Annotated in this window: 101 protein-coding genes, 4 tRNA genes and 1 pseudogene (1 of these 106 only partly in view); 68 read left to right on the top strand and 38 right to left on the bottom strand. The window is 59.8% G+C overall.

What is annotated here, in order from left to right; translation table 11 throughout:
* On the bottom strand, positions 1-37 hold the beginning of the coding sequence (ygfZ, locus tag ACSBQS_RS22195) for a tRNA-modifying protein YgfZ (RefSeq protein WP_047573794.1). Its footprint begins 956 nt before the window's first position; 37 of the gene's 993 nt are visible here — the first part of the coding sequence; it begins with the start codon at positions 35-37; its stop codon lies off the left edge, out of view.
* 320 nt (positions 38-357) lie between these two features.
* Between ygfZ and sdhE the strand changes: the two genes are divergently transcribed.
* From sdhE to creD, 5 genes are all read left to right on the top strand, one after another.
* Positions 358-624: an FAD assembly factor SdhE gene (gene sdhE, locus ACSBQS_RS22190; protein ID WP_019455657.1), complete on the top strand. Its 267-nt coding sequence runs from the start codon at positions 358-360 to the stop codon at positions 622-624.
* A complete protein-coding gene (locus ACSBQS_RS22185) occupies positions 605-1,027 on the top strand; it encodes a protein YgfX (protein ID WP_047026638.1) in 423 nt (140 codons plus the stop codon). Before sdhE ends, ACSBQS_RS22185 begins: the two co-directional genes overlap by 20 nt.
* Entirely contained in the window at positions 1,027-1,722 is a 696-nt protein-coding gene (gene creB / locus ACSBQS_RS22180) for a two-component system response regulator CreB (RefSeq protein WP_025304122.1), read from the top strand. The genes ACSBQS_RS22185 and creB overlap by 1 nt, the downstream gene beginning before the upstream one ends.
* Positions 1,719-3,137, top strand: a complete 1,419-nt coding sequence (gene creC, locus ACSBQS_RS22175) for a two-component system sensor histidine kinase CreC (RefSeq protein WP_033644779.1) — start codon at positions 1,719-1,721, stop codon at positions 3,135-3,137. Before creB ends, creC begins: the two co-directional genes overlap by 4 nt.
* 80 nt (positions 3,138-3,217) lie before the next feature.
* Positions 3,218-4,582: a cell envelope integrity protein CreD gene (gene creD / locus ACSBQS_RS22170; protein WP_033652165.1), complete on the top strand. Its 1,365-nt coding sequence runs from the start codon at positions 3,218-3,220 to the stop codon at positions 4,580-4,582.
* 37 nt (positions 4,583-4,619) lie between these two features.
* Here creD and fldB read toward each other — a convergent pair whose 3' ends face one another.
* Complete coding sequence (gene fldB / locus ACSBQS_RS22165) at positions 4,620-5,138, bottom strand: flavodoxin FldB (protein WP_033635825.1); 519 nt, start codon at positions 5,136-5,138, stop codon at positions 4,620-4,622.
* A 106-nt stretch (positions 5,139-5,244) separates the two neighbouring features.
* On the opposite strand from fldB, the gene xerD reads away from it, so the two are divergent.
* From xerD to ACSBQS_RS22135, 6 genes are all read left to right on the top strand, one after another.
* Positions 5,245-6,144 carry a site-specific tyrosine recombinase XerD gene (gene xerD, locus ACSBQS_RS22160; protein ID WP_033644935.1) on the top strand — a complete coding sequence of 300 codons (900 nt, stop codon included), beginning with the start codon at positions 5,245-5,247 and terminating at the stop codon, positions 6,142-6,144.
* A 26-nt stretch (positions 6,145-6,170) separates the two neighbouring features.
* Entirely contained in the window at positions 6,171-6,887 is a 717-nt protein-coding gene (gene dsbC / locus ACSBQS_RS22155; protein ID WP_033644784.1) for a bifunctional protein-disulfide isomerase/oxidoreductase DsbC, read from the top strand.
* Positions 6,888-6,893: 6 nt separating this feature from the next.
* Positions 6,894-8,627, top strand: a complete 1,734-nt coding sequence (gene recJ, locus ACSBQS_RS22150) for a single-stranded-DNA-specific exonuclease RecJ (RefSeq protein WP_197666766.1) — start codon at positions 6,894-6,896, stop codon at positions 8,625-8,627.
* Positions 8,628-8,795: 168 nt separating this feature from the next.
* A protein-coding gene (gene prfB / locus ACSBQS_RS22145) for a peptide chain release factor 2 (RefSeq protein WP_099783420.1) occupies positions 8,796-9,894 on the top strand; the annotation gives its coding sequence in 2 pieces (ribosomal slippage) (positions 8,796-8,870 and positions 8,872-9,894; 1,098 coding nt in all).
* Between the two features lie 9 nt (positions 9,895-9,903).
* Positions 9,904-11,421 (top strand): lysine--tRNA ligase, encoded by a 1,518-nt coding sequence (gene lysS, locus ACSBQS_RS22140; protein ID WP_004931697.1) that lies wholly within the window; start codon positions 9,904-9,906, stop codon positions 11,419-11,421.
* A 147-nt stretch (positions 11,422-11,568) separates the two neighbouring features.
* Positions 11,569-11,642: transfer RNA gene (locus ACSBQS_RS22135), tRNA-Gly, on the top strand.
* A gap of 118 nt (positions 11,643-11,760) precedes the next feature.
* Here ACSBQS_RS22135 and ACSBQS_RS22130 read toward each other — a convergent pair.
* The gene (locus ACSBQS_RS22130) at positions 11,761-12,600 is read right to left on the bottom strand and encodes a helix-turn-helix domain-containing protein (RefSeq protein ID WP_197750053.1); all 840 of its coding nucleotides are present in this window, start codon (positions 12,598-12,600) and stop codon (positions 11,761-11,763) included.
* Between the two features lie 247 nt (positions 12,601-12,847).
* Here ACSBQS_RS22130 and ACSBQS_RS22125 point away from each other — a divergent pair, with 247 nt between their 5' ends.
* The gene (locus ACSBQS_RS22125) at positions 12,848-13,237 is read left to right on the top strand and encodes a DUF3224 domain-containing protein (protein ID WP_047026636.1); all 390 of its coding nucleotides are present in this window, start codon (positions 12,848-12,850) and stop codon (positions 13,235-13,237) included.
* A gap of 98 nt (positions 13,238-13,335) precedes the next feature.
* On the opposite strand, the gene ACSBQS_RS22120 is transcribed toward ACSBQS_RS22125, so the two are convergent.
* From ACSBQS_RS22120 to ACSBQS_RS22095, 6 genes are all read right to left on the bottom strand, one after another.
* On the bottom strand, positions 13,336-15,333 hold the full coding sequence (locus tag ACSBQS_RS22120) for a BCCT family transporter (RefSeq protein ID WP_033644786.1): 1,998 nt from the start codon (positions 15,331-15,333) through the stop codon (positions 13,336-13,338).
* Positions 15,334-15,497: 164 nt separating this feature from the next.
* Positions 15,498-15,845: a hypothetical protein gene (locus tag ACSBQS_RS22115; protein WP_232092631.1), complete on the bottom strand. Its 348-nt coding sequence runs from the start codon at positions 15,843-15,845 to the stop codon at positions 15,498-15,500.
* A 149-nt stretch (positions 15,846-15,994) separates the two neighbouring features.
* Entirely contained in the window at positions 15,995-17,227 is a 1,233-nt protein-coding gene (locus tag ACSBQS_RS22110; protein WP_197666769.1) for a cysteine desulfurase-like protein, read from the bottom strand.
* Positions 17,224-17,838 carry a 2OG-Fe dioxygenase family protein gene (locus ACSBQS_RS22105; RefSeq protein ID WP_223524591.1) on the bottom strand — a complete coding sequence of 205 codons (615 nt, stop codon included), beginning with the start codon at positions 17,836-17,838 and terminating at the stop codon, positions 17,224-17,226. The genes ACSBQS_RS22110 and ACSBQS_RS22105 overlap by 4 nt, the downstream gene beginning before the upstream one ends.
* 259 nt (positions 17,839-18,097) lie before the next feature.
* Positions 18,098-18,436, bottom strand: coding sequence for a hypothetical protein (locus tag ACSBQS_RS22100; protein WP_033644790.1), 339 nt, complete (start codon positions 18,434-18,436; stop codon positions 18,098-18,100).
* Between the two features lie 136 nt (positions 18,437-18,572).
* Positions 18,573-19,142 (bottom strand): HdeD family acid-resistance protein, encoded by a 570-nt coding sequence (locus tag ACSBQS_RS22095; protein WP_033644791.1) that lies wholly within the window; start codon positions 19,140-19,142, stop codon positions 18,573-18,575.
* Between the two features lie 148 nt (positions 19,143-19,290).
* Between ACSBQS_RS22095 and actS the strand changes: the two genes are divergently transcribed.
* Complete coding sequence (gene actS, locus ACSBQS_RS22090; RefSeq protein WP_434991349.1) at positions 19,291-20,046, top strand: amidase activator ActS; 756 nt, start codon at positions 19,291-19,293, stop codon at positions 20,044-20,046.
* 34 nt (positions 20,047-20,080) lie between these two features.
* Here the strand turns inward: actS and ACSBQS_RS22085 are convergent, their stop codons facing one another.
* Entirely contained in the window at positions 20,081-20,938 is an 858-nt protein-coding gene (locus ACSBQS_RS22085; protein WP_434991348.1) for an AraC family transcriptional regulator, read from the bottom strand.
* Positions 20,939-21,119: 181 nt separating this feature from the next.
* Between ACSBQS_RS22085 and ACSBQS_RS22080 the strand changes: the two genes are divergently transcribed.
* Positions 21,120-22,889, top strand: a complete 1,770-nt coding sequence (locus ACSBQS_RS22080; RefSeq protein ID WP_047026659.1) for an ABCB family ABC transporter ATP-binding protein/permease — start codon at positions 21,120-21,122, stop codon at positions 22,887-22,889.
* A 9-nt stretch (positions 22,890-22,898) separates the two neighbouring features.
* Here the strand turns inward: ACSBQS_RS22080 and betI are convergent, their stop codons facing one another.
* A complete protein-coding gene (gene betI / locus ACSBQS_RS22075) occupies positions 22,899-23,495 on the bottom strand; it encodes a transcriptional regulator BetI (protein WP_047026632.1) in 597 nt (198 codons plus the stop codon).
* A gap of 158 nt (positions 23,496-23,653) precedes the next feature.
* Between betI and ACSBQS_RS22070 the strand changes: the two genes are divergently transcribed.
* Positions 23,654-25,198 carry a BCCT family transporter gene (locus tag ACSBQS_RS22070; RefSeq protein WP_042785300.1) on the top strand — a complete coding sequence of 515 codons (1,545 nt, stop codon included), beginning with the start codon at positions 23,654-23,656 and terminating at the stop codon, positions 25,196-25,198.
* Between the two features lie 6 nt (positions 25,199-25,204).
* Here ACSBQS_RS22070 and ACSBQS_RS22065 read toward each other — a convergent pair whose 3' ends face one another.
* Both ACSBQS_RS22065 and ACSBQS_RS22060 read right to left on the bottom strand, forming a co-directional pair.
* Positions 25,205-25,636, bottom strand: coding sequence for a VOC family protein (locus tag ACSBQS_RS22065; RefSeq protein WP_033644796.1), 432 nt, complete (start codon positions 25,634-25,636; stop codon positions 25,205-25,207).
* 158 nt (positions 25,637-25,794) lie between these two features.
* Entirely contained in the window at positions 25,795-26,712 is a 918-nt protein-coding gene (locus ACSBQS_RS22060; protein WP_033652158.1) for a TIGR03571 family LLM class oxidoreductase, read from the bottom strand.
* 670 nt (positions 26,713-27,382) lie between these two features.
* Between ACSBQS_RS22060 and ACSBQS_RS22055 the strand changes: the two genes are divergently transcribed.
* Together ACSBQS_RS22055 and ACSBQS_RS22050 are read left to right on the top strand one after the other, a co-directional pair.
* The gene (locus ACSBQS_RS22055; RefSeq protein WP_434991347.1) at positions 27,383-28,648 is read left to right on the top strand and encodes an MFS transporter; all 1,266 of its coding nucleotides are present in this window, start codon (positions 27,383-27,385) and stop codon (positions 28,646-28,648) included.
* A 36-nt stretch (positions 28,649-28,684) separates the two neighbouring features.
* Positions 28,685-29,494 carry a MoaF C-terminal domain-containing protein gene (locus ACSBQS_RS22050; protein WP_197666771.1) on the top strand — a complete coding sequence of 270 codons (810 nt, stop codon included), beginning with the start codon at positions 28,685-28,687 and terminating at the stop codon, positions 29,492-29,494.
* A gap of 1 nt (position 29,495) precedes the next feature.
* Here ACSBQS_RS22050 and lldD read toward each other — a convergent pair whose 3' ends face one another.
* From lldD to ACSBQS_RS22035, 3 genes are all read right to left on the bottom strand, one after another.
* A complete protein-coding gene (gene lldD / locus ACSBQS_RS22045) occupies positions 29,496-30,635 on the bottom strand; it encodes an FMN-dependent L-lactate dehydrogenase LldD (protein WP_047026631.1) in 1,140 nt (379 codons plus the stop codon).
* A gap of 42 nt (positions 30,636-30,677) precedes the next feature.
* Positions 30,678-32,261 carry an L-lactate permease gene (locus ACSBQS_RS22040; protein ID WP_434991346.1) on the bottom strand — a complete coding sequence of 528 codons (1,584 nt, stop codon included), beginning with the start codon at positions 32,259-32,261 and terminating at the stop codon, positions 30,678-30,680.
* Positions 32,262-32,584: 323 nt separating this feature from the next.
* On the bottom strand, positions 32,585-33,505 hold the full coding sequence (locus tag ACSBQS_RS22035; RefSeq protein ID WP_033644801.1) for a LysR family transcriptional regulator: 921 nt from the start codon (positions 33,503-33,505) through the stop codon (positions 32,585-32,587).
* 425 nt (positions 33,506-33,930) lie between these two features.
* Here ACSBQS_RS22035 and ACSBQS_RS22030 point away from each other — a divergent pair, with 425 nt between their 5' ends.
* The 17 genes from ACSBQS_RS22030 (at position 33,931) to ACSBQS_RS21950 (ending at position 52,727) form a co-directional block, all read left to right on the top strand.
* A complete protein-coding gene (locus ACSBQS_RS22030) occupies positions 33,931-34,134 on the top strand; it encodes a DUF4762 family protein (RefSeq protein ID WP_042785296.1) in 204 nt (67 codons plus the stop codon).
* A gap of 171 nt (positions 34,135-34,305) precedes the next feature.
* Positions 34,306-34,971 carry a DsbA family protein gene (locus ACSBQS_RS22025; protein ID WP_047026629.1) on the top strand — a complete coding sequence of 222 codons (666 nt, stop codon included), beginning with the start codon at positions 34,306-34,308 and terminating at the stop codon, positions 34,969-34,971.
* A complete protein-coding gene (locus ACSBQS_RS22020) occupies positions 34,971-35,915 on the top strand; it encodes an ABC transporter (protein WP_434991345.1) in 945 nt (314 codons plus the stop codon). Before ACSBQS_RS22025 ends, ACSBQS_RS22020 begins: the two co-directional genes overlap by 1 nt.
* Positions 35,916-35,934: 19 nt before the next feature.
* On the top strand, positions 35,935-38,052 hold the full coding sequence (locus ACSBQS_RS22015) for a peptidase domain-containing ABC transporter (protein WP_434991344.1): 2,118 nt from the start codon (positions 35,935-35,937) through the stop codon (positions 38,050-38,052).
* A 70-nt stretch (positions 38,053-38,122) separates the two neighbouring features.
* The gene (locus ACSBQS_RS22010; protein ID WP_232092637.1) at positions 38,123-39,217 is read left to right on the top strand and encodes an efflux RND transporter periplasmic adaptor subunit; all 1,095 of its coding nucleotides are present in this window, start codon (positions 38,123-38,125) and stop codon (positions 39,215-39,217) included.
* A complete protein-coding gene (locus tag ACSBQS_RS22005; protein WP_434991343.1) occupies positions 39,207-41,165 on the top strand; it encodes an ABC transporter permease in 1,959 nt (652 codons plus the stop codon). The genes ACSBQS_RS22010 and ACSBQS_RS22005 overlap by 11 nt, the downstream gene beginning before the upstream one ends.
* A gap of 26 nt (positions 41,166-41,191) precedes the next feature.
* Positions 41,192-42,541 (top strand): efflux transporter outer membrane subunit, encoded by a 1,350-nt coding sequence (locus ACSBQS_RS22000; RefSeq protein ID WP_434991342.1) that lies wholly within the window; start codon positions 41,192-41,194, stop codon positions 42,539-42,541.
* A gap of 2 nt (positions 42,542-42,543) precedes the next feature.
* Entirely contained in the window at positions 42,544-43,806 is a 1,263-nt protein-coding gene (locus ACSBQS_RS21995; protein WP_047026626.1) for a beta-ketoacyl-[acyl-carrier-protein] synthase family protein, read from the top strand.
* An 11-nt stretch (positions 43,807-43,817) separates the two neighbouring features.
* On the top strand, positions 43,818-44,060 hold the full coding sequence (locus ACSBQS_RS21990) for an acyl carrier protein (protein ID WP_033644937.1): 243 nt from the start codon (positions 43,818-43,820) through the stop codon (positions 44,058-44,060).
* Positions 44,061-44,604: 544 nt separating this feature from the next.
* The gene (locus tag ACSBQS_RS21985) at positions 44,605-45,153 is read left to right on the top strand and encodes a tyrosine-type DNA invertase (RefSeq protein ID WP_033644811.1); all 549 of its coding nucleotides are present in this window, start codon (positions 44,605-44,607) and stop codon (positions 45,151-45,153) included.
* A gap of 481 nt (positions 45,154-45,634) precedes the next feature.
* Complete coding sequence (locus ACSBQS_RS21980; RefSeq protein WP_047026625.1) at positions 45,635-46,156, top strand: fimbrial protein; 522 nt, start codon at positions 45,635-45,637, stop codon at positions 46,154-46,156.
* Between the two features lie 96 nt (positions 46,157-46,252).
* Entirely contained in the window at positions 46,253-46,930 is a 678-nt protein-coding gene (locus tag ACSBQS_RS21975; RefSeq protein WP_047026624.1) for a fimbrial biogenesis chaperone, read from the top strand.
* A 106-nt stretch (positions 46,931-47,036) separates the two neighbouring features.
* Positions 47,037-49,586, top strand: a complete 2,550-nt coding sequence (locus ACSBQS_RS21970; RefSeq protein WP_197666774.1) for a fimbria/pilus outer membrane usher protein — start codon at positions 47,037-47,039, stop codon at positions 49,584-49,586.
* 10 nt (positions 49,587-49,596) lie between these two features.
* Entirely contained in the window at positions 49,597-50,655 is a 1,059-nt protein-coding gene (locus ACSBQS_RS21965; protein WP_232092632.1) for a fimbrial protein, read from the top strand.
* Between the two features lie 60 nt (positions 50,656-50,715).
* Positions 50,716-51,243, top strand: coding sequence for a fimbrial protein (locus tag ACSBQS_RS21960; protein WP_103681943.1), 528 nt, complete (start codon positions 50,716-50,718; stop codon positions 51,241-51,243).
* Between the two features lie 59 nt (positions 51,244-51,302).
* Positions 51,303-51,998, top strand: coding sequence for a response regulator transcription factor (locus ACSBQS_RS21955; RefSeq protein WP_047026621.1), 696 nt, complete (start codon positions 51,303-51,305; stop codon positions 51,996-51,998).
* Between the two features lie 45 nt (positions 51,999-52,043).
* A complete protein-coding gene (locus tag ACSBQS_RS21950; protein WP_434991341.1) occupies positions 52,044-52,727 on the top strand; it encodes a LuxR C-terminal-related transcriptional regulator in 684 nt (227 codons plus the stop codon).
* Positions 52,728-52,947: 220 nt separating this feature from the next.
* Here ACSBQS_RS21950 and ACSBQS_RS21945 read toward each other — a convergent pair whose 3' ends face one another.
* Positions 52,948-53,499 carry a tyrosine-type DNA invertase gene (locus ACSBQS_RS21945; protein ID WP_033644817.1) on the bottom strand — a complete coding sequence of 184 codons (552 nt, stop codon included), beginning with the start codon at positions 53,497-53,499 and terminating at the stop codon, positions 52,948-52,950.
* A gap of 372 nt (positions 53,500-53,871) precedes the next feature.
* Between ACSBQS_RS21945 and ACSBQS_RS21940 the strand changes: the two genes are divergently transcribed.
* Positions 53,872-55,524: a multidrug ABC transporter permease/ATP-binding protein gene (locus ACSBQS_RS21940; RefSeq protein ID WP_042785285.1), complete on the top strand. Its 1,653-nt coding sequence runs from the start codon at positions 53,872-53,874 to the stop codon at positions 55,522-55,524.
* Between the two features lie 389 nt (positions 55,525-55,913).
* A complete protein-coding gene (locus tag ACSBQS_RS21935; protein WP_071883595.1) occupies positions 55,914-56,027 on the top strand; it encodes a YmiA family putative membrane protein in 114 nt (37 codons plus the stop codon).
* A gap of 181 nt (positions 56,028-56,208) precedes the next feature.
* On the opposite strand, the gene ACSBQS_RS21930 is transcribed toward ACSBQS_RS21935, so the two are convergent.
* Positions 56,209-57,429: a CynX/NimT family MFS transporter gene (locus tag ACSBQS_RS21930; RefSeq protein WP_072627053.1), complete on the bottom strand. Its 1,221-nt coding sequence runs from the start codon at positions 57,427-57,429 to the stop codon at positions 56,209-56,211.
* Positions 57,430-57,932: 503 nt separating this feature from the next.
* Here ACSBQS_RS21930 and agaR point away from each other — a divergent pair.
* From agaR to agaF, 6 genes are read left to right on the top strand one after another with little or no spacing between them, the layout of a single operon-like run.
* Positions 57,933-58,706 carry a transcriptional repressor AgaR gene (gene agaR, locus ACSBQS_RS21925; RefSeq protein ID WP_004931804.1) on the top strand — a complete coding sequence of 258 codons (774 nt, stop codon included), beginning with the start codon at positions 57,933-57,935 and terminating at the stop codon, positions 58,704-58,706.
* Positions 58,707-58,729: 23 nt separating this feature from the next.
* Positions 58,730-60,013 (top strand): D-tagatose-bisphosphate aldolase, class II, non-catalytic subunit, encoded by a 1,284-nt coding sequence (locus ACSBQS_RS21920; protein WP_197750055.1) that lies wholly within the window; start codon positions 58,730-58,732, stop codon positions 60,011-60,013.
* A 1-nt stretch (position 60,014) separates the two neighbouring features.
* Positions 60,015-60,491, top strand: a complete 477-nt coding sequence (gene agaV, locus ACSBQS_RS21915) for a PTS N-acetylgalactosamine transporter subunit IIB (RefSeq protein ID WP_004931808.1) — start codon at positions 60,015-60,017, stop codon at positions 60,489-60,491.
* Positions 60,492-60,505: 14 nt separating this feature from the next.
* A complete protein-coding gene (agaW, locus tag ACSBQS_RS21910; RefSeq protein ID WP_033644826.1) occupies positions 60,506-61,285 on the top strand; it encodes a PTS N-acetylgalactosamine transporter subunit IIC in 780 nt (259 codons plus the stop codon).
* A complete protein-coding gene (locus ACSBQS_RS21905; RefSeq protein WP_033644827.1) occupies positions 61,275-62,168 on the top strand; it encodes a PTS system mannose/fructose/sorbose family transporter subunit IID in 894 nt (297 codons plus the stop codon). The genes agaW and ACSBQS_RS21905 overlap by 11 nt, the downstream gene beginning before the upstream one ends.
* 10 nt (positions 62,169-62,178) lie before the next feature.
* The gene (gene agaF, locus ACSBQS_RS21900; RefSeq protein ID WP_033644830.1) at positions 62,179-62,613 is read left to right on the top strand and encodes a PTS galactosamine/N-acetylgalactosamine transporter subunit IIA; all 435 of its coding nucleotides are present in this window, start codon (positions 62,179-62,181) and stop codon (positions 62,611-62,613) included.
* Positions 62,614-62,649: 36 nt separating this feature from the next.
* Here agaF and ACSBQS_RS21895 read toward each other — a convergent pair whose 3' ends face one another.
* Positions 62,650-64,377 carry an ABC transporter ATP-binding protein/permease gene (locus ACSBQS_RS21895; protein WP_042785281.1) on the bottom strand — a complete coding sequence of 576 codons (1,728 nt, stop codon included), beginning with the start codon at positions 64,375-64,377 and terminating at the stop codon, positions 62,650-62,652.
* Positions 64,378-64,582: 205 nt separating this feature from the next.
* On the opposite strand from ACSBQS_RS21895, the gene ACSBQS_RS21890 reads away from it, so the two are divergent.
* A complete protein-coding gene (locus ACSBQS_RS21890) occupies positions 64,583-65,290 on the top strand; it encodes a hypothetical protein (RefSeq protein WP_033644832.1) in 708 nt (235 codons plus the stop codon).
* A gap of 28 nt (positions 65,291-65,318) precedes the next feature.
* Here ACSBQS_RS21890 and ACSBQS_RS21885 read toward each other — a convergent pair whose 3' ends face one another.
* Both ACSBQS_RS21885 and ACSBQS_RS21880 read right to left on the bottom strand, forming a co-directional pair.
* Complete coding sequence (locus ACSBQS_RS21885; RefSeq protein ID WP_033644834.1) at positions 65,319-65,966, bottom strand: DsbA family protein; 648 nt, start codon at positions 65,964-65,966, stop codon at positions 65,319-65,321.
* Between the two features lie 68 nt (positions 65,967-66,034).
* On the bottom strand, positions 66,035-66,919 hold the full coding sequence (locus tag ACSBQS_RS21880) for an MBL fold metallo-hydrolase (protein ID WP_434991340.1): 885 nt from the start codon (positions 66,917-66,919) through the stop codon (positions 66,035-66,037).
* Positions 66,920-67,027: 108 nt separating this feature from the next.
* Between ACSBQS_RS21880 and ACSBQS_RS21875 the strand changes: the two genes are divergently transcribed.
* Positions 67,028-67,936, top strand: a complete 909-nt coding sequence (locus ACSBQS_RS21875; protein WP_033644836.1) for a LysR family transcriptional regulator — start codon at positions 67,028-67,030, stop codon at positions 67,934-67,936.
* Between the two features lie 27 nt (positions 67,937-67,963).
* Here ACSBQS_RS21875 and ACSBQS_RS21870 read toward each other — a convergent pair whose 3' ends face one another.
* Positions 67,964-68,887: a LysR family transcriptional regulator gene (locus ACSBQS_RS21870; RefSeq protein WP_047026615.1), complete on the bottom strand. Its 924-nt coding sequence runs from the start codon at positions 68,885-68,887 to the stop codon at positions 67,964-67,966.
* A gap of 133 nt (positions 68,888-69,020) precedes the next feature.
* On the opposite strand from ACSBQS_RS21870, the gene lysA reads away from it, so the two are divergent.
* Entirely contained in the window at positions 69,021-70,283 is a 1,263-nt protein-coding gene (gene lysA, locus ACSBQS_RS21865; protein ID WP_033644838.1) for a diaminopimelate decarboxylase, read from the top strand.
* A gap of 27 nt (positions 70,284-70,310) precedes the next feature.
* On the opposite strand, the gene ACSBQS_RS21860 is transcribed toward lysA, so the two are convergent.
* The 3 genes and pseudogenes from ACSBQS_RS21860 to galR form a co-directional block, all read right to left on the bottom strand.
* The gene (locus ACSBQS_RS21860) at positions 70,311-70,613 is read right to left on the bottom strand and encodes a helix-turn-helix domain-containing protein (RefSeq protein WP_025304078.1); all 303 of its coding nucleotides are present in this window, start codon (positions 70,611-70,613) and stop codon (positions 70,311-70,313) included.
* A gap of 5 nt (positions 70,614-70,618) precedes the next feature.
* Positions 70,619-70,962: pseudogene (locus tag ACSBQS_RS21855) on the bottom strand (type II toxin-antitoxin system RelE/ParE family toxin).
* 158 nt (positions 70,963-71,120) lie between these two features.
* Positions 71,121-72,140, bottom strand: a complete 1,020-nt coding sequence (galR, locus tag ACSBQS_RS21850; RefSeq protein WP_033652132.1) for an HTH-type transcriptional regulator GalR — start codon at positions 72,138-72,140, stop codon at positions 71,121-71,123.
* Positions 72,141-72,360: 220 nt separating this feature from the next.
* On the opposite strand from galR, the gene ACSBQS_RS21845 reads away from it, so the two are divergent.
* The 3 genes from ACSBQS_RS21845 (at position 72,361) to lplT (ending at position 78,300) form a co-directional block, all read left to right on the top strand.
* Positions 72,361-74,619 carry a molybdopterin guanine dinucleotide-containing S/N-oxide reductase gene (locus ACSBQS_RS21845; RefSeq protein ID WP_342165084.1) on the top strand — a complete coding sequence of 753 codons (2,259 nt, stop codon included), beginning with the start codon at positions 72,361-72,363 and terminating at the stop codon, positions 74,617-74,619.
* 343 nt (positions 74,620-74,962) lie between these two features.
* Entirely contained in the window at positions 74,963-77,116 is a 2,154-nt protein-coding gene (aas, locus tag ACSBQS_RS21840) for a bifunctional acyl-ACP--phospholipid O-acyltransferase/long-chain-fatty-acid--ACP ligase (protein ID WP_147838273.1), read from the top strand.
* The gene (gene lplT / locus ACSBQS_RS21835; RefSeq protein ID WP_197666778.1) at positions 77,116-78,300 is read left to right on the top strand and encodes a lysophospholipid transporter LplT; all 1,185 of its coding nucleotides are present in this window, start codon (positions 77,116-77,118) and stop codon (positions 78,298-78,300) included. Before aas ends, lplT begins: the two co-directional genes overlap by 1 nt.
* Positions 78,301-78,332: 32 nt before the next feature.
* Here lplT and ACSBQS_RS21830 read toward each other — a convergent pair whose 3' ends face one another.
* The 4 genes from ACSBQS_RS21830 to mutH all read right to left on the bottom strand — a co-directional run bounded on the left by ACSBQS_RS21830 (position 78,333) and on the right by mutH (position 81,456).
* Positions 78,333-79,373, bottom strand: coding sequence for an NADP(H)-dependent aldo-keto reductase (locus tag ACSBQS_RS21830; RefSeq protein ID WP_033644844.1), 1,041 nt, complete (start codon positions 79,371-79,373; stop codon positions 78,333-78,335).
* 205 nt (positions 79,374-79,578) lie between these two features.
* Positions 79,579-79,797, bottom strand: a complete 219-nt coding sequence (locus ACSBQS_RS21825; protein WP_016929923.1) for a YgdI/YgdR family lipoprotein — start codon at positions 79,795-79,797, stop codon at positions 79,579-79,581.
* 155 nt (positions 79,798-79,952) lie between these two features.
* Complete coding sequence (locus ACSBQS_RS21820; protein ID WP_033644847.1) at positions 79,953-80,669, bottom strand: TerC family protein; 717 nt, start codon at positions 80,667-80,669, stop codon at positions 79,953-79,955.
* A gap of 100 nt (positions 80,670-80,769) precedes the next feature.
* On the bottom strand, positions 80,770-81,456 hold the full coding sequence (gene mutH / locus ACSBQS_RS21815; RefSeq protein ID WP_033644848.1) for a DNA mismatch repair endonuclease MutH: 687 nt from the start codon (positions 81,454-81,456) through the stop codon (positions 80,770-80,772).
* A 696-nt stretch (positions 81,457-82,152) separates the two neighbouring features.
* Between mutH and rppH the strand changes: the two genes are divergently transcribed.
* The 12 genes from rppH to recD all read left to right on the top strand — a co-directional run bounded on the left by rppH (position 82,153) and on the right by recD (position 100,795).
* The gene (gene rppH / locus ACSBQS_RS21810; RefSeq protein ID WP_004931849.1) at positions 82,153-82,680 is read left to right on the top strand and encodes an RNA pyrophosphohydrolase; all 528 of its coding nucleotides are present in this window, start codon (positions 82,153-82,155) and stop codon (positions 82,678-82,680) included.
* A gap of 12 nt (positions 82,681-82,692) precedes the next feature.
* Positions 82,693-84,939 (top strand): phosphoenolpyruvate--protein phosphotransferase, encoded by a 2,247-nt coding sequence (ptsP, locus tag ACSBQS_RS21805; RefSeq protein ID WP_033644849.1) that lies wholly within the window; start codon positions 82,693-82,695, stop codon positions 84,937-84,939.
* A 222-nt stretch (positions 84,940-85,161) separates the two neighbouring features.
* Complete coding sequence (gene lgt / locus ACSBQS_RS21800) at positions 85,162-86,034, top strand: prolipoprotein diacylglyceryl transferase (protein ID WP_015378920.1); 873 nt, start codon at positions 85,162-85,164, stop codon at positions 86,032-86,034.
* A 7-nt stretch (positions 86,035-86,041) separates the two neighbouring features.
* A complete protein-coding gene (gene thyA / locus ACSBQS_RS21795) occupies positions 86,042-86,836 on the top strand; it encodes a thymidylate synthase (RefSeq protein ID WP_015378919.1) in 795 nt (264 codons plus the stop codon).
* A 174-nt stretch (positions 86,837-87,010) separates the two neighbouring features.
* Complete coding sequence (locus ACSBQS_RS21790; RefSeq protein WP_033652128.1) at positions 87,011-87,514, top strand: prepilin peptidase-dependent protein; 504 nt, start codon at positions 87,011-87,013, stop codon at positions 87,512-87,514.
* Complete coding sequence (locus ACSBQS_RS21785; RefSeq protein ID WP_033652127.1) at positions 87,508-88,086, top strand: prepilin peptidase-dependent protein; 579 nt, start codon at positions 87,508-87,510, stop codon at positions 88,084-88,086. Before ACSBQS_RS21790 ends, ACSBQS_RS21785 begins: the two co-directional genes overlap by 7 nt.
* Positions 88,083-88,529 (top strand): YgdB family protein, encoded by a 447-nt coding sequence (locus ACSBQS_RS21780; protein ID WP_033652126.1) that lies wholly within the window; start codon positions 88,083-88,085, stop codon positions 88,527-88,529. The genes ACSBQS_RS21785 and ACSBQS_RS21780 overlap by 4 nt, the downstream gene beginning before the upstream one ends.
* Positions 88,519-88,875, top strand: a complete 357-nt coding sequence (locus tag ACSBQS_RS21775; protein WP_015378915.1) for a prepilin-type N-terminal cleavage/methylation domain-containing protein — start codon at positions 88,519-88,521, stop codon at positions 88,873-88,875. Before ACSBQS_RS21780 ends, ACSBQS_RS21775 begins: the two co-directional genes overlap by 11 nt.
* Positions 88,876-88,907: 32 nt before the next feature.
* The gene (gene recC / locus ACSBQS_RS21770; protein WP_434991339.1) at positions 88,908-92,279 is read left to right on the top strand and encodes an exodeoxyribonuclease V subunit gamma; all 3,372 of its coding nucleotides are present in this window, start codon (positions 88,908-88,910) and stop codon (positions 92,277-92,279) included.
* A 232-nt stretch (positions 92,280-92,511) separates the two neighbouring features.
* A complete protein-coding gene (gene ptrA, locus ACSBQS_RS21765) occupies positions 92,512-95,400 on the top strand; it encodes a pitrilysin (protein ID WP_434991353.1) in 2,889 nt (962 codons plus the stop codon).
* Positions 95,397-98,948 carry an exodeoxyribonuclease V subunit beta gene (recB, locus tag ACSBQS_RS21760; protein ID WP_434991338.1) on the top strand — a complete coding sequence of 1,184 codons (3,552 nt, stop codon included), beginning with the start codon at positions 95,397-95,399 and terminating at the stop codon, positions 98,946-98,948. Before ptrA ends, recB begins: the two co-directional genes overlap by 4 nt.
* Positions 98,945-100,795: an exodeoxyribonuclease V subunit alpha gene (gene recD / locus ACSBQS_RS21755; RefSeq protein WP_434991337.1), complete on the top strand. Its 1,851-nt coding sequence runs from the start codon at positions 98,945-98,947 to the stop codon at positions 100,793-100,795. Before recB ends, recD begins: the two co-directional genes overlap by 4 nt.
* A gap of 38 nt (positions 100,796-100,833) precedes the next feature.
* Here the strand turns inward: recD and argA are convergent, their stop codons facing one another.
* Complete coding sequence (gene argA / locus ACSBQS_RS21750; RefSeq protein ID WP_015378910.1) at positions 100,834-102,159, bottom strand: amino-acid N-acetyltransferase; 1,326 nt, start codon at positions 102,157-102,159, stop codon at positions 100,834-100,836.
* Positions 102,160-102,398: 239 nt separating this feature from the next.
* On the opposite strand from argA, the gene amiC reads away from it, so the two are divergent.
* A complete protein-coding gene (amiC, locus tag ACSBQS_RS21745) occupies positions 102,399-103,652 on the top strand; it encodes an N-acetylmuramoyl-L-alanine amidase AmiC (RefSeq protein WP_033644859.1) in 1,254 nt (417 codons plus the stop codon).
* 90 nt (positions 103,653-103,742) lie between these two features.
* Here the strand turns inward: amiC and ACSBQS_RS21740 are convergent.
* From ACSBQS_RS21740 to ACSBQS_RS21730, 3 genes are all read right to left on the bottom strand, one after another.
* Positions 103,743-103,819 (bottom strand) — tRNA-Met (locus ACSBQS_RS21740).
* 65 nt (positions 103,820-103,884) lie between these two features.
* A tRNA-Met gene (locus ACSBQS_RS21735) sits at positions 103,885-103,961 on the bottom strand.
* Between the two features lie 58 nt (positions 103,962-104,019).
* Positions 104,020-104,096 (bottom strand) — tRNA-Met (locus ACSBQS_RS21730).
* Positions 104,097-104,312: 216 nt separating this feature from the next.
* Here ACSBQS_RS21730 and mltA point away from each other — a divergent pair.
* Together mltA and tcdA are read left to right on the top strand one after the other, a co-directional pair.
* The gene (mltA, locus tag ACSBQS_RS21725; protein ID WP_033644860.1) at positions 104,313-105,449 is read left to right on the top strand and encodes a murein transglycosylase A; all 1,137 of its coding nucleotides are present in this window, start codon (positions 104,313-104,315) and stop codon (positions 105,447-105,449) included.
* A gap of 84 nt (positions 105,450-105,533) precedes the next feature.
* Complete coding sequence (tcdA, locus tag ACSBQS_RS21720; RefSeq protein WP_004931886.1) at positions 105,534-106,340, top strand: tRNA cyclic N6-threonylcarbamoyladenosine(37) synthase TcdA; 807 nt, start codon at positions 105,534-105,536, stop codon at positions 106,338-106,340.
* Here the strand turns inward: tcdA and csdE are convergent.
* A complete protein-coding gene (gene csdE / locus ACSBQS_RS21715; RefSeq protein ID WP_033652490.1) occupies positions 106,331-106,765 on the bottom strand; it encodes a cysteine desulfurase sulfur acceptor subunit CsdE in 435 nt (144 codons plus the stop codon). The two genes, tcdA and csdE, sit on opposite strands and share 10 nt — an antisense overlap.
* Positions 106,766-106,784: 19 nt before the next feature.
* On the bottom strand, positions 106,785-107,990 hold the full coding sequence (gene csdA, locus ACSBQS_RS21710) for a cysteine desulfurase CsdA (RefSeq protein WP_042785270.1): 1,206 nt from the start codon (positions 107,988-107,990) through the stop codon (positions 106,785-106,787).
* A 196-nt stretch (positions 107,991-108,186) separates the two neighbouring features.
* Between csdA and ACSBQS_RS21705 the strand changes: the two genes are divergently transcribed.
* From ACSBQS_RS21705 to rlmM, 4 genes are all read left to right on the top strand, one after another.
* Positions 108,187-108,411 carry a YgdI/YgdR family lipoprotein gene (locus ACSBQS_RS21705; RefSeq protein WP_025304050.1) on the top strand — a complete coding sequence of 75 codons (225 nt, stop codon included), beginning with the start codon at positions 108,187-108,189 and terminating at the stop codon, positions 108,409-108,411.
* 387 nt (positions 108,412-108,798) lie between these two features.
* A complete protein-coding gene (locus ACSBQS_RS21700) occupies positions 108,799-109,716 on the top strand; it encodes a transcriptional regulator GcvA (RefSeq protein WP_004931894.1) in 918 nt (305 codons plus the stop codon).
* A 51-nt stretch (positions 109,717-109,767) separates the two neighbouring features.
* Positions 109,768-110,163, top strand: a complete 396-nt coding sequence (locus ACSBQS_RS21695) for a DUF423 domain-containing protein (protein ID WP_004931896.1) — start codon at positions 109,768-109,770, stop codon at positions 110,161-110,163.
* Positions 110,156-111,259: a 23S rRNA (cytidine(2498)-2'-O)-methyltransferase RlmM gene (gene rlmM, locus ACSBQS_RS21690; protein WP_019455735.1), complete on the top strand. Its 1,104-nt coding sequence runs from the start codon at positions 110,156-110,158 to the stop codon at positions 111,257-111,259. The genes ACSBQS_RS21695 and rlmM overlap by 8 nt, the downstream gene beginning before the upstream one ends.
* A gap of 39 nt (positions 111,260-111,298) precedes the next feature.
* Here rlmM and xni read toward each other — a convergent pair whose 3' ends face one another.
* The 3 genes from xni to queF all read right to left on the bottom strand — a co-directional run bounded on the left by xni (position 111,299) and on the right by queF (position 114,514).
* The gene (gene xni / locus ACSBQS_RS21685; RefSeq protein ID WP_197823128.1) at positions 111,299-112,057 is read right to left on the bottom strand and encodes a flap endonuclease Xni; all 759 of its coding nucleotides are present in this window, start codon (positions 112,055-112,057) and stop codon (positions 111,299-111,301) included.
* A gap of 54 nt (positions 112,058-112,111) precedes the next feature.
* Positions 112,112-113,476, bottom strand: coding sequence for a nucleotide 5'-monophosphate nucleosidase PpnN (ppnN, locus tag ACSBQS_RS21680; RefSeq protein ID WP_019455737.1), 1,365 nt, complete (start codon positions 113,474-113,476; stop codon positions 112,112-112,114).
* Between the two features lie 192 nt (positions 113,477-113,668).
* Complete coding sequence (gene queF, locus ACSBQS_RS21675; protein WP_197666782.1) at positions 113,669-114,514, bottom strand: NADPH-dependent 7-cyano-7-deazaguanine reductase QueF; 846 nt, start codon at positions 114,512-114,514, stop codon at positions 113,669-113,671.
* A gap of 63 nt (positions 114,515-114,577) precedes the next feature.
* Here queF and syd point away from each other — a divergent pair, with 63 nt between their 5' ends.
* The gene (gene syd, locus ACSBQS_RS21670; protein ID WP_033644866.1) at positions 114,578-115,126 is read left to right on the top strand and encodes a SecY-interacting protein; all 549 of its coding nucleotides are present in this window, start codon (positions 114,578-114,580) and stop codon (positions 115,124-115,126) included.
* Positions 115,127-115,343 lie beyond the last annotated feature (217 nt).

Raw genomic sequence — 115,343 nt, 5'->3', positions numbered from 1 at the left:
AGGGCTGACGGGGTGGGAATGGAATGTTATGCGCCATAGTAAGTTCCTGCTCAACGTTTAGCTTACCTGAAGGGTATTGAACCCATGGTAAAAGAGGCGGCGGGCTTTGCAAACTGTTATTCGCGCCGCGGCGCCGGGGGGCGCTTTTTTTGGCATTTTGCGCTTTATTGCGTTTTCCGCCACAAAGCGCCTTCCCGGCGTGTATGTCAAATTGTTACTCTATAGGCTTGCGGCCAGGGCACCCTTGCAGACAGATCCCCGGTTGATGGAATTATATTGCGACGGCGTTGCCATACAGTGTGTCATTTGAACCCTGCGCTGGCGCTGCCGCGCTGAAAAGAGGTGAGTCATAACAACATGGATATTAACAACAAAGCACGTATTCACTGGGCTTGCCGTCGTGGCATGCGCGAGCTGGACATCTCCATCATGCCGTTCTTCGAATACGAATACGACAGCCTGAATGACGCGGACAAGGCGCTGTTCATCCGTCTGCTCGAGTGCGACGATCCCGATTTGTTCAACTGGCTGATGAATCATGGCGCGCCGCAGGACAGCGAGCTGCAAAGAATGGTGACCCTGATCCAAACGCGAAATAAAGATCGTGGCCCAGTGGCGATGTGATATCCGCATTTCCTGGCGCACCCAGCTGTTCTCTCTGTTGACCCACGGCGTCCTGATCCTGCTGATCCTGATTTCGCCCTGGCCGGAAGGCTTTGGTCCGCTCTGGCTGGTGTTGCTGACGCTGGTGGTGTTTCAGTGCATTCGCAGCCAGAAGCGCATCGCTGCGGTGCAGGGTGAACTGCGGCTGCTGGCGGACAGGCGTTTCAGCTGGCACGGCCGAGAATGGCGGCTGGCGAAAAAGCCCTGGATGCCGGGCTACGGCCTGCTGCTGACGTTACAGCCTATGGAGGGCAAAAAGCGCCGTCGGCTGTGGCTGGCTTCCGACTGCATGAGCAAAGAGGAGTGGCGCCACCTGCGGCAGCTGTTGCTGTATCCGCCGGCGGGTGACGGCGAGGAACCCTGATGAAACCCGTACTCTGGTTGGTGGAGGATGAACCCAGCATCGCCGATACGCTGGTTTACACGCTGGAGAGCGAAGGCTTCGAAGTACGCTGGTTCGAACGTGCGGAACCGGCGTTGCAGGCGCTGGCGCAAGGCGCGCCCGCGCTCGCTATCCTCGATGTCGGTTTGCCGGATATCAACGGCTTTGAATTGTGTCGCCGCCTACTGGCTCAGGCGGCTGACCTGCCGATTCTGTTTCTTACCGCCCGCAGTGATGAAGTGGATCGCCTGATCGGGCTGGAGATCGGCGCCGACGACTATGTCGCCAAGCCGTTCTCCCCTCGTGAGGTCAGCGCCCGGGTGCGCACCATTTTGCGCCGCCTGCATAAGCAGCAGCGCCTGCAACAGAGCGCGCGCTACCATTTCGGTGCTTTCACGCTCGATGAAGATGCGGCCACCATCTCCTACCATCAGCGGCCGCTGCCGCTGACCCGTTACGAATACCTGCTGCTGAAGACGTTGCTGTTGGCGCCGGGACGGGTGTTCTCGCGGCAGCAACTGATGGAAAGCGTTTGGGCGCAGGCGGAAGAAAGCCTGGATCGCACCGTCGATACCCACATTAAAACGCTGCGCGCTAAGCTGCGTGCGGTTGAGCCCGGTGAGCCGCCGATCCACACCCACCGCGGATTGGGCTACAGCGTGAGCCGCCAGCCATGAAAATTGGCCTGCGCCTGCTGCTGGGATATTTTCTGATCGTGGCGGTGGCCGGGTACTTTGTGCTGAGCATTTTCGTCCAGGAAGTGAAGCCCGGCGTGCGGCGCGCTACCGAAGGCACGCTGGTGGACACCGCCAACCTGCTGGCGCAGATCGCCCGTCAGGACATGCAGCGCGGCGATGCGGCGCATGGCCAACTGGCGCAGGCGTTCACGCAGCTGAACCAGCGGCCGATCGGCGCCAATATCTCCGGCATCCGCAAGGATCGCAGCGAATACCACGTCTATCTTACCGATGCCCAGGGGCGGGTTATCTTCGATTCTGCCGGCCGCGCGCAGGGGCAGGACTATTCGCGCTGGAATGACGTTTATCGGACGCTACGCGGTGAGTACGGCGCTCGCAGTACCCGCAGCGATCCAGAAGATGAAAACAGTTCGGTGATGTATGTGGCCGCGCCGGTGATAGAACAAGGGCGTATTATCGGCGTGCTCACCGTGGGCAAACCCAACAGCACCATGGCGCCGGTGATCAAACGCAGCGAACGGCGCATTCTGTGGGCCGGCGCGTTGCTGCTGGGGATTGCGCTGCTGATCGGCGCGGTATTCGTCTGGTGGATCAACCGTTCGATAGGCCGGCTGGTGCGTTATGCCGACGGGGTGGCGCAAGGGGAAATCGCGCCGCTGCCCAAAGTGGGCGGCCGGGAATTGACGCAGCTGGCGCAGGCGTTGGAGAGCATGCGGCTGAAGCTGGAAGGCAAAGCTTATATCGAACAGTATGCACATACCCTGACGCATGAGCTGAAAAGCCCGCTGGCGGCGATCAGGGGCGCGGCGGAGCTGTTGCAGGAACTGCCGCCGCCGGAGACCGCCCGGCGTTTTCTTACCAACATCGAGCAGCAAAGTGCACGCATCCAGCAGCTGGTGGACAAACTGCTGGTGCAGGCGCGGCTGGAGAGTCGGCCAGACATGGAGACCGCGCCCATCGCGATCGCGGCGCTGGTCAGCCAGACGATGGCGGGCAAAGAAGCGCAGGCGACGCAGCGCGGCGTCAAATTGCAACTGGAGGCGTTGGCGGAGGTGACGCTGAACGGCGATGCGTTGCTGATCAGCCAGGCGCTGACCAACCTGCTGGACAATGCGATCGACTTTACTCCGCCGGGCGGTTGCGTCAGCGTGCGAGGCGAACGGCGGGAACAGCATTACTGCATCAGCGTTTGCGATGACGGCAGCGGCATTCCGGACTATGCGCTCGATAAGGTGTTCGAGCGTTTTTATTCGCTGCCGCGCGCCGAACGGCCGAAAAGCAGCGGGCTGGGGCTGAACTTCGTGCAGGAGGTCGCCCGTCTGCATCATGGCGGCATTCACCTGTGCAACCGCCGGCCGCACGGGGTGGAAGCGACTTTCATGTTATCGCTGTAACTTCACCTTCCCTTCACATAACCACATTCTGATTTCACCTGCGGATTTTATCGTGGCCTCATAACCTACGAGGAGCGAGCATGATGAAATCGGTACTTTTCTGGAAAATAACCACGCTGCTGGGATTGATGGTAGTGATGTTGATCCCCATCGCCCAACTGATGAGCGTGATCGACGAGCGCAGCGGCTATCGGCAAAGCGTGGTCGGGCAGGTGAGCGAAAGCACCAGCGGGGCGCAGCGCGTGCTTGGCCCGTTGATTGTCATTCCCTATGTCGAACGCGAAGAGAAGAAAGACGAGAAAGGGCAAACGGTAGTGCAGCGGGTGCAGCATTACCGCTATTTGCTGCCTGAGTCGCTTCAGGTGCAGGGGGCGCCGAAAGTAGAGGTGCGCAAACTGGGTATTTATCAAACGCAGGTTTACCAGGGGCCGCTGAGCTTCAAGGTGCGTTTCGGCCAGCCGGAGCTGACGGATTTGCAACGCGCCAACGTGACCGTCGGCCAGCCGTTCCTGCTGGTGGCGCTGAGTGACTCTCGCGGCATCAAGAGCATTTCTCCGCTGGCAATGCCGCAGCCGGTGGCGTTTGAGCCGGGCACCGGCGTGGGATCGTTGCGCCAGGGGATCCACGCCCCGCTGACGCTGGCGATGCTGCAACAAAAAGAGGGGCTGAACGCCGACTTCACCCTGACGTTGGCGGGCACCAGCAGCCTGTCGCTGGTGCCGCTGGGGCGCAGCAGCGAGCTGCAGCTACAAAGCAACTGGCCGCATCCGAATTTCCTCGGCAACTTCCTGCCGGACGAACGCAAGGTGACGGAGCAGGGGTTTAGCGCTCGCTGGCGCAGCACCTGGTTTGCCAACAACATCAACAGTGCGTTCTATTACGACGATGGCATTATCGACGAGGACAAACTGCCGGCCTTCAGCGCCAGCCTGGTCGAACCGGTCGATCATTATCAGCTGACCGAGCGCGCGGTCAAATACGCGCTGCTGTTTATCGGGCTGACGTTTATGGCATTTTTCCTGTTCGAAACTCTGACCGGGCTGCGGGTGCACCCGATTCAATATCTGTTGGTCGGCGCGGCGCTGGTATTGTTCTACCTGATTCTGCTGGCCTTCTCCGAACACCTGGGATTCGCTCTCGCTTACCTGGCGGCCAGCATCGCCTGCAGCGGACTGATCGGCTTTTATCTGAGCGCCGTACTGCGCGGCAAGCTGCGCGGTGCGCTGTTCGCCGCGAGCCTATTGCTGTTGTACGGCGTGCTCTATTTGCTGTTGCAGTCGGAGGACAATGCGTTGGTGCTGGGAGCAGGGCTGCTGTTCGCCATTCTGGCGGGCATTATGCTGTTGACGCGCAAACTGGACTGGTATCAGGTGGCTGATCCGGCGCGTTTGACCAAGGAAACGCCAGCTGCGGAAGACGAGCCACGCTTCCGTCTGTGGAAATAAGCGAGGGGGATCGGGCGCGCTACGCGCCCGATAGCGGCTACAGCAGCGGCTCCATCTCCAACAGGATCTGTTCGCACCATTGCTGCAGGCGCTCTTCGCTCAGATCGTATTGGTTGACCTCATCGAGCGCCAGGCCGACGAAGTGTTTGCCGTCGGCGCTCAGCGGTTTGGGGCTGGTGAACTCGAAGCCCTCAGTTGGCCAGAAGCCGATGAACTGCACGCCCAGCGGCGCGATGTGATCGTGCAGCATACCCAGCGCGTCGAGGAACCACTCGCCGTAACCGAGCTGATCGCCCATGCCGTACATGGCGACGATCTTGCCTTTCAGATCCAGCGCCGGCAGCTGCGGCCAGATCGCTTCCCAGTCTTCCTGCAGTTCGCCGAAATCCCAGGTCGGGATGCCGAGGATGAGAATGGAATAGTCCTCCATCAGCTTGGGCGAGACGTCTTTCAGGTTGTGCAGGTCGACCAGGTCTTCACCCAGAATCTCACGGATTTTTTCTGCCGCCATCTCGGTGTAGCAGGTGCTGGAGCCGTAAAACAGACCAATCTTCATGTGTAAACCGTTACGTTGCTGTTTAGAGAATTGCAGCGAGTATACCTGATTTGCGTCGGCTTAAGGCATAATGGCGCGGGTGGAAATGCAACGAAGAGAGGACCGCGTGCAACAGCAAGACAATGCGCTGATTGAACAATTCCTGGATGCGCTGTGGCTTGAGCGCAATCTGGCGGAAAATACGCTGGCCTCCTACCGGCTGGATTTGCAGGCCCTGGGCGCCTGGCTTGGCCAGCAAAACACCGATTTGCTGCAGGCTCAGGCCTTGGATCTGCAGGCGTTTCTCGCCGAGCGGGTGGACGGCGGCTACAAGGCCACCAGCTCCGCGCGCTTGCTGAGCGCCATGCGTCGCCTGTTTCAGTATCTGTACCGCGAAAAGCTGCGCGCCGACGATCCCACCGCGCAGCTGGCTTCCCCGAAGCTGCCGCAGCGTTTGCCGAAGGATCTGAGCGAGGCGCAGGTCGATGCGCTGCTGCAGGCGCCCTGCGTCGATCAGCCGCTGGAGCTGCGCGACAAGGCGATGCTCGAGGTGTTGTACGCGACCGGGCTGCGGGTCTCTGAGCTGGTGGGGTTGAACATCAGCGACGTCAGCCTGCGTCAGGGCGTGGTGCGGGTGATCGGCAAGGGCAACAAGGAGCGGCTGGTGCCGCTGGGCGAAGAAGCGGTCTACTGGATCGAAAATTATCTGGAGCACGGGCGCCCGTGGCTGGTCAACGGCCAGACGCTGGATGTGCTGTTCCCCAGCAACCGGTGTCAGCAAATGACCCGACAGACGTTCTGGCATCGCATCAAACACTATGCCATCCTTGCGGGCATCGACAGCGAGCGTCTGTCGCCGCACGTGTTGCGGCACGCGTTCGCCACCCATTTGCTGAACCATGGGGCCGATCTCCGTGTCGTACAGATGTTGTTAGGCCACAGCGATCTCTCGACCACGCAAATTTATACTCATGTAGCGACCGAACGACTGAAACAGCTACATCAACAGCATCACCCGCGCGCCTGAGCGGCGGGTTCGAAAGGATTGGAACAATGAAAAAAGGTTTAATGCTGCTCTCTCTGCTGGTGGCTTCGGTGGCCGGCGCCGCCCATGCCGATGACGCGGCGATCAAAAAAGCGCTCGCCAGCCTGGGCATTCAGCAGGCGGACGTGCAGCCTTCGCCGGTCAACGGCCTGAAAACCGTGCTGACCGACAGCGGCGTGCTGTACGCCTCCGAAGACGGCAAGCACATCCTGCAGGGCCCGCTGTTCGACGTTAGCGGCAAAGAGCCGGTCAACGTGACCAACCAACTGCTGAGCACCAAGATGGACGCGCTGAAAGATCAGATGATCGTTTACAAAGCGCCGAAAGAGAAACACGTGATCACCGTGTTCACCGATATCACCTGCGGTTACTGTCACAAACTGCATCAGCAGATGAAAGAGTACAACGATCTGGGCATTACCGTGCGTTACCTGGCGTTCCCGCGCCAGGGGCTGGCTTCCCAGGCTGAAAAAGACATGCAGTCGATCTGGTGCACCGCCGACAAGGCCAAGGCGTTCGACGCCGCCATGAAGGGCGACGCCGTTTCTCCGGCGACCTGCAAAACCGACATCAGCAAGCATTACGAGCTGGGCGTGCAGTTCGGCATTCAGGGCACGCCGGCCATCATCCTGGAAAACGGCATGATGATCCCGGGCTATCAGGGGCCGAAAGAGATGGCCGCCATGCTGGACGCGCATCAGGCCGCCACCAAAGCCGGTGGTTAATCGCCGGTGAGTATCAAAACGCAACTACGCCGCCGCCCGGCGGCGGACGACACGCATCTGCCCGCCAGTTTGCCGCCGCTTCTGCGTCGGCTTTACGCCCTGCGCGGCGTGCAGGCTGAGCAAGAACTGGAGCGCGGCGTTAAGGGCATGCTGCCCTGGCAACAGCTGGACGGCATCGACGACGCCGTCAGCCTGTTGCAGCAAGCGCTGGCCGACGGTCGCCGCATCATGGTAGTGGGCGATTTCGACGCCGATGGCGCCACCAGCACCGCGCTGACGGTGCTGGCGCTGCGCAGCATGGGCGGCGCAGCCGTCGATTATCTGGTGCCTAACCGTTTCGAAGACGGTTACGGCCTGAGCCCCGAAGTGGTGGAGCAGGCGGCGGCGCGCGGCGCGGAACTCATTGTTACCGTCGATAACGGCATCTCCTCCTACGCCGGCGTCGACGTGGCGCACGCCAAAGGCATGCAGGTGCTGGTGACCGATCACCACCTGCCGGGCGAGACCCTGCCGGCGGCTGAAGCGATCGTTAACCCCAACCTGCGCGGCTGCGCCTTCCCGTCCAAATCGCTGGCGGGGGTAGGCGTGGCGTTCTACCTGATGCTGGCGCTGCGCGCCCGGCTGCGGGACAGCGGCTGGTTCGAGCAGCGCGCGCTGGCGATGCCCAATCTGGCGGAACTGCTGGATCTGGTGGCGCTCGGCACCGTGGCCGACGTGGTGCCGCTGGACGCCAACAACCGCATTCTGGTGTATCAGGGGTTAAACCGTATTCGCGCCGGCAAATGCCGACCGGGCATCCGCGCGCTGCTTGAGGTGGCCAACCGCGACGCCCGCCAACTGGCGGCCAACGATCTCGGTTTCGCCCTCGGCCCGCGGCTCAACGCCGCCGGCAGGCTGGACGACATGTCGATCGGCGTGGCGCTGCTGTTGAGCGACGACATCGCGCAGGCGCGCATGCTGGCCAACGATCTCGATGCGCTGAACCAGACGCGACGCGAGATAGAGCAGGGCATGCAGGTGGAAGCCCTGCAGCTGTGCGATCAGCTGGAGCGCACCAGCACCGAGCTGCCTTACGGGCTGGCGATGTATCATCCGGAATGGCATCAGGGCGTGGTGGGCATCCTCGCTTCGCGCATCAAAGAGCGTTTCCACCGTCCGGTGATCGCTTTCGCGCCGGCGGGCGACGGCATCCTGAAAGGCTCCGGCCGTTCGGTGCCCGGCTTGCACATGCGCGACGCGCTGGAGCGGCTGGATATGCTGAACCCCGGGCTGATGATGAAGTTCGGCGGCCACGCGATGGCGGCCGGGCTGTCGCTGGAAGAGGCTAAATTCGACGAGTTCCGCCAGCGTTTCGGCGAGCTGGTGGGCGAATGGCTCGATCCGGCGATGTTGGAAGGGGTTATCTGGTCCGACGGCGAACTGGCGATGCAGGAGCTGTCGTTGACGACGGCGGAGCTGCTGCGCGAGGGCGGCCCGTGGGGCCAGGCGTTCCCGGAACCGACCTTCGACGGCAAGTTCCGCATCCTGCAGCAGCGGTTGGTGGGTGAGAAACACCTGAAGCTGATGGTGGAACCGCTTGGCGGCGGCCCGCTGCTCGACGGCATCGCGTTCAACGTGGACACCACGCTGTGGCCGGACAGCAGCGTGCGCGAAGTGGAACTGGCCTACAAACTCGACGTCAACGAGTTTCGCGGCAACCGCAACGTGCAACTGCTGATCCAGCACCTTTGGCCGCGCTGAGGCGAAATTGAACACAACTCGGGGATTGGGCTCTCCAATCCCCGGCATCCTTCCCGATCGCCACAAAAACTGACCAACTCGCTATAAACTGCCGCCCGGATCCGTTAGAATTAGCGGTTCCAATGGCATTCCGCCATCGACGACATCAACGTAAAAGAACGCAAAACCATGTTTGAAATTAACCCGGTAAAAAACCGAATTCAGGACCTGTCCGAGCGGACTGCGGTTCTTAGGGGGTATCTTTGACTATGATGCCAAGAAGGAACGCCTAGAAGAAGTCAACGCCGAGCTGGAGCAGCCGGACGTTTGGAACGAACCGGAGCGCGCACAGGCGCTCGGCAAAGAGCGCGCCGCGCTGGAAGCCATCGTTGAAACCATCGATCACCTGCAGCAGGGCAGCGAAGACGTCAGCGGTCTGCTGGAGCTGGCGGTGGAAGCCGACGATGAAGAGACCTTCAACGAAGCGGTCGCCGAACTCGATCAACTGATCGCCAAGCTCGAGCAGCTGGAATTCCGCCGCATGTTCTCTGGCGAATACGACAGCGCCGACTGCTATCTGGACATTCAGGCCGGCTCCGGCGGCACCGAAGCGCAAGACTGGGCCAGCATGCTGCTGCGCATGTACCTGCGCTGGGCCGAAGCCAAGGGCTTCAAGACCGAAGTGATCGAAGAGTCCGACGGCGACGTTGCGGGCCTGAAATCGGCCACCATCAAGATCATCGGCGACTACGCGTTCGGCTGGTTGCGCACTGAAACCGGCGTTCACCGCCTGGTGCGCAAGAGCCCGTTCGACTCCGGCGGCCGTCGCCACACCTCGTTCAGTTCGGTGTTCATCTACCCGGAAGTGGACGACGATATCGACATCGATATCAACCCGGCGGATCTGCGCATCGACGTGTACCGCGCCTCCGGTGCGGGCGGTCAGCACGTCAACAAAACCGAATCCGCCGTACGTATTACTCACCTGCCAACCAACATCGTGGTGCAGTGCCAGAACGATCGTTCTCAGCATAAGAACAAGGATCAAGCGTTTAAACAGCTGCGAGCCAAGCTGTACGAGTTTGAGATGCAAAAGAAAAATGCTGATAAACAGGCGATGGAAGACAACAAGTCCGACATCGGCTGGGGCAGCCAAATCCGTTCTTACGTGCTGGATGACTCCCGCATCAAGGATTTGCGCACCAACGTCGAAACGCGTAACACGCAGGCCGTACTGGATGGCGACCTGGATAAATTCATTGAGGCAAGTTTGAAAGCCGGGTTATGAGGAATAGAAATGTCTGAACAACAAGTACAGGGCGCCGATCAGGCGCTGGATCTCAATAACGAGCTGCAGTCCCGCCGCGAGAAACTGGCCGGCCTGCGTGAGAACGGCATTGCGTTCCCGAACGACTTCCGTCGCGACTCCACCTCCGACAAACTGCACGCCGCGTACGGCGATAAAGACAACGAAGAGCTGGAAGCGCTGGGCGTAGAAGTGACCGTCGCCGGCCGCATGATGACCCGCCGCATTATGGGCAAGGCATCCTTCGTTACGCTGCAGGACGTGGGCGGCCGCATTCAGCTGTACGTCGCGCGCGACGATCTGGCTGAAGGCGTGTACAACGAGCAGTTCAAGAAGTGGGACCTGGGCGATATCCTCGGCGCGCGCGGCAAGCTGTTCAAAACCAAGACCGGCGAACTGTCGATCCACTGCACCGAACTGCGTCTGCTGACCAAAGCGTTGCGTCCGCTGCCGGACAAATTCCACGGCCTGGCGGATCAGGAAACCCGTTACCGCCAGCGTTACCTGGATCTGATCGCCAACGAAGAGTCGCGCAACACCTTCAAGGTGCGTTCTCAGGTGATGTCGGCTATCCGTAACTTCATGGTGGAACGCGGCTTCATGGAAGTCGAAACCCCGATGATGCAGGTGATCCCGGGTGGCGCGTCGGCGCGTCCGTTCATCACCCACCACAATGCGCTGGATATCGACATGTACCTGCGCATTGCGCCGGAACTGTATCTGAAGCGTCTGGTGGTCGGCGGCTTTGAGCGCGTGTTCGAAATCAACCGCAACTTCCGCAACGAAGGCGTTTCTCCGCGTCATAATCCAGAGTTCACCATGATGGAACTCTACATGGCTTACGCGGATTACAAAGACCTGATCGAGCTGACCGAGACGCTGTTCCGCACCCTGACCGAGAAAGTGCTGGGCACCTCTCAGGTGCAGTACGGCGACGAAGTGTTCGACTTCGGCAAGCCGTTCGAGAAGCTGACCATGACCGAGGCGATCAAGAAATACCGTCCGGAAACCGATCTGGCTGACCTGGCCGACATGGGCAAAGCGGTGGCCATCGCGGAATCCATCGGCATCAAGGTTGAGAAGAGCTGGGGCCTGGGCCGCGTCGTGACCGAGATCTTCGAAGAAGTGGCGGAAAGCCATCTGATTCAGCCGACCTTCATCACCGAGTACCCGGCTGAAGTGTCGCCGCTGGCGCGCCGCAACGACGTGAACCCGGAAATCACCGACCGCTTCGAGTTCTTCATCGGCGGCCGTGAAATCGGCAACGGCTTCTCCGAGCTGAACGACGCCGAAGACCAGGCGCAGCGCTTTGCCGATCAGGTGAACGCCAAAGACGCCGGCGACGACGAAGCGATGTTCTACGACGAAGACTACGTCACCGCGCTGGAGCACGGCCTGCCGCCGACCGCCGGTCTGGGCATCGGCATCGACCGCATGGTGATGCTGTTCACCAACAGCCACACCATCCGCGACGTGATTCTGTTCCCGGCGATGCGCCCGCAGAAATAATCGCGTTTAGCGTGCAACAACCGGTGCGGGCAACTGCGCCGGTTTTTTTTCGTCTACGAGACTTAACCGCTTAAAACATCGACAGTTACGCGCCATCTCCGCTTGCCCGCCGCCGATAACCGGTTATAATGCCTGTCGCACACCGATGCGGGTGTAGTTCAATGGTAGAACGGCAGCTTCCCAAGCTGCATACGAGGGTTCGATTCCCTTCACCCGCTCCAAGCCCGTTTACTCCTTCGTCTTACACGTTCACAGCACGCGTTATTTCCCGTTTCAGCCTCTGGCACTCATCTCGCCGAAGTCATTCTGACATTGCGCCTTGTCTCTCAATAAAGCAGGTCAGCGTTTGGCAAAGGCCGCCTGTATGCCGTTATTCTCCGCGTGCAGGGACCTGACATACTCGCTGGGCGACTGGCCCACCAGAGCGCGAAAATCGCGAGCGAAATGGGCCTGATCAAAATAGCCCAATTCCAGCGCCAGCCTGCTCCAATCGCGCGGCGCGTGAGCCTGCAGTTGCGCGATGGCTTCATGCAGACGATAGCGTTGGATCACCCATTTGGGGCCGACGCCTACGTATTTATGAAATAGCCTCTGTAGCGCGCGTTTGTCTATCGCCGCAGTGCCCAGCAATTGGTTTACCGACGTTATGCCAAGGTTGTCGGCGATAGCGGCCACGAGCCTGTTCGCTCGCGCGACGTTAGGATCGGGTTGGGGCCGCCGCGCCAGCAGGAAAGCCTCCGCGACGAGCGTCATCGCACTCGTCGTAGCGCACGTGGCGATACGCGTCGCCAGCGACTGGCAATCAGCGCCAAACACGGTCTGCGCAGGCATCGAGCGGTTCGCGAGCGTCGATATGGGCGCTTGCAGAAAGGGATGGAAGCCGCCCGGCTTAAACTTGATGCCAAAGGCGAAGCCTCGCCCTTCAAGGAGCCGCTCGAAGCGATCGGCGTGAACGCCGTAAACGTATGATTCATTCCGTTCGATCACCAGATGCACGTTGGGGTGGGGCAGTGTCGCTTGCCGCTGAGGCGGTAACTCCCGCAGATCCCAGCGCACACACCAGTAGTGCTCGACCAGATCGGCCAACGCAGCTGATGGCGAGTGGCGCTCGTGTATAAACTGACTTTGCGTCGGCTGCGGATGCAGCACTCCGCGCGGTTTGGCATTCCCGGCCGTCATCTTGAGCTACCGTCATGCGGGGCGACTTGTCGCGTTTTTGCAATCATCTACCTGGTCGCTCCTGATACATTCACATATGTCTTCGCGCCGCGTTATGCGCCGCGATAGCTGCTGGAAGATAATGACGATTTTATAACTCGACAGATTGATCTGTATGGGCGCGTTTAATCTTTGCCGCGGCCATTGCCAGGAACGCAGCGCGCACCGATGCGTCTGTGTCATCAACCTTAACAAAGGGGTTTGTAAAATGCATGCGACAGGAACATTCGACGTCAAATTGACGCCGCAAACCGCAACGGCTGAAATTGAGACGGCCAAGCTCAGTCGGATGACGATTGATAAGCAATTTCATGGTGACCTGACTGCGGCCAGCCTCGGAGAAATGCTGGCTGTACGCATGGAGGCGCATGGCTCCGCCGGTTATGTGGCAATGGAGCGCGTAACGGGGACCTTGCATGGCCACAAGGGCAGCTTCGTGTTACAGCACAGCGGCACCATGAACCGTGGGGTTTCGTCGCTGCAGTTGACGGTCGTCCCCGATTCCGGGACGGGCGAGCTGACGCAATTGAGTGGAACGATGACGATCGAGATCGACCAAGGCACGCACCGCTACACGATGGATTATGTCCTTCCCTAGGGGAAGAACGAGGTGAACGGCGACCCAAACTTGTGTCAGCGCCGTGGTGAAGAAAGCAGGGCAAAAAAATGCCGCCCCTGGGGACGGCATGTCGGCATTCAGCGCACCAGATGCAAGAAATGCAGATGCTTTTCGTACTGGTCGAGAATATCGTTGATCAACTGCTCCTGATTCCAGCCCATGACATCGTAGTTCTGGCCGCCTTCTTTCAGGTAGATCTCCGCGCGATAATATTTGTGCTGCTCGGCTTGCTGTTCATCATTATCCAGCCCGGCCAGGGCGAAGGTCGGCGAGCTGTAGCCGCGCAGTCTGACTTCATAGATAAAGTTAAGCTCATCGCCTAAATCAACCTCGAAACGAATGCGATCTTCCGCGCCGGTGTTGATACTGCTGAGCGTGCCTTGCTTACTCAGCTCCTCCTGCACCAGCGTCATGGCCGACTGGATGACTTCGTCCATAAAGCGCTTAACCAGCGAGCGCTTTGGCAGATAAGCGATATTACGCAGCCTGCGCTGCCAGGGGATAGGATTGCGGGCGGCGGTAGGGGCAATGGTGGCCATATTCTGGCTGTCGCGCTTGGTCAGATCGCGACGCAGCGCCTTAAGCAAACCGTAAATGGATATCAGCAAGATGGCCGAGAAAGGTAGCGCGCTGGCGATGGTGACGGTTTGCAGCGCGCTGAGCCCCCCGGCGATCAGCAAGGCGATGGCGACGATGCCCATCAGCGACGCCCAGAAAATGCGTTGCCATACCGGCGTGTTGCTGGAGCCGCCCGAAGCCAGGGTATCCACGACCATGGCGCCGGAGTCGGCGGACGTGACAAAAAAGACGATAACCATCGCCATGGCGATAAACGAAAGCACGCTGGAGAATGGGAAATGCTCCAGGAAGTTAAACAACGCCAAGGCCACGTCTTGTTGTACCGTAGCGGCGAGATCTGTCGCGCCCTTTTCCATGATGAGGTAAATGGCGCTGTTGCCGAACACGGTCATCCACATGAGGGTGAAGCCGGCCGGGACGAACAGCACGCCCGTGACAAATTCGCGGATGGTTCGGCCGCGGGAAACCCGTGCGATGAACATCCCGACGAAAGGCGACCAGGAGAGCCACCACCCCCAGTAGAGCAGCGTCCATCCACCTAGCCAGTTGCTGGATTTGGGTTCATAGGCATACAGGTTGAAGGTTTTGCTGACCAGCTCGGACAGATAGCCGCCGGTATTTTCCACAAAGGATTTCAACAGCAAAACGGTTGGCCCCAACAGCAAGACCAAGGCCAGGAGCAACAGCGCCAGGCTGAGGTTCAGCTCCGACAGAAAGCGTATGCCCTTCTCCAGCCCGGAAACCACGGAAATGGTGGCCAGCCCGGTAATCACCACGATTAATATCACCTGAACGGTTTCGTTGATTGGCACGCCAAACAGGTGGTTAAGCCCGGCGTTGACCTGCAATACGCCATAACCCAGCGAGGTCGCGACCCCGAATACGGTGCCGATGACGGCGAAGATATCGACGGCGTGGCCGATAGGGCCATAAATGCGATCGCCGATGATCGGATAAAGCGCGGAGCGCAGGGTCAACGGCAGGCCATGCCGATAGCTGAAGAAGGCCAGAATCAACGCCACGATGGCGTAGATTGCCCAGGCATGCAGCCCCCAGTGGAAAAAGGTCAGGCGCATGGCTTGTTTGGCCGCCTCGATGCTCTCGGGCGTGCCGACCGGCGGCGAGAGATAGTGCATAACCGGTTCTGCCACGCCGAAGAACATCAGACCAATGCCCATCCCCGCCGAAAACAGCATGGCAAACCAGGAGTGATAGCGAAAATCGGGTTGCGCATGATCGGGGCCAAGTTTGATGTCGCCGTAACGAGAAAGCCCCAGAAACGTCACGCTGAGCAATATGAGCGCCACGGCCAAAATATAAAACCAGCTGGCGTTGGTGAAGATTTGTTGCTGCAGAAGCTTGAAGTTTTTGTCAGCGACGTCGGGGAAAAAGGCGGCGAAGGCGACCAGAAGAAAAATGAGGACTGCAGAGGTGAAGAATACCGCTTTGTTGATATGGCTTTGCGGCTTATTTAAGGAGGTGTCTTTCTCACTCATAAATTGATTTATTCCATTTGTTTGATTATCGCCCTGAATGGAGGAAAGGTGGTGACTGTAATATCGTAGCAAAATAGTCGGGCTGGCGCAGGAGGCCGACGCCGCTCTATAGAGCGGAATTACCGCTGTCTCTACGCGGTAATTCCGAATAATTCACGTTGCCGTTAGTTAAATAAAAAGGCCAATAACCCCGTCACCTTATTCTTATTTTCCCATCCCTCCAATTTCATGCAGGCATTAACGTGTTCTTTTCTGCGCATTTCATTGCGGTCCGAAGGAAAAACGACGCCGTGAGTATTGGGGATATCTGCGCCGTTGATATTCATGGAGGAGAATACAGGCGAGCGGGTGTCTAAAGACAGGCTCACGGGATAGCGTTGTTCGGCTTCTTGTCGGCAGCTTGCTCTGGCGGCTACAAGGGGTGTCGGAGCCGCCGTTTGCGCTTCCCACTTTTCCGGCGTGGCGCAGGAAGACATCATCAACGCGGCGGTGATAACGGCATATTTTCTCAACGTAAAAATCCCTTTTCAAAAAAATCCCGCCTATTCTACCCAACCCCTCAAACAGGGGGAGCGTTATTCACGTTTAACGCCTCCGGCGACACGCACGGCTATTCATGCGGTGTGACCCGCCGGAAAACCGGGCGGGCCGTTATGACGCATTAACCGAGGATCTCCTCGGCGAGTATTTCAAACAGCGTATCGATCTCATCAAGGGTGTTGTAGTGCATCATGCCGATGCGCAGCACGCCGCCGTCCTGCAGCCCCAGTTGCTGAATCAGGCCCAGCGCATAGAAATGTCCGCTGCCGGCGCAGATGTTGTGGTGCCCCAGCCGTCGGGCGATCGCGTCGGGCGCCTGGCCGCTGAAGGTCAGGGCGAAGGTCGGCGTGCGGCGTGCGCTGTCCGCCTGCGGATTGCCGTAGAGCCGCACGCCGTCGAGTTGCTGCAGCCGTTGCAAAAAGTGGCGGCACAGCGCCTCTTCATGCCGGTGGTAGGCGGCGAAGCTCTCCTGCAAGCGCTGCCTTAACGGCGCGTCGGGCGTGCCCCACTGCGCCAAATACTCGATAGCGGCCGCGACGCCGGCCAGCGCTTCGAAGCTCTGCGTGCCGGTCTCGAAACGGCCGGGGCCGACGTCGGTGGCCGGCTCGACTTTGTACGGCCGCAGGCGCTGCAGCCACTGCGGCGCGATGTAGGCCATGCCGACGTGCGGGCCAAAGAATTTGTAGGCGGAGCACACCAGGAAGTCACATCCCAACGCCTGCACGTCGATCAGGTTATGCGGCGCGTAATGAACGGCGTCGACATACACCTGCGCGCCCACCCGATGTGCGGCTTCAACGATGGTTTTGATATCGACGATGCTGCCGGTGACGTTGGACGCGTAGCTGACCGCCACCAGACGCGTGTTGGCATTGATGCGCGCGCACACTTTTGCCGCGTCGAGAGAACAATCGGCGCTCTCCAGCGCTATCTGATGCACCACGGCGCCTTTGTCGGCGGCGGCCTGCTGCCAGCTGGAGACGTTGGCGTAGTGATCCAGCGCGGTGACGATGACCTCATCGCCGTCCCGCCAATCGCGACTGATGATGCGGCTGAGATGAAAGGTCAGCGTGGTCATGTTCATGCCGAAGACGATGTTGTCGGGCGACGGTGCATTTAACAAGGCGCGCACCGATTCGCGCGCCTGACTCATCACCTCGCCGGTAACCCGGCTGGAGAAGTAGTGCCCGCCCAGGTTGGCGTTGTACTTCCCCAGGTAGTCGGTCATTTTTTCCAGCACGCCCCGGGAAACTTGCGCACCGCCGGGGCCGTCGAAAAAGATCGCCGGTTTGCCGTCGATCTGCCGGGACAGGGCGCTGAACTGGCGTCGGGCGAGCTCGGGGGTAAAGGTCATGCTTTCTCTCCCCGAGCGGTGAGGACGAAGAGATCCAGATAGCCTTCTTCATTCGGGCTTACGGTATTGATCGGCGTGGCGTTGTGCCACAGTTTACTGTCCGCCAACAGCACGGCTTCACCGTCGGCCAGCGCTTTTTTGAAGAAAGGATCGTGGCGGCTGTCGTCGTACAGCATGATTTCGCCGCCGACGATATTGTGGCGGTGAATGGCAATCATCGCGATATGGTCGAAACCGTCCTGGTGAATGCCTTCCGGCGCCACCAGCGTATCTTTTTGGATGGCGACCACGCGCATCTGGTGGATCTCTATTTCGGCGCCTTCCGGCAGTTCGTTGTTTTCGGCAAACAGGTTGCACATTTCCGCCATACCGGCGCTCTGCAGCACGGCGCTGTCGATAGGCTCGAAGCGGCGCACCACGTTGCCCTGGAAATGGTTGATCTGATCCGACTGCATGAAGGTACGCGGCCCCACTTCGGCGATGTTGGGGTTGAGGTATTTCACGACGGAATAACGGCGCAGGCGATATTTGCCGTCGGCATGTTGCGTGTGGGGCAAGGAAGAAAATGAGGGCATCAGCTCTTGGGTGGCTTGCGGGCTTAGTACAGTCATACTTATTACGTTTTCGTGTTTCTGTAACATAATCACCTCTAATAATAATAATTTCTGATGTTGTAGGGGGTAATTCGATTGAATTGTAGACGACTCTATAACCAACGCAATGTGGGGTTGGCGAGGTGTGATGGCGGTCGTAAAGTGGGGAGAACGCAAAAAGATAACGTGGCGAAAAGTCGGCTGGTGCGGCGGTGAAACGGTGCGGCATCTTGCCCGCACCGGCAGGTATCAAGTGATGGGCGCGCGGCCCTCGTGTTCAGAATGTTTCGAAATAAAGCTCGCGCAACAGCCAGGAGATTTCGTTATTGGTGCGGTTCAGGACGTCTATTCTGTGAACCCCTATCGCTTCTGCGCGCAGGTCGAGCAGCAGGTTGCGAATCTGCCGGAATAACGGGGTTTGCGGGTTGGGTTTGGCCAACTGCTGTCCACACAGTTTGATACCGGCGTCGCAGCCGGTGGCGATGTCCGTCAGGCAGCACGGGCAAGCGGTTTTTTGGCGCGCCATATTGCGGCATTGTTGCCCGATTACCTGGTTGAAGTGGCGTAATTGCAGGCAGACTTCCCGCGAGTTCAACGGTTTGGAATGGGTTGTCATCGGTTTCAGCTCCCTTGTCTTCGCCTATATTGGCACTTACCGATGAAGATAACCACGGACAAGCTGAGGGGGTATCGCCTTGTTTTGTTTGCAAATGGGGAGGGGATGGCGGCCCGCCGTCGGCGGGCCGTTACGATCAGGCGCGTTTAAACAGATTCGCAGCCTGGAACAGGGCAAAGGAACTGACCAGCATCTCGATGCCGACGATCGCCGTCACCAGCGTCACCGACGCCGCCGGGCCTGAGCCGATCAGCATCCAGGCGATGATCAAATCGAGCACGCCGATGACGAACTGCAGCCAGTTGCCCGGCAGGCCTCGGCGCATATAGCCTGCCGCCAGGCGCGCGATGCCGCCGAGCGCAAACAGCACGGCGAGGTAGACCGCCAGCGCCAGAATGCCCGCCAGCGGGCTGGTGATGAACACATAGCCGATAATCAGGTAGGCCACGCCCAGCAGAATGCCGCCGATCATCGGCCAGGTATTCTGCGCCCGGTTGGCTATCATGGCGATAATCAGCCCGGCGCCGCTCAACAGCAGCAGGATGCCCACTACGATGCTCAGCGCTGCGCCGGAGGCGAAAGGATTCACCAGGCACAGTATGCCGCCCGCCAGCAGCAGGAAGGCGATGATCAGCAGGGTGGTGCGTTGCTTTTTGAGCAGCTCTTCGCTCAGGAGGGGCAGATTATTGCGGTCGAGGTTCAACATGACAGTACTCCATTTCGTCGTTGGGTAATTAATCAGTCATCCTTACCTGTTTAGCATAGACCGTCTGGGGGTTTTTGACTGACCCGGCGCAAATGTTACACTGTGCGGCTGACGCGTATCAGAACCGAAAGACGATTGGGGACAGGATTTGAGCACAGGAAGCAAGCTGGCAAGGTGGCGCCGCATCGCGGTGTGTCTGACATTGGGGCTGCTGTTGGCCGGGTGTTCGGGTAAAAACACCTACAACCGCGACTACGACAAACTGCCGAAGGGCAGCTACACCGGCAAGTCCTACACCGTCAAACGGGGCGATACGCTGTACTACATCGCCTGGATCACCGACAGCGAAGTCGGCGATCTGGCCAGAATCAACAAGATACGCCCGCCCTATAATCTGGAAGTGGGGCAAAAACTGCGGCTGAGCGGCGGCGCGCCGACCAAAACCGCCGCTACGCGCCGTAAAACATCCTCGTCTTCCTCCGCGATCGCCAAGCAAACGCCGCCGCCGGGCGCCGCACGTTGCTGGCGCTGGCCGACCAGCGGCCGGATCGTGCAGGCGTACTCCAATGCCGATGGCGGCAACAAGGGCATCGACATCGCCGGTAAACGCGGCCAGCCGATCTATGCTTCCGCCAAGGGCAAAGTGGTGTACGTCGGCAACCAATTGCGCGGCTACGGCAACCTGATCATGATTAAGCACGGCGAAGACTTTATTACCGCCTATGCGCACAACGACACCACGCTGGTGCGCAATGGCCAGGATGTGAAAGCGGGGCAGAAGATCGGCACCATGGGCAGCACCGGCACCGATTCGGTGTTCCTGCATTTCCAGATCCGCTACCGCGCCACCGCGCTCGATCCGCAGCGCTATCTGCCGCCGCAGGGATCGTCGCCGTCCTGTTAACGTCAATCCGGCTCCTTGCGGGGCCGGATGTCAGCTATTTCAGCGGCAGATAAAGATCGGTCACCAGTTCATATTCCGCTACCTCGTGCACGAAGTTGTGGTAGTGGAAATAGAGCGGAAAGTCGCGCAGTTCCTCGCCGCTGGCCGGCAACCACTCGCTGTAGAGATAGCGGGCGCTTTCCGAGAGCCCATCCAGCGATCCGAGATGGCGCAGCACCGCGCAGCGTCCGGCCGGCAGCATGCTGTTCACCACGCCGAAGGCGTTGTCCTTCGGGATCGGCGCCGTGACCTCCCCGCAGAGGTAGAAGCGGAAGTCCTGCGCTTCGGTGGTGGCCGGATCGTGCGGCGCGATGCCGTACGTGCGGCTGCTTCTGACCGGCGACAGGCCGCTGGTTTTACGCCACTCGATAAAGCGCGCGGCGGTTTCATTGACCAGCGCGGACGGGCCGCGATGTTCGAGCATCGCCACCGGCGTGGCCGGGCAGTCGACAATGTCTACCTTCATGGGGTGTTTCCTTCTGTGTTTCGGTTCGGGAAAGCGCTGCTGCCAATCGATCCAGGCCGGCTGTTTGCGAAACTGGCTCGGCGTTTGGCTGAACGCCTGTTTGAAGGCGCGGCTGAAGGACTCCGGGTTTTGAAAGCCGGCGTCCAGCGCAATGTCAATCACCGGCTCCAGCGGGTTATACGCCAGGCGGTAAGAGGCGCGTTTAAGCCTCATCCACTGGATATAACGCCACACCGAGATGCCGCAATACGCGCTAAACTGGCGTTGAAAGTGAAAGCGCGAAAAATGGGCCACTTCGCTCAGCTTGTCGACGGTAAGCGCCTCGTCCAGGTGGCGGTCGATATAGTCAAAGACCTGCGCAAAGCGCTTTGCATACGTCTGGGCCATGTGATTGTCTCCTCCATGCCTGAACTTTGCCCGAGTCGCCGCCGCTTCTCCTGACGGATGATGCTGAGTTGCCATCGCAGGAAAACGGAATGGCTGCGGCGTTCGCCGCCGGCCAGGCCAAACTCATAACCCCCGCGCGGCCATGCGCCGCGAGCCCGACCGAGAAGATGAATATTACATGATGGATCGTTCCCGCTTGCTGAAATTCCTGCTGCCCTATCTGTGGCCGAAAGACAACCCGCGGCTGCGGGGGTATTTGGTGGTGGCCTTCGTGTTCATGGTGGCGGCCAAGGTCAGCACCACGCTGGTGCCGCTGGCCTACAAAGCGATGGTCGATGCGCTGAGCGGCGAGACGGCGAAAATGCTGGCGGTGCCGCTGGGGCTGATCGTCGCCTACGGCGTGGCGCGGGTGGGCGGCGCGCTGTTTGAGGAACTGCGCAACGTGATGTTTATCCACGTCAGCCAGAACGCCACGCGCCTGTTGGGCGTGCGGGTGTTTCGCCAGCTGCATGCGCTGAGCTTGCGCTTCCATCTGGAGCGCCAGACCGGCGGGCTGTCGTTGTCTATCGAGCGCGGCACCCAGGCGGTGTCCACGGTGCTGTCGCGATTGTTGTTCTCCATCGTGCCGATCCTGTTCGAGCTGACGCTGGTCACGGCGATCATGTGGCATATGCTGAACGGCTGGTTCGCGTTGGCGATCCTGACCACGGTCGGCTGCTACATCCTGTTCACCGTGCTGGCGGTGAGCTGGCGCACCCGCTTTCGCCGCGAGCTCAACAAGGCCAACGCCGACGCCAACAGCAAATCCATCGACAGCCTGCTGAACTATGAGACCGTGAAGTACTTCGGCAATGAAGCGTTCGAGGCTGAGCGCTTCGATCTGTCGCGCCGGCTGTACGAATACGCCGCCATCAAGAACCAATTCAGTTTTACCGCGATCAACCTGGGGCAAACCGCCATTATCTCGATCGGGCTGATCGTCATGATGGCCATGGCGGCGCAGGGTATTACGCAGGGGACGATGACGGTCGGCGACTTCGTGCTGGTCAACGCCTACCTGCTGCAGCTGTACCAGCCGCTGAACTTCTTCGGCTTTATCTACTCGGAGGTGCGCCAGGCGCTGATCGACATGGAGAACATGTTCGATCTGCTGCAGGAAAAGCGTGAGATCGTCGATAGCCCGGATGCGCAGCCGCTGCGCCTCGACCGCGGCGAAGTGCGGTTCGACGCGGTCAGCTTCGGTTACGACACGCGCCGGCCGATCCTCAAGCAGGTGAGTTTTACCATTCCGGCGGGCCACACGGTGGCGGTGGTCGGCGCCTCCGGCGCGGGCAAGTCCACGCTGTCGCGCCTGCTGTTTCGCTTTTACGACGTGCAGGGCGGCGCCATTACCCTCGACGGCCAGGACATTCGTCAACTGACCCAGGCCAGTCTGCGGCAGGCGATCGGCATCGTGCCGCAGGATACGGTGCTGTTCAACGATACGCTGCGCTACAACATCGGCTATGGCAAAACCGGCTCCAGCGATGAAGAAATCGAGCGTGCGGCGCGGCTGGCGCATATCCATGATTTTATCGTCGGTCTGCCCGACGGTTACGACACCCGGGTGGGCGAGCGCGGGCTGAAGCTGTCGGGCGGTGAAAAGCAGCGGGTGGCGATCGCGCGCACCATCCTGAAAAATCCGGCCATCCTGGTGTTCGACGAGGCGACCAGCGCGCTGGATACCCAGACCGAGCGCGAAATCCAGGGGCACCTGCGCGAGGTGAGCCGCAACCACACCACGCTGGTGATCGCCCATCGGCTCTCCACCGTGGTGGACGCCGATGAGATCATCGTGCTGGAGGCGGGGGAGATCGTCGAGCGCGGGGGGCATGAGGCGCTGTTGGCGGCGAACGGCCGCTACGCCGCCATGTGGCAAACCCAGTACAGCGAAGAGCAGGAACCGCGCTGACGCTGCCGTTCACACCATCGATGGCGCGGCCTTGAGCCGTTGTATCACGTAGTCGCAGGCGATGCGGTAATCCTGCTGCAGATCGGTGTCATCCCCGGCCAGGCTGCCGCGCAGCCAGAGCCCATCGATCATCGCCGCCAGCCCGCGCGCCGCGTCGCGCGCCTGCTGCAGCGGCAGCTCGCGGCGGAACTGGCTGCATATATTGGAATAGAGCCGCCGATCGTTGGCGCGCTGCAGGCGGCGCAGCACCGGCTGGTGCATGCTGGCGGCCCAGAAGTCGAGCCAGGCGCGCATAGAAATGGCGTTGGTTTGACTGGGGTGGAAGTTGCCCTGAATGATGGCGCACAGTTGCGACTGGCTGTCTCTCGCCGCCTGAGCGCGGCACTCGGCCACCGCGTCGCGCAGATCGCGCAGGATCTTGCGCATGGTCGCGCTCAACAATCCCTCCTTATCGCCAAAATAGTGGCTGACGATGCCGGTCGACAGCCCGGCTTCTTTCGCCACCTGCGACAGGGTGACGCCGGCCAACCCCACCACGCTGATGGTTTCGAAGGCGGCGTTAATCAACTGCTCCTTGCGCTGCTCAGGAATGTCTCTGCGGTACATATTTTCCCCAACTGATAGGCAAATCACACTTTGAATTTGATTGATTGAACGGTCAATCAATACTCTATATGCTGCGAAAATGTCAAATAAATGACGATAAAATGTTAATCAAAAGTTGCATTTAAATCCTCTGTCTTTCGCATCATGGAAGCCTGCCAATGACAATAAAAACTCCTCCATCGCTTGACGAAGAACCTGTCAGATTGAATGTCCCGGTATTTTTCGGCTCAGCCGCGGTGATCTTGCTGCTGGGGGCGCTGATTGTGCTGTTTCCCGCCGCCAGCAAACAGTGGCTGAATGTCGCGCAAAGTTGGGTGGCCGACGTGTTCGGCTGGTATTACATGCTGTTGATGGTCGCCTGTATGGTGTTCGTGTTCTGGCTGGCGCTGTCGCGCTTTGGCCATATTCGCCTCAGCCAGGATGATGAGCCGCCGCAGTTTAGCTATCCCTCCTGGGTGGCGATGCTGTTCTCGTCGGGCATCGGCATTGCGCTGGTGTATTACGGTGCCTATGAGCCGTTGGATCACTTCCTGTCGCCACCGGAGGGCGACGGCGGCAGCGTACAGGCGGCGCGGCAGGCGATGGCGCTGACCTTTTTACACTGGGGGCTGCACGGTTGGGCGCTGTATGCGTTGATCGCCACCGCGCTCGCCTATTTCGCCTATTGTCGCGGTTTGCCGCTGGCGCTGCGTTCCGCGCTGTACCCGATCTTCGGCGAGCGCATCCACGGCGGCGTCGGCCATCTGGTGGACAGCTTCGGCATTCTGGTGACGGTTATCTCGATGGTGACCAACCTGGGGATCGGCGCGCTGTTGGTGAACTCGGGGCTGTTCTACCTGTTCGACATCCCGCAAAGCACCGGCGTGCTGCTGGCGCTGATCGTGGTGATGATGGTGGTGGCCACGCTGGCGGCGGTCACCGGCGTCGAAAAGGGCATCGCCATGCTGTCGAACATCAACGTCGGCTTCCTGTGCCTGCTGTTGCTGTTCGTGTTTCTGGCCGGCCCGACGCTGAACCTGCTCAACGGCATGTTGCAGAACATTGGGGATTATCTGACCTCGCTCGTCAGCCGCAGCTTCGATATGTATCTGTACGGCAAGGCGCGCCAGTGGCAGGGCGCCTGGACGCTGTTCTATTGGGCCTGGTGGGTGGCATGGGCGCCGTTTGTCGGGCTGTTTATCGCGCGTATTTCCAAAGGCCGTACCATCCGTGAACTGATCTTCGGCGTGTTGTTGATCCCGCTGGGGTTCACGCTGGCTTGGCTGTCGATCTTCGGCAATACCGCCATCAGTCTGGTGCTGGAGGGCGGGCAAGCGATTCTGGGGCAGGTGGCGCAAAGCGATCCGCCGATGGCGGTGTTCAAGCTGTTCGAATACCTGCCCTATACCCAGCTGACCGCCGGTTTTGTGGTGGTGATAAGCTTCGTGCTGTTCCTGACGCCGGTCGATTCCGGCACGCTGATGATAGCGAATCTGTCCTGCCAGGGGGGTTCCGCCCACGATGACGCGCCGGCCTGGCTCCGGGTGTTCTGGGCGGCGGTCACCACGCTGGTGTGCGCCGGGCTGCTGTACGCCGGCAGTTTCAGCGCGATGCAGACTGCCGTGGTGCTGTGCGGCTTGCCTTTCTCGGCGGTGATCGTGCTGTACATGCTCAGCCTGCGCAAGGATCTGCGCGGCTACGCCATGAAGCCGGCGCTCCCCTGAGGCGGCTTATTCGTCCGCGCGCGGCCGGTGATGCACGTATTCGATAATCGTGCCGTCCGGCAGGCGCGCATTGAAACAGGCGCCGGTGGGCACTTCCACCGGGCCAAAGAAGATATCGGCGCCGGCGGCCTGTAGCCGCTGGTGGTAGGGATAAATGTCATCGACCAGCAACGTGCCGACGGTGCTGCGAAAAGGACGCAGGTTTTCTTCCGAGCCTTCCAGGATCAGAAATGGCCCCACCGCCGCCAGCACCAGCCGATGCTCGGGGAAGTCGAAACGCATATCCGCTTCCACGCCGTGCAGCTGCTCGTAAAACGCGATGGCGCGGTCAATCTCGCCTTCGTTGACGTAGACCCGGATCAGCACGCGCGGCTCGCGCAGCGATGAAGAGTCGGCGGTTTTGCGCCAAAAGCCTGCTTCTGTCAGTTTTGCCGTCATTGCTCATTCCTCATGGTGGCTCGTTTCCTTGTCATCATGCCGCCGTTTGACGGCAGGGATTAGACCGAGTTGTTATGAACCAGCAGCGGCGGAAATAAAAAAGCCCCGGTAACGGGGCAAAGACCCGCTCAGGTCGGAATAGCGGGCTAAAGCGGGCGTCAGGCGCGATGGAATTCCGGTAACACCCATTGGCCGATCTCCTGCATCGTCTCTTCCAGCGGCCGCTGGTTGCGGCGAAAATGCAGGCCGATATGGTTGACCCCGGCGTCACGCATGGCGCTCAGTTCCTGAATCAACCCATTGCGGCCGCTCTTGATTCCGAAGCGATGGCGCTGAATCGGCGCGTCGGCGTTATCGGTGAGGTCGAGATGAATAAAGCTGACGTAGGGCTTGTCACCGGCTACGTTGCGCCAGAGTTTGACCCGCGAAACATGGTCCGCAGGTGTGCCGGGATACGACAGCCAGCCATCCATATTTTTCCCCACCCACTCGGGCGTTTGTTGCGCCAGCCCGGCGACCAGCAGCGGCGGCGGCGGCGTGGCCGGCAGCAGGCGCAGTCCCGGTTGCAGCGCGCTGTCGGCTTCCCCTTTGAGAATGCCGACGCTGGCGCGGAAGCTTTCACCGCGCGCGGCGTAATCGGCGCCGAACAGCGGGTACTCCACGGGGCGATCGCCGCTGGCGACGCCGAGCAACAGACGATCGCCGCTCAGCGTTTGCAGCGTGGAAGCCGCTTTGCGCACCAGCCACGGCTGCCGCAGCGGCAGCACCACGGCCGCGGTACCGAGCAGAATATTGCGCGTCAGGCTGGAAAGGTAGCCGAGGTAGGTAAAGGTCTCAAACACCTGCGCGGCGTCGCCGAAGTCCGGATCATACAGCGGCACGTCGCGAACCCAGGCGGCGCGAAAGCCGAGCTCATCGGCCAGCTTGATGCGCGCAGCGTGTTCGCTCATGTCCGGCACGCCGAACGGTCGCCCGTCCTGCTGGCGTTTCAGCTGCCCGCTGGTGGACCAATCGTTGTCCAGCGGCAACTCGATGCCGATGGAAAGCGGCTCCCGGGTTAATTTTTCGATGCTCATGTGTCACTCCGTCTCAGGCCTTGCGGCGCGGTGTCGAACGATGGCACGAAGTGTTGCATGGCGCTTAATTGAGATAAACAGCCCTAATCGCAATAGATAATTGCTGTTGCGAGCATAATTGCTTTGCAGGATACGGCATATTTGTCGTGATTTACGTCACGCTCTGCGCTTTTGTTATTGTCCAGACGGGGTTATATAACCCCGCCGTTGGCCTTTCCCTCGTAAGAGTTAGTTTTTTCTGCGGCCTTAAAATAAAACGAGATGATTCAATAGATAAAAATGGCTCTGAAGCGCGAGCGGGGATCATTCAATGCCGATAAAAAATTAATAAGCCTGAAGCGTCATCGATGGGATTATTCGCAAATAACGCGCAAACAGGCTTTTTTTAATCGCAAGAAAGTACCGGACATTATTTTATATGTATCAAGAACAGAAGGATAAATAACCTGAAGGTGATAATGCGATATTGAAATAGTACCCGTTCAGAATTTCATTTGTCTCTCGAAGAGCGCCGGTTGACAGACCGCCGGCTTGCGATAATTTTATGTCATTAACATGTTAATGAGTTGTTGTCGTGACGGAAGGCCAATTTCTCTCTTGGCCGAGCGCTTAACACACTTATGCCATGGCGGGTCGCCATTCATAAGTTAACTTATGGACAAATGACGCTATGAATACATCGCCAGCGGCACGCAGAGCATTAAGTGAAGAGAACCGGTTGCTGATTATTTTGTTTTTCGTGTTCGGCTGCGTGTTCGTCGATCGTCTGACCATCTCGTTTCTGTTTCCGATGATTGCCGCCGACCTCAAGTTAAGCAATGTGCATCTCGGCACGCTGTCGGCGGTGTTGGCGCTAACCTGGGCGCTGTCCGGCGCCGGGTTGGGGGCGATAGCCGATCGGTTTAATATCCGTAAACCGATGCTGATCCTGTCCATCTTAGTGTTTTCGCTGTTCTCCGCGCTGTCGGGGCTGGTCAGCGGGTTTGCCATGTTATTGATCTTCCGGGCGCTGATGGGGATTGCAGAGGGGCCGGTATTGCCGATCGCGCAATCGTTGATGGTGGAAAGATCGCAGCCGCAGCGCCGCGGTTTCAACATGGGATTGATCCAGGGCGCGGCGCCGGGGCTGTTGGGCGGCATCATCGCGCCGCCGTTGATCATCTATCTGGCGCAGAAGTGGGGATGGAGCATGGCGTTTCACCTGACCGCCGTGCCGGGCATCATTCTGGCGTGGCTGATCTATCGCTATGTGAACGGCAAAAAGGATCCCGCTTTCAGCGCCGCGCCGGCGGCCGGTAAGCCGGCGGGCAAGGCCGCTTACGGCGAGCTGTTCAAAATCAAGAACGTGACGCTGTGCATTCTGATCTCCTGCGTGTTCGTCACCTGGTTCATGATCATCATAACCTTCACCCCTAACTTTTTGGTGACCGACCGTGGCTTCGGTGAAGGCACGATGGGCGGCATCATGAGCGCCATCGGCGCCGCCTGGGTCTTCTGGGGCGTGGCGGTACCGGCGATCTCCGATCGCCTCGGGCGCAAACCGACGCTGATTTTCTTTTCGCTGCTGGCGGTGTGCTGCCCGCTGTTCCTGAGCTACGTCGCCAATCCGTGGCTGCTGGGCGTGCTGGTGTTCCTGTCTTATACCGGCCTTGGCTGTTTCACGCTGTTTATGGCCACCATCCCGTCGGAAACGGTGTCGCCGGCGCGCATCGCCACCGCGTTGGGGCTGGTGATGGGGATAGGTGAGGTGATTGGCGGCTGCCTGGCGCCGTTTATCGCCGGGCTGATCGCCGATCGCTACGGCCTGGTCAGCGTAATGTGGCTGGCGGCCGCCGGTGCCGTGTGCGCCGGGGTACTGAGTTGTTTTCTCGATGAAACCGCCCCTGCCGTGGTGAACCGCCGAGCGGTGAAGCCGGCGGGCGTCGCCGACGTTTGAGACGAGTTTTATCCCATTCAATTAAGGAGAGCGAAGATGTCAGCAGAATCATCCGTACTGAATCAAAATGCCGAGCCGGACTGGAAGAATTACGACGATTTCGCGCGCGGCATCGATACCAACCGGTTGCCGGGTACCCAGGACTGGCGCGGCAAAACGCTGCAGATCGCCTTTGAAGACGGCGGGGACATCACGCTGCGTTTCAGCGCCGACCGGCAACGGGTGTTGTGGGCCTGGGGAGGGGAGAGCGGTGAGGACGCTTACGAAGAGGTGCAAACCTCCGCCGCGCGCTATTTCTTCAATATTCCGCTGCAGTCGCCGGGCAACGAGTGCCTGACGCTGGTACTCAATCGTGACAGCGGTCGGGCGCTGCTGGTGCGCAGCACGCTGTTGCCGGAACAGACGGTGGAAAAGGGCTCGCGCCTCAAGCAAAGCTTCCACGTCGGCCGGATTGTCGGCGTCACGCCGGGTGGCGTCGCGCCGCATCTGACCCGCGAACTGATCGGCTATCGTACGCTGAACGTCTACAGCCCCAACCACTATTACGAACACTTCTACGTCAATACCGAGCGCTATGCCTGGCAAAACCTGCGCGGCGAGCAGTTCGGCCACGGCGATATGGACTACGCCACCTACTACAAGTTTGAGGACGAGATGTTCCTGTTCACCTTCCGGGAAAAGATTATCCCGGTGTGCTCGGTGTTCTTCTTCGACTTTATCTCCGGGCGCTGCACCGGTACCTTCCTCGGGCTGGACGCCGCCGGCCGGGTGTTGGTGTCACCGGCCGGGGCCTTCATCAGCAAGATGAGCTACAACGCCTACCCGGAAGGCGTGCAGCCGCTTTGATTCAGGCGTTTCTGACCAGCGATCCGGCGTTGATCTCCGCAATGGTTTTCGCGCCGGTGAGCGTCATGGCGACGCGCATTTCCTTGTCGATCAGATCCAGCAAGTTAGCCACCCCGGCTTCGCCGGCCGCCGCCAGCGCATAGACGAAGGCGCGCCCCAGCAGCACGCTGTCGGCCCCCAGGGCGATCATGCGCACCACGTCCAGGCCGCTGCGGATGCCGGAGTCGGCCAACAGGGTGATGTCGCCTTTCACCGCGTCGGCGATCGCCGGCATGGCGCGCGCGGTCGACAGCACGCCGTCCAGCTGGCGGCCGCCGTGGTTGGAGACGATGATGCCGTCGGCGCCGAAGCGCACCGCGTCTTTGGCGTCCTCCGGATCCAGAATGCCTTTGATGATCATCGGGCCGTCCCAGAATTCGCGGATCCACTCCAGATCTTTCCAGGAAATCGACGGATCGAAGTTGGCGCCCAGCCAGCCGATGTAGTCTTCCAGGCTGGTCGGTTTGCCGCGGTAGGCCGAGACGTTGCCCAGATCGTGCGGCTTGCCGAACAGGCCGACATCCCAGGCCCACTGCGGATGGGTAAACGCCTGCAGCACGCGGCGCAGGGCGGCGTTGGGGCCGCTCATCCCCGAGTGGGCGTCGCGGTAACGGGCGCCGGGCACCGGCATGTCGACGGTGAACACCAGCGTTTTCACGCCGGCGGCTTTGGCGCGCTCCAGCGCGTTGCGCATAAAGCCGCGGTCTTTCAACACGTAGAGCTGGAACCACATCGGCCGATCGATCGCCGGGGCCACCTCTTCGATGGGGCAGACCGACACGGTGGACAGCGTGAACGGAATGCCTTTTTTGGCCGCGGCGCGCGCGGCCTGCACTTCGCCGCGGCGGGCGTACATGCCGGTCAGCCCCACCGGCCCCAGCCCCACCGGCATCGCCAGCTGCTCGCCGAACAGCGTGGTCTCCAGGCTGAGTTCGGACATATTGCGCAGCACGCGCTGGCGCAAGGCAATATCGGCCAGATCTGCGGTATTGCGCTTCAGCGTATGCTCCGCGTAGGCCCCGCCGTCGATGTAGTGAAACAGAAACGGCGGCAGTTTGGCCTGGGCGGCGGCCCGGTAGTCGGTTGACGCGGAGATGATCATAGTGTTTACCTTCTTGTCTTCTTGCAAATAACGGGTTGTCAGTCAGAGCGAGAGGATCGCCGCCATAGCGGCCGCGATCCCACCGTACGCCAGCATCGGCAGCGCGGTCTTTCTGATGATTTTGCCTTCGGCGTTGCCGATCCCCAGGATCGAACAGACCGCGATAATGTTGTTCAGGCATACCATGTTGCCCATGGCGCCGCCGACGGACTGCAAGGCCAGCGTCAGATTGACGTCGAGGCCGCTACTCTGGGCGATCGATTGCTGAATGCCGCCGAACGTCAGGTTCGAAACGGTGTTGGAACCGGAGAAGAACGAGCCCAGCGCGCCGAGGAACGAAGAGAACAGCAGCCAGCTGTCGCCGGTCAGCGCCGCCAACGCTTTCCCGATCAGGATCACCGGCGCGTTGTCGCCGCCCAGCATCATCAGATTGACCATGACCAGCGCGCCGAACAGGGCGATAAAGGGGCGCGTGATGCGCCCGCCGGTTTCGCTGAACATTTGCCGCACCTGGCCGCCATTCAGACGGAACAGCGGAATGCACAACACCACCACCAGCAGAAACGGGATCAGCGCCGGGACATACAGCGTTTTGTAGCCGGCGGCGGCGGCGGTGCCCAGCACCTGCTGCAGTTCGACGATCAGCGCCTGGCTGATGCGCAGCTCCCCGAGCCAGCCGAGGTTTTCCTGCCACAGCAGCGTGGTGGTGTTGAGCAGCGCCTTGAGGCCCAACTGGTGAATGCGCGTCACTATCAGGATAGCAATCAGCAGCAGGGTCGGCGTCATCGCCTTGACCACCTGCATGAACGGCACCGCCTGCGCGGCGCTCTGCGGTTTTTCCGCGCGGGCGAGGCCAATGCCGCCGCGCGCCAGCAGCACCGACAGCGCCAGACCGAGAGCGCCGCCGACCAGCGCCGGGAATTCATAGTTCACCTGGGCCAGCAGCAGATAGGGGACGGTGCAGCTCAGCACGCTGAGCAAGATAAACGGCAGGTTGCGGCGGATATCCTGCCAGGAAACGATAAAGCGCAGCGCCAGCAGAGGAATGACGAAGCCGGCGACAACGTGGATCAGCGCGGTTTGCCGGCCGATCTCCAGCAGGCTGGCGTCCGACAGGCCGAGGTTGGCGAAGCCGAACCAGGTGGGGGTGCCCACGGCGCCGAAGGAGACCGGTACCGAGTTCATCACCAGCGTCAGCAGGGCGACGCGCAGCGGGTTGAAGCCCAGCCCGACCAGAATCGGCGCGGCGATGGCGGCCGGGGTGCCGAAGCCGCTGGCGCCCTCGATCATAAAGGCGAACGCCCAGCCGATAATCATCAGTTGGGCCACCGGATTGGGGCTAACGGCTTCCAACCAGCGGCGCACCACGTTTTCCGCACCGCTTACCTGCATCAGTTTGTTGAGCAGAATGGCGCCGGCGATGATGGTGAGCGGCGTCAGCGTCGAGACCAGCGCGGTGATGATATTGGCATGCAGCAGCCGCAGTGAGGCATCGAACCACCAGAGCTGCAGGGCATATACCACGGCGGCCGTCAGCGGCAGGGCCAGATAAGAGGGCACACCATTCCTTTTGGTCATCATCCATATCAGCAGGACGATCGGCGCAATACTGAAAAGCAGGGGCATAAGATCCTCAGGGTTATTATTTTTATGGGCAGAGATATGTAACTGAAAGGTTAATTACCGCAACATTTTCATTCTAATCACAACGTTGGCGATGATGCCACGCGATAATTTTTTAACGTCGGCGAATGGCGCCGGCGGCGGGAAAAATGTCGGCTGTTGAGGCTGAATTAAATTGATTTAAAATCAATTGGATGGGTTTTTATGTTGTGTAATGAATGCGCTGGATCACATTAATTAGGCGTTAATGTTCACGAGTTCATGTCCAAAAATGCGGTAATCCACGCGGTACTTTACGACGCGTGGAAATAATCAGGAGTGGAAACTTAAAAGTAGTGGCTGATATTTTGATAGGAACCGATGATATGTTCGATCAGCAGGCGAGTTTTTAACGGCAGATTGCGGGTATAAGGGTAGACGGCGTAAATGCCCAATACCTTGCCGCAGTGGCCGGCCAGGATCTCCGTCAGTTTGCCTTCCTGCAAATCTTCGTACACCATGCAGCGCGGCACCATGGCGATGCCATGGCCGCCGATCACCGCTTTGCGGATCGCCCGCGCATTATTGGCCGACAGGTTGCCGTCAACCTGCAGCTCGTAGATTTCGTTGCGCCCTGGCCGCTTCATCAGCCAGTTGGCGGTGCCGCTCTCTTGATAGGTATAGGTCAGGCAGTTGTGGCTAAGCAGATCGTCGGGATTGCGCGGCTCCGGGTGGTTCTCCAGATAGCCCGGCGAGCAGACGATCACCCAGCGGGAATCGAAGATCGGCCGCGCAATCAGGCTGGAGTCCGGCATGGTGCCGGTACGGATCGCCAGATCGATGCCTTCTTCCACCAGATCGACGAAGCGGTTTTCCAGCCGCATCTCGACCTTCAGGCTGGGGTGCTGAGCGCAAAACTCCGCCACGCTTTCACTCAGCAGCAGCTCACCCGAAATGGTCGGCACCGACATGCGAATGGTGCCGGTCAGCTCTTCGCTCTTTTCGCTGACGGCGTACAGCGCTTCCTGCACTTTGGCGCCGATCTCCTTGGCCTGCTGGTAGAGCGCCTGGCCGCTTTCGGTCAGCGTCAGGCTGCGGGTGGTGCGGTACATCAGCCGGGCGCCGAGCGATTTTTCCAACCGCCCGATGCGTTTGCTCACCACCGAACTGGTAATGCCGGCGCTCTCCGCCGCCTTGCTGAACGAGCCGCAGTCGACAATCAGGGCAAACAGAATCAAGTCGTTGGCGTATTCGTGAGTCGCGAGCATGGGCATCCTAAGAGTGAGAGTCCTGTTGCCCAGTGTAAGTCCGGCGCGGCAGGAAGCAATCTTTTCAGCCTGTTTCCAGCACCGGTTAACTGGTCGGATCTGAAATTTTCTTGGTTAATTACCTCTTAAACTGAGAATTATCCTTCAAATAAATCGTGGCTATTCCGGGGGTGAAATTAACTTCCATGTTTTTATAAGCAATTAAATTAGAATAATCCTTATATCAAACGTTACTTATTCCACTAAGCCTGCGGTGCAGTGTAAATAATTGTATTGATCTGCTTGTGTGAGAGGGCTATTCTTTTTCCCGCAGCGCTCTCATTGTTATCAATTAAATGTTTTTCAATGTATTGAAGAATTACTCTGTCTTGCAGGCAGAGTGATGGGTAGTGTGTTTATATTTTAATATATATAAGGATATTGTAATGAAGAAAATCAACCTGTCTGAAGCGGAAAACATCGTCGGCGGTACTTTTGTGTGTACCAAGGAATTTGCCTGGGTGGGCGGTGGCAATAACCGCACTTGCCAACTGGTGACCACCTGTGCCGATAAGTTTGGCGGCGTGAAAAAAACCTATCATCCGGCGCCGGTGGCGAGCTGCCCTTCCACGCCGACAATCCCGAGCTGATGCGAGCTGAACGCTTGCAGTTAGGTTAGTGATGGACAGGCGGGGCGCTTGCGCGCACCGCCTGATAACGGAGATGAATTCCTTTTTTATCGCTGAACCGTCAATCTCCCTTTCTGATTTATAACGCTCATGCTCAAGTGAGCATTTATTTATGCGCAGGATGCGTCTGCTATGTATAAACGTCCTTTGCTGTTTTTTAGTTACACGCTCGTCATTATTTTCGCCTCTTCTTTTTTGACCGCGCTTTATTTCCAGCATTACGTTATGGCCTCGCCGGCGGCGGAAAGCCTGAGTTTTATCTCTCCGGAAAAAATAGAGCAAAGCCCATTGCAAGATGATAACGCCATTGTCGAAGTCTTCTCTTACGCCTGCCACTATTGTGAAGTTAACGAAAGCGGCGTGGCCGAGCTGGAAAAACGCTTACCGGCGGGAGCCAAATTGGTGCGCCTGCATCTCAGCGACGACGATCACGCCGGCATGGCGGCCTTTGCGCCCCTCTTCGCCACCCTGACGGTCATGGGGATCGAGGCGCAGCATCGTCCCGCCGCTTACCGCGCCATTATCAAAGAAAACCTCAATCTGGCGGATGAAAAGCAGCTCAGCGCCTGGTTGGTGGCCAACGGCATCGACGAGGCCGCCTATCAGCGGACCAGAGATTCAGAGCGGGTCAAGGAACTGTTGGCGTATATGACGGCGGTAAGCCGCTATTACCAGGTCAACGCGACCCCCAGCTTTATCGTCAATCGCAAATGGCTGGCGTTGCAAGACCGTGAGTTTTCCGCTTTCAGCCAGCAACTGCTGTCGCTGTTGCAGCACGATAAGCCGCTGGCCCCCTGATGCGCCTGCTCGCGGTTCGGGGCTTTCTGGCCTGGCGTAACGGCCTGGACGCCGTGGCGCGTCTCTCGGCTGTCCGCACCGGGGTGAGCCGGAGTCTGACGTGCGCTCTGCTGCGGCGCGTGGATTATCGCCTGTGGCTAAAGATGCAGAGGCGGTTGAGGTGGGGTCTGCAGCAACGCCGTTTTCGCCACCGGCAAGCGGTCGCTGAGGCGAATCGCCAAAGCCTGTTGGGCGACGGCAGGCTGGACTTCGCCTGGCTGATGCAGCGGCGACAATGGCTGGATTTGGCGGCGATCCAGGCCCGCAACGCCGCGTTGATGGAGCATTTGGCGCAGTGCACCTCACAGCTCAATCAGGTGGTGGAGCCGCTGCATCGCGCCGGGGTGCCGGTGTTGTTGGCGCCGATGCACACGGTTTCCGATGTGCTGGCGACGCTGGTCGGCGCGGGCGTTTATCCCGGGCGGGCAACGGTGATCGTTTCCGGCGACGCACAGACGTTAGCGCGGCGAGCGCCTGAGGGGGAATGGCGGCAGCGGCTCGACTATTGCTCGATTCACGACGATCCCCGGCATATTGCCGGCACCTTGTCGCAGGCGCTGCTGGAGGCGACGGAGCATCGGCGCAACATCATCCTCTTCCCGGACATCACGCCGGATTACACCTTGAACAGCACCCGGGACACCTCGGCCAAACTGGCTTGCCGTTTGTTCAACCGGCCAGCGCATTTGCATAGCGGCATCGTTCGATTATCCCGAGCGATGCGGGCTCGAGTGGTGTGCTATTCGCTTTATTACGATCGCGGCGTTCGCATTCACATAGAAGAACCGATTGCCACAGAGCTGGTCGGCCGCGCCGTGCCGGCGATCGTCGAGCGCACCCTGTGGCGACATGCGGATGATTGGTTGCTGTGGCATTCGCACTCTTTATTTTTTATCAACGAATAAGTCAGGGATATCACTACGCATGGAAAACACCCTCCCTACGCCGGTCTTGCAGAGCGAAATCAATGAGTGCGGGCTGGCCTGCATCGCCATGCTGGCGGAAACGCAGGGCGTTCGCGCGCCATTGACGGAACTGCGTGAGCGTTACCCCGCTTCGCAACACGGCACTTCGCTGGCGACGCTGTGCGCCATTTTAGGGGAGCTGGCGTTGCCAGCTTATCCGGTGGCGTTCGAGCACCGGGATCTGGCGGCGCTGCCTTTACCGGCGATTCTGCATTACGGCGCGGGCCACTATGTATTGCTGGCATATCGTCAGGGCGGTTACGTGTGCGTAATGAATCCGGCGTTGGGGCAACAGCTGCTGCCGTACGCCGCTTTGAAAGCGGAAATCAGCGGCTACGCATTGGTGCTCGATCGCGACGATTCACCGTCCACCCCCCCCGCCGCGCGGAGCCACCGACGCGGCGCTTTCGCCAGTTTAAGCCTGAAGGATACCGCCGGCATCGCCGGCATTTATCGCCTGGCGGCGATGACGTTTCTTATCTCGCTGACGCTGTTCATCATGCCGATGATGGTCGCCAGCGCGATCAATCAGGTGTTCGCCATGGCCGGTGAGGTCGCGTTTCCTTACGCCTACTATCTGCTGGCGTTTGTGGCATCCACGGCGCTGGCCCTGATGGCGCGCATCATCACCGAGCGTTTTATCAAAAACTTCGTGTTGCTGCACGGCGCCGCCGGGTTTTCCCGCCTGCTGGAAAATTCGCTGAATTTCTTCAGCAAGCGCGCGCCCGGCGAGATTTTCAGTCGTTTCACCAGCTGGCAGATGGCCGCCGGCCAGAAAATCGAGCTGGATAACGGCCTGCGCACCGACTGGATCATCGCTGCTATCGCGCTGGCGGTGATGGGCTATTTGAGCCCGATGTTGGCGCTGGTGCCGATTGCCGGCGTACTGCTGATGGGGGCGATCAGCGTTTGGGCCATTTATCGCGATCGCCACTTCACCCAGCAGCTGCAGGTGAGAGGGGCGGCGCAGAATGATTTTATTCTGGAAACCATTCAGGGGTTTTCGACCATCAAGTCCGCCGGGCTCGCCGGCCAGCGGCAAGAGGGCTTTGCCGAGCATGCCCGTTCGCTGTTCAACTGCCTGCAGCGGCAAAAAGTCTATGAGCAGGTCAAGGGCAGCATTTATCAACTGATTGGCAGCCTGGAAATGGTGGTGTTCATGCTGCTGGCGCTGCCGCTGCTAAAGGGTGGCGAACTCAGTCTGGGGGCATTCTTCGCCTACAGCTTTCTGCGCGAAATTTTTACCTCTTACACCAGCAAGATCTTTTTTGCCGTCCTGCAGAAAAACCAACTGCACGTGATCGATGAGCGCGCGCGGGATCTGTTTCCTGCCGTATCTCTGCGTACCGGGTCTGGCGACGAAAGCGTGAACCATTTTGATGTGCAGTTGGCGTATCGGGGGGTGAGCTTCGCGTACGACGCCGGCCAACCGGTTTTGCGCGACCTGTCGCTGACGCTGGAACGGGGCGAGTGTATCGCCATCTGCGGCGGTTCCGGCGCGGGCAAGAGCACCTTGCTGAAGGTGCTCGCCTGTCTGTTGACGCCGCAGCGGGGGGAACTGACGCTGGATGGCCGCGTGCTGGCTAACGCCGCCGCGCAGCGGCTGTTCTTCCTGCAAAGCCAGGAGGACATTCTGTTCAATGCCTCGGTGTTGCAAAACGTCACGCTGTTCGCCCCGTCGGCGCCGGGCCAGCAGAGACAAGTGGAACAGGCGCTATGCAGTTTGGGGCTGGCGGATGCGGTGGCGCAGCTGCCCGGAGGCGTGAACGCTCTGGTGCGAGAGAGCCATGCCGGGCTGTCGCTGGGGCAACGGCAGCGTCTGTTGCTGGCGCGTGCCATGTACAGCCGTTGTCCGGTGTTGGTGCTGGATGAACCGACGGCGAATCTGGATGAAAAAACCGCTGCGGCGGTGATGTCGGCTCTGGTAGCGCATTGCCGTGAGAAGGGTAAAACCTTGGTGACCGTGACGCATAACCCGCGGCTGCTGCCGTTGTTTGATCGGGTGCTGCACTTGTCGCAGGGCCGGTTGTTGGCCGCCGTCGACACCAGGATGAATGACTGTGCTGAGGTGGAGTGACGTGCCCGGAAAGAAACGCTGGCGGCGTGTGGCGCTGGTGGCGATCGTGTTGGGGGGGCTGGCTGGCGGGCTGTTAGGGTTGAATCGGGCGCCTGACGTATCACCGCCGCAGACGGCGCGCGTCGATCGCGGCGACATCGAAAAAAGCGTGTTGGCTACCGGCATTTTGAAACCGGCCCGGCAGGTGAACGTTGGCGCGCAGGTCAACGGCCAACTGAAAAAACTGTATGTCAAACCGGGGGACAGAGTGGCTCAGGGCCAGCTGTTGGCCGAGATAGATCCGACGTTGCAACTTAACGAACTGCGCAAGTCGCAGGCCGAATTACGCAGCGCGCAGGCGCAGAAATTGGCGAGTCAGGCGCAGCTCAAGCAGTACCAACTGGAGTTGGCGCGGCAAAGGGCGTTGGCGCGAGATCGTGCCGGCGTGGCCAGCGATTTGGAAAAAGCGCAGGCGCAGCACGACGCGCAACTGGCGCAGTTGAAAGTGAACGAGTCGCAGATCGTTCAGGCCGAAGTCGCGCAGGAAACGGCGAGAGCCAACCTGGCTTTTACCCGTATTACCGCGCCTATCGACGGCGAAGTGCTGGGTATCGTCACTCAGGAAGGGCAAACCATCGTCTCATCGCAAAGCGCACCGACCATTTTGGTGATGGCAGACGTGGATACGATGATGGTGCATACCCGCATATCGGAAAATGACATCTTGCAGGTGAGGGCGGGGCAGCCGCTGTGGTTTTATGTCGCCGCCGATCCCCGCCGCCGATATGAAGGGGTCATGGGTGCGATACAGCAAGCGCCGGCAGAAGCGCTGGAAGCCGATCCGCTGGGCAGAAATTCAAGCCAGCAAACGGCGGCGGTGTATTACAACGGCGTATTTGCCGTCGCCAACGGCGAACGTCGATTACGCACCGCGATGACGGCGCAGGTATTCATCATTACCGAACGCGCCACGGGGGTGGTGCGGCTGCCGATGGCGGCATTGGGAGAGGCACTGGATGGCGAGCGCTATCAGATCAGAGTGTTGGAAGGCCAGCGGGTTGTCGCGCGCAGCGTGCGCATCGGGAAGCGCGATCGCCGCTATGCGGAAGTGTTGGAAGGCGTGAGAGTGGGTGAGCAAGTGCTGCTGGAACACCAGCCAGATACGGAGGGTGAGCATGTCAGCTAGCACGGATCCCATTATCGTTTTGGAGAACGTTTCGCGCGAGTTTCAAGCCGGAGAGCAGAAAATCACGGTCCTCAAACGCGTTTCCCTGAGCATTCAGCGGGGAGAAATGGTCGCTATCGTCGGCGCCTCCGGCTCCGGAAAATCGACGTTGATGAATATTATCGGTTGTCTGGACAAGCCTTCTCAGGGGGATGTGTACATCAACGGGGTGGCGATTGGGCAAGCCGACGGCAATCGCCTGGCGCGGCTCCGCAGTCGGCATATCGGCTTTATTTTCCAGCGCTATCATCTGATGCCCTATCTGACGGCCGGTGAGAACGTGGCGATCCCTGCATTGTATACCGCCATGCCGGCCGCCGAGCGCCGCTTGCGGGCCGCGCATTTGTTGGCTCGCCTCGGGTTGGCGCAGCGAGGTGGCCATCGTCCGGCGCAGCTTTCCGGTGGGCAGCAACAGCGGGTCAGTATTGCCCGAGCTCTTATGAACGGCGCGGAAATCATTTTGGCCGATGAACCTACCGGCGCGTTGGATAGCACCAGCGGTCAGGCGCTGATGGCCATTTTGCATGAGCTGAACGCTGTCGGACACACCGTGGTCATCGTGACGCACGATCGGCGGATCGCCGAGCAGGCGCAGCGGATCATTGAGATCGGCGACGGCGAGATCGTGGCGGATAGTCGCCACGATGCCGCCCGACAGCGTTTTGCGTTCGAGAGGCCGCTGGCGTTGGCTGCGCCGCTGAAACGCATGAGCCCTTGGGCGGCGCTGCGAGAGGCGCTCGGCATGGCTTGGCGGGCATTATTAGGGCATCGGGTTCGGGCATTATTATCAATGCTCGGCATCATCATCGGCATTGCGGCGGTCGTTTCCGCCATCGCCATCGGTGAAGGCACGCGCCAAAGCATCCTCAGGGAAATCAGCCAGCTCGGCTCCAGCACGTTGGACATTCGTCCCGGATTGGGATGGGAAAAAACGCGTCCCGATTTTGCGCGTTCGCTGAGTGCGCGGGATGCAGCGCTGCTGGCGGCCTTGCCTTATGTCGACAGCGTTTCGCCGGTTATCAGCACTCAACTGTCGGCCGTGCGCGAAGGCAAGCAGGTGCCGCTCGCCGTGATGGGCGTCGGCGAAGGGTATTTCCGCACGCAGGGCATTCGGCTGCTTTCCGGTGGCCTGTTTACTGCGCAGGATCTGAGTGACCGCGCACCGGTGGCGGTGATCGATCCCTTGCTGCAACAGGCTCTGTTTTCTTCCCGGCAAGATCCGGTGGGCGCGGTTTTGCTGATCGCGGGTGTGCCTTATCGGGTGATCGGCGTCGCGCAGCGCCGCGGCGCCCAATACGCCGGTTCTCAACCGCTTGCCTGGCTGCCCCATACCTCCCTGACTGGCCGCATCGCCGGCGATATGCCGCTGGAATCGATTGTGATGCGAGTGAATGAAAAATTGACGTTGGAAGCGGCAAGGCGGGATGTGACCCGGCGTTTGACCGTAGAACATGGCCAGCGGGATTTTTTCACGCTGACTGACGATCAACTGACGCAATCCATTCAGCGTGCCTCCGACTCCATGCGATTGCTGATTACCGCGATTGCCGCCATCTCGCTGCTGGTCGGTGGGGTGGGGGTGATGAACATCATGTTGGTTTCGGTGACGGAACGAACCCATGAGATCGGCATTCGATTGGCGGTGGGCGCCGCTGAGAAAGACATTATGCGGCAATTTTTGATTGAGGCGGTGGTGATCTGCAGCCTGGGGGGCGTGTTGGGGATCGCCTGCGCCGCGCTGGTTAAAGGGATTCTGAGCGGCTTGGCGCCGCAGGTGACGATGATCTTTACCTGGCCGCCATTGCTGCTGGCCTGCGGGTTTTCGGCGTTGATCGGCGTCGGGTTCGGCTTCTTTCCAGCCCGTGCCGCCGCGCGCCTGCAGCCGGTGGAGGCGTTGGCGCGAGAATGAACCGACTTTTGATTTATGGACTGGTCATGCTGTCTTTGAGCGCTTGCGGAGGGCGGCCGATCGACGCCACGGCGCCACCGTCGTTGCCGCAGCAGTGGCGCGTGGTCGATGAACGTTCCGGTTCATTGCGGGCAGGCGTCGCCTGGTGGGAAAACTTCAATGATCCGCAGCTTTCCTCGCTGATCGATGGCGTGCTCATCGCGAATCAGGATCTGGCGCTGGCTGGATTGCAGTGGCGTGAGGCGATGTTGGAGGCCGGGTTGGTAGCCGGCAATGCGACCCCCGACCTGGCCGCCAGCCTGAGTGGCCGCAATACCAAGGCATTGCGCGGCGCGGCGCGGCCGCAAGAAAGTTACCGCGCAGGACTGTCACTGAGTTATGAACTGGATTTATGGGGCAAGCTGGCGCGCATTCGCGAGCAGGCTCAGTGGCTGGCCGTCGCTTCGGAGTTGGATCGGCGCAATACCGCGTTGACTTTGATCGGCGCTACCGCTCGCGGGTATTGGCAGATCGCCGATTTGAATCAGCAAGTCACCCATCAGCAACAGGCGGTGGCGTTCGCGCGTGAGACTGTACGGCTGGTGGCGGCACGTCACACCGCCGGCGACGTCGGCCGATTCGAGTTGTTGCAGGCGGAGCAAAACCTATTGGCGCGTGAGAATCAACGGGATGAACTGGCACGGCAGCGGGAAGACGCTCGCAACTCGCTGGCGCTGTTGTTCGGCCGTTCACCCTTGCTGCGATACAGCGAAAGGCGAGCGCTACCGATCAACGAGGTGCCCATTGCGCCACGTCTGCCGGCGGCGGTAATGGCGCGACGGCCGGATGTGCAGGCGGCGGAGCGGCGCCTGCGGGCGGCGCTGGCCGGTGCGGAGGCCGCTACATTGCGTTTTTATCCGGCGCTGAGTCTGGATGCCGCACTGGATGCCGGCAGCGGGCTTTTTCGCCAATGGTTCAGTGAACCTTCGCGCTCGCTGGGCGCGACGTTGACGCTGCCGTTCATCGAGTGGCGCAAGATGCGCTTGTCCAGCGACAAAGCGACGTTGCAGGCGCAGCGCGCGGAGATTCAATTTCGCGATGCGGTTTACCGCGCGCTGGCAGAGGTAGACAGCGCTATGCGGGAACGTCTGGAAGCGCAGCGGCAAATCGGCAATCAGCAGCGGCATCTGGCGATGGGGCGACAAGCCGTGGCATTGGCCCGCTATCAATATCAGGCCGGTTCCGTCGCGCTGCAAACGTTGCTGGACGCGCAAGAGGCGGTGTTAGCCAGCGAGAATTCACTGTCGGCACTGCAATATCGCTACCTGAACGCCACGATGCAGCTCTGGCTGGCGCTGGGCGGCAACGAGGCTTTCGCATCCGGGCAAGGGGAGTAAGCATGGACAAAGAACGGAATACAAGACGTGTGGTGGTCACCGGTTACGGCGCCGTCACCGCGCTGGGTGGCAACGCGCAGCAAAACTGGCAGGCTATCATGGCCAACCGTTTGGCCTATCGCTATCACGATAAATCGGCGGCGGGGATCCACGCGCGCTTTTTTGCTTTGCTGGAGGCCGAACCGGCGCTGGAAGGCGTAGCCGCGCGGGTAAGCCGCCGGCTGCCCAGATTCGCCAGGCTGGCGTTGGCCGCCGCCTCGGAGGCGATCGACATGGCGTTTTCATCCAGTTTTGTGGGGCCTGCGCACTTTTATTCGTCGTTGGAGTGCGGGGCGATTATCGGCAGCGGCTGGGGCGGCCAGGATGAGATCATGCAAAACAATGCGGATTATCTGCAATCCGGCATGGGGCAGCTGTTTGGCTGTTTTCACGCGATGCCCAATATCGCGACCGCCATATGCGGCCAACATTGGTTGCTGCGGGGCTATCAGGGCTCGCCAGCGGCGGCCTGCGCGACCGGCGGCATCGCGATTGGCGATGCGTTTGAGGTGATCCGCAGCGGCCGCGCTTCAATGATGTTGGCCGGCGCGTCGGAATCACTGAGCGGCAATGGCGCGATATGGAACATCGACGCGTTGCGTTTGCTGAGTCGGGAGCAAAAGGATATCACCAAGGCCAGTTGCCCGTTCAGCCGGGAGCGCAGCGGCTTCGTGTTGGCGGAAGGGGCCGCCGTGTTGTGTCTTGAGGAGCGAGAGGCGGCTTTAGCGCGCGGCGCGACAATACTGGGGGAGGTCAAGGGATACGGCAACTTTTCAGACGCTTTTGATCTTACCGCGCCGGCGGAGGATCCGCAGGCCAAGGTGAAAACCATTCGACGGGCTCTGGAGCAGGCGGGGCTAAGCAATCATGAGATCGACTATATCAATGCGCATGGCACGTCGACGGCGCAAAGCGATGTGAACGAAACCGTTGCGATCAAGGCGGCGCTGGGGCGCGATGCTTATCGCACGCCGATTTCCAGCACGAAATCCTATACCGGGCACTTGCTCGCCGCATCCGGCAGCTTTGAGGCGATCGTCTGCCTACAGGCATTGCAGCAGCAAATGATGCCGGCAACCTGCCATTTGCACGAGAGCGATCCCGAATGCGATCTTGATTATATTCGCGAGGGGCATCGTCGCGGTCGTTTGCGCAATGTCATGAGTCTCAACTTCGGTTTCGGCGGTGCTAATGCGGCGCTGGTATTTGGTTATCACAATGAATAACGGTAGGGCCTATGGAAAAGTATCATCGATTGTATGAGGCGATTTGCGGCCTGTTGTATGAAGCCAAAGGATTGGACAGAACGCTGCTGTCGGCCGATATGCCGCTGCAACAGTTGGGGTTGGACAGCCTGGATTATATGGAGTTGATGCTGCTGGTTAGGCGTGAGTTCGGCATTACGCTCAATGCGGAAATGTTTATCGAACGGCCTGACCTGACCCTTGGCGAGCTGTGTCACGTTATGACCAGTCAATAATTCTCCCCCCAGGCGGCCGTGTGATGCGGTCAGGCCTGGGTTATTCCCCATCGTGACTTTATTTCCTCCTGCCCTGATTTTTCCTCTTATCGATTCACATAAAGATTAAAACTTATCGGTTTGGTTAAGATACGTTCGCGCCGGCGGATTTATTTCGTTTTTTTACGAGCCGTATAACGCTTTGAAACCCATGGCGCCTCGCGATTTTATTAGGATTTTTCTTTGTTTTGTCGGTTTGTTTGCCAATTTCAGCGCATGTGTGAAATGGAAGTATTAACGCAAACTAAAGTGAATCGGGAAGTATGCCGTCCTTATTATTTCTGATGGTGGCAGTTGAGCTGCGGTTTTGATTAATGAGGGGGCCTCAAGGGAGGCACTGAAGGGGGGATTAATCCCTGTACACTGTTCGCGTTTGGCAAATCCGTTATACTCCGCGCTGGATGCAGGAACCTATCCATAGCCAGGGGAAACCCTGAGTGTCCATTGTGGTGATGTAAAAGGAAAATGACAGCCACATTTTTCCGATCAAAGTAATAGAGGTTGTATGTCTAATCGTAAACATCTGACGCCTTCTGAAGTGGAGAGACTGCTTGAGGTCACGCTGCATGGAAAGAATCCAGAACGCGATTATTGTCTGATTTATATGTGTTTTATCCATGGTTGCCGCGCCAGCGAAATTGGGGGATGGCGTTTGTCGGACATCGATCTGGAAGGCGGCAACATTTATGTTCATCGTTTGAAGAATGGTTTTTCCACGGTGCATCCGCTTTATCTGCGAGAAAGGCAATGTTTGCGGCGTTGGCTGGATAAACGCCGGCAACACCGCTGGGCCGATCAGGAATGGTTATTTCTTTCCAATCGGGGCGGGCGTTTGTCGCGCCAACGTATTTACGGCCTGCTTCGTCATTACAGTAAGGTGGCGAAACTGGAGATTAACGCCCATCCGCATATGCTGCGGCATGGTTGCGGATTTGCGTTGGCGGACCGAGGTATCGATACCCGATTAATTCAGGATTACCTCGGGCACCGAAATATTCAGAATACAGTGATTTATACCGCCAGCAATGCACAGCGCTTTAAAGAAATTTGGTAAGCGTGATTTAAGTTAATAACGATAAGGAGTCACTTTGAACTAAACTGAAACATACTGTAAGGACGCGTAAAAACAATGTCAATATTCCCATGCCCTCTTTCCTGCTTAAAGCTTAATTCTTTTTGAAAACAGTGTGTTGTGATTTTTTCTCGTGTCGCTTCTCTCCTCTTCATCTAAGTAAAATCTTAATCAAAAATCCGCGGATTTAAATCATTGAGTTTACGTCTTGGTTTTTTAGTCTGATTTAATATCACTTTGTTACTCAGCTGGTTTTAAATTCTGTCAAATTGGTTTTTATTGGTTTTAAAAACTAAAGGAGTCACTTTAGTTCAAAATGAATCGTTTGGGTGAATAAGCCCGAAGCCATTAATCAGTCTGGCTACGGCCCTTTACATTCATGGAGCTAAATAAAAGGAATGACATTAAGGATATGTCGGAAATAAACCCCATGCATATTTTGCATAATTTTAAGGAAAGTAGGATGAAAAAGAATCTGTTGGCTGTAGCTGTATTGACCGCGTCCGCATTTATCCCCTCTGCATTTGCTGCTGACGGCGCGCTGAATATCACTGGCACCATTACCGATCAGTCTTGCACCGTCGATCCGGACTCCCAGAACAAGCAGGTCGCTCTGGGTAAGATTGCCAAAGACGCATTCACCCTGTCTAAAACCGCTGGCGCCAAAGCCTTCAACCTGGTGCTGAAAAACTGCCCGCAAACTGTGACTGGTGCCACCGTGCGTTTTGACGGTACTCAGGTGCAGGGGCAGTCCGGGCTGTTGCAACTGACCGGCGCCGGCACCGCTGGGGTCGCGGGCGGTATTGGCGTACAGCTGCTGGACGACGGCAGCAACGTGCTCAATATCGGCAACGATTCCCGCGTGTATGCGCTGGAAGAGAACAAAGACAACACCTTGGGCTTTGTCGCGCGCTATTTCGCTTATGACGACGTTTCCGTCGGTAGCGCCAACGCTACGGCCAACTTCACCATCGTTTATCAGTAAGGCTATGCCGTCACGGCGGCGAAACAGTTAGAAAAATGAGCCAGAGGGCGTGTTCTCTGGCTCTTGTTCATCGGTGATGGGAACGGGAAGAAAGAGATGAAAGCTGGATACTTTGCGCTGACGGCGGCGTTGTTGATGACGCTTTGGGCTCCGGTACAGGCCGGCGTGGTAGTGGGTGGAACGCGCCTCATCTATGACGGCGGTAAAAAAGAGTCTGCTCTGAATATCAACAATCCGGATGCGGTGCCTTATCTGATCCAATCCTGGGTCGATGCGCAAGAGGGCGATAGCGCGAAAGCGCCTTTTATTATCACGCCGCCGCTATTTCGTTTGGACGGAGGCCAAAATAACCTGCTGCGCGTGGTACGTGCGGGCGGCAATTTACCGACGGACAGAGAGTCGCTGTATTGGCTGAATGTGAAGGCTATTCCTTCGGTGGAAAAGAAAGAGAACACGCTGCAAATTGCGATCAAGACCCGCATAAAGCTGATTTATCGCCCGCAGGGGCTCGTCGGCAATCTGGAAGAGGCGGCCGGTAAAGTGACGTGGCGGCGCAGTGGGGATCGTTTGCAGGTGACCAACCCTTCTCCCTACTACCTCACCTTTTTCAATTTGAAGCTGAATGGCCGCGCCATTACCGGCAACACCATGGTGGCGCCGCAGGCGAACGCCAGTTTCCCGTTGCCGACGGCAAGTGGCGCAGTTGGCAGCCTGAGCTGGCAAATCATCAACGACTATGGCGGCACCGGCCAGACCTTCACCAGCACGTTATAACCGGGCCGCGGTGCGTGTTTTTTTGCTCCGGGATAACGCTGGAGCAGGCGTTCGGCTTACCTGATTCTTCGTCGGGCCGAGCCAATCGGGACAGGGAGTTAAAAGGATGAATAACCCGAATTGCATTAGTTTACCAGGGGCACGATCGGTTCTGGCCAGCCTGATATCTTGCCAAATGGCGCTGCTGAGCTCGATCGGCACGGCTCATGCGCGCGATTATTTCAACCCGGCGCTGCTGGAAATTGATAATCCGGCGCTGCGCGGCGCCGATCTCTCGGTGTTTGAGGAGAACAGCAGCCAGGCGCCCGGGAACTACCGGGTCGATCTTTACCTTAACGGCGAACAGATCGACAGCCTTGACGTCGAGTTTCGGCTTATGCCGGGAGCCGACGGGAAGCAAGCGCTGCAGCCTTGTTTCAGCACGGAAAAATTGGCGGAACTGGGCGTGAGGGTGGCGATGTTTCCGGCGATGGTGCCCGGGGATAGCTGCGTCAACCTGGCACAGACCATTCCACAGGCCTCTGCGGTATTCCTGTTCAATCAGCTGAGGCTGAATTTGAGCATCCCGCAAGCGGCACTGCGCTTGAATGCGCGCGACTACGTTTCCCCGGATAAATGGGACTCCGGCATACCGGCGCTGTTGGTCAATTACAACTTCAGCGGCGCCAATAACCAGATGCGCGACAGCGAACGGCAAAACAACAATAACTATTACCTCAATCTGCGCTCGGGCATCAACTGGGGCGCCTGGCGCCTGCGTAACTATTCGATCTGGAACCATTACACCGGCGGTTCTGCTTCCTGGCGCTCAATCAACACCTACCTGCAGCGCGATATCGTTGCGTTGCAAAGCCGCCTGACCCTGGGGGACAGCACAACGCCCAGAGATGTGTTCGATAGCGTGCAGTTTCGTGGGGGGCAATTGGCCTCTGAGGACGACATCCTGCCGGACAGCATGAAAGGGTACTCGCCGGTGGTGCGCGGGATCGCGCGTACTAATGCGCAAATCGTAATCCGGCAAAACGGCTATGTGATTTATCAAAGCTATGTGCCGCCGGGGGCATTTGAAATTACCGATCTGTATCCCACGGGCGGCAGCGGCGACTTGAATGTGAACGTACGTGAGGCTGACGGCCAGGAGCAGCATTTTGTGGTGCCGTACGCCGTGGTGCCGGTATTGCAGCGCGAAGGGCGTTTTAAATACAGCCTGACCAGCGGGAAATACCGTTCATACGGCGGTGGCGTTGATGAACGCCCGTTCAGCCAGGCGACCGGGATCTACGGCCTTCCGTGGGGGGCCACGCTGTATGGCGGCGTGCAGGCGGCCAGTAAGTATCAGTCCCTGGCGCTGGGTTGGGGGCAGAACCTGGGCGCGGTGGGCGCGCTGTCTGCCGATGTCACCCAGGCCTGGACCAAGCAGGAAACCCGGCCGAAGGAGCAGGGGCAGTCATGGCGTTTGCGTTACGGCAAGAACTTCATTGAAACCGGCACTAACTTCAGCTTGGCCAGCTACCGCTATTCCACGCGCGGTTTTTATAACCTGCAAGAGGCGCTGGAGAGCTACGGCGGCAACAGCGCTATCTATAACGATCACAAAAAGAGTCGCGCCGAGCTGACGATGAGCCAAAGCTTGTGGGAGCGGGGGGGAACGCTGTCGCTCAGCCTGTTTAACGAAGACTACTGGAATGACAATCGTCGTTCGCAGTCGGTCAGCCTCAGCTACAACAACAGTTGGGAAGCTGTCAGTTACGGACTGAATTACACCTTCAACCAGAACGGCTACGACAGTAACGGCAATCGCAGCAGTATTCGTGACCATATCGTGGCCTTCAACGTCAGCGTGCCGCTCAGCAAATGGCTGCCAGGCAGCTACGCCACCTACAACATGAACGCCAGCCGCAACGGTGCCACCAGCAACAACCTTGGGTTGAGCGGCACCGCTTTGCCGGGCAACAACCTGAACTACAGCATCAGCCAGGGCTACACCGGCAGGGGCGTGGGGGCGAACGGCAATATTCAGGCGGACTACAAAGGCGCCCTCGCCGAGTGGAACCTGGGATATGGCTACGATCGCCATCGCCAACAGGTGAACTACGGCGTGCAGGGCGGTGTTCTGGTGCATCAAAACGGCGTCACGCTGTCGCAGCCGCTGGGCGATACGGTGGCATTAGTGCAGGCACCCGGCGCTTCAGGGGTGGATGTTTTGAACCAGACCGGGGTCAGCACCGACTGGCGCGGCTATGCGGTTGTGCCTTACCTGACGCCTTATCGGCGCAATATCGTCGGCCTGGACGGCGAGTCTTTCGCCGAGGATGTCGATATGACCTTGAGCAGCCAAACGGTGATCCCAACCCGTGGCGCCGTGGTGCGTGCCAGCTTCAATCCGGATGTTGGTGCCCGCGTGTTGCTGACGTTACTGACGCGCAGTGGCAATCCGGTGCCGTTCGGCGCCACCGTCAGCAATCTCAATAGCCCCTCTGATAATGCCGGCATTGTCGGCGACGGCGGGCAGGTTTATTTGGCCGGCATGGCGGAGAGTGGCCGGCTGCAGGTTAAGTGGGGCAATGACGCGGCTCAGCAGTGTCAGGCTAACTATCAATTGGCCAGTCAGCCTGAGAGCGGCGGAATACGTCTCGTTAACGGACAGTGTTTATAAGGTGCAGACAATGGCGACAGGAATATCGATTCAACGAAGGATTATTGCCGGCGGGCTATGGGCATGCGCAATGTTGGGCGCACCGCAGGTACAGGCGGCTTTCGGGCAGTGTGCTCCCATTTCGGGGACCCACGGGTTTTCATTCCTCTTTTCCCCGCGTTTAACCGACCCGTCTCAAAACGTAACGGGGCGAATTATTAGTAATGCAGCCGGTAACAACTGGAACTTGTCTGGTTCGTATTACGTAAAATGCGAGTGCCAGCAACGTACGGCATCCTATGTTACCGCCAAGGTGGCGCTGAGCGATCCAGTATTCAGCGAAAACCAACTGACTTATTACGCACTGAATGAGTATTTGGGCGTTGCCAGTGAGGTCTACGTGGCGGGTTATCGTAACGAGTACATCCCCACACCGTTTGAAAATGAAACAAATAAAAAAACCGATATGGATGGAGATGACGAATCCTGCGCCAGCACACCTTACAACAGCGGGGCTCGCGGGCGAATTCACTTGTATTTCCGCCGTCCTTTCGTTGGCGTGACCACCATCCCCAGCACTCGCCTGGTAGACACCTACGTCTCGGTGGCGAGTGGCGTGAAAAGCGATGTGCCGGTTTCTACGGTTTCCATGAGCGGCACCGTCACCGTGCCGCAGAGTTGTGTTATCGAACCGCAAACGGTCACGGTCGATTTTGGCGATATCTTGACGTCGGATTTCCAAACCAAGGGCGCGATGCCCCCCCGCTTTACACCACATGAGAAAACGCTGACGCTGGCCTGCCGCAATATATCCGATGGCGTCAAGGTCAGCCTGTCATTTCGCGGAGAGGCCGACGGCAACATGCCGGAGGCGCTGAAGACCAGCAACCGCGATATCGGCGTGATGATTAAGGATATGCAGGGCAATGTGATACGGCCGCAGAGCGGGCGCTTGCCTATCGATAACTTCTACTATCCCAACCAAAAGGGCAGTTCTCAGATCAGCGTGTATCCGATCAATACCACCGGGCAAGCCCCTTCAGTGGGGCAGTTTAATGCCACGGCGACCATTCAGGCCGAAATCCAATAAACGGATATTTCAACGGCAGCGGGCTGACGGGCCCCTGCGTTTAACGACAAGGAGCAGATTATGGTGAAAATGTGTAATCGTTTTGGCTGCAACCTGGCGCTGACCGGCGCGTTGCTTTTGACCGTACCGGCGGCGCACGCGGTATCGAAAATAGTGATTAGCGGCAACATTAAAGCCGCCCCCTGCGAAATCGACGGGGCGAACGGCACTGTGTCCGTCAATTTGGGAGACGATATTTCCGCTGCTACCCTGGCGACGTCCGGGGCTTTCAGCCCCTGGATAGAGTTTCCTCTGACGTTAAAAAACTGCCCAAGCACCACCACCTCTGTCGTCGCGACCTTCAGCGGGACGCCCGCCGAGGAAAGCGCCAGCTTGTACAAGAGCAACGGCGGCTCTCGTCGGGTGCAAATTGAGTTGCAGAATAGCCAAGGGGCCAACCTGGGCAATGGCAAGAGCATGACGCAACTGGTGGATCGCGCGACGAATAATGCCAGATTCGATTTGCGTGCGCGCGCATACAGCACCCATGGCGGATCGACGCCAGGTTCAATAGACGGCGCTCTGCAGGTCACTTTTGTCTATCAGTAGGCAATGGGACAAAAGGGCCGGCGTGGGCGGAAGGTTAACGACAGAGTTAAGGTGATGATATGAAAATCAATTATCCCAATGGAATGGCCTTGGCGGCGGGCAATGAAGCGGCGAGTGCCGTGGCTATCATGGAACCCTGCGCCATGACGGCTCTGGGGATGAGAAACCGGTTGATTGAATCCTGCGGTCTCCAACCTGGCAACATTCGGCAGGTGGCGAATCTGGTGGAACTGAGAGCCTTATTGACTGAGCATCCGCATCGTTTATTGGTGATGGAGCTGTGTGGTCAATCAGAGTCGGTATTGGAGGGATTCAAGCTGATCGCTGAGGTGCGGGAAAATTCGCCGGACACCGCGATTGTCATTTGTACGGCATTGGATGAACCGAGGCTGTTGCGGCAGCTCATCGCTTCCGGCATTCGCGGCCTGATGCTGAAGCAGGAACCGGCTATTGCATTGACCCACTGTGTTCAGCAAGTCCTGACAGGCAGTTGCAGCTTCAGCCACCGGGTACGCCAACGTCAATTGCATGAGGCTGGCGCCGATAAACCGCTGACGGCGAAGGAATTGGATGTGTTGACCCAACTGTTTTCCGGTAAGAGCGTGACCAGCGTGGCGCTGACCATGTGCCGTGATATCCGCACCGTCAGCACCCATAAACGCAATGCGATGTTGAAGCTGGGGTTTCACAGCGATGGGGAACTGTATCTTCAGGGGAAATGGATGGCTGCGCAAGGTTCATCCTTGGTTCGCTAGGCAAGCGCACGAGGTCTCGTGGGCAAGCAAGCATAGGAGCAGATTATGCATTTATGGCGTCAGCAACCGCTGAACATAGCATTAATGGACAGATGTCCATTGACGCTGGAAGGGTTGGCCAGTTTTTTAAAAACGCTGCCAACCCAGGTAAAAGTCGTCGTAAAGGAAACCAGCGTACGTGCGGTAGTGGATAGCGTGGTCTATCAGCAGGCTGACGTGCTGATTACCGAACTGGACGGTGAAGATGAGACGCCCGCTAAGGGCAGGGAAGCGTTGCTGGCCCTGTGCACGCAACTGCCCGAATTACGGGTGATTGCCTATACCCGTTGCCGTAATGCAGAAGAGTTAGGGCGATTGTTGCCTCAGCCCAATGTCAGCATCGTCGCCAGAGATGACGCTTTACCGCTGGTGGCGGAGTTTTTTAATCGGGTCTTGCTTGGGGAGCGAGTGTTGAGCCCACAGATAGGGACTTTTCTGGCACCCTCGGTTAGCGCAGATGAGGTGTTCACCCGAAAGCTGACTCGCTGCGAGACTGATGTGTTGGACTTTTTGTTCAACGGCATGAGCCTGCGGCAAATTGCCGAATTGCAACGCCGCAGCATCAAGACGATCAGCGCGCATAAATGCAGCGCCATGCGCAAACTGCAGGTGAAGAATGACAGCGAACTATTTTCATTGCACGGCAATATTACGCGGCAATTTGGCGGGAAGTGGTCAAAGGGGACTTAATCGTTAATGACAGGGTATAAGCAGGTAGCATAGGCGTTGAAAAAACAATCAAACAAGTGTTCCCCTGGGCGGGTGGATGAAAGCAGCTCGGCGTTGGAATAGTGCTGAATTAGACCGTTGTTGACGTGCCGGGCTGCATTTTTCCATCCGATATTTTTACCTTACTCGATGCGCATGTTAAAAGAAGATGAGCGCCTGCACCGTTATATCCATCGTAAGATTAAATGCTGATCGTGCGGAATCGCTCTACATTGGTTGCGGTGTAGATCACCGTATTCTGGATATTTTTGTGCCCTAAATAATCCTGAATCAAGCGCGTATCGACCCCGTTATCTGCAAGCGCGTAACCGCAGGAGTGTCGCAGCATGTGAGGATGAACTTGAACGCTAATACCGGCCATTTCACCGTACATTCTCATTAGGCGATACAGTTGCTGACGTGAAATTTGCCCGCCGTGGCGCGACAGAAATAACCATGGGGAATTGGCGTCAGGATAGTTCGCCCGCTGGGCCAGCCAGTTTAACAGCGCCTGTCGTTCTCGCGGCTGAATGGGGTGCTGAACGGAAAAACCGTTCTTTAGCCGAGATATATGGATCCGATGGGAGGTAAGATCAATATCTTGCAGGCGTAATGATCGCAGTTCGCTCACCCGCAAGCCGTGAATGAAGCACATTAATAGTAAACAACGATCTCGAATGCTATTTTTACCCTCATGCACGGCGGCAATCAGTTGTTCAATTTCAATCTGGCTAAGGAATTTCCTTTTTTTCATTTTCCTTTCCTGCGTATCTGGTACTGTCGATTTCCATCATGAAGTTTTATTAAAGCATTGGAACATAATAGGCGGCAAAGAAAATAAATAATTTTACTTGCTAAAGCATGGGTTTATTTTATATTTTTCTTTTTGTTATTTTTTTAGTGAATGTATTTTGATTTTATAGATCTATTTTCTTTAGCAGCTTATTTAATTGGCGAATATTTAGCGCCCAGAGCGAACGATGCTGCGAATTGGCCGCCGGCAGGCAGCAACCGCGATAACGCCTCACCCCGACCGGTGCTTGATAAGCTGCGATGAGAATTCGTCTTGATCTCATTCTCACGCCGCTTACAATGCCTGCCAGATCGCGACTTCAGAGGTTTGTTCATGGAACTGCTACGGGTGGTTTATCGCCAGTATCGTTGGCCATTTCTGGCGGTTATGGCATTGACCATGGCCAGCGCCGGTTTAGGCATCGGTATCATTGCTTTTATCAATCAATATCTGATGGACGTCAGCGGCAACCCATTGGCCGTGTTGCCGATGTTTCTCGCCCTGCTGGCATTGTTGATAGCGGTCACGTTGGGTTCACAGCTGGCGCTGACCACATTGGGCCATTACTTCGTCTATCGGCTGCGTGGGCAACTGGTGAAGCGCATTCTGGATACCGAGATCGAGCGCCTCGAACAGTTAGGCAGCGCCTCATTGCTGGCCAGTCTGTCCAGTGACATCCGCAATATCACCATCGCCTTCGTGCGCTTGCCCGAATTGGTGCAAGGGGTGATTTTGACCCTGGGGGCAGCGGCCTATCTGGGGTGGTTATCGCCGAAAATGCTGGCGGTCACGGCGGTTTGGGTGGCGGTGACCGTGGTGGGTAGCGGCTGCCTGGTGTCACGGGTTTATCGCCATATGGCCAGTTTGCGCGAGTCAGAAGAGCGTCTCTATCATCGTTATGAATCGGTGATTGACGGCCGTAAGGAACTGACGTTGAACCGCAAACGGGCGCAGGCGTTATACGAGCAGGCCTATCAGCCCGACGCGCAAGCCTATCGCTACCATATCATTCGCGCCGATACCTTCCATTTGAGTGCGCTCAATTGGTCAAACATCATGATGTTGGGGGCGATCGGGTTGGTGTTCTTTATGGCCAACAGTTTGGGATGGGCGGACTCGACGGTGGCCGCGACCTACTCGCTGACGCTGCTGTTCTTGCGCACGCCCTTACTGCAGGCCGTGGGGGCGTTTCCGACGCTGGTCGGCGCCGAAGTGGCCTTCAACAAGCTAAAAGCGCTGCGTTTGGCCGAGTATCAGCCGGGGTTTCCAGCCGCCGTTGGCCGTTCCTGGCAGACGCTGGAGCTGCGCGACGTGGTTTTTCACTATGCAGATGCGGAACAACAGCCCGGTTTTACCGTCGGGCCGCTCAATCTGACGCTGCGGCGCGGTGAGCTGGTGTTTCTTATCGGCGGCAACGGCAGCGGCAAGTCAACGCTGGCGATGCTGTTGACCGGATTGTATCGGCCGGTAAGCGGGCACATCGTTCTGGATGGCGTCGCACAGACCGCGGCGGATATGCCGGACTATCGCCGGCTGTTTTCAGCGATTTTCACCGATTTTCATCAGTTCGATCGTTTACAAGGACCGGAAGGCGGCGAACCTGATGCGGCGCTGGTCGCGCATTGGCTTGAACGGTTGAATATGAAAAGCAAATTGCAGTTCGACGGCGCCAGAGTGACCAACCCGCAACTGTCGCAGGGGCAGCGCAAACGTCTGGCCCTGTTGCTGGCGGTGGCGGAACAACGCGATATTTTGCTGTTGGATGAATGGGCCGCTGATCAGGATCCGCAGTTCCGGCGCATTTTCTATCGCGAACTGTTGCCGGCGCTGCGCGCGTTAGGCAAAACGGTGTTCGCCATCAGCCATGACGATCACTATTTCGAACACGCCGATCGGTTGCTGGAGATGCGCTCAGGCCATTTACGCGAGTTGACCGGCAGCGAGCGTGAACACGCCAGCCGGGATTCCGTCAGCAGGATCGGTTAACTTACGTCGGCCCGTGCCAGACCAAAACGGGCCGGCGCTTCTCCCGCGCATTATTTCAGTGCGTCGCTTCATTTTCTCTCCCTCCTCCAATGCTGTCTGCTGCCGATTTGGCTTACGACCAGTCAAATAATTGATGTTTGAATTATTTACCGGTGGTTTAATTTTGACCTTTAAAGGTGTGGCACACTGCGCATTCGTTCGCCTATCAAAACACGTTCTCGCCTGCCGATAACAGTGATATCCACGGTGCCGTTCTGGCTGATTCGGCAATGCAGACCTATGGGTAGCAGCATTTTTTTAAATTTCCATAGGAAAAAACGACTTTATTGATCGTTAAAATAGATCAATAATTTTATTTTGAGTGGTTTAATCTATTGGTTAGGGGCGCTGTGGTGAGCAAGGATGGATCAAATATCAAACGTAAAGCATGGCTATGCGTGTTTATCGTTAGTGGGCTGTTCTGGCTGCTAACCGCTGCCGTGATTTACTGGTTACTGAGTTAGCAGGTTAAGCAGGAAGACGATTCGTGAACAAGAAGCAGGCTAAAAACCGTGAGGGCGCTCAGCGTCGCGCGCAGTCAAAAATTCCGCCTTCATGGGGGCTGAGCGATGAGCAGCGCGCCTTTATTGAAGATTTATGGCAGGATACCGACCCCGTAGCGGCGCGGCCCATCGCTCAGCGACGTTAGCCGATCACGCGGCTGCGGCCGGCCAGCGCGCCGAACAGCATTTGCAAGACGGTCAGGCATAGCAGAGCGATCAACGGCCAGCGCCAGCCTTCCGTCAGATCGTGCAACAGGCCGAATAAGGTGGGCCCCAGCGCCGCCAACAGATAACCGACGGATTGCGCCATGCCCGACAGCAGCGTCGCCTGATGATGATGCTGACTGCGCAATCCAAAGAACGACAGCGCCAGCACCAGCGAACTCCCCGCTCCCAACCCGGCAAACGTCAGCCATACCAGTGAACTGGCGGGTTGCACCAATAATCCACCGACGCCGATAAAGATCAGCAGAGAACTGCCCAGCGCTATCGCCCGCTGATCGCGCGCCCGCGGCAAAATCACCACCATGACAAAGTTGGCGACGATCGCCACCACCTGATAAACGAACAGCTCGAAGCCCGCCTGCTGGGCTGAGGCGCCGTGGCTGACGGCAAAGGCGCTGAACCAGCCGATAATGGTGTAGAAGGCGATCGATTGCAGCCCCATGAACATCGCCACTTGCCAGCCCAGCGCGCTGCCCCAGGGAGAGCGATAACGTTGCGGCTCTGCCGATTGTGGCTCTTTGGCTGCGGGTATGGCTGTGCGCCGCAGCTGCGGCAACCAGATCAACAGCGCCAACAGCGCAGGTAATCCCCAGCACAGCAAGGAGAAGCGCCAGCCGAGATCGGCCAGGGAAGCCAGCGGTACCGCCAGACCGGAGGCGATGGCGGCGACCAGTGACATCACCGCTGCATAGGCCGCTATCATCGCGGCGGCGCGATGAGGAAAATCTCTTTTCACCAGCGTTGGCAGCACCACATTGGCGAAGGCGATGGCGGCGCCGATCAGAACGCTTCCCAGCCACAGCATGGCGTCTTGCGGCAGGGAACGCAGCGCGATGCCGCAAACCAGCAGTGCGAGGGCAAAGCCCAGGGTGCGTTCGATTCCGAAGCGTTTCGCCAGCGCCGGGGTGAGTGGCGAGAGGACGGCGAACAGGATCAGCGGCAGCGAGTTGATCAGGCCGGCGGCGGTGGCGGACAACGCCAGCTGTTGCTGAATCTGTTCCAGCAGCGGGCCGACGCTGGTGAGGGCGGCGCGCAGGTTAGCCGCGATCAGCATGATGCCAACGATCAGCAGAGCAGGGCGATGCAAACGGCGACGCGGGGTCGCGATGGATGATGAAGATGAAGCGGGTTGCGGCATGAGTTCCTCGCACCAGGGCATGCAGACAATCAGCGCTGCATGGCGTGATGCGTTGATTGACGTTAACGCTTACGTACCGACAAGGAGCCGATATCTGATCGCAAGTGTAGGGAAGATGGCTCGTGCTGACAAGGGGATGGCCCGGCGGGATGGAGAGGGCTGATCCCCACCGGCCGCAGGATAATTACCATTATGTGATCCTGGTCACTTAGCGAACTAAAAGTCATAGTGCAGGACGGGGTCTGCAGCGCTTTCACTTCTGCCGCCGCCGGTGCGGCTGCTCTCCGGCGCTCATGCTCGTCATGGCATTTCATTTTTCTCCCATTCCATTTTTTGGCTTTTCGATTCGTTTCGATTCGAAAGGTTTTTTGGCGGTTTTTTTGCTAAAACGGGGCTGTAAGCCCGATCACAATTTCATTGCTTTCGCTTTGCTGTAATGCCAGCGCAGTAGAGCGAAAGCCATCTTCTCCCCGGCGATACCGGAAACCTGAGGACCGCAGCTCATGCCAGTGAATACCGCAAAGCGACGTGAACACATCATCGATCTGTTATGCGAGCACGGCAGCGTGCGTGTGGAACAGCTCAGCAAACAGTTTGCAGTATCCACGGTGACGATCCGCAACGATCTGCGCTTTCTGGAACGAAAAGGGTGTGCGCTGCGCGCTTACGGCGGCGCAATGCTCAATCAGCAATTCGCTTTCGATCGGCCGCTGCGGGACAAAGGGCGGTTGAATCGCGATGTCAAAACGCTGATCGCCAACGCGGCGGCCGGCTATGTGCGCGACGGCGATGCGCTGATCCTCGATTCCGGTTCAACCACCGCGCAGATTGTGCCGTTCCTGAAGGGGCGGCGCGATCTGGTGGTGATGACCAACGCGCTGAACATTGCCTATGAGCTTTCGGGAAACGATGGGGTGGAAGTCATGGTGCTGGGGGGCAGCGTGCGCCGCAACTCTTACTCGCTCTACGGCCCGGCTGCCGAGCAGCAATTGCGTCAGTACCGCTTCGACAAGCTGTTTTTGGGCGTCGACGGGTTCGATCTGAGCGCCGGCATCACCACGCCTCACCCCGGTGAAGCGCACCTCAATCGCGTGATGTGCGAGGTGGCGCGCGAGATTATCGCGGTGGCGGATGCCAGCAAATTCGGTCGCAAGAGCTTTTGCATGATTCGCGAAGCCGGACAAATCCATCGGCTGATCACTGACAGCCGTCTTCCGGACGATTACGAGCGGGCGTTAACCGAGCTGGGCGTGGAGGTCATCATCGCCGATCGGTAGCACGGCGCCTGCATGGGGGCTTCATGCAGCAGTTGTTACAGCTTGTCGAGCAGCACAAGGCCGGTATGCCGGTCGGGATTTTTTCCGTCTGTTCCGCCCATCCCTGGGTTCTGGAGGCCGCGCTGCGGCAGGCTAAAAGCCGCGGCACGCCGGTGTTGGTGGAAGCGACCTCCAACCAGGTCAATCAGTTCGGCGGCTATACCGGCCAAACGGCGGCCCAGTTCCGCGATGCGCTTTGGCGTCTGGCGGATGAGGTTGGCCTGGCGCGCGAGCGCGTGTGGCTGGGCGGCGATCATCTGGGGCCGAACGCCTGGCAGGATCGCCCGGCTCAGGAAGCGATGGCGCTGGCGGAAACGTTGATCGACGATTACGTTCGCGCCGGATTTCGCAAAATTCATCTCGATTGTTCCATGTCGTGCGCCGGCGATCCCTCGCCCCTGGGAGATGCGGCGGTCGCCGAGCGTGCGGCACGCCTGTGCGCGGTGGCGGAACGCGCCTGGGCGCAGAGCGGCGGCGAAGCGCCGGTCTATGTGATCGGCACCGAGGTGCCGGTGCCGGGCGGGGCGCAGGAGGCGTTGGCGGGCCTGCAGGTCACCACGCCGCAGGCGGTGGCGCAAACGCTGGAAATGCACCGTATCGCCTGGCAAAAAGCCGAGCTGAACGATGCCTGGCAGCGAACCATTGCGCTGGTGGTGCAGCCGGGCGTCGAGTTCGATCACCACAGCGTCGAACGTTATCAGCCGCAGCGCGCCGACGCATTGAGCCATTTCATCGAACGGCAGCCGGGCATGATCTATGAAGCGCACTCTACGGATTACCAACCGCCGCAGGCCTATCGCCAGTTGGTGCGCGATCACTTCGCCATCCTGAAAGTGGGGCCGGCGCTGACCTTTGCGCTGCGAGAAGCGCTGTTCGCCCTCGATCGCATCGAGCGTGAATGGCTGGGGGAACGCCAGTCGTCGCAGCTGCGCGCCACGCTGGAACAGGTGATGCGCGAGCAGCCGCAGCAGTGGAGCCGCTATTACCACGGCACGCCGCACCAACAGTATCTCGATCGCCACTACAGCCTGAGCGATCGGGTGCGTTACTACTGGCCGCAGCCGCAGGTGCAGCAGGCGGTCGACGGCTTGCTGGACAACCTGCGCCGCAACCCGGCGCCGTTGGCGCTGCTCAGCCAGTACCTGCCGGATCAGGCGCGGGCGCTGAATGCCGGCGAGTTGAGCACCGATCCGCAGGAGTGGGTGCTGCATAAAGTGACGCAGGTACTCGACGATTACCACGCCGCCTGTTACCCGGAGGGCCGCTAGCATGCCGAACATTTTAATGACCCGCATCGACAATCGCCTGGTGCACGGCCAGGTGGGCGTGACCTGGACCAATACCCTCGGCGCCAACCTGGTGGTGGTGGCCAACGACGAGGCCGCCGCCGATCCGGTGCAGCAGAACCTGATGGACATGGTGGTGGCGGAAGGGGTGCAGACCCGTTATTTCACGCTGCAGAAAACCATTGACGTGATCCACAAGGCGGCGGATCGGCAGAAGATCTTTCTGGTGTGCAAAACGCCGCAGGACGTGTTGACGCTGGTGCGCGGCGGGGTGCCGATCCGTTTCGTCAACGTCGGCAATATGCACTTCGCCGAGGGGAAGCGGCAGGTGCACAAAACGGTGTCGCTGGACGACGGCGACGTGGCCGCGTTCCGCGCGCTGGCGGAACTGGGCGTGGAGTGCGAAGTGCGACGGGTGCCGGATGAAGCGGGTGAGGCGATCGGCAAACTGCTCTTTTGAGCCAGGGGGAAAGCATGTTGACGGATGCGTTATTGATTGCGCTGTTGGCCGGGCTGGCGGGGGTTGACCTGTTCGACGGTCTGACCCACTTCCACCGGCCGGTAGTGATGGGGCCGCTGGTGGGGCTGATTTTGGGCGATGTCTATACCGGGTTGCTGGTGGGTGGCACGCTGGAGCTTGTGTGGATGGGGATGGTGCCGTTGGCGGGAGCCCAACCGCCTAACGTGGTGATCGGCGGGGTGATCGGCACCGCATTCGCCATTCTGACCAAAGCCGATCCTAAAGTGGCGATCGGCGTGGCGGTGCCGTTCTCGATCGCGGTGCAGGGCTGCATCACGCTGCTGTTTACGTTGTTCTCGCCGATGATGCACCGCTGCGATCGCATGGTGAAAGCGCTGAACTGGCGCGGCATTGAACGGGTGAACTATCTCGGCATCGGCATTCTGTTCATCTTCTATTTCGTGGTGGCGTTCCTGCCGATTTACTTCGGCGCCGATGCGGCCAGCGCCATGGTGCAGAAAGCGCCGGGCTGGCTGCTGGACGGGCTGGCGGTGGCGGGCGGCATGATGCCGGCGATCGGTTTCTCGCTGCTGATGAAGGTGATGATGAAAAAAACCTACGTGGCCTATTTTATCCTCGGTTTCATCTCGGTCACGTTTCTCAAACTGCCGATCCTGGCGGTGGCGCTGGGCGCCCTGGCGATCGCTTTGATTGATTTCTTCAACACGCAACGCGGCGCGGCAGAGGCGACGGCCCGGCCCGCTCCGCAGGAGGACGCCGAAGATGGCATTTAACGATTCCGACGATCTGCTGGCGCAAAAGGCCGAGCAGCGTATGGCGCAGGCGCTGGCCACCAGCCAGGTGGAGCAGGACGACTATCTGGACAGCCGGCCCGCCGAAGCGCTGACGCGCGGCGACATCAACCGCATGGCCTGGCGTTCGCTGTTGCTACAGGCGTCGTTCAACTACGAGCGCATGCAGGCGGGCGGCTGGCTGTATCAGCTGATCCCCGCGCTGCGCAAGATCCACCGCAACCCGCAGGATCTGGCCAACTCGATGAAGATGCACATGGAATTTATCAACGTGCACCCGTTCGACGTCACCTTCCTGTCCGGCCTGGTGCTGGCGATGGAGCAGAACAAGGAAAAGATCTCCACCATTCGCGCGGTGAAAGTGGCGCTGATGGGGCCGCTCGGCGGTATCGGCGACGCGCTGTTTTGGCTGACGCTGTTGCCGATCTGCGCCGGCATAGGCGCTTCGCTGGCATTGGAGGGCAGCCTGTTCGGGCCGATCGTCTTCCTGCTGCTGTTCAACCTGTTCCACTTCGGCCTGCGTTTTGGGCTGGCGCACTACGGCTATCAGGCCGGCACCAGCGCGCTGGCGCTGCTGAAGACCCATACCCGGCGCATTTCTCACGCCGCTTCCATTGTCGGCATGACGGTGATCGGCGCGCTGGTGGCCTCGTACGTGCACCTGTCCACGCCGCTGGTGATGCATGCCGGCAAGGCCAGCGTGGCACTGCAGACCGACGTGCTGGACAAGTTGATGCCCAACTTGCTGCCGCTGTGCTTTACGCTGCTCATTTTCTTCCTGATGAAGCGCGGATTCTCGCCGGTGAAGCTGATTGGCGTCACGGTAGCGATCGGCGTGGCGGGCAAATTTATCGGCATTTTATGAGGAGCGGGATATGCCAGGCATTGTGATTACCGGCCACGGCGGCTTTGCCTCCGGGCTGCTGCAGGCGGTGGAACAGGTGGTGGGGCCGCAGCGACATTGCGCGGCGGTCGATTTCCCCGAACAGATGAGCACCGCGCAGCTCAGGGATGCCTTACGCTCGGCGCTGGTCGCGGTGGCGCAGCCGGACGGCGTGGTGTTCCTGACCGACATGCTCGGCGGTTCGCCTTTTCGCAGCGCCTGTGAACTGGCGGATGCGCGGGGTGATTGCGAAGTGCTGACCGGCGTCAACATGCAGCTGGCGGCGGAAATGATGCTGGAACGTGACGGACTGAGCCTGGATGAATTTCGCGAGGTGGCGCTGGCGTGCGGTAAACGCGGCCTGACCAGCCTGTGGCATGAACGCCGCCGAGTGAAGTGCGAAGACGCGCAGGCCGACGGCATCTGAACGAAAACCGGGCGCGGGCGCGCCCGGCTCCGTGAGTTAGGCCGGCAACGGGCTCAGCGCCAGACGCGCCGGTTGGTCTTCGCCGCGGCTGAAGCGCCAGCAGGTCTGGTGGTATTTCGCCACGCTGTTGCGGTGCGCCACGCTGACCAGCGTCACGTCCGGCAGTTCATCCACCAGCAGGCAGTACATCAGTTGCTCGGTTTCGTCGTCCAGCGCGCTGGTGGCCTCGTCGAGGAACAGGATGCTCGGGCGAATCAACAGGGCGCGGGCGAAGGCTAGCCGCTGTTGCTCGCCCGGCGACAGGCGATGGCTCCAGTTGGCGGAGGTGTCCAGCCAGCGCTGCAGGTGCTTCAGGCGGCAGTTTTCCAGCACCCGCATCAGCTGCGCGTCGCTGTATTCCGACGCCAGGCTCGGGTAGCTCAGCGCTTCGCGCAGCGTGCCGATCGGAATGTAGCTGCGCTGCGGCAGGAACAGCATGTTGGCGTTGCCCTCTACCCCGATGGCGCCCGCGCCGTAAGGCCAGATACCGGCGATGGCGCGCAGCAGCGTCGACTTGCCGCAGCCGGAAGGCCCGACGATCAGCAGGCGATCGCCGCGTTGCAGCGTCATCTCGGCGCCGGTCAGCAGCGGCTGGCCGTCGGGCAAGTGCAGGCTGAGGTTGTCCAGCGTTAACGGATGGGCGGTCTCCTCCCGCAATTGAATGCCGCGCGGCTGATGGTGAACCTGATCGACGGCGGCGTTGAAGCCGGCCAGACGGTTAACGCAGGCTTTCCAGGTCGCCAAATCGTTAAATGCGTCGATAAACCACGACAGCGCGCCCTGCACCTGGCCGAAGGCCGAGGCGATCTGCATCAGGCCGCCCATCTGGATGGCACCGGAGAAGTAGCGCGGCGCCGCCACCAGCAGGGGAAACACGATGGCGAACTGGCCGTAGAAGTTAGTGGCGATGTTGAGCCGCCGGGTGATGCGCATGATCGCCCACCAGTTGCTGCGAATGGTGTCGAAACGGTCGCCCAACTGCTGCGCCTCGCGCGGTTCGCCGTGGTATAGCGCAATGGCGTCGTTGTTTTCGCGGATGCGGATCAGGCCGAAACGGAAGTTCGCCTCATACCGTTCCTGGTTGAAGCCCAGCATGACCAGCGGTTTGCCGACCCACCAGATCAGCAGCGATCCCAACACCGCATACAGCAGCGCGAACCACACCATATAGCCGGGCAAGGTGATGGCGTGTTGCCCGAGCGCGAAGGTCATCGGCCCGCTGACGTGCCATAAAATGTCGATAAAGGAAAACAGCGTCACCAGGCTGGAGAGCAGCCCGAGCGACAGCGACAGGGTATATTGGGTCAGCACGTTGAGATCTTCAGCGATACGCTGATCGGGGTTATCGACGATCTGCTGCTGCTCGGTGTGGTAATACGCCTGGTGCGCCAGCCATTTTCCCATGAACCTTTCCGTCATCCAGCGCCGCCAGCGCATCTGCAGCCCCTGAGTCAGGTAGATCTTGTAGACCGCCAGCACGATGAAGATCAGCGCCAGATAGGTAAAGCGCCACAGCTGCGCCTTGAATACCGGGTAGTTTTTGTTCTGCAGCGCGTCGTAGAACACCTGGTTCCACTGGTTGATCTGCACGCTGATATAGACCAGGCCGAGCGACAGGACGACGATGGCGATCAGCATCATCCAGGCGCGCCATCGTTCCTCCGACACCCAAAAGGGTTTGATCAACTGCCAAATGGCGTGTCTCTGCAAGGGGGTTGCGTTCATAACGGCTCGATAATTGCGGTATTTTGTTCAGCATGGGCTGCGGGCCGGTAACAAACAAACCGCGACTGTAAGCAGTTTTGACTCCGCTAACCGTTTGAAATAAGGCTGCTGAATCGCCGGCGGCGCGCAGGTGAGCGCAATTGCGGCATACACTCCGGCGCCGGGCGGTTATACTGGCGCCGAATTTTTGCAGAAAGGATAAACGATGAAGGCTTGGTTTCCCCTGTTGCTGACCTGCGGCGTCTTCGCCAGCGCCCGGGCCTGGGCGCACATTGACGAGCCGGACATCGCCGCCGACTGCCAAAAGGTGGCGAGCTACGCCGAACTGGGAAAAAAGGCCTATCAGCGCCAGGATTACGCCAAAGCCGCCGACATCTTTCGCGATCAGGCGGCCTGGAGCGAGTTTTGCGGTCTGAGCGAGCAGGCTGTCGCCACGGCTTACAACAACGTGGCGCTGTCGCTGATGCACGCCGGTGAATTGCTCAAGGCGCAGGCCTATCTGGCGCTGGCGCCGCACGATGACAAATCGCAGCACAACATGAGTCTGTTGCGCCAACGCCTGGCGCAGCGGCCGCAGCCGCAGGGGCCGGGCGGCGTGTACTGGCAATACGCCGGGCGCGGCGTGTGGAGCGAAGTGGTGGTGAAGCCGCAGGGCGAGCGCTGGCTGATCGATTTTTCCGGCTACGCCATGCCGCAGATGGGGCTGTATTACGGCCCGAACATGGGCGACTTCACCGCCGAGCTGCCCATTGAGCACGGCAAGGCCGTCTACCATCAACATGACTCGGAAAGCGCGCAGGTCTGCGACGTGACGATGGCGTTTGGCGAGCAAGCGCTGGAGATGCATACGCGGGGGGATTGCGGGTTCGGCCACAATGTGCGGGCGGAAGGGCGGTTCGTGCGGGTCGAATGACCCGCCCCGGTGGCCGGGGCGAGAAGGGTTACGCCAGCGCGGCGGCGCCCAACAGATTCTTCCAGGCTTCCACATTGCCCAGATAATTGCCGGCCGGCAGCAGATGCAGCTGGCCCTCGCTATCCTGCAGCGCAAAGGTCGGGAAGCCTTGGCCCTGCACTTTGGCCAGCAGCGCCCGGCTTTCCGCGATGTGTTGCGCGGTCGGCGCACCGCTGTTGAAGCGCATTTCGGCGATAAACGCCGCCGAAGGCAACCCCAGCTCTTTCGCCAACGCTTCCAGCACCGGCGTGTCGGCGATGCGTCGCCCTTCCTGATAGTGCGCCTGCTGAATGCGGTGCAGCATGTCCAGCCCGCGTCCCGCCAGTTTTTCCGCCGCCAGGATAGCGGTGATCGGCGGCTCGGAATCCATCACCGCCGTGGTGTCGCGCAGCAGGCCGTTGAAATAGGCTTCGCCGAAAGGCTGGCCCGTCATCTCGGCGATGCGCTTGTCGTGCGGAATAACGTAGTTGCGCCATTCGTCGGTAATCTGACGGCGGTTGTTGCCGGTCATCATGCCGCCGGCGTGCGGCACGACCTTCAGCCCGGGGAGGCTCTGAGCCGCTTTCACCAGCGGCGCGGCGCCGTAGCACCAACCGCACAGCGGATCGAAAATGTAATGCAGAGTGGTTTCGGTCATTTTTACTCCTCGCTTGGCGCGCGGCAAGCCGCCGCGGCGCCAGGGCTGGTTCAATCACGCTCGGGCGCTTATTGCGGCCACTTCATCTCGCCTTTCAGCACTTTCGCGCTCAGTTCCAGGCTCGATTCGTCTTTCAGCGTCGGGTAGTGCTTTTTCATCGCTTCAATCAGCGCGGCGGAATCCTTGGCTTTCGGCAGTTCGGTTTCCAGCGTGGTCAGGTATTTTTGGGTAAAGTGCACCGATGCCAGTGTCTGTGCGGCACCCGGCAGGAAGTGGCCCGGCACGACGACCTGTGGCTTCAGCGCTTCGATGTTTTTCAGCGTCTGCTGCCAGTGCTGGCGCGATTCTACGCTCTGGTTATCGGCGATCCACGGATGGATATTGTCACCGGCGACCGCCACGCCGCCCACGACCGCTTTCAGCGCCGGGATCCACACGAAGGTGCGATCGGGGGTCGGGCCGTTCAGGCCTTTCACTTCCACTTTTTGACCGTCGATGGTGAAGCTGTCGCCCTGCAGCGGCTGCGGCACGATCACGGTTTTCGGCGCGTTGTCTTTCAGGATTGGGCCCCAGTAGGCGATTTTGCCGTCTTTGGTGGCGTTAATGTCCTTGATGGTGCCAGGCGAAGCGATGATTTTCGCCTCCGGGAAAGCGGCCTTAATCACGTCCAGACCGAAATAGAAATCCGGATCTGAGTGGCTGATGTAGACGGTGGTCAGTTTCTTGCCGGTCGCCTTGATCTTTTTCACCAGCTCTTCGGCATCGTTGCGCTGGAACTGTGCGTCGATCAGCGCCACTTCGTGTTTGCCGCTGACGATTTCGGAAGACACCGGGAACACGCTTTTCTCGCCCGGGTTATACACTTCCATGGTCAGGGTATCGGCAGCGGTGGCGTAGGTGCTCAGGGTGGCGACGCCGGTGAAGGCCAGAGTTAACAGTGATTTCTTAAACATGGGCAGAGGTCCTTAGGTATCGGTTAATGTTGTAATGATGTTAGGTTGCATAAAGCGATAGAAAAACCGGATAATAAGCAATTATTCGTTGCATAAATCGGACTAATCATGGATCGCATTACCGCCGCTGAGGTTTTTGTCACCATCGTCGATCGCGGCAGCATGATCGCCGCTGCGGAAACGCTGGAGATGTCGCGCGCGATGGTCACTCGCTACCTGGCCCAGATGGAGCAATGGGCCGGGGCGCGTTTACTGCACCGCACTACCCGTAAGCTTAGTCTGACCGACGCCGGTGAGCGTACTTTGGAGCGCTGCCGACAAATGTTGGCGCTGGCGGGGGAAATCGATCTGGTGGAGGAAGGGCAAAGCGACGAACTGCGCGGCCTGCTGCGCATCACCTGTTCGCAATCGCTCGGACAAACGGCGCTGGTGGGGGCCGTCGCCCAGTATCTGAAGCGTCATCCGCAGGTGGCGGTCGATCTGCAGATGAACAACCGGGCGGTGAACCTGGTGGAAGAGCGCATCGATCTGGCGCTGCGCATCACCAATGAGCTGGATCCCAACCTGATCGCCCGGCCGCTGTCCACCTGCGCGTCGGTGGTGTGCGCCGCGCCCGCTTATCTGGCGGCGCACGGCACGCCGCGCCAGCCGCAGGATCTGGCGTTGCACAACTGCCTGACTTATTCCTATTTCGGCAAAAGCCTGTGGCATTTCGACGCTCAGGGGGTGAAATCGGCGGTGGCGGTCAGCGGCAACCTGAGCGCCAACGAATCGGTGGTGCTGATGGCCGGTACGGTGCAGGGGGCGGGCATTTCCCTGCAGCCCTACTATTCGGCGGCGCCGCTGTTGGCCAGCGGCGAACTGGTAGAGCTGCTGCCGGGTTACCGGCCGCAATCGATGGGCATCTACGGCATCTACACCTCACGCCGACAAATGCCCGCCACCTTGCGCACCATGCTGGACTTTCTGGTGGAATGGTTCGCCAGCGATCCGCAGTGGCAGGCGACGCTGCGCTAAGGCCGCGGCAACATTCCCACGCCGTTTTCACCGTTTGACGGCGGCGGCCAGGCGGGCGGAGAACAGCGCCGCCTGTTGATGCAGATGGTCGATAAAGGCCGTCACCAGCGCCGATGAAGGGCGGTGCAGCGGCCGTATCAGGCTGACGGTGAACGGCACGTCGATGCTGAATGGCCGCACGTGCACGCCGCTGCCGGCATAGTCGAGCGCCGTCAGCGGGTTGACGATCGAGACCCCCACGCCGGCTCTCACCATGGCGCACACTGACGCCGCGCTGTGCGTTTCCATCACCATGCGGCGCTCGACGCCCTGCTCGGCGAACAGCGCATCGAGCAAGTGGCGATAGCTGTCGGTGCTCGACAGGCTGATAAAGTTTTGCCCGGCGAAATCCTGCGGCGTCAGTTGGCCTTTCGCCAGCAAAGGATGGCCCGCCGGCAGTACGCAGACCTCATTCAACGTCATCAGCGTTACCCGCTCGGTGCCCGCCGGCGTCAGGGTGGTTTCCGTCAGCCCCAGATCGTGGCGCTGGGCCGACAGCCACTCTTCCAGCAGCGGCGATTCTTGCGGGATCACGCTGAAGCTGACTTCCGGGTAACGTTCGATAAAGGGCCGGCACACCGCCGGCAGCAGCGATTGGGAAAATACCGGCAGGCACACGATCGACAGCTGCGCCTGCTGAAACTGGCGAATGCCGGCGGCGGCGTTGACGATGCGATCGAGGCCATAATAGGAGCGTTGCACCTCTTCGAACAGCCGTAGGCCCTGCACCGTGGGGGACAAGCGCCCGCGAACCCGATCGAACAGCTGCAGCCGAATCAGCTTCTCAAAGCGCGCCAGCTCACGGCTGACGGTGGGTTGCGAGGTTTGCAGCAGGGCTGCCGCCTCGGTCAGGTTGCCGGTGGTCATCACCGCCCGAAAGATTTCTATCTGCCGCAAAGAGATGCTGTGCATGACGAGGCTGCTCGACTGTAAAGAAAGCTATATCATAAATGAATAGACTACGGCTAAATAGATATTTTCCACCCGATTCAGCGTGCGGCACTATGGCCTTATCTGCCGTTACTTTCGAATTGGGAATATCGCCATGCCACGCCCGTTGCACGACACCTCCACCGCGTTGAACGCCGCTAACCTGCTGGCCTTGCCGCAGCGCTTCGGTTGCCCGGTCTGGGCTTATGATGCCGACATCATCAGCCAGCGCATCGCTCAGCTGCGCCACTTCGACACTATCCGTTTCGCGCAGAAAGCCTGTTCGAACATTCATATTTTGCGCCTGATGCGCGAGCAGGGCGTGAAGGTGGATTCGGTGTCGCTCGGCGAAATCGAGCGGGCGCTGCAGGCCGGTTTTCAGCCGGGCGGCGAGCCGAGCGATATCGTGTTTACCGCGGACGTATTGGATCACGCGACGCTGGCGCGCGTCAGCGCATTGAAGATCCCGGTCAACGCCGGTTCCATCGATATGCTGGATCAGCTCGGCCAGGCTTCCGCGGGGCATCCGGTGTGGCTGCGCATTAATCCGGGGTTTGGCCATGGCCACAGCCAGAAAACCAACACCGGCGGCGAGAACAGCAAGCACGGCATCTGGTATGCCGACCTGCCGCAGGCGGTGGAGAAGATCCGCCGCTACGGCCTGAAGCTGATCGGCGTGCATATGCATATCGGCTCCGGCGTCGATTACCAGCATCTGGAGCGCGTCTGCGATGCGATGGTGCAGCAGGTGATCGATCTCGGTCATGACATCAGCGCCATTTCCGCCGGCGGCGGCCTGTCTATCCCGTATCAGTACGGCGAAGAGGCGATCGATACCGAACACTATTTCGGTTTGTGGAACCGGGCGCGTGAGCGCATCGCCGCGCATCTGGGGCACCCGGTGCAGTTGGAGATTGAACCCGGACGTTTCCTGATGGCGGAGGCGGGCGTATTGGTGGCCGAGGTGCGGGCGGTAAAAGACATGGGGAGCCGCCACTTTGTGCTGGTGGATGCCGGTTTTAACGATCTGATGCGCCCGGCGATGTACGGCAGCTATCACCATATTTCGCTGTTGCCGGCCGATGGGCGCGACACCTCGGAACAACCGCTGCGCGACACGGTGATCGCCGGGCCGCTGTGCGAATCCGGTGACGTCTTCACCCAGCAGGCGGGCGGCGGCGTGGAAACCCGCGAGCTGCCGCCGGTGCAGATCGGCGATTATCTGGTGTTTCACGATACCGGCGCCTACGGCGCATCGATGTCCTCCAACTACAACAGCCGTCCGCTGTTGCCTGAAGTGCTGTTCGAAAACGGCGAGCCGCGTTTGATCCGCCGCCGCCAAACCATCGAAGAACTGATCGCGCTGGAACTTATCTGATAGGCGGGCGGGCGCCTTGCGCCCGCTTCACAGCGTCATGCGGCGGTGCTGGCCATTGGGCAATTGCACATCCAGCGATAGCGTGCCGCCCATCGCCTCGATATAGCGTTTGAGCGACGACAGCTTTATTTCGCTGCCGCGCTTTTCCAAATTGGCGACGGAGGGTTGGCTGATACCGAGCCGCTTCGCCAATTCAACCTGAGAAACCGCCAGCTCTTCCCTCAGCATTGCCAGCCGCAGTTCGAAAATTTCCTTGTCCGCTTTTTGCCTAGCTGCGGCAACGACGGCGGGATCGAGCTTGTCGATCAGTTGGGATAACGGTTTGGCCATCTGCACTACCTCCGGGTTGCCAGATAATGTGAAAATTCCATGGCAGCGATGGGCAACATGCGCTGGTAAAAGCGTTTGTCGCCGGTTTTATCGCCACCGCACAGTAATACTGCTTGCCGCTGTGGGTCAAAGGCGAAAAACACCCTGAAAGGGCGCCCGCGATGTTGAACGCGCAACTCCTTCAACTGCCGGGCCGCGTCGGAAAAATGCAGCGTATCGGCGTGCGGCCGCGCCAACTGCGGGCCAACGTCTGTAATTTGAAGATCGCCGCCAGGATGCTTGTTTGCTGGGCGTTGTTCAGCGCCAAAAACCAGTCGTCGAATCGTTCGACGGTCACCACTTGCCACATGATGCGCTCCGAATATAGCGTTTATGCTATATAGCGTAAAGGTTATTGTGCCAACAATATGCACGAACGCAGAGAGCGGAAAAAATCCAAAAGCGAGAAATGCGGCGGGCTGCGCAATCTGAGCGCATGGGTGACGGCTCACCCATGCGGCGGCATGATTACGGCTGTTCGTGCGCGTTGTTGAGGGTGGCGACCGAGTGGCGGCGCACCAGCGTCGGGCTGAACATGTTGGTGATTTCCGGCAGCGGTTGCCGGTTGGCCAGCGCCAGCGCCAGCTCCGCCGCCTGGGTGGCCATCGCCACGATAGGGTAGCGAATGGTGGTCAGGCGTGGGCGCAGGTAGCGCGAAATCAACACGTCGTCGAAACCGATCAGCGAAATTTCTCCCGGTACGTCGACGCTGTTATCGCTCAGCACCGACAGCGCGCCAGCGGCCATCGGATCGTTGTAGCAGGTAATGGCGGAGAACGAACGGCCGCGGCCGAGCAATTCGGTCATCGCCTGTTCGCCGCCGATCTCGTCCGGTTCGCCGTAGGCGATCAGCTTTTCATCCACCGCAATGCCGTGTTCCTGCAGCGCGTCGAGATAGCCTTGCAGACGATCGGTGGCGTCGGAAATCTGGTGGGTGGAGCAGATGATGGCGATGCGCTGGTGCCCTTGCTGGATCAGATGACGGGTCGCCAGCCAGGCGCCGTAGCGATCGTCGAGCGCCACGCAGCGCGTTTCAAACCCCGGCAGCGTGCGATTGATGAGCACCATGCCCGGGATCTGTTGCATCCAGCCGCAAAGTTCCTGATCGCTCAGCCTTTTGGCGTGCACCACCAGCGCTTCGCAGCGGTGCCGCACCAGCTGTTCAATCGCCTGACGCTCTTTTTCGGCGTCGTGGTAACCGTTGCCAATCAGCAGAAAATTGTGGGTGGCGTAGGCCACCTGCTCGACCGCCTTGACCATCGCGCCGAAGAAGGGATCGGAAACGTCGGAGACGATCAGCCCCAGCGTCTCGGTGGATTGCTGCGCCAGCGCTCGTGCGTTGGCGTTAGGGTGATACTGCAGCTGTTCCATGGCGGCCTGCACCGCGGTGCGCGACCCTTCGCTGGCCTTGGGGGAATTGTTTATCACGCGGGATACCGTGGCCACGGAAACACCCGCCAGCCTGGCAACATCCTTTATCGTAGCCATATCAGTCAACACATCCTGGGTAATCGCTTACATCCCCCAGTTTTGCGGAAAAAAACCGGGGCTGCAAGCGGTCTCGTGCGCAACTTGTGGTGGCGGTTGCAGAATCTCTTCGAGTCTGTACGCATAACCGACTGCTACCGAACGATAGCGCAATTTGTACGTTGGCACTGGCGGCGGGCTGAGGTAACGTCTGTGCATTCCGATTTGCGCCGAGAACGCCATGTCCATTAAACGCTATCCGCAGCTCGCCCATTGGGGCGCTTATACCGCCGTGGTTGAAGACGGCCGGCTTATCCGTTGTGAACCCTTCGTCGACGATCCCGACCCTTCGCCGCTGCTCGATTCCATCGTCCCGATGGTCTACTCCGACAAACGCATCCGCAAGCCGGCGGTGCGCCGCTCGTGGCTGCAAAAGCGCGAGGGCAGCGACCGTACGCTGCGCGGCAGGGAAGATTTCGTCGAGGTGGATTGGGAGTTAGCGCTCGATTTGGTGGCGCAGGAGAATCGCCGGGTGCGCGATCGTTACGGCGCCTCCGGGTTGTTTACCGGCTCTTATGGCTGGTCGTCGGCCGGGCGGCTGCACCATGCCCGCTCGCTGGTGCGGCGGTTCTACTTCAGCGGCGGCGGCGGCGTCGATCAGCAGGGCAACTACAGCTGGGGCGCGGCGCAGTTTTTTCTGCCGTATGTGATCGGCACTTTCTCGCCCTTGACCGGGCGCGTCACCAGTTGGCCGAGCGTGGTGGAGCATTGCGAGCTGTTTGTGGCGTTTGGCGGGTTGGCGCTGAAAAACGCTCAGGTCTCTTCCGGCGGCGCGGCGGAACATGCGCTCAAGCCCTGGCTGCAAAAGCTGGCGCGCAAGGGCACGCCGGTTGTCAACATCAGCCCGATGCGCGATGATTGTCCCGAGTTCGTCAACGCGGAATGGATCCCGATCCGGCCGAATACCGACGTGGCGCTGATGCTGGCGCTGGCTTACGAAATCCAGCGGCTGGACGCGCAGGATGAAGCCTTCCTGCACAGCCACTGCGTGGGCTATCAACAACTGGCGGATTACCTGAACGGCGCCGGTGACGGCGTGGCGAAAACCCCCGTTTGGGCCAGCGCAATTACCGGCATTCCGGCGGCGCGCATCGCGCTGCTGGCGCGGCAACTGATCGGCGTGCGCAGTTTCATCACCTGTTCCTACTCCGTGCAACGCGCGCATCGGGGGGAGCAACCGTATTGGATGATGATCGCGCTGTCGGCGATGCTGGGCCAGGTGGGGCTGCCGGGCGGCGGTTTCTCGTTCGGCCACGGCTCGATGAACGGCGTCGGCAATCCACGCGTGGACACGCCTGCGCCGACCATGCCGGTAGGCGAAAATCCGGCCGGGCTGGCGATCCCGGTGGCGCGCATCTGCGACATGCTGTTGCACCCCGGTGAGGCCTATCAATTTTGCGGCGAGACGCGGCATTATCCGGATATCCATTTGGTGCACTGGGCCGGCGGCAACCCGTTCCATCATCATCAGCAGTTGAATCGGCTGGTGGAGGGCTGGCAGAAGCCGGACACGGTGATCGTTCAAGATATCTGGTGGACGGCGGCGGCCAAAATGGCAGACATCGTGCTGCCGGTCACCAGTTCGCTGGAGCGTAACGATATCGGCGGCTCGTCGCGCGATCGCTACGTGTTGGCGATGCATCAGGCCATTGCGCCGCAGCATCAGGCGCGCAACGATTTCGATATCTTCGCCGATCTGGCGGAGCGTCTCGGCTATCGTGAGCGCTTTACCGAGAATCGCGACGAGCGGGCCTGGATCGAAGCTATCTACCGGCAATGCGGCACAGCGCAGCAGCGCGCCGGCGTCGCCTGGCCCGAGTTTGAGGCCTTCTGGCAACGGGGCTATGTCGAGCTGCCCGCGCCGGCTAAAGAGTTCGTATTTTTTGACGCGTTCCGCGCCGATCCGCAGGCTAACCCGCTGCAAACGCCCAGCGGCAAGATAGAGCTGTTCAGCGAGCGGATCGCCGGCTATCGCTACGAAGATTTCGCTCCGCATCCGCAGTGGCGGCCGCCGGTGGAGTGGCTGGGCGCGCCGCAGGCCAAAAACTGGCCGCTGCATCTGATCTCCATTCAGCCGAGCGATCGCCTGCATAGCCAGATGGATCCGGCGCCGCTGGCGCAGGGCAACAAGACCGCCGGGCGAGAAACCTTGTACATGCATCCGGACGATGCGGCGCCGCGCGGTGTGGCGGACGGCGCCGAAGTGCTGGTCAGCAACGCGCGCGGCAGCTGTCTGGCGGGGGTATCGCTCACCGATGGCGTGACGCGCGGCGTGGTGCTGATGGCGACCGGTGCCTGGTTCGAGCCGGGTTTCGACGCGCAGCGCCGGCCGGTCGAGCAGGCGGGCAACCCGAACGTGCTGACGCTGGATATCGGCACCTCGCCGCTGACGCAGGGGCCGAACGCCATGAGCTGCCTGGTCGAGGTCAGCGCACGATGAGCGAAGATGTCACGTCTGGGTCACTGGCTCGTCGTTGTTATATTTATTTTCGTCGCTGCGGGAAGGTTTAAGTTTCATTGAGTTATTACAGCAGATCGTGGGAAATTTACAGCTGGTTGCATTTGGAGCAGAACTCTTGCGATTCGCCGGTAGTTTCCTGCACGCCATCTCTCTAGAGTAGGTGATCCCAGAGGTATTGATTGGTGAGAAATCAGCGTGCCTTGCATGCTGAAGCCATTTTCAATTGCACCAACCTACGCGGATGCGTAGGTTTTTTTTTGCCTGCCATATAGTATTCTTTTCCCTACAACGATTTACGCCTCCATGGCCAAGGGAGAAGGGCATGATCTTTTCACTGCTGCGCGCGCTGTTTCGCCTGTTGTTTCGGGTACGGGTCGAAGGGGACGTCCAGCACTTCGAACGGCAAAAATTACTGATTACGCCGAACCACGTCTCTTTCCTCGACGGCGTACTGCTGGCGCTGTTCCTGCCGATAAAACCGGTGTTTGCGGTCTATGCCAGTATCGGCGAGAGCTGGTTTATGCGCTGGCTGCGGCCTTACATCGATTTTGTCTCGCTCGATCCCACCAAGCCGATGGCCATCAAGCAACTGGTGCGCATGGTCGAGCAGGGACGGCCGATCGTGGTGTTCCCTGAAGGGCGCATCACCGTGACCGGCGCGCTGATGAAAATTTACGACGGAGCGGCGTTTATCGCCGCCAAATCGGGCGCGACCGTGGTGCCGGTGCGGATCGATGGCCCGGAGTTCAGCCCGTTTGGCCGCATGGCCGGGGTGTTCAAGATCCGCTGGTTCCCGCAAATCAGCATCCGCATCTTGCCGCCGACCACGCTGCCGATGCCGGAAGCGCCGCGCGCGCGTGAACGCCGGGCGCTGGCGGGCGATCGGCTGATGCAGATCATGATGTGGGCGCGCATGGAGACGCGCGAGCCGCAAACGCTGTTCCATGCTTTGCTGGCGGCGCAGCACCGCTATGGGCGCCGCAAGCCTTGCATCGAAGACATCGCTTTCAAAGAAGACAGTTACCAGACGCTAGTCAAGAAATCGCTGGGCGTCAGCCGCATTCTGCAGCGCTTTACCGCCGAGGGGGAGCACGTTGGGCTGCTGTTGCCCAACGCCACCATTACCGCGGCGGCGATCTTCGGCGCTTCGCTGCGCAATCGCATCCCGGCGATGCTCAACTACACCGCAGGCGCCAACGGCCTGAACAGCGCGATGACGGCCGCCGGCATCAAGACCATCGTCACCTCGCGCCAGTTTCTGGAGAAAGGCAAGCTGACCCACCTGCCGGAACAGGTGCCACAGGCTAACTGGGTGTATCTGGAAGATCTGAAAGATACGGTCACGCTGGCGGATAAGCTGTGGATCCTGCGTCACTTGCTGCAGCCGCAGCGCGCGGCGTTGCCGCAACGTCCGGAGGATCCGGCGCTGATCCTGTTCACGTCCGGATCCGAAGGCCATCCCAAGGGCGTGGTGCATTCGCACGCCAGCCTGCTGGCCAACGTAGAACAAATCCGCACCATCGCCGATTTCACGCCGCGCGACCGCTTCATGTCGTCGCTGCCGCTGTTCCACTCGTTCGGCCTGACGGTGGGGCTGCTTACGCCGCTGATCACCGGCAGCCGCATTTTCCTCTACCCCAGCCCGCTGCACTATCGCGTGGTGCCGGAGCTGGTGTATGACCGTAACTGCACGGTGCTGTTCGGCACGGCGACCTTCCTTAACAACTATGCGCGCTTCGCGCATCCGTATGATTTTGCCCGCCTGCGCTATGTCGTGGCCGGCGCGGAGAAACTGGCGGATAGCACCAAACAGATCTACCAGGACAAATACGGCATCCGCATTCTGGAAGGCTATGGCGTGACCGAGTGCGCGCCGGTGGTCTCGATCAACGTGCCGCTGGCGACCAAGGTGGGCACCGTCGGCCGCATCATGCCGCAGATGGAGGCGCGTCTGATCGCGGTGCCGGGTATTGATAACGGCGGCCGTCTGCAGCTGAAGGGGCCGAATATCATGAAAGGCTATCTGCGGGTTGAACGCCCCGGCGAACTGGAGCCGCCGGCGGCGGAAGATGCGAACGGCGTGCTGCAGCCGGGCTGGTATGACACCGGCGATATCGTCAGCCTGGATGAGCAGGGTTACTGCACCATTCGCGGGCGCGTGAAGCGCTTCGCCAAGCTGGCGGGCGAGATGGTGTCGCTGGAGAGCGTCGAACTGCTGGCGCAACGGCTGTCGCCGGATAAACTGCATGCCGCCACGGTCAAAAGCGACAGCAGCAAAGGCGAGGCGTTGGTGCTGTTTACCACCGATCCCGCCATTACCCGCGAGGCATTGCTGCGGGTAGCGCGCGAACTGGGCAGCCCGGAGCTGGCGGTGCCGCGCGATATTCGCCTGTTGAAAACGCTGCCGGTGCTCGGCAGCGGCAAACCTGATTTCGTCACCCTGCGTCATATGGCCGAACAGCCGGAGAGTGCCTGATGAATCCTTCGACCGAATCCCCTTTGTTGTCACGCGGCATGATTGCGGTGATCAGCGCGCAGTTCCTTTCGGCGTTCGGCGACAATGCGTTGCTGTTCGCCACGCTGGCGTTGATCAAGCAGCAGCTGTATCCGGACTGGAGCCAGCCGATCCTGCAGATGGCCTTTGTCGCCACCTATATCATTCTGGCTCCGTTCGTCGGCCAGATCGCCGACAGCTTTGCCAAAGGGCGGGTGATGATGTTCGCCAACGCCCTGAAATTGGCGGGGGCATTGGTGATCTGTTTTGGGGGGAATCCGTTTCTGGGTTACAGCCTGGTCGGCGTGGGAGCGGCCGCGTATTCACCGGCTAAATACGGCATTCTGGGCGAGATCACCAGCGGCGAGAAACTGGTCAAGGCTAACGGCCTGATCGAGGCTTCGACCATTGCGGCCATTCTGACCGGTTCGGTGGCCGGTGGTATTCTGGCGGACTGGCACGTGGCGGCGGCGCTGGCGGCCTGCGCGTTGGTTTACGCGGGAGCGGTGGTCGCCAACCGGTATATTCCGCGTTTGGCGGCGGCGCGTCCTGGCGCTTCGTGGCGTCCTCAGGCCATGACGCACAGCTTCTTTGCTGCCTGCGTTACGCTGTGGCGCGATGGACAGACGCGTTTCTCATTGATTGGCACCAGCCTGTTTTGGGGGGCCGGCGTGACGCTGCGTTTTCTGCTGGTGCTGTGGGTACCGGTGGCGCTCGGCATCGCCGATAACGCCACGCCAACGCTGCTGAACGCCATGGTGGCCGTCGGCATCGTGGTGGGCGCAGGTGCCGCCGCGCGCTTCGTCACGCTTAAAACGGTGAAACGCTGTATGCCGGCCGGGATCCTGATCGGCGTCGCGGTCGCGGTGTTTGCGCTGCAAACGACCATGCTCAATGCCTACGTCTTGCTGGCGCTCATCGGCATGCTGGGGGGCTTCTTCGTCGTGCCGCTCAATGCGTTGCTGCAGGAGCGGGGCAAACATTCGGTCGGCGCCGGCAATGCGATCGCAGTGCAAAACCTGGGTGAAAACGCCGCGATGTTACTGATGCTGGGCCTGTATTCTTTGGTCGTGAAGCTGGGCGTGCCGGTGGTGGGCGTCGGCGTAGGGTTTGGCGTGGTGTTTGCGCTGGCGATTAGCGCGTTGTGGTGGTCGCAGCGGCGGTGAAACGGGGCGCAGCCAGGCTGCGCCCTCCGGCTTCAAGGCGCCGGAATGGTAAACCGGGTGTGGATTTCTTCGAGCGCCTGCAGCACGTCCTCATCCAGAATCACGTCGAGGCTGTCGAGGTTGATTTTCAACTGCTCCACCGAGGTGGCGCCCAGCAGGGTGCTGGCGACGAACGGCTGCTGACGCACGAAGGCCAACGCCATCTGCGAAGGATCCAGCCCGTGTTTTTTGGCCAGCGCCACGTATTCGGCGATCGCCCGTTGGGTTTGCTGCCCTGAATAACGGTTGAAGCGGGTGAACAGCGTATTGCGCGCACCGGCCGGTTTAGCGCCGTTGAGGTATTTACCGCTCAGCGTGCCGAACGCCAGGCTGGAATAGGCCAGCAGTTCTACCCCTTCGTGCTGGCTGATTTCGGCCAGGCCAATCTCAAAGCTGCGGTTCAGCAGGCTGTACGGGTTTTGAATCGACACGATGCGCGGCAGCTCGTGTTTCTCCGCCAGTTGCAGATAGCGCATCACGCCCCAGGGCGTTTCGTTGGAGACCCCGATATAGCGAATTTTACCGGCGCGCACCTGCTCGGTCAGCGCCTCCAGGGTTTCCAGCAGCGTGACCGTGGCTTTGTCATCGGTATATTGATAGTTGAGTTTGCCAAAGCAGTTGGTGGCGCGCTGCGGCCAGTGCAATTGGTAAAGATCGAGATAATCGGTGTTCAGCCGCTTGAGGCTGGCGTCCAGAGCGGCGCGGATGTTTTTGCGATCGAGCGCCTGCTGCGGGCGGATGCTGCTGTCAGTGCCGCGCACCGGGCCCGAGACTTTGCTGGCCAGGACGATTTTTTCGCGATTGCCGCGCGCTTTGATCCAACTGCCGATATAGCTTTCGGTCAGGCCCTGGGTTTCCGGGCGGGGCGGCACCGGGTACAGTTCGGCGGTATCTATCAGGTTCACGCCTGCGGCCAATGCATAGTCCAGTTGCGCATGGGCGTCGGCTTCGCTGTTCTGTTCGCCAAAGGTCATGGTGCCCAGTCCCAGCACGCTCACTTCTAAAGAACTGTGGGGAATACGGTGGTATTGCATTAACGGCCTTCCTTTCTTGTTAGCGCTGACGGGCCGTGCGGCCCGGTGAAACAGGAGCCCAATTCAGAAGACGGCGCAAAGTCCGTCGGGCGGCGATGTCGCCTTTCCTGACTATAACCAAGCGGTGAAGATGGGGGAAGCGGATTCCGTGCGGACACGAATGAGGGCTACCGCGCTCGAGCGGGCGATAGCCGGCGTGCGGTGATTAGCGTTCGATAACCTGGGAAACCTGATCGCCGTTGATCTGGCGGTGATTGCCTTTCTCATCTTTATAACTGATGAGCCCGGTATCGGTGTCGATCTCCGGTTTGCCTTGCGTCAGGATCATGTTGCCGTCTTTGGTCGCCATGACGTAGTCGCTGGAACATCCCGCCAAACCGGCGGCCATAACCAGCGCAGACACTGCCATTACCCACTTTTTCATCCTGCGGATCCTCGATTATGCAGAAAACAATGTTCTTTCAAGATTAGCAAACTCTTGGCAGAGAGCGTCTCAGATAAGTCTTTATCTGATAAGAAAAACTGAAATGAGGGGGCAACGAAACGGCGGAAGCCGCCGATGGCGGCCTCCGCGTAGGGTTATTCCGGCGAACGGTTTTTCTTGCTGCGCATCAGATTGAGCGCTTCTACCGACATGGAGAAGAACATGGCGAAGTAGATGTAGCCTTTCGGCACGTGCACCTGGAAACTTTCCAGCATCAGCGTGAAGCCCACCAGGATCAGGAACGCCAGCGCCAGCATTTTCACCGACGGATGGCGATTGACGAATTCGCCGATCGGCCGTGCGGCGAACATCATCACGCCGACGGCAATCACCACCGCCGCCATCATGATGAACAGGTGATCGGAAAGGCCTACGGCGGTAATCACCGAATCCAGACTGAAGATGATATCCAACAGCATGATCTGTACGATCGCGCCGAAGAAGCTGTGCACCTTAGTGTGGTGCTCTTCTTCCGTGCCTTCGATGGTTTCGTGGATCTCTTTGCTGGCTTTCCAGATCAGGAACAATCCACCGAGCAGCAGGATCAGATCGCGGGCGGAAATGGCGTGATCCAGCACGGTGAACAGCGGGTGCGTCAAGCGGATCACCCAGGCGATGGAGGCCAGCAGCGCCAGGCGCATCAGCATGGCGGCGGCCAAGCCCATTCGGCGAGCTTTGTTCTGTTGCGCTTTGGGCAGCTTGGCCACCACCAGCGACAGAAAAATGATGTTATCAATACCCAGTACGATCTCAAGAATGGTTAGCGTACCTAACGCTAACCAGGCATTGGGATCCATAATCCATTCGAACATTGCCCGACACACCTTAATACTTAATAAATGCAAAGGGTGAATTATACGCGTTTATCGTGGCGCTGACAGGGCTAGCTAAACCAGAGTTAAACGAAATCGCTTAGATTGAGAAATGTCTTGCCAGCAGCGCGCCGGTAAAACCCTTTTTCAGATAGAAACCGCGCGGCAGCGTCATGATAGGTTGCCCCTGTTCGCCGATGGCTTCGGTGAGCGCCTTGTTGTTGGCCGCTTTGGGGCGCAGTTGCAGCACTTCGCCGTGGCGTGCGGTGATGCGTTCTACGTGACCGAGCACAATCAGATCCATCAGCTCTTCCCAATCGCGGCGCAGCATCTCTTCTTCTGCAGCGCTCGGGCTCCACAGCAGCGGCGAACCGACGCGGCGCTGCGCCAGCGGGATTTGCCGTTCGCCCTCTACCGGTATCCACAACACGCGCGCCAGCTTGTGGCGAACGTGGCTGCTGGCCCAGGTGACGCCGCTGTTGCCGGTGAGCGGGGCCACGCAGACGAAAGTGGTCTCCAGCGGTTTGCCGGCGGCGTCGACAGGAATGGTTTTCAGCTCAATGCCCAGCTCAGGAAAATCCTGTTCCGGTTTGCTGCCGGCCATGGCGCCGAGGTACAGCTCCAGCAGCATGCCCACCCAGCCTTTATCGCGTTTCAGATCCTTGGGGATCGGCAACTGCGCGCGGGCGGCCAGTTCGCCAAAACTGAAGCCAGCCAGCGCCTGAGCGCGCTCGAACAGCTGCCGTTCATTTTCCGGCGGGGGCGGCAGAGGGGATAAAAACGCCATAAATCAAGCCTGTCGAATTTGGTTGAAAAACGTACTGCAAAGATACACGGGAAACGGTAACCCCAGTCGCCTGGGGAAAAGAATAATAGTAGCATGATTTTACATGACTTTTTTTCTTTCCTTGCGCGGGCGACAATGCACCCGCGAGGCTTGTTCACCTGAAGCCACCGACAATAAACAGGATCTTACACCTATTTATCCACAGATTTATGGGATAACCCAAATTTTTACCGATCACTGGTTCAATTTACAGCCTTGACTCGGGCGGTTTTTTACGAATTTGTCCGTTTTGTGCGTAACTTGCCCGGATAATCTGTGGATAAAAACGGCGTTGGTGGATCTTTCGCCAGGGTAAGATCCTTACCGTGCATAGATCACATTTTTGCCCTGTACATAACTGTGGAATATTGGTTAATTATATGTTTTTATGAATAATATTGTTTTATCTGTGTGAGGGGGGATTTTCGGGGACGAGAGTTTTACCGGCTTATCCCTCGAGTTCTACACACACCTATCCACAGAAAAAGTGAATAAAACCGGTCTGAAATGCCGATGCATGTTTATAACTTTGCCTATATCTGTGAGTTATCCCAATGTTATCCGGCCCGCAGCGCCGTAAAGCAGTGGTTTACCGCCTGTAGCTTGTGTGAAACAATCAGGACATCTATGCGAATTTAAGCTTATCGAGGTAGTCCGGTGATCGATGATGATGGCTACCGCCCGAATGTTGGTATCGTAATCTGTAATCGTCAGGGGCAGGTCTTATGGGCCCGCCGTTACGGTCAGCACTCCTGGCAGTTTCCCCAAGGTGGGATTAACCCTGGCGAAACTGCGGAGCAGGCGATGTACCGTGAGCTGTTCGAAGAAGTGGGGCTGAGTAAAAAGGATGTGCGCATCCTGGCTTCGACCCGCAACTGGTTGCGCTATAAATTGCCGAAACGTTTGGTGCGTTGGGACACAAAGCCGGTTTGTATCGGCCAAAAGCAAAAATGGTTTTTGTTGCAGCTACTGTGCAATGACGCTGATATCAATATGCAGCGCAGCAGCACGCCGGAGTTCGACGGTTGGCGCTGGGTGAGCTTCTGGTATCCGGTGCGCCAGGTGGTGTCATTTAAACGCGACGTCTACCGCCGGGTGATGAAAGAATTCGCCGTGACCGTGATGCCGATGCAAGAGCAGGCGGCGCCGCGGCAGGCCCCTGCTTATCGCCGAAAGAGAGGTTAAGTTAAGCCGACTATGCTCACGCGCTTGCGAGAAATTGTAGAGAAGGTGGCCGCGGCGGCCAGTCTGACGGATGCGCTGGATCTGCTGGTCAATGAAACCTGTCTGGCGATGGACACCGAAGTGTGCTCCATTTACCTGGCGGACAACGATCGCCGCTGTTACTACCTGATGGCCACGCGCGGGCTGAAAAAGCCGCGCGGGCGCACTATCGCATTGGCGTTTGACGAAGGTGTCGTCGGGTTGGTCGGCCGCCGGGCAGAACCCATCAACCTGGCCGATGCCCAAAGCCATCCCAGCTTCAAGTACGTTCCGCAGGTCAAAGAGGATCGTTTCCGATCCTTCCTCGGGGTACCGATCATTCACCGGCGCCAGCTGTTGGGGGTGTTGGTGGTGCAGCAGCGCGAGCTGCGCCAGTTCGACGAAAGCGAAGAGTCGTTCATGGTCACCCTGGCCACGCAGATGGCCGGGATCCTTTCACAGTCGCAGCTTAATGCCATTTTCGGCCAGTATCGCCAAACGCGCGTGCGCGCGCTGGCGGCCTCGCCCGGCGTAGCGGTGGCGGAAGGGTGGCAGGACAGCAGCCAGCCTTCGCTCGATCAGGTTTACCGCGCGTCGACGCTGGACACCGCCAGCGAGCGCGAGCGCCTGACGTTGGCGTTGGAAGAGGCCGGCGCGGAATTTCGCCGCTTCAGCAAGCGTTTTGCCGCCAGCTCGCAAAAAGAGAGCGCGGCGATCTTCGATCTTTATTCTCACCTGCTAAACGACGCCCGCCTCAAGCGCGAATTGTTCGCCGAAATTGACAACGGCTCGGTGGCGGAATGGGCGGTGAAGCAGGTGATAGAAGCCTTTGCCGAACAGTTCGCCAAACTGCAGGACACCTATATGCGCGAGCGCGGCAGCGACCTGCGTGCGCTGGGCCAGCGCCTGCTGTTCCACCTCGACGACACCACTCAGGGGGCCACCCAGTGGCCGGCGCGTTTTGTGCTGGTGGCGGATGAACTGACCGCGACATTGCTGGCCGAAGTGCCGCAGGATCGCCTGGTCGGCGTGGTCGTGCGCGACGGCGCCGCCAACTCGCATGCGGCGATTTTGGTGCGGGCGATGGGGGTGCCGACGGTGATGGGCGCCGACATCCAGCCTTCTCTGCTCAGCCAGCGGCTGCTGATCGTCGATGGGTATCGCGGTGAACTGCTGGTCGATCCTGAGCCGGTGCTGGTGCAGGAATACCAACGGCTGATCAGCGAAGAACAGGAACTGAGCAAGCTGGCGGAAGACGACGTCGAACAGCCGGCGCAGTTGAAAAGCGGCGAACGCGTTCAGGTGATGTTGAACGCCGGCCTCAGCCCGGAACATGAACAGCTGTTGGGCGGCCGGGTGGACGGCGTGGGGTTGTACCGCACTGAAATTCCGTTCATGTTGCAAAGCGGTTTCCCTTCCGAAGAAGAACAGGTCGCGCAGTATCAAGGCATGCTGCAGCTTTACCCCAACAAACCGGTCACGCTGCGCACGCTGGACATCGGCGCCGACAAGCAACTGCCCTACATGCCGATCAGCGAAGAAAATCCCTGCCTGGGCTGGCGCGGCATTCGCATCACTCTGGACCAGCCGGAGATTTTTTTGATACAGGTGCGCGCCATGCTGCGCGCCAATGCCGGCACCGGCAATCTGGGCATTTTGCTGCCGATGGTCACCAGCCTGGAAGAGGTCGATGAGGCCAAGCGCTTGATTGACCGCGCCGGGCGCGAGGTGGAAGAGGTGCTTGGCTACGCGATCCCGAAACCGAAAATCGGCGTGATGCTGGAAGTGCCGTCGATGATTTTCCTGATCCCGCATTTGGCCGGGCGCGTCGACTTCATCTCGGTAGGCACCAACGATTTGACCCAGTACCTGCTGGCGGTGGATCGCAACAACACGCGGGTAGCCTCGCTGTACGACAGCCTGCATCCCGCGATGCTGCAGGTGCTGAAGCTGATCGCCGAACAGGGGAAAGCGGCCGGGCTGCAGCTTAGCCTGTGCGGTGAACTGGCCGGCGATCCGATGGGCGCGCTGTTGCTGGTAGGCATGGGCTATCGCAATCTGAGCATGAACGGACGCAGCGTGGCGCGCATCAAATACCTGCTGCGGCATATCGATCTTGCCGACGCCGAAGTGTTGGCGCACCGAGTGTTGAACACCCAAATGACCACGGAAGTGCGCCATTTGGTGGCGGCGTTTATGGAGCGACGCGGCATGGGCGGGTTGATTCGCGGCGGCAGATAATCGCCGCGCGATGTGATTTTTTTACAGAACTTTTCCCGCGCTGCCGGCCCGGACCGCGCTAAGCCTATGTTATGATGCGCAACCTCAGCGCGACGCATGTTCGTCGTCTTGCAAACCGCAGCGGCCAACGCTGCCGTTTGAAAGGCGTGTGACAACCTGCGCCGACGTTTGGCACCTGCCGCCCCCGCATGGGGAAAAATAACAGACATGTTGTGGTGATAGATGAGCAATAGCTATCTGGCGTTTCCTAAATTTGATCCGGTCATTTTCTCCATTGGCCCGGTTTCTTTGCATTGGTACGGCCTGATGTATCTGGTCGGCTTCGTTTTTGCCATGTGGCTGGCGGTGCGCCGCGCCAACAAGCCGGGCAGCGGCTGGACCAAAGACGAAGTGGAAAACCTGCTCTACGCCGGTTTCCTGGGCGTATTCGTCGGCGGCCGCGTGGGCTATGTGCTGTTCTACAACCTGCCGTTGTTCCTGGATAATCCGCTCTATCTGTTTAAAGTCTGGGATGGCGGCATGTCGTTCCACGGCGGATTGATGGGGGTGATTCTGGTGATGTTCTGGTTCGCTCGCCGCACCAAACGCACCTTCTTCCAGGTTTCCGATTTTATCGCGCCATTGATCCCGTTCGGTTTGGGCGCCGGCCGCCTTGGCAACTTCATCAACGGTGAACTGTGGGGCCGCGTGACCACCGACACCCCTTGGGCGATGCTGTTCCCAAGCTCGCGCAGCGAAGACGTGGCGCTCGCCGCCGCCGATCCTTCTCTGCTGCCGCTGCTGAATCAGTATGGCGTGCTGCCGCGTCATCCGTCCCAGCTGTATGAACTGCTGCTTGAAGGCGTGGTGCTGTTTATCATTCTGAACCTGTTCATCCGCAAGCCGCGGCCGATGGGTGCCGTATCGGGCCTGTTCCTGATCGGTTATGGCGCATTCCGCATCATCGTTGAAGCGTTCCGCCAGCCGGATGCCCAGCTTGGCCTGTTCGACGGCGTGATCAGCATGGGGCAGATCCTGTCCATCCCGATGGTGGTGGCCGGTGTTATTATGATGATTTGGGCGTACCGTCGTCGCCCGCAGCAACAACTGTCGTGAGGAACAAATGAAACAGTATCTGGATTTGATGAACAAGGTGCTCGCCGAGGGCACTCCTAAAGCCGACCGTACCGGCACTGGCACGTTGTCGATTTTCGGCCACCAGATGCGTTTCAATTTGCAGGAAGGCTTCCCGTTGGTGACCACCAAGAAATGTCATCTGCGTTCGATCATTCATGAGCTGTTGTGGTTCCTGAACGGCGATACCAACATCGCCTATCTGCGTGACAACAAGGTCACCATTTGGGACGAGTGGGCCGATGAAAACGGCGATCTCGGCCCGGTGTACGGCAAGCAGTGGCGAGCCTGGGGGGCGGCGGATGGTCGTCAGATCGATCAGCTGAGCAACGTACTCCAGCAACTGAAACAAGATCCGGATTCGCGCCGCATCATCGTTTCCGCCTGGAACGTCGGTGAGCTGGACCAGATGGCGCTGGCGCCGTGCCACGCGTTCTTCCAGTTCTACGTGGCGGACGGCAAGCTCTCTTGCCAGCTGTACCAGCGTTCCTGCGACGTGTTCCTCGGCCTGCCGTTCAACATCGCCAGCTACGCGCTGTTGGTGCATATGATGGCGCAGCAGTGCGATTTGGACGTCGGCGACTTCGTCTGGACCGGTGGCGATACCCATCTGTACAGCAATCATATGGAACAGACGAAGCTGCAGCTGACGCGTGAACCCCGTCCGTTGCCGAAGCTGGTGATCAAACGCAAGCCGGCTTCGCTGTTCGATTACCGTTTCGAAGACTTCGAGATCGAAGGTTACGATCCGCACCCGGCCATCAAGGCACCGGTCGCGATCTGACCTTAACCGCATCACACCAGGGGCGCAGCGATTGCGCCCCTTTTTTTATCCGCATTGCGCGCCGCGCCGCATTTTATTGTCGCCATTTGTCGCTATAGGGAAAACATTGCGCAACTTGCCGCAAGGCTTGCGCATGCGGCTTTACCGCCTTGTTACGGCCCTTAAACTGGCCGCATGAAAGAAAATACGCTCTCGAACATCGATGACCGCCAGCGTGGCATGACACTGATTGAGCTGTTGGCGGCGCTCCTGATCGCCGGCATGCTCACCGGCTGGGGCGTCGGTCAATGGCGCCACCATCAGCAAATGTTGCGTCTGGAACATACTGCCCAGCAGCTGCTGGCGTTTTTACTGCGACTGCAGGCGGACGCCAACTGGCGCAACCGCACGACGCTGCTGTGGTTCAAGAACGGCACGCCCTGGTGCCTGGGCGGCGGTGTGCCGCCGCCGGATTGCGCTTCCGCCGAGGGTTCCGTTTTCTCACCGTCTTACCGCGACGTCGTTTTGAGCGGCTACACCGACAAAGAGATCGGGTTTTACGGCTTGCGCAATACCGCGCAGGCGGGGCACATCCTGCTCAGCAACGAGGCAGGCGGCCTGCGGCTGGTGCTGTCCGCCCGAGGGCGGCTGCGTTTGTGCAGCGAAGGGCTCCGGATAAGGGGGATCGCGCCATGCTGACTGTCGAACGCGGTTTTACCTTGCCGGAGGTGATGTTGGCGCTGGTGTTCGGCAGCGTGATCGCGCTCGGCGCCGCGAAAACCTACCCGCTGTTGCGCCAGCAAAACGTGGCCGTCGGCCAGCATTTTCGGCTGGAGTCAACGCTGCGGCAACTGGCGTTCGGTATCGAGAAAGACCTGCGCCGCGCCGGTTTCTGTGCCGGGCAGTGCGCCGGCCGCCCGCTGCTGATCGGCCAGGCGGCGGGAGAAGCGGCGGGCAGCTGCGTTATCGTCGCTTACGACATCACCCGCAGCGGGCAATGGCTCACCTCGGGCGAGGATGCAGGTTATTTCGGTTATCGGCTGCGCAATGGCGGCTTGGAAGGGCAGCGTGGCGTAAGCCAATGCGACGGCGGCGGCTGGGAGCGGCTGCTCGATCGTGACGAAGTGCGCATTGAGCGGTTTCATGTGGCGATAGAGCGCGGGGAGCATGGCGGTGCGCTGGGCCGTTTGACTCTGGCGGGGCGCTCTGTCGGCGATGCGCGTATCAGGCGCAGCCTGAGCGGGAACGTCGAAATGGCGGCGTTGCCATGAACCGGTGGAGCCAGCGAGGCGGCAGCACTTTGGCGGCGGTAATGTTGCTGTTGGCGTTGGGGTTGATGTTGCTCAATGCCCAGCACCGGCAATTGGATAACGCGCTGTTACTGGCCGCCGATCAGCAGCGCTACCTCCAGGCTTACAATCAGGCCGCTTCGGCGCTGAGTTGGGGCATGCTCCAGCGTTGGCCGCGCGCCGAGCTGAGTGCGGCGGCCTGGTTATGCAGGCAGCGCGCGGAACTGACGGCCTGCGCCCGGCTGTCTGCCAGAGCGGGCGTCGTGACGGTACGCGGCCTTGGGGAGATGCGCGGCGGTGAGCCGCTTTGGCTGTATCAATGGGGCGCGTTTGACGGTGCGGAATCGGTCGGCAGGGTGCAAGCGCAGCCGGGCGGCCGGCTGGATTTTTGCCCCGAGAAAAGGCCGGCCGACTGTGAGGGTTAACGCTCGCGCAGGGCGGTTATCCCGCAACGGCTTCAGCCTGCCGGAAGTGTTGGTGGCGGCATTGTTGTTCTCGGTGTCGCTGCTGGGCTTGTTACAGTATCATCAGGTGCTGTTGCAGTCGTTCCAGCGCCAGTGGCACTACCGGCAAGCCTGGGTGATGGCGCATCAGCAGTTGGAGGCGTTCGCCGTCACCGGTCGGCTCGATGCCGAACCGCTGCCGGAAGGCTGGCGACGCGAGACGGCGTTCGACGGCGCGGATGCGGATTGCCGCCGATTGACGGTCAGAGTACAAACTCCGCAACGGCAGTGGGCGACGCTGAGCCGCTGGTATTGCACCCGTTTTTGAGCCGGTACGTATCTTGTTTTAAAGGAGCCATCATGTTCACGGTTTATCATTCCAATCAGCTGGATTTATTGAAAACGCTGACCAGCGCGCTGATAGCCAGAGATCCGTTGGCCGATCCTTTTCAACAGGAAGTGGTGCTGGTTCAGAGCCCCGGTATGGCGCAATGGCTGCAAATGCAGCTGGCGGAGCAGTTCGGCATCGCCGCCAATGTCGCGTTTCCGCTGCCGGCGACCTTCATTTGGGACATGTTCACCCGCGTATTGCCGGATATCCCGAAAGAGAGCGCCTTCAGCAAGGACGCCATGACCTGGAAGCTGATGTGGCTGCTGCCGGAGATGCTGACCCAGCCGGCGTTCGCGCCACTGCAGCACTATCTCACCGATGACGGCGACAAGCGAAAAATCCACCAATTGGCCGGCCGGGTTGCCGACCTGTTCGACCAGTATTTGGTTTATCGTCCGCAGTGGCTGGAGAGCTGGCAGCGCGGCGAATGCATCGACGGTCTGCCCGAGGCTCAGCAGTGGCAGGCGCCGCTCTGGGCGCGGCTGGTGGAGTACACGCGCGAATTGGGGCAGCCGGAATGGCACCGCGCCAATCTGTATAGCCGCTTTATCCACGCGCTGGAGCAGGCAACAACGTGCCCGCCCGGTTTGCCGCCGCGGGTGTTTATCTGCGGCATCTCGGCGTTGCCGCCGGTCTATCTGGAGGCGCTGCAGGCGCTGGGGCGGCATATCGATATCCACCTGATGTTCACCAACCCTTGTCGTTATTACTGGGGCGACATTCAGGATTACGCTTTCCTGGCCCGCTTGCAGAGCCGCAAGCGCCGTCACTATCATCAGGCGCGCGAGCAAGGGCTGTTTCGCGAGCCGGCCGACGCGGCGCGTCTGTTTGACGCTGAAGGGCAGCAGCAGCTCAGTAACCCGCTGCTGGCCTCCTGGGGCAAGCTCGGGCGCGATCACCTTTATTTGCTGTCGCAGATGGAAGGGGCGCAAGAGGTCGACGCCTTTGTCGATATCCCGGCGGATACCATGCTGCACGCCGTTCAACGCGATATGCTGGAGCTGGAAGATCACGCGGTGATCGGCATCACGGCGGAAACGCTGGAAAGTAGTTTCAGCAAGCGCAGGCTCGATCCGCAAGATCGTTCCCTCAGCCTGCACGCCTGCCACAGCCCACAGCGGGAAGTGGAGGTGCTGCACGATCAACTGCTGACCATGCTGGCGCAGGATCCCGCGTTGACGCCGCGCGACATCATCGTGATGGTGGCGGATATCGACAGCTATACGCCTTATATTCAGGCCGTGTTCGGCAATGCTCCCGCCGAGCGCTACCTGCCGTTCGCCATTTCTGACCGTAAAGCGCGGCAGGCGCATCCGGCTTTGCAGGCGCTCATCTCACTGCTCGATTTGCCGCAAAGCCGCTTTACGTCGGAACAGGTGCTGGCGCTGCTGGAAGTGCCGGCCCTGGCCGCCCGTTTCGCCATTGGCGAAGAGGGGCTGCGCCTGTTGCGTCACTGGGTCGGTGAATCCGGCGTGCGCTGGGGGCTGGACGACGATAACGTGCGCGAACTGGATCTGCCCGCAACGGGCCAGCACACCTGGCGATTCGGCATTACGCGCATGCTGCTCGGTTACGCCATGGACAGCAACGCCGGCGATTGGCAGGGCATTTTGCCTTACGACGAGTCGAGCGGGTTGGTCGCCGAACTGGCGGGGCAGTTGGCGGATCTGCTGGCCCAATTGAGCCATTGGCGGCAAGTCTTGAGCGAAGCGCGCTCGCTCGAGGCATGGCTACCGCTGTGCCGACAGCTGTTGGATGCCTTCTTCGAAGCGGATAGCGATACCGAAGTGGTGCTGGCATTGATCGAGCAGCAGTGGCAGCAGGCCATCAATTTTGGCCTGGCGGCGCGCTATCCGGATGACGTGCCCTTAACGATTCTGCGCGACGATTTGGCGGCGCGCCTCGATCAGGAGCGCATCAGCCAGCGCTTCCTCGCCGGGCAAATCAACTTCTGTACGCTGATGCCGATGCGCTCGATTCCGTTCAAGGTAGTGTGCCTGCTGGGCATGAACGACGGCGTGTATCCGCGCACGTTGCCGCCGTTGGGTTTTGATCTGATGGCGCAGCAGGTCAAGCGCGGCGACCGCAGCCGGCGCGATGACGACCGCTATCTGTTCCTGGAGGCGATTCTGTCCGCGCAACAACGGCTGTATATCAGCTTCATTGGCCGTTCCATTCAGGACAACAGCCCGCGCTATCCTTCGGTGCTGGTTACCGAGCTGCTGGAGTATCTGGAGCAAAGCTATTGCCTGCCGGGAGACGAGGCGCGCACCGCAGACGACAGCGCCCGGCGAGTGGGCGAGCATTTGTTGAAGTGGCATGCGCGCATGCCGTTCGCCGCCGAGAATTTCTTGCCGGGCTCGGAAGCGCAAAGCTATGCCGCCGAGTGGCTGCCCGCCGCCGACGGGCGCGGGGCGGCGCACCCGGCCTTCAACCAACCGCTGCCCGCCGAAGTGCTGCAGCAAATAGCGTTAGAGGAGCTGCTGCGGTTTTACCGCCATCCTATTCGCGCCTTCTTCCAACTGCGGTTGGGCGTCAGCTTTATCCTGGAAGAGACCGAGCTGCCGGACGAAGAGCCCTTCACGCTGGATAACCTCAGCCGCTACCAGTTCAACAGCCAACTGCTGAATACCCTGATTGACGGCGACGATCCCGAGCAGCTATTCCAGCGGGTGCGCGCCGCCGGGGGGTTGCCCTATGGCGCATTCGGAGAAATCTATTGGCAAAAGCAGCAGGAAGAGATGAGCGAACTGGCCGAACAGGTGCGTGCGGAACGCGCAGAGAGCCATAGCCTGGAGCTGGATATCGATATCGCCGGCGTGCGCCTCAGCGGCTGGCTGCATCAGGTGCAGGATGACGGCCTGTTGCGCTGGCGGCCCGCCACGTTGTCGGCGGTGGACGGCATATTGCTGTGGCTGGAGCACCTGGTGTACTGCTGCGCCGGCGGCACCGGCGAGAGCCGCATGTACGGTCGCAAGAACTCCGCTTGGCGCTTTGCCGCGCTTACGCCCGAAGACGCGCATGCGCAGCTGGCGGAACTGCTGGCGGGCTATCAGCGCGGTCTGTGTCAGCCGCTGTTGTTGCTGAACAAGAGCGGCTGGGCGTGGCTGAGTCAGTGCTATCAGCCGGAAACGCAGCAAATCGACTGGGAGGAAGAAGCGCAAACAAAGGCTCGCGCCAAATTGCTGCAGGCTTGGCAGGGCGATCAGCGCATTCCAGGAGAAGGGGAAGATCCCTATGTTCAGCGAGTGTTCCGCCAATTGGACAATGACTACCTGGCGCAAATACTGGCCGAAACAGAGCGTTATCTGCTGCCGGTGGCGCGTCATAACCTGGGGTAACAATCCCCCGGTGGTGCTGTGCGGCGGGAGGTGGTAAAAATAACGAAGGTTATATTCAACCATTGGGGTAATTCCCGGTCTTACATAACGTACAGGCATATACCCGCCGCGTTTTGGGGCGCCACATTGGCGAAGAACCCGGCGAGTACAGATTTGGTTATGTGGTTTTGATGTACGTCGCCAGCGTCAGGGAGTGGGCGTGGCGATGTCAGAATAGGGGTTTATTTTGGATATGCGCAGACAGTTGGCCCGCATCACCGGGCTGGTATTATTGGCTATGTGTTGGGCGCCGTTGAGCTGGGCCGCACAAGGATGGCAACCGCTGGCGGAGAAGATCAACAAAAGCGAGCACGATCCGCGTCAGTACGAGGCGATCAAGTTGGCTAACGGCATGACGGTGCTGCTGGTATCCGATGTCCAGGCGCCGAAATCGCTGGCGGCGCTGGCATTGCCGGTCGGGTCGCTCGAAGATCCGAACAGCCAACTGGGCTTGGCGCACTATCTGGAACATATGGTGCTGATGGGCTCCAAACGTTATCCCGAGCCGGAAAACCTGTCCGAATTCCTGAAAAAGCACGGCGGGAGCCACAACGCCAGCACGGCGTCTTATCGCACCGCCTTCTATCTGGAAGTGGAGAATGACGCGCTGGAGCCGGCGGTCGATCGCATGGCCGACGCTATTGCGGAGCCGCTGCTGGATCCGGGCAATGCCGATCGCGAGCGCAACGCGGTGAATGCAGAATTGACGATGGCGCGTTCGCGCGACGGCATGCGTATGGCGCAGGTCGGTGCGGAAACCCTCAACCCGGCGCACCCGAGCGCGCGCTTCTCCGGCGGTAATCTGGACACGCTGAAAGACAAGCCGGGCAGCAAGTTGCACGATGAGCTGACGGGGTTCTATAAGCGCTACTACTCCGCCAATCTGATGATGGGAGTGCTGTACGGCAATCAACCGCTGCCGCAGCTGGCTGACATTGCTGCAAAAACCTTTGGCCGCGTGCCGAATCATGACGCCAGCGTGCCGCCGATCACCGTACCGGCCGTCACGCCGGAGCAGCAGGGCATCATCATTCACTATGTGCCGGCGCAGCCGCGCAAGCAGCTGAAGGTTGAGTTCCGCATCGATAACAACAGCGCCGCGTTTCGCAGCAAAACCGATACCTACATCGGTTACCTGATCGGCAACCGCAGTAAAAATACCCTGTCCGACTGGTTGCAGAAGCAGGGATTGGCGGACGCCATCAATGCCGGCGCCGATCCGATGGTGGATCGCAACGGCGGCGTCTTCGCCATCAGCGTCTCGCTGACTGACAAAGGCTTGGCCCAGCGCGACCAAGTCGTCGCCGCCATTTTCAACTACCTGAAAATGCTGCGCAGCGAAGGTATCAAGCAGAGTTACTTCGACGAAATCTCGCATGTTTTGAACCTGGACTTCCGCTATCCGTCGATCACGCGCGACATGGACTACATCGAATGGCTGGTGGACACTATGCTGCGCGTGCCGGTTGAGCATGCGCTGGACGCGCCTTACCTGGCCGATCGCTATGATCCTAAGGCGATCGCTGAACGTCTGGACGCCATGACGCCGCAAAATGCGCGCATCTGGTTCGTCAGCCCCGATGAGCCGCACAACAAGACGGCCTATTTCGTCAATGCGCCTTACCAGGTCGACAAAATCACGCCACAGCGCTTTACGCAGTGGCAGCAGTTGGGCAGCGGCATTTCCCTGTCATTGCCGGCGCTCAACCCGTATATTCCGGATGATTTCACCCTGACCAAACCGTCGCATGAATTCAAAAAGCCGGAAATGGTGGTGGATAAGCCCGGCCTGCGCGTGCTGTATATGCCGAGCCGTTACTTCGCCGATGAGCCGAAGGCCGACGTCACCGTCGCTTTCCGCAACGCCAAGACCATGGATTCCGCGCGCAACCAGGTGCTGTTCTCGCTGACGGATTATCTGGCCGGCCTGGCGCTGGATCAGCTGAGCTATCAGGCGTCGGTCGGCGGGTTGAGTTTCTCGACGTCGCCGAACAACGGCCTGATGTTTAACGCCAACGGCTTTACCCAGCGCCTGCCGCAGTTGCTGACGGCGCTGATCGAGGGCTATTCCAGCTTCACGCCGACGGAAGATCAGCTGGCGCAGGCCAAGTCCTGGTACCTGGAGCAGTTGGACGCCGCCGAGAAGGGCAAGGCGTTTGAACTGGCCATTCAGCCGGTGCAGATGGTTTCCCGCGTGCCGTATTCCGAACGCAGCGAGCGCCGCGAAGTGCTGAAAACGCTGACGCTGAAAGACGTGCTGGCGTATCGCGACAGCCTGCTGGCCGAGGCCACGCCGGAGCTGCTGGTGGTGGGCAACATGAGCAAGCAACAGGTCGATACGCTGGCGTCGACGCTGAAGCACCGTCTGGGCTGTACCGGTATTGAGTGGTGGCACGGCGAAGACGTGGTGGTGGACAAGAATCAGCTGGCCAACCTGCAACAGGTAGGCAGCAGCACCGACTCGGCGCTGGCGGCGGTCTACGTACCGACCGGTTACGACGAAGTGACCGGCATGGCCTACAGCTCGCTGTTGGGGCAGATTATTCAGCCGTGGTTCTACAGCCAGCTGCGCACTCAGGAGCAATTGGGGTACGCGGTCTTCGCTTTCCCGATGTCGGTGGGGCGCCAGTGGGGCGTGGGCTTCCTGTTGCAGAGCAACAGCAAACAGCCGGCCTACCTGTACCAGCGCTATCAGGATTTCTACCCGAAAACCGAGAAACGCCTGCGCGACATGAGCGAGGCGGACTTTGAACAGTACAAACAGGCGCTCATCAATGAGCTGAAACAGCGGCCGCAAACTCTGAGCGAAGAGGCCAGCCGGTTCGCCAACGATTTCGATCGCGGCAACTTCGCCTTCGATACTCGTCAGAAACTGATCGCGCAGGTGCAACAGCTGACGCCGGCCAAACTGGCGGATTATTTCCACCAGGCGGTGATCCAGCCACAGGGGCTGGCGGTGCTGTCGCAGGTCAGCGGCAGCGGGCAAGACAAGGCGGATTACGCGGCGCCTAAGGATTGGGTCACCTATCCGAACGCGTCGGCATTGCAGCAGATTTTGCCGCGTAAAGTGGCAACACCATGACGGAAATTGCCCCGCAGAGGCTGGAGCCGCTGACGCTGCCGCTGTTTGGCGAACGCCTGATCGAGGCGTCGGCGGGCACCGGCAAAACTTTTACCATCGGCGCGCTGTATCTGCGCTTGCTGCTGGGATTGGGGGGGGAAGCGGCGTTTCCCCGCCCGTTGACGGTCGAAGAAATCCTGGTGGTGACCTTTACCGAGGCCGCCACCGAGGAGCTGCGCGGGCGTATCCGCGACAATATCCACGGGCTGCGCATCGCCTGCGTGCGCGGCATCAGCGCTAACCCGCTGTTTTCGGCGCTGATGGAAGAAATTGACGATTTGTCTGACGCCGCTGCGCAGCTGCTGGCGGCGGAGCGGCAGATGGACGAAGCGGCGATTTACACTATCCACGGCTTTTGCCAACGGATGTTGACGCACAACGCCTTCGAGTCCGGCATGCTGTTTGAACAAACGCTGGTACAGGACGAACTGCCGCTGCGGCGGCAGGCCTGCGCCGATTTCTGGCGGCGTCATTGCTATCCGTTGCCGCTGGGCGTGGCGCGTGCGGTCAGCCAGGAGTGGAGCGGCCCGGAAGCGTTGCTGGCCGACCTTTCCGGTTATCTGCACGGTGAAGCGCCGGCGCTGCGGCGGCCGCCGAAGGACGAAGAAACCGTCCTGATGCGCCACGAGCAGATTGTCGCGCGCATCGACGCTATCAAGGCGCAATGGCGGGCGGCGGCGGGCGATCTTGAGGCGTTAATCGCCCAGTCCGGCGTCGATAAGCGCAGCTACAGCAGCAAACACCTGCCGAACTGGCTGAACAAGGTCGGCGAATGGAGCGGGCAGGAGACCCAGGATTACCAACTGCCGAAGGAGCTGGACAAGTTTCGCCAGTCGGTGCTGCTGGATAAGACCAAGAAGGGCGAGCCGCCGCGTCATGCGCTGTTCACGGCGATAGACGAACTGTTCGATGAACCCTTGACGCTGCGCGACCTGATCATGGCGCGCGCGCTTAGCGAGATCCGCACCTCCATTCAGCAGGAAAAGCGCCAGCGCGCCGAGCTGGGGTTTGACGACCTGCTCAGCCGTTTGGACAGCGCCCTGCAAAGCGGCGGCGGCGAACAGTTGGCGCAGGCGATCCGTCAGCGCTATCCGGTGGCGATGATCGATGAATTCCAGGATACCGATCCGCAGCAATACCGTATTTTCCAAAAACTTTACGTCGGCCGGCCTGATTGCGGCCTGCTGCTGATCGGCGATCCCAAGCAGGCGATTTACGCCTTTCGCGGCGCCGACATCTTTACCTACATGCGCGCGCGTTCAGAGGTGAGCGCCCACTATACGCTGGAGACCAACTGGCGCTCGTCGCCGTCGATGGTCGCCAGCGTCAATCACCTGTTTTCTCAGGTAGAAAAACCTTTCCTGTTCGGCCAAATCCCCTTTATTGAGGTTAACGCGGCGGAAAAGAACCAAGGGCTGGCGTTTGAATTGCACGGCAAGCCCCAGCCGGCGATGCAGTTCTGGCTGCAGCAGGGGGAAGGCGCGGGTGTAAGTGATTACCAACAGCTAATGGCGCGCCTGTGCGCCACGCAAATTCGCGACTGGCTCAGCGCCGGGCAGCAGGGCCTGGCGCGGCTGCAGAGCGGCAAGGCGTCACGGCCGGTACAAGCCTCTGATATCACGGTGCTGGTGCGCAGCCGCAACGAGGCGGCGTTGGTGCGCGATGCGCTCAGCGCGCTGTCTATTCCGTCGGTCTACCTGTCCAACCGCGACAGCGTGTTTGACACCCCGGAGGCCAAAGACCTGCTGTGGTTGCTGCAGGCGGTGTTGGCGCCGGAGCAGGAGCGCACGCTGCGCAGCGCCATGGCCACCGGGCTGATGGGGCTGGACGCGCCGACGCTGGACGGCCTGAGCCGCGATGAGCGCGCCTGGGACGCGCTGGTTAATGAATTCGACAATTACCGCACGCTCTGGCTGCGCCGCGGCGTGTTGCCGATGCTGAGCGAGGTGATGAAAGCGCGCCAATTGGCGGAGAACCTGCTGGCCAGCGCCGGCGGCGAGCGTCGCTTGACCGACGTGCTGCATCTGGGGGAGCTGTTGCAAGAAGCGGCGGCGCAGCTCGACAGCGAGCATGCGCTGGTGCGCTGGCTGGCGCAGCAGATCGCTCAGCCTAATCGCCAGTCCGACAATCAGCAACTGCGGCTGGAGAGCGACCGGCATCTGGTGCAGGTGATCACGATCCACAAGTCCAAGGGGCTGGAGTTCGATCTGGTGTGGCTGCCGTTCGTCGGCAACTTCCGCCAGCAGCAGCAGGCGCTGTATCACGATCGCCACAGTTTCCAGGCGCTGCTGGACCTCGACGCCAATGAAGAGAGCCAGGCCTGGGCGGAGGAGGAGCGGTTGGCGGAGGATCTGCGTCTGCTGTATGTGGCGCTGACCCGCTCGGTGTACCACTGCAGTATCGGCATTGCGCCGCTGTTCCAAGGCACGCGCAAGAAACAGGGCGATACCGACCTGCACCGCAGCGCATTGGGCTATCTGGTGCAGGGCGGGCAGCCCGGCGACGCCGTGTATCTGCAGGAGCGGCTGCAGCAATTGGTGGGCGGCGGTATCGCGCTGTCGCTGGTTGAACCGCCGGATGCAGAACCCTGGCAACCCCAGGCGTCGCTGGCCGAAGCGTTGGCGGCGAAAAGCTTTACCCGGCGGATCCAGGATTTTTGGCGGGTGACCAGCTATACCGGTTTGCAACAGCACGGCGCGAGCCTGATGCAGGATCTGCTGCCGCGTCTGGATGTCGACGCGGCCGGTGAGCGCGGGGAAGAAAGTGAGCCAGCGCTTACACCGCATACCTTCCCGCGCGGCGCAACGCCCGGCACCTTCCTGCACAGCCTGTTTGAAACGCTGGACTTCACCCAGCCGCTCGACGAACAGTGGCTGCTGGAACAGCTGCAGCAGCAAGGGTTTGCCGAACACTGGCAACCGATACTGCTGGCGTGGATGCAGGTGCTGCTCAATACGCCGCTCGATGACAGCGGCGTGACGCTGGCGGCGCTGACGCCGCAGCATAAGCAGGCAGAGCTGCAGTTCTATTTACCGATCAACCGGCTGTTGCAGGCGAAGGAGCTCGATGCTCTGGTGAAGCGTTACGATCCGCTTTCCGCCCGCTGCCCGGCGCTGGATTTCCATCAGGTGCAGGGCATGCTGAAAGGCTTTATCGACCTGGTGTTCTGCTGGCAAGGCAAATACTACCTGCTGGACTACAAGTCCAACTGGCTGGGGGAGGACAGCAGCGCCTATACCCGGCCGGCGATGGAGCAGGCGATGGCGGAGCATCGTTATGATCTGCAATACCAGCTGTATACGCTGGCGTTGCATCGTTATTTGCGCCATCGGTTGCCGGATTATGATTACCGGCGCCATTTCGGCGGGGTGATTTATCTGTTCCTGCGCGGCGTGGATGCGGCGCACCCGGGCAACGGCATTTTCACCTGTCTCCCCGCGTTTGAACTGGTGGCGGGAATGGATAGCTTGTTCAGCGGCGAAGCTGCGGCGACGGAGGAAAAATCATGATCGCACTGCTGGAGCAGGCGGTGGCGCTTGGCGCGCTGCGCCCGCTGGACGTGCAGTTCGCCCGCGTGGTGGCGAGCGAAGACGAGCCTGATATTTTACTGGCCGCCGCCTGTCTGAGCGCAGAGGCGGGGGCGGGGCATGTTTGCCTGATGCTGGAGCAGCTGCAGGCGGACACGCTGTTTGAAGGGCGCCAACCGGCGCTGGCGCTGGCGCTATGGGAGGCGGCCGGGCGACCGGATAGCGCACGTTGGCAGCAGCGCCTGGCGAGCAGCGCGGCGGTTGGGGACGGCAGCGGCGCTACGCCGCTGGTGCTGCGTGGGCAGCGCTTATATCTGCAACGCATGTGGCAAAACGAAGGTGAAGTGGCGGCGTTTATCGGCGGTGAAGGTGAATCGCTGACGGTGCCGGAGGAGGCGTTGCGCGCCATTCTCGACCGCTTGTTCGGCGCGGCGAGCGATGAACCCGACTGGCAGAAGATCGCCGCCGCGGTAGCTGCCACGCGGCGCATCGCGGTGATTTCCGGTGGACCGGGCACCGGTAAAACCACCACCGTCGCTAAACTGCTGGCGGCGCTGGTGCAGCTGGATGAAAGCGCGCGCTTGCGGATTCAGCTGGCGGCGCCAACCGGCAAGGCGGCGGCACGCCTGACGGAGTCGCTTGGCAGCGCCAGCCGTCAGCTGGCGTTGACCCCGGCGCAGCAGGCGTTGTTCCCAACGGAGGCGGCGACGTTGCACCGTTTGTTGGGGGCGCAACCCAACAGTCAGCGCATGCGCTATCACCGCGGTAACCGGCTGCATTTGGATGTGTTAGTGGTGGATGAGGCCTCGATGGTCGATCTGCCGATGATGGCGCGCCTGATTGCGGCGTTGCCCGATCGGGCCCGGGTGATTTTCCTCGGCGACCGCGATCAGCTGGCTTCGGTAGAGGCCGGCGCGGTGCTGGGGGATATTTGCCGTTTTGCCGAGCAGGGATACAGCGAGGCGCGCGCCGCAGAGCTGAGCCGCCTGACCGGTTGTTCGATCGCTGGGCAGCGGGCCGACGCGCAAGCGGCGGTGCGCGACAGCCTGTGCCTGTTGCGCAAGAGCTATCGTTTCGACGCCCGTTCCGGCATCGGTCAACTGGCGTTGGCGGTCAACGCCGGTGCGGGGGATCGCGCGCTGGCGGCATTAAACGGCCGTTTCGGCGATGTCGCGGGCTATGCGCTGGCGACGAGCGAAGAGTATCTGGCGCTGCTGGACGCGTGCGTGGCGGGCTATCGCGACTATCTGCGGCTGACTGCCGAAGGCGCGGATGCGGCGGTGGTGCTGGCCGCCTTTAGCCGCTTCCAGGTGCTGTGCGCGCTGCGTGAAGGGCCGTTCGGCGTCGCCGGCCTGAATGAACGTATTGAACTCGGGCTGCAGCGCGCCGGTCTGATCGACCGCAAACCGGGCGTGCTCGGCCGCTGGTATCGGGGGCGGCCGGTAATGATCGGCCGCAACGACAGCGCGCTGGGGTTATTCAATGGGGATATCGGCATTACTCTGCCGGATGAGCGCGGCGAGCTGCGCGTGCATTTCCAACTGCCGGACGGCAGCATCAAGTCGGTGCAGCCGAGCCGTTTGCCGGCGCATGAAACCGCTTATGCCATGACGGTGCACAAGTCCCAGGGATCGGAGTTTGAGCATACGGTTCTGGTGTTGCCGAACCATTTCCTGCCGGTGCTGACGCGTGAACTGGTCTATACCGCGATCACCCGTGCGCGTCAGCAGCTCTCGCTGTACGCCACGGACGCGGTGCTGCTGCGGGCCATTCGCACGCCGACCCAGCGTCGCAGCGGATTGGCTGAACGGCTGCAGACGACGGAATAAGCGATGAAGGGGCGCGGTAGCGGCCGCGCCCACAGGGATTACAGATCCGCCAGCAGAATTTTGGAGCGGCGTTGGTAGTTGTACAACGCCTGTTTCTGCATCGGCAGCACGTCGACCTCCGCCGGGGTGAAACCACGCTCCTGAAACCAGTGGATGCTGCGGGTGGTCAGCACGAACAGCTTCTTCAATCCCATCTGCCGCGCCTGATTTTCCACCCGCTGCAGCAGCATCTCGCCGCGCGAAGAGCTGCGGTAATCGGGATGCACCGCCACGCAGGCCATCTCACCGATTTTTTCCTCCGGGAACGGGTACAGCGCCGCACAGGCGATGGTCAGGTTGTCGCGTTCGATAATGGTGAACTTGTCGATCTCCATTTCCAGCTGTTCACGCGAACGGCGCACCAGAATACCCTGCTGTTCGAGCGGCCGAATGAGTTCCAGAATACCGCCGATGTCGTTGATCGTCGCCCGGCGCACCTGTTCGGCGCTTTCCATCACGATTTGGGTGCCAATGCCGTCGCGTGAGAACAGCTCTTGCACCAGCGCGCCGTCCTCCTGATAGCTGATTAGGTGGCTGCGGCGCACGCCGCTGCGGCAGCCTTTCACCGCGCCGCGCAGGAAGCGCACGGTGCCGGAATGGTAATCACCGCCTTCCTCCAGCTCTTCAAGACGCTTTTGCGCGTCGTTGGGGAACAGCTCGGAAAGGATGTTGCCTTCCGCGTCGGTCACGCCCTGCGAGGAGCAGAAACCGATCATTTTTTCCGCTTTCAGTTTGATCGCCAGCTGAGTCGCGACTTCCTCCGAGGTCAGGTTGAAGCTCTCGCCGGTCACCGAGACGGCGACCGGGCCGATCAGCACGATGGCGTTGCTGTCGAGCTGACGATGGATCGCTTCTTCATCGATGCGGCGAATGCGGCCGCTGTGGCAGTAGTCGATGCCGTCATCGACGCCCAGTGGCTGCGCGATGATGAAGTTGCCGCTGACCACGTTAATGTGTGCGCCCTGCAGCGGCGTGTTGTTGAGGCTCATCGACAGCCGGGCGGTGATGTCCAGCTGCAATAAACCGGCCGCCTGCTTGACCAACTCAAGCGTATGGGCGTCGGTCACGCGCGTATGCTTGTGGTAGATCGGTTCATAGTTGTGCTGCGCCAGATTGGCGTCGATCTGCGGCCGTGCGCCGTAAACCACCACCAGGCGAATGCCCAGGCTATGCAGCAGCCCGATATCATTGACGATGTTGGAAAAATTCTCGTGTTCGATGGCTTCCCCACCGAGCATGATGACAAACGTCTTGCCGCGGTGTGCGTTGATATAGGGGACGGAGTGACGGAATCCTTGCACCAGCTCTGTACTACGTTCCTTCACGGGCAAACCTCTTTGCATATTTATACGATATTTTTGTATTTTTATTCTTTTATTGCGCCAATGGCAAGTGGGAAATCGTCATGAAGAGCGAGCTAAGGGCGCTAAATCGTTAATAAATTGAAAAACCATAAAAAGATTTTCTGATGACAGGGCTGGAATGATTGGTTAAAGTTTTCGGCATTCCCAAGTCATTGGTGTTTTTTTCATCTGTTGTAAACAGTTATTACTGCCGGAGCCGCATGCCAAACGCTAATCACAATCTGGGCCGCCGTCGTTTATTACAGGGCGTTGCCGCCAGCTGGTTGCTGAGTGTGAGTCGCACGGGCTTCGCCGCGTCATCGCACGTGATTGCCGTGCGCGTCTGGCCGTCCTCCACTTATACCCGCGTCACGCTGGAATCCAACGTCGAACTGAAATACAAGCAGTTCGCCCTGACCAATCCCGATCGCGTGGTGGTGGATATCGAAGGCGTGCATCTCAACAGCGTGCTGAAAGGCATCGCCGGGCAGGTGCGCGCCGACGATCCTTATCTCAAGCAGGCGCGCGTCGGCCAGTTCGATCAGAATACCGTGCGGCTGGTGCTGGAGCTCAAGCAAAGCGTCAGCCCGCACATGTTCTCGCTGGCGCCGGTGCCGGAGTATCGCAACCGTCTGGTGATGGATCTCTACCCGACCAAAGGCGGCAGCGGCGGCGAGGAGTATGATCCGCTACTGGCGTTACTGGAAGATTACAACAAAGGCGATCTGGAGCGCACGCTGCCGCCCGAAGCGCCGCAGGCCGGCAAGGCGGGGCGCGATCGGCCGATCGTCATCATGCTGGATCCTGGCCACGGGGGCGAAGATCCCGGTGCGATCGGCAAGTATAAGACGCGCGAGAAAGACATCGTGCTGCAGATTGCCCGCAAGCTGAGCGCCATGATCAAGCGCGAGCCGAACATGAAGGTGTTCATGACGCGCAATGAAGACGTGTTTATCCCGCTCAAGGTGCGCGTCGCCAAGGCGCGCAAGCAACGCGCCGATTTGTTCGTTTCGATTCACGCCGACGCCTTCACCAGCCGCGCCGCGCGCGGGTCATCGGTGTTCGCGTTGTCCACCAAAGGCGCCACCAGCTCGGCGGCCAAGTTCCTGGCGCAGACGCAGAACGCCTCGGACCAAATCGGTGGCGTCAGCAAGAGCGGCGATCGCTATCTCGACCACACCATGTTCGATTTGATCCAGACCGCAACCATCAACGATAGCCTGAAGTTCGGCAAGGAAGTGCTGAACCGGATGGGTAAAATCAACCGGTTGCACAAGAATCGCGTCGATCAGGCCGGTTTTGCGGTGTTGAAGGCGCCGGATATCCCGTCGATCCTGGTGGAAACGGCGTTTATCAGCAATATCGAAGAGGAGCGCAAGCTGCGCACCAGCCATTTCCAGCAGCAGGTGGCGGAGTCGATTCTGGCGGGCATCAAGGCTTATTTCGCCAACGGCGGCGCGTTAGCGAGCCGATAGCGGCAGGGCCGGGCGCAAGTCCGGCTGTTTTTGCGGATTGCAGATACAAAAAAACACCCGTCAGGGTGCTTATCTGTTGTCATCAAGAGTTGGTTGCGGGGGCCGGATTTGAACCGACGACCTTCGGGTTATGAGCCCGACGAGCTACCAGGCTGCTCCACCCCGCGTCCGTCTTGATGCGGTATTACGACGAAACCACCGTTCATGTTATGCCGCTGGTACGGCATTCGGTTGGTTGCGGGGGCCGGATTTGAACCGACGACCTTCGGGTTATGAGCCCGACGAGCTACCAGGCTGCTCCACCCCGCGTCCGTGTAATACTTTGTTATCGAACCCAAACGCAAAATACCGCCACTGCGGCATCGGTTGGTTGCGGGGGCCGGATTTGAACCGACGACCTTCGGGTTATGAGCCCGACGAGCTACCAGGCTGCTCCACCCCGCGTCCGATGGATGCGCACTATACTCTCCATGCGTTTTGTTGCAAACCCTTTTTGCATTTTATTGGCCTAAACCCGTTTTTCTGCTGAATTTGCCCGCAATTTGCCTTCTTTTTCATCACCATCCTCCGTGCGGCTTTTTTTATTTGCAGCGATTCCTTTATCAATGAGCGTTTGTTATCGTTCAGCCGGTAGATCATATCAGTTTGAGAGTGTGCGCGATGAAAGGACGTTGGGGCAAATACCTGCTGGGCGGGTTGATGGTGGCGGTATTGGCGGGCTGTTCGTCCAAGCCGACCGATCGGGGTCAGCAATATAAGGACGGCCGTCTGGATCAATCGCTGGAGCTGGTCAATCAGCCCAACGCCAAAGGTTCGCCGGTCAACGCCAAGGATTATTCGGATCAGCTGATGGAGATCAAGTACGCGTCGCCTTCGCTGTTTAACCGCAACAACAGCACCTATCAGGCGGTGCAAAACTGGATGGCGTCCGGCGCCGACACGCGCATGCTGAGCCAGTACGGCCTCAGCGCTTACCAGATGGAAGGCGTCGACAATTACGGCAACGTGCAGTTTACCGGCTACTACACGCCGGTGGTGCAGGCGCGTTATACCCAACAGGGCGAGTTCCGTTATCCGCTGTACCGCATGCCGCCGAAGGGCAGGGGCCGCTTGCCGGATCGCGCGGGCATTTATTCCGGCGCGCTCGACGATCGCTATATCATCGCTTACACCAACTCGCTGATGGACAACTTCATGATGGAAGTCCAGGGCAGCGGCTACGTCGACTACGGTAACGGTCAGCCGCTGGTGTTCTTCGGCTACGGCGGCAAGAACGGCCACGCCTACCGCAGCATCGGCAAAGTGCTGATCGATCGCGGTGAAGTGGCCAAGGCGGACATGTCGATGCAGGCGATCCGTCAGTGGGCGGATACCCACAGCGCCGCAGAGGTGCGCGAGCTGCTGGAGCAGAACCCGTCGTTCGTGTTCTTCCGCCCGGAAGCTTTTGCGCCGGTGAAAGGCGCCAGCGCGGTGCCGCTGATCGCCAAAGCGTCGGTGGCCTCCGACCGTTCACTGATCCCGGCAGGCACCACGCTGCTGGCCGAAGTGCCGCTGCTGGACAACAAGGGTAAATTCACGGGAAAATACGAGATGCGTCTGATGGTCGCGCTCGACGTGGGCGGCGCCATCAAGGGCCAGCATTTTGACATGTATCAGGGCATCGGGCCGGAAGCCGGCCACTCGGCGGGCTACTACAACCACTATGGCCGCGTCTGGGTGCTGAAGAACAACGGCGGCGGCCAGCTGTTCAGCGCCAATCAGTCAAACGGCGGCGGTTCGTTGCTGGTCACCCGCTAAACGCGCACGGCGTGAAAAGATTGACCCGCAGGGGCCGGATTTTCCGGCCCTTATCATTTGCATTACGAAGGTAATTAAAGCGTTATGAGCACAGCTTATTCGGAAGCCTATCTGCAGCGTTTCGGCGGCACGGCGCGGTTATACGGCCAGCAGGCGCTGGCGGTGTTCGCGCAGGCGCACGTCTGCGTGATCGGCATCGGCGGCGTGGGTTCCTGGGCGGCTGAGGCGCTGGCGCGCACCGGCATCGGCGCCATCACTCTGATCGACATGGATGATGTTTGCGTCACCAATACCAACCGTCAGATCCACGCGCTGCGCCAGCACGTCGGGCAATCGAAAACCGAGGTAATGGCGGAGCGTATCCTGGCGATCAACCCGGAATGCCGGGTGACCTGCATTGACGATTTCATTACCCCGGACAACGTCGCCGAGCTGCTGGACCATAACTTCAGCTACGTCATCGACGCGATCGACAGCGTGCGGCCGAAAGCGGCGCTGCTGTCATACTGCCGCCGCTTCAAGATCCCGGTGGTGACCACCGGCGGCGCCGGCGGGCAGATAGATCCGACCAAAATCGAAGTGGCCGATCTGGCGAAAACCATTCAGGATCCGCTGGCCGCCAAGCTGCGCGAGCGGCTGAAGCACGATTTTAACGTGGTGAAAAACGGCAAGGGCAAGCTGGGCATCGACTGCGTCTTTTCCAGCGAGCCGCTGGTTTATCCGCAGCCGGACGGTTCGGTATGCGCTTCGCGCAGTACGGCGGAAGGGCCGAAAAGAATGGATTGCAGCGCAGGTTTCGGCGCGGCGACCATGGTCACCGCCACCTTTGGCTTCGTCGCCGTGTCGCATGCGCTGAAAAAGATGGTGGCGAAGGCGGCGCGTCAGGCGTAACGGGCGGCGATCGCCTGCACGGCGGCGGCCAACGCCGCCAGCCCGCTGGCGCGAGTGGCGCTCAGCTGAGCGCGCAGCGCCAGGCGGTCGAACAGCGCCAGCGGATCCAACTCGGCGATCTGCTGCGGCGTTTTCCCTTCCACTTCGGTCAGCAGCACCGCCAACAGGCCACGCACGATACGGCCTTCGCTGTCGCCATAAAAGTGCAGCGTGCCGTCTTCCAGCAACTGGTGCCCCAGCCAGACGCGGTTTTCACACCCGCTCAACGCCATTTCTTCACTGCGCAAGGCCTCCGGCAGCGGCGGCAGCCGTTTTGCGAGCATAATCAGTTGGCGGTAGCGGTCTTCCCACTGTTTCAGCGCGCTGAAGGTGGCGATCAACGCTTCGGCGGTGATCTCTCGGCCAAAAGGATGGGGGGCGAGCATAGCGTCTCCGGGAATCAAGTCAGTCGGCCAGCAGGTCGAGGGCGTGGGTCAACGCGCTGACCAGCGTATCGACGTCCTGTTGAGTATTGTAGGGGGCGAACGACGCGCGCAACGTGCCGCTGACGCCTAACGCCGCCATCAGCGGCTGCGCGCAGTGCTGGCCGGCACGCAGCGCAATGCCTTGCTCCGCCAGCAGCGTGACGATGTCGCTGTGGTGTACGCCGGCGATATCGAACGCCAGCAGGCTGGAACCGGAACTGCGGAAGCTGCGAAAGCCCGGCAGCTGCGCCAACCGCTGTTCCGCCCGGTCAGCCAGCTCGCGACTGTAGCGCTCCGCCGCCGCCATGTCCTGTTCGCGAAGCCAAGTGAGCGCGGCGGCCAACCCCAGCACGCCGGCGATGTTTGGCGTGCCGGCTTCGAAGCAGTGCGGCGGTTTTTGCGGGATAAAACCGTCGAACGACGCCTGGGTCAACATCTTTCCCCCTCCTTGCCACGGCGCCATCTGCGCCAGCAGCTCGGATTTGCCGTACAGCGCGCCGATGCCGGTCGGGCCATACAGTTTGTGGCCGGAGAAGGCGTAGAAATCGATATCGAGCCGCTGTACGTCGGCCGGATCGTGAACCACGCCCTGTGCGCCGTCGATCATCACGCGCGCGCCGGCGGCATGGGCCAGCGCGATCGCCGGCGCCAGATCCGGGCAGCCGCCGGTGACATTGGACATTTGCCCCAGCGCCAACAGGCGGGTTCTATCGTTGAGCAGGGCGGGCAGCTGCGCCAGGTCCGGCAGCCGGTCGGCGCCGATCGGCAGTTTCACTACCCGCGCGCCGGTTTGATCCGCCACCATCAGCCAGGGGATCAGGTTGGCGTGGTGCTCCGCTTCGCTCACCAGAATTTCATCCCCCGGCTGCAGACGCGGACGCAGATAACTCTGCGCCACCAGGTTGATCGCCTCGGTGGTGCCGCGCGTCCAGACGATGTCGTCGGCCGACGGCGCATGGATCAGTTGCGCGACCTGGCCGCGCGCCTGCTCGAAACGAGCGGTCAGATCCTGCGCCGCCCGATGCTGGCTGCGGTGCACGGTGGCGGCGTCGTCGCGATAAAACTGCTGCGTGGCGTCGATCACCGCCTGCGGCTTCAACGCGGTGGCGGCGCTGTCCAGATAGATGCCGTCCTGCGCGAGCGCGGGAAACTGTTGGCGAAAAAGGCTGGGGTTAAAAGGCGTCATACCCTGATTGTCACTGGCTTGAGTCGATGGGTGATCCTGTCCTATTTTTCCGCCGGAGACAAGCGTTCGCGCCGATTAGGACTTATCGCCTGGAAAAATTGGGAAAGTTTGTTATGCTATTAAACGTGCGCTTATTAATCGCATATATACACATAAAAGGTATTTATCAGCATTTAAAACTAAAAAGGAGTCCTCAATGAAGAAAACAGCCGCAGTTCTCTCTGCCCTGATGCTTACGTTCACCCTGGCCGCCTGTTCCAGCAACTACGTGATGCATACCAATGACGGACGCACCATTGTCGCTGACGGCAAGCCTAAAGTGGATAACGATACCGGCATGATCAGCTATAAAGACGCCAACGGCGTCGAACAGCAGATCAACCGCGCCGATGTGAAAGAGATGGTTGAAAGCAACCAGTAACCGTCAGGCAAAAAAAAAAGCACCGCAAGTTTTGCGGTGCTGCATAAAATCACTATGGACAGACAGGGTAAATGTACAGGAAGTGAAAAAACAGTAGCCTAGCTACCATGTCCGGAATCGCCGGACAATTTGCAAACACAACATCACAACCACAAGCCAAAAGTTCATCGGCGTCCTCGACACCCACTCCCTTTTCGTTCCGGCCCGGGAAGTGCCGCCACTATAGGTATTTGCTGGCGCATCCTCAACGGACAAATTATAATGGCTCGGATTAAAAAAACTAATGGCAATGCGCCGTTAGCGTTTGTCCATGGCTTGCCACACAAAGCCGCTCGATTTTCGGCGCCGAATCATTCGGATTAATGTTACACAAAAGTAGCTAATTTAATGTCTAAACGCTTACCTCCCCTCAATGCGCTGCGCGTGTTCGATGCGGCCGCTCGCCACCTGAGTTTCACCAAGGCGGCGGAAGAGCTGTTCGTGACTCAGGCCGCGGTGAGCCACCAGATCAAGTCGCTGGAGGACTTCCTCGGGCTGAAGCTGTTTCGCCGGCGCAATCGCTCGTTGCTGCTGACCGAAGAGGGGCAAAGTTACTACCTTGATATCAAGGAGATCTTCTCTTCGATCAACGAGGCGACGCGCAAGCTGCAGGCGCGCAGCGCCAAGGGGGCATTGACCGTCAGTTTGCCGCCGAGCTTCGCCATTCAGTGGCTGGTGCCGCGTCTGTCCGGCTTTAACTCAGCTTATCCGGGCATCGACGTGCGCATCCAGGCGGTGGACCGTGAAGAGGACAAGCTGGCGGACGACGTCGACGTGGCGATTTTCTATGGCCGCGGCAATTGGCCGGGGCTGCGCGCCGAGCGCCTGTATGCGGAATATTTGCTGCCGGTTTGTTCGCCGAGCCTGCTGACCGGCGATCATCCGCTGAAAACTGCAGACGATCTGGCTTATCATACGCTGCTGCATGACGTTTCACGTCGCGACTGGCTGGCCTATACGCGCCAGCTGGGGTTGCAGCACATCAACGTGCAGCAGGGGCCAATCTTCAGCCACAGCGCCATGGTGGTGCAGGCGGCGGTGCACGGTCAGGGCGTGGCGCTGGTGAACAACGTGATGGCGCAAACCGAGATTGAAGCCGGTCGTCTGGTGTGCCCGTTCAATGATGTGTTGGTCAGTAAAAATGCTTTTTATCTGGTATGTCATGACAGCCAGGCAGAACTGGGTAAAATAGCCGCCTTCCGGCAGTGGATCCTGGCGCGCGCCGCCAGCGAACAAGAGAAGTTCCGCTTCCGCTACGAACAATAAGGCCGGCCGCCGCCTTGCCGCGGTCGGTGATTTTTAATGGGATAGATCACGATGAGCAGCCGTTCCATGCTGGTTTTCGCCGCTATCAGCGGCTTTGTGTTTGTCGCGCTGGGCGCATTCGGCGCGCATGTGTTAAGCGGCACGCTGGGCGCCAACGAAATGGCCTGGATCCGCACCGGGCTGGAGTATCAGGGGTTCCACACCCTGGCCATCCTGGCGCTGGCGGTCGCGATGCAGCGCCGCGTGAGCCTGTGGTTTTACTGGAGCGGAGCGCTGTTGGCGTTCGGCACCGTGTTGTTCAGCGGCAGCCTCTATTGTCTGGCGCTGTCGCACCTGAAGGTCTGGGTATATATCACGCCGGTTGGCGGCGTGTGCTTCTTGATCGGCTGGATATTGATGTTGATTGGCGCTTTGCGTCTGAGGAAAAAGGCCGAGCGCCATGAATAAGATTGCGTTGTACTGCCGTCCCGGCTTCGAAAAAGAGTGTGCGGCGGAGATCACCGATAAAGCCGCCCAGCTGGAGATTTACGGCTTTGCGCGGGTAAAAGAGCACAGCGGTTACGTGTTGTTCGAATGCTATCAGCCGGACGATGCCGACCGCCTGGCGCGGGAGATTCCGTTCCGCGAACTGATTTTCGCCCGCCAAATGATCGTGGTGGGTGAGCTGCTGCGCGATCTGCCGCCGGAAGATCGGGTATCGCCGATCGTCGGCATGCTGATCGGCGTGGTTGATCGCGGCGGCGAGCTGCGGGTGGAAGTGCCGGACACCAACGAAAGCAAAGAGCTGATGAAATTCTGCCGCAAGCTGACGGTGCCGCTGCGCGCCGCGATGCGTGAGCAGAAGGTGCTGATGGCGCGCGAGAACCCGACTCGCCCGGTGGTGCACGTGTTCTTCATCGCGCCGGGCTGCTGCTATGTCGGTTACTCCTACAGCAACAACAACTCGCCGTTCTACATGGGTATTCCGCGTCTGCGCTTCCCGGCCGATGCGCCGAGCCGTTCGACGCTGAAACTGGAAGAAGCGTTCCATGTGTTCATCCCCGCCGACGAGTGGGACGAGCGCCTGGCCAGCGGCATGCATGCGGTCGATCTGGGGGCCTGCCCGGGCGGCTGGACCTATCAGCTGGTGAAGCGCAGCATGATGGTGCATTCGGTGGATAACGGCCCGATGGCGCCGAGCCTGATGGAAACCGGCCAGGTGACGCACCACCGCGCCGACGGCTTCAAGTTCGAGCCGAACAGCAGCAAGATCTACTGGCTGGTGTGCGACATGGTGGAGAAACCGGCGAAGGTGACCAGCCTGATGATTCAGTGGCTGGTGAAAGGCTGGTGCCGCGAAGCGATCTTTAACCTCAAACTGCCGATGAAAAAGCGCTATGAGGAAGTGTCGCAAAACCTGATGAGCATCCGCGAAGCGCTGGGCGCTGCCGGCATCAGCGTTGAAGTGCATGCCAAGCAGCTGTATCACGACCGCGAAGAGATCACCGTACACGTGCGCCGCATGTGGTCGGCGGTGCCGGGCCGCCGCGACGAGCGCGATTAATCGCGTTAAACCTGATAAAGGGCGCTGCTTGCAGCGCCCTTATTGTATCGGCAGGCGCAGCTGCTGCAGGTTGCCGTCCAGCGACAGATCGGTGCGCAGCGTGGCGACTTGTTTGCTGACGTAGGCCAGCTCGCGGTGCTGCTCCAGCTTGCCGCGCCATTTCTCCGGCACCTGCTCCAGGTGCTGATAGATCCCGTCCAGACTGCCCGACTGCTGCAACAGCAGCACGGCGGTTTTCGGCCCGATGCCGGCCACGCCGGGGATCTTGCTGCTGCCGATCCCCGCTAACCCCCAGTAGTCCGGCAGTTGCTGCGGCAGCACGCCGAATTCCTGCTGCACGAAAGGCATATCCAACCAGCGTTTCTGGAAGTAATCGCGGATCTGTACGTTCGGCGCCAGCAGTTGGCAATAGCCTTTGTCGGTGGAGACGATGGTCACCTGGTGGCCGCCGCCGGCGATCTTCGCCGCCAGCGTGGCCGCCAGATCGTCGGCCTCGTTGCCGGGCGAATGCCAGCTGGCGACGCCCAGTTCGGCGAAGGCCTCACGCAGCTGCGGCATCTCCTGTTGCAGGTTTTCCGGCATCGGCGAGCGCCCGGCCTTGTAGTCCGGCAGAATTTGGTGGCGCCAGCTTTCGCTGCGGTCGTCCTCGTCAAATACCGCCACCGCGTGGGTCGGGCGGCTGTGCTGAAGCAACTGCTGCAGCGCGTGGCGACAGGCGTTGACGCAAGGGGAGCCCTGTACGGCGTGAATGCGGCGGATGAGGTTCAGGGCGTCGACAATCAGTAGGTGTATCATCATGGGCGGCAAGGTCAGAAAAAACAGGGCGGCCGTTACGCCGCCCGGGATTGAGGGTCAGGCGACGATTTCGTAGCAGGGCACATAGGCGCTGCCCGGCAGCTTCATGCGGTGCTGGGCGACAAAGCCCTGCAGCAGGCTGTCCATCTGCTTCATCATCTGCGGTTCGCCGTGCAGCTTGTATGGGCCGAACTGCTCAATGGCGTGGATGCCGTTTTCCTTCACGTTGCCGGCCACGATGCCGGAGAAGGCGCGGCGCAGCGCGGCGGCCAATTGCTCCGGCGGCTGGTTCGGATACAGATTGAGGTTCGCCATGTTCTCGTGGGTCGGCTCGAACGGCAGCTGCAGATCCGGCGCGATGCGGATCGACCAGTTGAAACTGTAGGCGTCGCCGGTGTTGCGGCGGTTTTCCTTCACCAGCGGCATGGCTTTTTTCATCTGCCGGGCCACTTCCGCCGGATCGTCGATGATGATGGTGTAGTGACGGCGCGCGGCGTCGCCCAGCGTGTTCATGATGAACTCGTCCAGCACTCGGAAGTAATCGGCGCTCTCTTTTGGCCCGGTCAGGATCAGCGGCAGCACCTGCTCGCTGTTCTCCGGATTCATCAGGATACCCAGCAGGTACAGCAGCTCTTCGGCGGTGCCGACGCCGCCCGGGAAGATGATGATGCCGTGCGCGATACGCACGAACGCTTCCAGACGTTTTTCGATGTCCGGCATGATCACCAGCTCGTTCACCAGCGGGTTAGGCGGCTCGGCGGCGATGATTGACGGCTCGGTCATGCCGATGAAGCGGCTGTTGCGGTAACGCTGCTGCGCGTGACCGACCGCCGCGCCTTTCATCGGCGCTTCCATGGCGCCCGGCCCGCAGCCGGTGCAGATGTTCAGCTCGCGCAGGCCCAGCTGGCTGCCGACCTTGCGCGCGTACAGGTATTCGTTCTCGTTGATCGAGTGCCCGCCCCAGCACACCACCATGTTGGGATCCTCATCCAGATGCAGCGTGCGCGCATTGCGCAGGATCGAGAACACCAGGTTGGTGATGTGGGCCGAGTTTTCCAGGTTCAGGTGTTGGAAACGGCCGGCGCTGGCGATTTGGCCGTGCACGAACAGAATGTCGCGCAACACGGCGAACAGGTTGGCCTGCAGTGAACGGATGATGCGGCCGTCGACGAACGCCTCTTCCGGTGGATTGACCAGCTCCAGCTTCACGCCACGCTCGCGGCGCAGCACGTTGATATCGAAGGTTTCATAGCGCGACAGCAGCTGTTTGCTGTTGTCGGTTTGGCTGCCGGAGTTCAACACGGCCAGCGAACAGTTGCGAAACAGGCGGTACAGGTCGCTGCTGGCGGTGCGCTTCAGCATGTCTACTTCCAGCTGCGACAATAAATCCATAGAGCCAAGCGGGCTGATGTGTGTAATCAAGGTAACTCCTTTGCACCCGGTGCGGGGCGGTAGTAATCCATACGCAGCAAAACAGCATCTCGTTATGGTTGGCGTGCTGCGGCGAAGCGGGCGCTCTGCCCGGCCGCAGCCTCGTTTTAACCTTACCGCCGTCCCTGCGCTTTTACCAACACAAACCGCTCGTTAGCTCAGTTGTTGAGCAATGTTTCGCACTTATTGGCGCGCCAGGCGGCCGTGCTCGGGAGCGAATGCGACGTTGCTGCGCCACGGGTTGATATCCAGTCCGCCGCGGCGGGTATAGCGGGCGTAAACCGTCAGGCTTTGCGGCCGGCAATAGCGCATCAGATCGTTGAAGATGCGCTCGACGCATTGCTCGTGGAATTCGTTGTGGTGGCGGAAGGAAACCAGATAGCGCAGCAGCGCTTCGCGATCGATCTTGCCGCCGCGGTAGCTTATCTGCACCGAGCCCCAGTCCGGCTGATGGGTGATCAGGCAGTTGGACTTCAGCAGGTGGCTGACCAATTGCTCTTCCACTACCTCTTCACCGGCGGCGTTCTGCAGGTAGTCGGCGTTGAACTCATAATTGTCGATGCGAATATCCTGCTGGTCGATGCAGTCGCCGGCCAGACGAGCGATCGGGCTGCCTTCCAGTTGGTCGACGCTGAACAGGGTGACGCTCACCTCGCCTTGGGCGCAGGCGGACAGATCGCGTTGCAGCGTGCTGCGCACCGTTTCCCAATCGGCGAACGGCGTTTGGTTGAAGCTGTTGAGATACAGCTTGAAGCTTTTCGATTCGATCAGGTTCAGGCTGTCGGCGTTGAGGCTGATCTCGCCCACCGCCACCTGCGGCAGCCCGTTGGCGTTCAGCCAGGAGAGTTCGTACAGCGTCCAGATGTCCGCGCCGTGGAAGGGCAGGTTGTCGGGATACAGCCCCAGCGGCTCGCGGTTCATGCTGCGCGGCACCGCCTGCAGCAGCGTGGCGTCGTAGCGATCGCGATAGGCGGTGGGTTTGCCCAGCGTCAGCCCTGACAGGGCCTGGTGGTCTTGATATGAGGACATCTGCTGTCACCTCGGTCAGAGATAGGTACAATGGCCGTCAGTTTAACGTATGCGAGAAAGAATATGGACCATGATGTATCGCACGCTCTGCGTGAATTCACTCAACGCTATGTCGAGTTGTGGCAGCAAGAGCGCGGCCACGCGCCGGCCAGCGAGGCGCTGTACGGCGTGCCGTCGCCCTGCATCGTGGAGAATCGCGAGGACGACGTGCTGTGGTTGCCGCAGCCTTTCGAACCGGCGGCGACGCTGGAGAAGGTCGAGGCCGCGCTGGAGCTGCGTTTGCAGCCGGATGCGCACCGTTTCTACACGCAGCAATACGCCGGTGACATGAGCGCGCAATTTGGGGAGCATCGCCTGAGCCTGCTGCAGGTATGGAGCGAAGAGGATTTCATCCGCCTGCAGGAGAATCTGATCGGCCATCTGGTGACGCAAAAGCGCCTCAAATTGTCACCGACTCTCTTCCTGGCGACCACCGAATCCGAGATGACGATGGTGTCGCTGTGCAACGTCAGCGGCAACGTGGTGCTGGAGCAATTCGGCAGTGATAAGCGCACCTTGTTGGCGGCGACGCTGGGGAATTTCCTCGATGCGCTGCGCCCAGTGCTGGACTGAAGCGCGGCGGATTCGCCGTCGGTCGTGTAAGAGATCTCTCACACGGGCTGTGAGAGATCGCTCTTAATTTTTTTCACCTCTCTTTGGACCATGAGATTATTGTTATCCAGATCAATTGGTTAGAATTTCTTTAGGATAACTCTTAGTCTTAATTTAGTGTGAGACACCTCTCAAACCCTTGTGATTCCGGGAAATTTGAGCGATCTTATCATTACCG

Origin of the sequence: Serratia sp. H402Y (genome assembly GCF_051172415.1) — a bacterium.
Taxonomy (GTDB): Bacteria; Pseudomonadota; Gammaproteobacteria; order Enterobacterales; family Enterobacteriaceae; genus Serratia; species Serratia ureilytica.
Note: the sequence above shows the minus strand (reverse complement) of the source record. Positions and strands in the feature narration are given on the sequence as shown.

Bases quoted from the DNA above. Each gene is read 5' to 3' on its own strand.
- aas (WP_147838273.1), top strand. From the start codon at position 74,963: ATGATCTTTTCACTGCTGCGCGCGCTGTTTCGCCTGTTGTTTCGGGTA.
- recB (WP_434991338.1), top strand. From the start codon at position 95,397: ATGACGGAAATTGCCCCGCAGAGGCTGGAGCCGCTGACGCTGCCGCTG.
- ACSBQS_RS22055 (WP_434991347.1), top strand. From the start codon at position 27,383: ATGAATACATCGCCAGCGGCACGCAGAGCATTAAGTGAAGAGAACCGG.
- lgt (WP_015378920.1), top strand. From the start codon at position 85,162: ATGAGCAATAGCTATCTGGCGTTTCCTAAATTTGATCCGGTCATTTTC.
- ACSBQS_RS21830 (WP_033644844.1), bottom strand. From the start codon at position 79,373: ATGCAATACCACCGTATTCCCCACAGTTCTTTAGAAGTGAGCGTGCTG.
- ACSBQS_RS21920 (WP_197750055.1), top strand. From the start codon at position 58,730: ATGCAGCAGTTGTTACAGCTTGTCGAGCAGCACAAGGCCGGTATGCCG.
- ACSBQS_RS21860 (WP_025304078.1), bottom strand. From the start codon at position 70,613: ATGGCCAAACCGTTATCCCAACTGATCGACAAGCTCGATCCCGCCGTC.
- ACSBQS_RS22025 (WP_047026629.1), top strand. From the start codon at position 34,306: ATGTATAAACGTCCTTTGCTGTTTTTTAGTTACACGCTCGTCATTATT.
- ACSBQS_RS22000 (WP_434991342.1), top strand. From the start codon at position 41,192: ATGCTGTCTTTGAGCGCTTGCGGAGGGCGGCCGATCGACGCCACGGCG.
- ACSBQS_RS22050 (WP_197666771.1), top strand. From the start codon at position 28,685: ATGTCAGCAGAATCATCCGTACTGAATCAAAATGCCGAGCCGGACTGG.
- ACSBQS_RS21955 (WP_047026621.1), top strand. From the start codon at position 51,303: ATGAAAATCAATTATCCCAATGGAATGGCCTTGGCGGCGGGCAATGAA.
- mltA (WP_033644860.1), top strand. From the start codon at position 104,313: ATGAAAGGACGTTGGGGCAAATACCTGCTGGGCGGGTTGATGGTGGCG.
- dsbC (WP_033644784.1), top strand. From the start codon at position 6,171: ATGAAAAAAGGTTTAATGCTGCTCTCTCTGCTGGTGGCTTCGGTGGCC.
- betI (WP_047026632.1), bottom strand. From the start codon at position 23,495: ATGTACCGCAGAGACATTCCTGAGCAGCGCAAGGAGCAGTTGATTAAC.
- ACSBQS_RS22040 (WP_434991346.1), bottom strand. From the start codon at position 32,261: ATGCCCCTGCTTTTCAGTATTGCGCCGATCGTCCTGCTGATATGGATG.
- ACSBQS_RS21980 (WP_047026625.1), top strand. From the start codon at position 45,635: ATGAAAAAGAATCTGTTGGCTGTAGCTGTATTGACCGCGTCCGCATTT.
- tcdA (WP_004931886.1), top strand. From the start codon at position 105,534: ATGAGCACAGCTTATTCGGAAGCCTATCTGCAGCGTTTCGGCGGCACG.
- ACSBQS_RS21825 (WP_016929923.1), bottom strand. From the start codon at position 79,797: ATGAAAAAGTGGGTAATGGCAGTGTCTGCGCTGGTTATGGCCGCCGGT.
- ACSBQS_RS21780 (WP_033652126.1), top strand. From the start codon at position 88,083: ATGAACCGGTGGAGCCAGCGAGGCGGCAGCACTTTGGCGGCGGTAATG.
- ACSBQS_RS21895 (WP_042785281.1), bottom strand. From the start codon at position 64,377: ATGAACGCAACCCCCTTGCAGAGACACGCCATTTGGCAGTTGATCAAA.
- agaV (WP_004931808.1), top strand. From the start codon at position 60,015: ATGCCGAACATTTTAATGACCCGCATCGACAATCGCCTGGTGCACGGC.
- csdE (WP_033652490.1), bottom strand. From the start codon at position 106,765: ATGCTCGCCCCCCATCCTTTTGGCCGAGAGATCACCGCCGAAGCGTTG.
- syd (WP_033644866.1), top strand. From the start codon at position 114,578: ATGGACCATGATGTATCGCACGCTCTGCGTGAATTCACTCAACGCTAT.
- ptsP (WP_033644849.1), top strand. From the start codon at position 82,693: ATGCTCACGCGCTTGCGAGAAATTGTAGAGAAGGTGGCCGCGGCGGCC.
- mutH (WP_033644848.1), bottom strand. From the start codon at position 81,456: ATGGCGTTTTTATCCCCTCTGCCGCCCCCGCCGGAAAATGAACGGCAG.
- sdhE (WP_019455657.1), top strand. From the start codon at position 358: ATGGATATTAACAACAAAGCACGTATTCACTGGGCTTGCCGTCGTGGC.
- ACSBQS_RS22065 (WP_033644796.1), bottom strand. From the start codon at position 25,636: ATGACGGCAAAACTGACAGAAGCAGGCTTTTGGCGCAAAACCGCCGAC.
- lldD (WP_047026631.1), bottom strand. From the start codon at position 30,635: ATGATCATCTCCGCGTCAACCGACTACCGGGCCGCCGCCCAGGCCAAA.
- agaW (WP_033644826.1), top strand. From the start codon at position 60,506: ATGTTGACGGATGCGTTATTGATTGCGCTGTTGGCCGGGCTGGCGGGG.
- ACSBQS_RS22100 (WP_033644790.1), bottom strand. From the start codon at position 18,436: ATGACAACCCATTCCAAACCGTTGAACTCGCGGGAAGTCTGCCTGCAA.
- ACSBQS_RS22120 (WP_033644786.1), bottom strand. From the start codon at position 15,333: ATGAGTGAGAAAGACACCTCCTTAAATAAGCCGCAAAGCCATATCAAC.
- ACSBQS_RS21975 (WP_047026624.1), top strand. From the start codon at position 46,253: ATGAAAGCTGGATACTTTGCGCTGACGGCGGCGTTGTTGATGACGCTT.
- ACSBQS_RS21695 (WP_004931896.1), top strand. From the start codon at position 109,768: ATGAGCAGCCGTTCCATGCTGGTTTTCGCCGCTATCAGCGGCTTTGTG.
- ACSBQS_RS22085 (WP_434991348.1), bottom strand. From the start codon at position 20,938: ATGGCCCAGACGTATGCAAAGCGCTTTGCGCAGGTCTTTGACTATATC.
- ACSBQS_RS22095 (WP_033644791.1), bottom strand. From the start codon at position 19,142: ATGTTGAACCTCGACCGCAATAATCTGCCCCTCCTGAGCGAAGAGCTG.
- ACSBQS_RS21790 (WP_033652128.1), top strand. From the start codon at position 87,011: ATGAAAGAAAATACGCTCTCGAACATCGATGACCGCCAGCGTGGCATG.
- ACSBQS_RS21700 (WP_004931894.1), top strand. From the start codon at position 108,799: ATGTCTAAACGCTTACCTCCCCTCAATGCGCTGCGCGTGTTCGATGCG.
- ACSBQS_RS22035 (WP_033644801.1), bottom strand. From the start codon at position 33,505: ATGCTCGCGACTCACGAATACGCCAACGACTTGATTCTGTTTGCCCTG.
- agaF (WP_033644830.1), top strand. From the start codon at position 62,179: ATGCCAGGCATTGTGATTACCGGCCACGGCGGCTTTGCCTCCGGGCTG.
- lplT (WP_197666778.1), top strand. From the start codon at position 77,116: ATGAATCCTTCGACCGAATCCCCTTTGTTGTCACGCGGCATGATTGCG.
- ACSBQS_RS21905 (WP_033644827.1), top strand. From the start codon at position 61,275: ATGGCATTTAACGATTCCGACGATCTGCTGGCGCAAAAGGCCGAGCAG.
- ACSBQS_RS21875 (WP_033644836.1), top strand. From the start codon at position 67,028: ATGGATCGCATTACCGCCGCTGAGGTTTTTGTCACCATCGTCGATCGC.
- amiC (WP_033644859.1), top strand. From the start codon at position 102,399: ATGCCAAACGCTAATCACAATCTGGGCCGCCGTCGTTTATTACAGGGC.
- ACSBQS_RS22005 (WP_434991343.1), top strand. From the start codon at position 39,207: ATGTCAGCTAGCACGGATCCCATTATCGTTTTGGAGAACGTTTCGCGC.
- thyA (WP_015378919.1), top strand. From the start codon at position 86,042: ATGAAACAGTATCTGGATTTGATGAACAAGGTGCTCGCCGAGGGCACT.
- lysS (WP_004931697.1), top strand. From the start codon at position 9,904: ATGTCTGAACAACAAGTACAGGGCGCCGATCAGGCGCTGGATCTCAAT.
- ACSBQS_RS22130 (WP_197750053.1), bottom strand. From the start codon at position 12,600: ATGACGGCCGGGAATGCCAAACCGCGCGGAGTGCTGCATCCGCAGCCG.
- csdA (WP_042785270.1), bottom strand. From the start codon at position 107,990: ATGACGCCTTTTAACCCCAGCCTTTTTCGCCAACAGTTTCCCGCGCTC.
- creB (WP_025304122.1), top strand. From the start codon at position 1,027: ATGAAACCCGTACTCTGGTTGGTGGAGGATGAACCCAGCATCGCCGAT.
- ACSBQS_RS21880 (WP_434991340.1), bottom strand. From the start codon at position 66,919: ATGTTTAAGAAATCACTGTTAACTCTGGCCTTCACCGGCGTCGCCACC.
- ACSBQS_RS21960 (WP_103681943.1), top strand. From the start codon at position 50,716: ATGGTGAAAATGTGTAATCGTTTTGGCTGCAACCTGGCGCTGACCGGC.
- ACSBQS_RS21995 (WP_047026626.1), top strand. From the start codon at position 42,544: ATGGACAAAGAACGGAATACAAGACGTGTGGTGGTCACCGGTTACGGC.
- ACSBQS_RS22125 (WP_047026636.1), top strand. From the start codon at position 12,848: ATGCATGCGACAGGAACATTCGACGTCAAATTGACGCCGCAAACCGCA.
- xni (WP_197823128.1), bottom strand. From the start codon at position 112,057: ATGATGATACACCTACTGATTGTCGACGCCCTGAACCTCATCCGCCGC.
- recD (WP_434991337.1), top strand. From the start codon at position 98,945: ATGATCGCACTGCTGGAGCAGGCGGTGGCGCTTGGCGCGCTGCGCCCG.
- ACSBQS_RS22015 (WP_434991344.1), top strand. From the start codon at position 35,935: ATGGAAAACACCCTCCCTACGCCGGTCTTGCAGAGCGAAATCAATGAG.
- creC (WP_033644779.1), top strand. From the start codon at position 1,719: ATGAAAATTGGCCTGCGCCTGCTGCTGGGATATTTTCTGATCGTGGCG.
- ACSBQS_RS21845 (WP_342165084.1), top strand. From the start codon at position 72,361: ATGTCCATTAAACGCTATCCGCAGCTCGCCCATTGGGGCGCTTATACC.
- ACSBQS_RS21985 (WP_033644811.1), top strand. From the start codon at position 44,605: ATGTCTAATCGTAAACATCTGACGCCTTCTGAAGTGGAGAGACTGCTT.
- ACSBQS_RS22110 (WP_197666769.1), bottom strand. From the start codon at position 17,227: ATGACCTTTACCCCCGAGCTCGCCCGACGCCAGTTCAGCGCCCTGTCC.
- ACSBQS_RS22060 (WP_033652158.1), bottom strand. From the start codon at position 26,712: ATGAGCATCGAAAAATTAACCCGGGAGCCGCTTTCCATCGGCATCGAG.
- agaR (WP_004931804.1), top strand. From the start codon at position 57,933: ATGCCAGTGAATACCGCAAAGCGACGTGAACACATCATCGATCTGTTA.
- ACSBQS_RS21870 (WP_047026615.1), bottom strand. From the start codon at position 68,887: ATGCACAGCATCTCTTTGCGGCAGATAGAAATCTTTCGGGCGGTGATG.
- ACSBQS_RS21990 (WP_033644937.1), top strand. From the start codon at position 43,818: ATGGAAAAGTATCATCGATTGTATGAGGCGATTTGCGGCCTGTTGTAT.
- lysA (WP_033644838.1), top strand. From the start codon at position 69,021: ATGCCACGCCCGTTGCACGACACCTCCACCGCGTTGAACGCCGCTAAC.
- ACSBQS_RS22030 (WP_042785296.1), top strand. From the start codon at position 33,931: ATGAAGAAAATCAACCTGTCTGAAGCGGAAAACATCGTCGGCGGTACT.
- creD (WP_033652165.1), top strand. From the start codon at position 3,218: ATGATGAAATCGGTACTTTTCTGGAAAATAACCACGCTGCTGGGATTG.
- ACSBQS_RS22020 (WP_434991345.1), top strand. From the start codon at position 34,971: ATGCGCCTGCTCGCGGTTCGGGGCTTTCTGGCCTGGCGTAACGGCCTG.
- ACSBQS_RS21885 (WP_033644834.1), bottom strand. From the start codon at position 65,966: ATGACCGAAACCACTCTGCATTACATTTTCGATCCGCTGTGCGGTTGG.
- ACSBQS_RS21940 (WP_042785285.1), top strand. From the start codon at position 53,872: ATGGAACTGCTACGGGTGGTTTATCGCCAGTATCGTTGGCCATTTCTG.
- galR (WP_033652132.1), bottom strand. From the start codon at position 72,140: ATGGCTACGATAAAGGATGTTGCCAGGCTGGCGGGTGTTTCCGTGGCC.
- ACSBQS_RS22105 (WP_223524591.1), bottom strand. From the start codon at position 17,838: ATGACTGTACTAAGCCCGCAAGCCACCCAAGAGCTGATGCCCTCATTT.
- ACSBQS_RS21950 (WP_434991341.1), top strand. From the start codon at position 52,044: ATGCATTTATGGCGTCAGCAACCGCTGAACATAGCATTAATGGACAGA.
- ACSBQS_RS21820 (WP_033644847.1), bottom strand. From the start codon at position 80,669: ATGTTCGAATGGATTATGGATCCCAATGCCTGGTTAGCGTTAGGTACG.
- ACSBQS_RS21965 (WP_232092632.1), top strand. From the start codon at position 49,597: ATGGCGACAGGAATATCGATTCAACGAAGGATTATTGCCGGCGGGCTA.
- ACSBQS_RS21930 (WP_072627053.1), bottom strand. From the start codon at position 57,429: ATGCCGCAACCCGCTTCATCTTCATCATCCATCGCGACCCCGCGTCGC.
- ACSBQS_RS21705 (WP_025304050.1), top strand. From the start codon at position 108,187: ATGAAGAAAACAGCCGCAGTTCTCTCTGCCCTGATGCTTACGTTCACC.
- rlmM (WP_019455735.1), top strand. From the start codon at position 110,156: ATGAATAAGATTGCGTTGTACTGCCGTCCCGGCTTCGAAAAAGAGTGT.
- ACSBQS_RS22080 (WP_047026659.1), top strand. From the start codon at position 21,120: ATGGATCGTTCCCGCTTGCTGAAATTCCTGCTGCCCTATCTGTGGCCG.
- fldB (WP_033635825.1), bottom strand. From the start codon at position 5,138: ATGAAGATTGGTCTGTTTTACGGCTCCAGCACCTGCTACACCGAGATG.
- ptrA (WP_434991353.1), top strand. From the start codon at position 92,512: ATGCGCAGACAGTTGGCCCGCATCACCGGGCTGGTATTATTGGCTATG.
- ACSBQS_RS22070 (WP_042785300.1), top strand. From the start codon at position 23,654: ATGACAATAAAAACTCCTCCATCGCTTGACGAAGAACCTGTCAGATTG.
- ACSBQS_RS21890 (WP_033644832.1), top strand. From the start codon at position 64,583: ATGAAGGCTTGGTTTCCCCTGTTGCTGACCTGCGGCGTCTTCGCCAGC.
- ACSBQS_RS21785 (WP_033652127.1), top strand. From the start codon at position 87,508: ATGCTGACTGTCGAACGCGGTTTTACCTTGCCGGAGGTGATGTTGGCG.
- recC (WP_434991339.1), top strand. From the start codon at position 88,908: ATGTTCACGGTTTATCATTCCAATCAGCTGGATTTATTGAAAACGCTG.
- ACSBQS_RS21945 (WP_033644817.1), bottom strand. From the start codon at position 53,499: ATGAAAAAAAGGAAATTCCTTAGCCAGATTGAAATTGAACAACTGATT.
- ACSBQS_RS21970 (WP_197666774.1), top strand. From the start codon at position 47,037: ATGAATAACCCGAATTGCATTAGTTTACCAGGGGCACGATCGGTTCTG.
- queF (WP_197666782.1), bottom strand. From the start codon at position 114,514: ATGTCCTCATATCAAGACCACCAGGCCCTGTCAGGGCTGACGCTGGGC.